At 60.0% G+C, this 114108-nt stretch carries 97 protein-coding genes, 8 pseudogenes and 1 riboswitch (2 of these 106 running past the window's edge); of the genes and pseudogenes, 48 read left to right on the top strand and 57 right to left on the bottom strand.

Annotated elements, in window-relative coordinates; genetic code table 11:
* A protein-coding gene (locus tag AB4O12_RS10440) for an ATP-binding protein (protein ID WP_460061772.1) crosses the window boundary here: on the top strand, positions 1-70 show its end. The gene continues 1217 nt to the left of window position 1, outside the view; the window shows 70 of its 1287 coding nt (coding positions 1218-1287); its start codon lies off the left edge, out of view; its stop codon occupies positions 68-70.
* A gap of 99 nt (positions 71-169) precedes the next feature.
* Here the strand turns inward: AB4O12_RS10440 and AB4O12_RS10435 are convergent, their stop codons facing one another.
* Positions 170-658 (bottom strand): GFA family protein, encoded by a 489-nt coding sequence (locus AB4O12_RS10435; protein WP_460061770.1) that lies wholly within the window; start codon positions 656-658, stop codon positions 170-172.
* Positions 659-797: 139 nt separating this feature from the next.
* On the opposite strand from AB4O12_RS10435, the gene glsB reads away from it, so the two are divergent.
* Positions 798-1706, top strand: coding sequence for a glutaminase B (glsB, locus tag AB4O12_RS10430; RefSeq protein WP_024013269.1), 909 nt, complete (start codon positions 798-800; stop codon positions 1704-1706).
* A gap of 196 nt (positions 1707-1902) precedes the next feature.
* Entirely contained in the window at positions 1903-3405 is a 1503-nt protein-coding gene (locus tag AB4O12_RS10425; protein ID WP_375122322.1) for an aldehyde dehydrogenase family protein, read from the top strand.
* Between the two features lie 48 nt (positions 3406-3453).
* Here AB4O12_RS10425 and AB4O12_RS10420 read toward each other — a convergent pair whose 3' ends face one another.
* Both AB4O12_RS10420 and cynS read right to left on the bottom strand, forming a co-directional pair.
* Positions 3454-4113: a carbonic anhydrase gene (locus AB4O12_RS10420; RefSeq protein WP_073471183.1), complete on the bottom strand. Its 660-nt coding sequence runs from the start codon at positions 4111-4113 to the stop codon at positions 3454-3456.
* Between the two features lie 57 nt (positions 4114-4170).
* Positions 4171-4638 carry a cyanase gene (gene cynS, locus AB4O12_RS10415; protein ID WP_252876487.1) on the bottom strand — a complete coding sequence of 156 codons (468 nt, stop codon included), beginning with the start codon at positions 4636-4638 and terminating at the stop codon, positions 4171-4173.
* Positions 4639-4760: 122 nt separating this feature from the next.
* Here cynS and cynR point away from each other — a divergent pair, with 122 nt between their 5' ends.
* Positions 4761-5648: a transcriptional regulator CynR gene (gene cynR / locus AB4O12_RS10410; protein WP_315434719.1), complete on the top strand. Its 888-nt coding sequence runs from the start codon at positions 4761-4763 to the stop codon at positions 5646-5648.
* 255 nt (positions 5649-5903) lie between these two features.
* Here cynR and AB4O12_RS10405 read toward each other — a convergent pair whose 3' ends face one another.
* Entirely contained in the window at positions 5904-6233 is a 330-nt protein-coding gene (locus AB4O12_RS10405) for a hypothetical protein (RefSeq protein WP_252886371.1), read from the bottom strand.
* Between the two features lie 542 nt (positions 6234-6775).
* Positions 6776-8718: pseudogene (locus AB4O12_RS10400) on the bottom strand (DNA topoisomerase III).
* 192 nt (positions 8719-8910) lie between these two features.
* On the opposite strand from AB4O12_RS10400, the gene AB4O12_RS10395 reads away from it, so the two are divergent.
* Positions 8911-9273, top strand: coding sequence for a DUF427 domain-containing protein (locus AB4O12_RS10395; protein ID WP_056789235.1), 363 nt, complete (start codon positions 8911-8913; stop codon positions 9271-9273).
* A 53-nt stretch (positions 9274-9326) separates the two neighbouring features.
* Here the strand turns inward: AB4O12_RS10395 and AB4O12_RS10390 are convergent.
* Positions 9327-10948: pseudogene (locus AB4O12_RS10390) on the bottom strand (MFS transporter).
* A 132-nt stretch (positions 10949-11080) separates the two neighbouring features.
* Entirely contained in the window at positions 11081-12742 is a 1662-nt protein-coding gene (locus AB4O12_RS10385; RefSeq protein WP_460061764.1) for a GMC family oxidoreductase, read from the bottom strand.
* Between the two features lie 133 nt (positions 12743-12875).
* Between AB4O12_RS10385 and AB4O12_RS10380 the strand changes: the two are divergent.
* Together AB4O12_RS10380 and AB4O12_RS10375 are read left to right on the top strand one after the other, a co-directional pair.
* Positions 12876-13785 (top strand): annotated as a pseudogene (locus AB4O12_RS10380) (LysR family transcriptional regulator).
* A 34-nt stretch (positions 13786-13819) separates the two neighbouring features.
* Positions 13820-14299 carry a GNAT family N-acetyltransferase gene (locus AB4O12_RS10375; protein WP_056789243.1) on the top strand — a complete coding sequence of 160 codons (480 nt, stop codon included), beginning with the start codon at positions 13820-13822 and terminating at the stop codon, positions 14297-14299.
* A 101-nt stretch (positions 14300-14400) separates the two neighbouring features.
* Here AB4O12_RS10375 and AB4O12_RS10370 read toward each other — a convergent pair whose 3' ends face one another.
* From AB4O12_RS10370 to AB4O12_RS10360, 3 genes and pseudogenes are all read right to left on the bottom strand, one after another.
* The gene (locus AB4O12_RS10370) at positions 14401-15504 is read right to left on the bottom strand and encodes a DNA alkylation repair protein (RefSeq protein ID WP_460061762.1); all 1104 of its coding nucleotides are present in this window, start codon (positions 15502-15504) and stop codon (positions 14401-14403) included.
* Positions 15505-15506: 2 nt separating this feature from the next.
* A pseudogene (locus AB4O12_RS10365) lies at positions 15507-16111 on the bottom strand (glutathione S-transferase).
* A 61-nt stretch (positions 16112-16172) separates the two neighbouring features.
* The gene (locus AB4O12_RS10360) at positions 16173-17081 is read right to left on the bottom strand and encodes a MurR/RpiR family transcriptional regulator (RefSeq protein ID WP_460061760.1); all 909 of its coding nucleotides are present in this window, start codon (positions 17079-17081) and stop codon (positions 16173-16175) included.
* Positions 17082-17484: 403 nt separating this feature from the next.
* Here AB4O12_RS10360 and AB4O12_RS10355 point away from each other — a divergent pair, with 403 nt between their 5' ends.
* The 3 genes from AB4O12_RS10355 to AB4O12_RS10345 all read left to right on the top strand — a co-directional run bounded on the left by AB4O12_RS10355 (position 17485) and on the right by AB4O12_RS10345 (position 20035).
* Positions 17485-17889, top strand: coding sequence for a TraR/DksA family transcriptional regulator (locus AB4O12_RS10355; RefSeq protein WP_016775095.1), 405 nt, complete (start codon positions 17485-17487; stop codon positions 17887-17889).
* Positions 17890-18117: 228 nt separating this feature from the next.
* Entirely contained in the window at positions 18118-19722 is a 1605-nt protein-coding gene (locus tag AB4O12_RS10350) for a methyl-accepting chemotaxis protein (RefSeq protein ID WP_460061757.1), read from the top strand.
* 109 nt (positions 19723-19831) lie between these two features.
* On the top strand, positions 19832-20035 hold the full coding sequence (locus AB4O12_RS10345; RefSeq protein WP_016775093.1) for a hypothetical protein: 204 nt from the start codon (positions 19832-19834) through the stop codon (positions 20033-20035).
* 6 nt (positions 20036-20041) lie between these two features.
* On the opposite strand, the gene AB4O12_RS10340 is transcribed toward AB4O12_RS10345, so the two are convergent.
* Positions 20042-20281 carry a DUF2789 family protein gene (locus AB4O12_RS10340; RefSeq protein WP_056789253.1) on the bottom strand — a complete coding sequence of 80 codons (240 nt, stop codon included), beginning with the start codon at positions 20279-20281 and terminating at the stop codon, positions 20042-20044.
* A gap of 49 nt (positions 20282-20330) precedes the next feature.
* Entirely contained in the window at positions 20331-20543 is a 213-nt protein-coding gene (locus AB4O12_RS10335) for a hypothetical protein (RefSeq protein ID WP_236168680.1), read from the bottom strand.
* A 459-nt stretch (positions 20544-21002) separates the two neighbouring features.
* Here AB4O12_RS10335 and AB4O12_RS10330 point away from each other — a divergent pair, with 459 nt between their 5' ends.
* The 4 genes from AB4O12_RS10330 (at position 21003) to AB4O12_RS10315 (ending at position 23342) form a co-directional block, all read left to right on the top strand.
* A complete protein-coding gene (locus tag AB4O12_RS10330) occupies positions 21003-21473 on the top strand; it encodes a hypothetical protein (RefSeq protein WP_150635043.1) in 471 nt (156 codons plus the stop codon).
* Positions 21470-21667 (top strand): hypothetical protein, encoded by a 198-nt coding sequence (locus AB4O12_RS10325; protein WP_310216537.1) that lies wholly within the window; start codon positions 21470-21472, stop codon positions 21665-21667. The genes AB4O12_RS10330 and AB4O12_RS10325 overlap by 4 nt, the downstream gene beginning before the upstream one ends.
* 125 nt (positions 21668-21792) lie before the next feature.
* Positions 21793-22809 (top strand): ABC transporter substrate-binding protein, encoded by a 1017-nt coding sequence (locus tag AB4O12_RS10320; RefSeq protein WP_236168660.1) that lies wholly within the window; start codon positions 21793-21795, stop codon positions 22807-22809.
* Between the two features lie 92 nt (positions 22810-22901).
* Positions 22902-23342 carry a DUF3995 domain-containing protein gene (locus AB4O12_RS10315; RefSeq protein WP_460061753.1) on the top strand — a complete coding sequence of 147 codons (441 nt, stop codon included), beginning with the start codon at positions 22902-22904 and terminating at the stop codon, positions 23340-23342.
* A gap of 114 nt (positions 23343-23456) precedes the next feature.
* Here AB4O12_RS10315 and AB4O12_RS10310 read toward each other — a convergent pair whose 3' ends face one another.
* From AB4O12_RS10310 to AB4O12_RS10280, 7 genes are all read right to left on the bottom strand, one after another.
* Positions 23457-23819, bottom strand: a complete 363-nt coding sequence (locus AB4O12_RS10310) for a Na+/H+ antiporter subunit G (RefSeq protein WP_041480808.1) — start codon at positions 23817-23819, stop codon at positions 23457-23459.
* Positions 23816-24094, bottom strand: coding sequence for a K+/H+ antiporter subunit F (locus AB4O12_RS10305; RefSeq protein ID WP_041480807.1), 279 nt, complete (start codon positions 24092-24094; stop codon positions 23816-23818). The genes AB4O12_RS10310 and AB4O12_RS10305 overlap by 4 nt, the downstream gene beginning before the upstream one ends.
* On the bottom strand, positions 24091-24579 hold the full coding sequence (locus AB4O12_RS10300) for a Na+/H+ antiporter subunit E (RefSeq protein WP_122087831.1): 489 nt from the start codon (positions 24577-24579) through the stop codon (positions 24091-24093). The genes AB4O12_RS10305 and AB4O12_RS10300 overlap by 4 nt, the downstream gene beginning before the upstream one ends.
* Complete coding sequence (locus AB4O12_RS10295; protein WP_217849171.1) at positions 24576-26255, bottom strand: monovalent cation/H+ antiporter subunit D; 1680 nt, start codon at positions 26253-26255, stop codon at positions 24576-24578. Before AB4O12_RS10295 ends, AB4O12_RS10300 begins: the two co-directional genes overlap by 4 nt.
* Complete coding sequence (locus tag AB4O12_RS10290) at positions 26252-26596, bottom strand: Na+/H+ antiporter subunit C (protein ID WP_016775082.1); 345 nt, start codon at positions 26594-26596, stop codon at positions 26252-26254. Before AB4O12_RS10290 ends, AB4O12_RS10295 begins: the two co-directional genes overlap by 4 nt.
* Positions 26596-29514, bottom strand: coding sequence for a monovalent cation/H+ antiporter subunit A (locus tag AB4O12_RS10285; RefSeq protein WP_150635048.1), 2919 nt, complete (start codon positions 29512-29514; stop codon positions 26596-26598). Before AB4O12_RS10285 ends, AB4O12_RS10290 begins: the two co-directional genes overlap by 1 nt.
* Before the next feature lie 170 nt (positions 29515-29684).
* Positions 29685-30620 (bottom strand): DMT family transporter, encoded by a 936-nt coding sequence (locus AB4O12_RS10280; RefSeq protein ID WP_460061748.1) that lies wholly within the window; start codon positions 30618-30620, stop codon positions 29685-29687.
* Positions 30621-30705: 85 nt separating this feature from the next.
* Here AB4O12_RS10280 and AB4O12_RS10275 point away from each other — a divergent pair, with 85 nt between their 5' ends.
* A complete protein-coding gene (locus tag AB4O12_RS10275) occupies positions 30706-31269 on the top strand; it encodes a helix-turn-helix domain-containing protein (RefSeq protein ID WP_460061746.1) in 564 nt (187 codons plus the stop codon).
* A complete protein-coding gene (locus tag AB4O12_RS10270; RefSeq protein ID WP_460061744.1) occupies positions 31270-32673 on the top strand; it encodes an FAD/NAD(P)-binding protein in 1404 nt (467 codons plus the stop codon).
* Between the two features lie 202 nt (positions 32674-32875).
* On the opposite strand, the gene ppnN is transcribed toward AB4O12_RS10270, so the two are convergent.
* Entirely contained in the window at positions 32876-34249 is a 1374-nt protein-coding gene (gene ppnN / locus AB4O12_RS10265) for a nucleotide 5'-monophosphate nucleosidase PpnN (RefSeq protein ID WP_073471165.1), read from the bottom strand.
* A 222-nt stretch (positions 34250-34471) separates the two neighbouring features.
* On the opposite strand from ppnN, the gene AB4O12_RS10260 reads away from it, so the two are divergent.
* Positions 34472-34999, top strand: coding sequence for a DUF3087 domain-containing protein (locus AB4O12_RS10260; RefSeq protein ID WP_095180232.1), 528 nt, complete (start codon positions 34472-34474; stop codon positions 34997-34999).
* Here AB4O12_RS10260 and AB4O12_RS10255 read toward each other — a convergent pair.
* Entirely contained in the window at positions 34996-35382 is a 387-nt protein-coding gene (locus AB4O12_RS10255; protein ID WP_041480792.1) for a DUF2784 domain-containing protein, read from the bottom strand. The two genes, AB4O12_RS10260 and AB4O12_RS10255, sit on opposite strands and share 4 nt — an antisense overlap.
* A gap of 129 nt (positions 35383-35511) precedes the next feature.
* On the opposite strand from AB4O12_RS10255, the gene AB4O12_RS10250 reads away from it, so the two are divergent.
* A complete protein-coding gene (locus AB4O12_RS10250; RefSeq protein ID WP_164488351.1) occupies positions 35512-35655 on the top strand; it encodes a hypothetical protein in 144 nt (47 codons plus the stop codon).
* A 44-nt stretch (positions 35656-35699) separates the two neighbouring features.
* Here the strand turns inward: AB4O12_RS10250 and AB4O12_RS10245 are convergent, their stop codons facing one another.
* Positions 35700-35972: a hypothetical protein gene (locus AB4O12_RS10245; protein ID WP_056789279.1), complete on the bottom strand. Its 273-nt coding sequence runs from the start codon at positions 35970-35972 to the stop codon at positions 35700-35702.
* A 263-nt stretch (positions 35973-36235) separates the two neighbouring features.
* Entirely contained in the window at positions 36236-36916 is a 681-nt protein-coding gene (locus AB4O12_RS10240; RefSeq protein ID WP_056789282.1) for an SOS response-associated peptidase, read from the bottom strand.
* A 198-nt stretch (positions 36917-37114) separates the two neighbouring features.
* On the opposite strand from AB4O12_RS10240, the gene AB4O12_RS10235 reads away from it, so the two are divergent.
* On the top strand, positions 37115-38014 hold the full coding sequence (locus tag AB4O12_RS10235) for a polysaccharide deacetylase family protein (protein ID WP_252876473.1): 900 nt from the start codon (positions 37115-37117) through the stop codon (positions 38012-38014).
* A gap of 105 nt (positions 38015-38119) precedes the next feature.
* A complete protein-coding gene (locus tag AB4O12_RS10230) occupies positions 38120-38362 on the top strand; it encodes a DUF1652 domain-containing protein (protein ID WP_016775073.1) in 243 nt (80 codons plus the stop codon).
* A 3-nt stretch (positions 38363-38365) separates the two neighbouring features.
* On the opposite strand, the gene AB4O12_RS10225 is transcribed toward AB4O12_RS10230, so the two are convergent.
* Complete coding sequence (locus AB4O12_RS10225) at positions 38366-38728, bottom strand: NUDIX hydrolase (protein WP_252876472.1); 363 nt, start codon at positions 38726-38728, stop codon at positions 38366-38368.
* A gap of 218 nt (positions 38729-38946) precedes the next feature.
* On the opposite strand from AB4O12_RS10225, the gene AB4O12_RS10220 reads away from it, so the two are divergent.
* Positions 38947-39144: a DUF2188 domain-containing protein gene (locus AB4O12_RS10220; RefSeq protein WP_252876471.1), complete on the top strand. Its 198-nt coding sequence runs from the start codon at positions 38947-38949 to the stop codon at positions 39142-39144.
* 64 nt (positions 39145-39208) lie between these two features.
* On the opposite strand, the gene AB4O12_RS10215 is transcribed toward AB4O12_RS10220, so the two are convergent.
* Positions 39209-39448: a hypothetical protein gene (locus AB4O12_RS10215; protein ID WP_041480783.1), complete on the bottom strand. Its 240-nt coding sequence runs from the start codon at positions 39446-39448 to the stop codon at positions 39209-39211.
* A gap of 184 nt (positions 39449-39632) precedes the next feature.
* Here AB4O12_RS10215 and AB4O12_RS10210 point away from each other — a divergent pair, with 184 nt between their 5' ends.
* Both AB4O12_RS10210 and AB4O12_RS10205 read left to right on the top strand, forming a co-directional pair.
* On the top strand, positions 39633-39968 hold the full coding sequence (locus tag AB4O12_RS10210; protein WP_041480781.1) for a hypothetical protein: 336 nt from the start codon (positions 39633-39635) through the stop codon (positions 39966-39968).
* Positions 39969-40158: 190 nt separating this feature from the next.
* Positions 40159-40764 carry a DUF6338 family protein gene (locus AB4O12_RS10205; RefSeq protein WP_056789290.1) on the top strand — a complete coding sequence of 202 codons (606 nt, stop codon included), beginning with the start codon at positions 40159-40161 and terminating at the stop codon, positions 40762-40764.
* 140 nt (positions 40765-40904) lie between these two features.
* Here AB4O12_RS10205 and AB4O12_RS10200 read toward each other — a convergent pair whose 3' ends face one another.
* A complete protein-coding gene (locus AB4O12_RS10200; RefSeq protein WP_150741029.1) occupies positions 40905-41804 on the bottom strand; it encodes a LysR family transcriptional regulator in 900 nt (299 codons plus the stop codon).
* A 119-nt stretch (positions 41805-41923) separates the two neighbouring features.
* Here AB4O12_RS10200 and AB4O12_RS10195 point away from each other — a divergent pair, with 119 nt between their 5' ends.
* On the top strand, positions 41924-43291 hold the full coding sequence (locus AB4O12_RS10195; protein WP_041480776.1) for an MFS transporter: 1368 nt from the start codon (positions 41924-41926) through the stop codon (positions 43289-43291).
* Between the two features lie 30 nt (positions 43292-43321).
* Entirely contained in the window at positions 43322-44596 is a 1275-nt protein-coding gene (locus AB4O12_RS10190; protein WP_056789296.1) for a glucarate dehydratase family protein, read from the top strand.
* 120 nt (positions 44597-44716) lie between these two features.
* On the opposite strand, the gene AB4O12_RS10185 is transcribed toward AB4O12_RS10190, so the two are convergent.
* Positions 44717-45601 (bottom strand): LysR substrate-binding domain-containing protein, encoded by an 885-nt coding sequence (locus tag AB4O12_RS10185; protein ID WP_460061733.1) that lies wholly within the window; start codon positions 45599-45601, stop codon positions 44717-44719.
* Positions 45602-45758: 157 nt separating this feature from the next.
* On the opposite strand from AB4O12_RS10185, the gene ydiJ reads away from it, so the two are divergent.
* Positions 45759-48785: a D-2-hydroxyglutarate dehydrogenase YdiJ gene (gene ydiJ / locus AB4O12_RS10180; RefSeq protein ID WP_095180314.1), complete on the top strand. Its 3027-nt coding sequence runs from the start codon at positions 45759-45761 to the stop codon at positions 48783-48785.
* Here ydiJ and AB4O12_RS10175 read toward each other — a convergent pair.
* Both AB4O12_RS10175 and AB4O12_RS10170 read right to left on the bottom strand, forming a co-directional pair.
* Positions 48718-49404, bottom strand: coding sequence for a paraquat-inducible protein A (locus AB4O12_RS10175; protein ID WP_258706825.1), 687 nt, complete (start codon positions 49402-49404; stop codon positions 48718-48720). The two genes, ydiJ and AB4O12_RS10175, sit on opposite strands and share 68 nt — an antisense overlap.
* Positions 49401-49997 carry a paraquat-inducible protein A gene (locus AB4O12_RS10170; protein ID WP_041480769.1) on the bottom strand — a complete coding sequence of 199 codons (597 nt, stop codon included), beginning with the start codon at positions 49995-49997 and terminating at the stop codon, positions 49401-49403. The genes AB4O12_RS10175 and AB4O12_RS10170 overlap by 4 nt, the downstream gene beginning before the upstream one ends.
* Before the next feature lie 170 nt (positions 49998-50167).
* Between AB4O12_RS10170 and AB4O12_RS10165 the strand changes: the two genes are divergently transcribed.
* Positions 50168-51337 (top strand): DUF1624 domain-containing protein, encoded by a 1170-nt coding sequence (locus tag AB4O12_RS10165; protein ID WP_460061730.1) that lies wholly within the window; start codon positions 50168-50170, stop codon positions 51335-51337.
* A gap of 252 nt (positions 51338-51589) precedes the next feature.
* Here the strand turns inward: AB4O12_RS10165 and AB4O12_RS10160 are convergent, their stop codons facing one another.
* The gene (locus tag AB4O12_RS10160; protein WP_095180224.1) at positions 51590-52981 is read right to left on the bottom strand and encodes an aldehyde dehydrogenase family protein; all 1392 of its coding nucleotides are present in this window, start codon (positions 52979-52981) and stop codon (positions 51590-51592) included.
* A 103-nt stretch (positions 52982-53084) separates the two neighbouring features.
* Between AB4O12_RS10160 and ptrR the strand changes: the two genes are divergently transcribed.
* The gene (gene ptrR, locus AB4O12_RS10155) at positions 53085-53963 is read left to right on the top strand and encodes a putrescine utilization regulator PtrR (RefSeq protein WP_038862196.1); all 879 of its coding nucleotides are present in this window, start codon (positions 53085-53087) and stop codon (positions 53961-53963) included.
* Positions 53964-53975: 12 nt separating this feature from the next.
* Here the strand turns inward: ptrR and AB4O12_RS10150 are convergent, their stop codons facing one another.
* The gene (locus tag AB4O12_RS10150; RefSeq protein ID WP_056789310.1) at positions 53976-54599 is read right to left on the bottom strand and encodes a glutathione S-transferase family protein; all 624 of its coding nucleotides are present in this window, start codon (positions 54597-54599) and stop codon (positions 53976-53978) included.
* Positions 54600-54714: 115 nt separating this feature from the next.
* Positions 54715-55533, bottom strand: coding sequence for an alpha/beta fold hydrolase (locus AB4O12_RS10145; RefSeq protein ID WP_095180222.1), 819 nt, complete (start codon positions 55531-55533; stop codon positions 54715-54717).
* A gap of 223 nt (positions 55534-55756) precedes the next feature.
* On the opposite strand from AB4O12_RS10145, the gene AB4O12_RS10140 reads away from it, so the two are divergent.
* The 5 genes from AB4O12_RS10140 (at position 55757) to AB4O12_RS10120 (ending at position 69874) form a co-directional block, all read left to right on the top strand.
* Complete coding sequence (locus tag AB4O12_RS10140; protein ID WP_460061727.1) at positions 55757-57463, top strand: ShlB/FhaC/HecB family hemolysin secretion/activation protein; 1707 nt, start codon at positions 55757-55759, stop codon at positions 57461-57463.
* A 24-nt stretch (positions 57464-57487) separates the two neighbouring features.
* Positions 57488-59149 carry a two-partner secretion domain-containing protein gene (locus AB4O12_RS10135; protein ID WP_460061725.1) on the top strand — a complete coding sequence of 554 codons (1662 nt, stop codon included), beginning with the start codon at positions 57488-57490 and terminating at the stop codon, positions 59147-59149.
* Complete coding sequence (locus AB4O12_RS10130) at positions 59139-68954, top strand: hemagglutinin repeat-containing protein (RefSeq protein ID WP_460062440.1); 9816 nt, start codon at positions 59139-59141, stop codon at positions 68952-68954. The genes AB4O12_RS10135 and AB4O12_RS10130 overlap by 11 nt, the downstream gene beginning before the upstream one ends.
* A gap of 8 nt (positions 68955-68962) precedes the next feature.
* A complete protein-coding gene (locus AB4O12_RS10125) occupies positions 68963-69217 on the top strand; it encodes a DUF7660 family protein (RefSeq protein WP_133336494.1) in 255 nt (84 codons plus the stop codon).
* Between the two features lie 312 nt (positions 69218-69529).
* Positions 69530-69874, top strand: a complete 345-nt coding sequence (locus AB4O12_RS10120; RefSeq protein WP_460061722.1) for a hypothetical protein — start codon at positions 69530-69532, stop codon at positions 69872-69874.
* Between the two features lie 93 nt (positions 69875-69967).
* Here the strand turns inward: AB4O12_RS10120 and AB4O12_RS10115 are convergent, their stop codons facing one another.
* Positions 69968-71011 (bottom strand): LLM class flavin-dependent oxidoreductase, encoded by a 1044-nt coding sequence (locus tag AB4O12_RS10115; RefSeq protein ID WP_073471146.1) that lies wholly within the window; start codon positions 71009-71011, stop codon positions 69968-69970.
* Between the two features lie 203 nt (positions 71012-71214).
* Here AB4O12_RS10115 and AB4O12_RS10110 point away from each other — a divergent pair.
* Together AB4O12_RS10110 and AB4O12_RS10105 are read left to right on the top strand one after the other, a co-directional pair.
* Positions 71215-72255: pseudogene (locus tag AB4O12_RS10110) on the top strand (cache domain-containing protein); the annotation flags it as partial.
* Positions 72256-72393: 138 nt separating this feature from the next.
* Positions 72394-73161: a methyl-accepting chemotaxis protein gene (locus AB4O12_RS10105; RefSeq protein WP_370593578.1), complete on the top strand. Its 768-nt coding sequence runs from the start codon at positions 72394-72396 to the stop codon at positions 73159-73161.
* Between the two features lie 140 nt (positions 73162-73301).
* Here the strand turns inward: AB4O12_RS10105 and AB4O12_RS10100 are convergent, their stop codons facing one another.
* Entirely contained in the window at positions 73302-73787 is a 486-nt protein-coding gene (locus tag AB4O12_RS10100) for a flavin reductase family protein (protein WP_016775037.1), read from the bottom strand.
* Between the two features lie 323 nt (positions 73788-74110).
* Between AB4O12_RS10100 and AB4O12_RS10095 the strand changes: the two genes are divergently transcribed.
* Both AB4O12_RS10095 and AB4O12_RS10090 read left to right on the top strand, forming a co-directional pair.
* A complete protein-coding gene (locus tag AB4O12_RS10095; RefSeq protein WP_016775036.1) occupies positions 74111-75517 on the top strand; it encodes a purine-cytosine permease family protein in 1407 nt (468 codons plus the stop codon).
* Between the two features lie 249 nt (positions 75518-75766).
* On the top strand, positions 75767-76867 hold the full coding sequence (locus AB4O12_RS10090) for a polyamine ABC transporter substrate-binding protein (RefSeq protein ID WP_460061718.1): 1101 nt from the start codon (positions 75767-75769) through the stop codon (positions 76865-76867).
* 124 nt (positions 76868-76991) lie between these two features.
* Here the strand turns inward: AB4O12_RS10090 and AB4O12_RS10085 are convergent, their stop codons facing one another.
* Together AB4O12_RS10085 and AB4O12_RS10080 are read right to left on the bottom strand one after the other, a co-directional pair.
* Positions 76992-77966: a TerC family protein gene (locus tag AB4O12_RS10085; RefSeq protein WP_460061716.1), complete on the bottom strand. Its 975-nt coding sequence runs from the start codon at positions 77964-77966 to the stop codon at positions 76992-76994.
* Between the two features lie 239 nt (positions 77967-78205).
* Positions 78206-78994, bottom strand: a complete 789-nt coding sequence (locus tag AB4O12_RS10080) for an AraC family transcriptional regulator (RefSeq protein WP_252878182.1) — start codon at positions 78992-78994, stop codon at positions 78206-78208.
* Between the two features lie 82 nt (positions 78995-79076).
* Between AB4O12_RS10080 and AB4O12_RS10075 the strand changes: the two genes are divergently transcribed.
* Positions 79077-80075, top strand: coding sequence for a bile acid:sodium symporter family protein (locus tag AB4O12_RS10075; protein WP_041480047.1), 999 nt, complete (start codon positions 79077-79079; stop codon positions 80073-80075).
* A gap of 6 nt (positions 80076-80081) precedes the next feature.
* On the opposite strand, the gene AB4O12_RS10070 is transcribed toward AB4O12_RS10075, so the two are convergent.
* The gene (locus AB4O12_RS10070) at positions 80082-80684 is read right to left on the bottom strand and encodes a LuxR C-terminal-related transcriptional regulator (RefSeq protein WP_252867757.1); all 603 of its coding nucleotides are present in this window, start codon (positions 80682-80684) and stop codon (positions 80082-80084) included.
* Between the two features lie 114 nt (positions 80685-80798).
* Here AB4O12_RS10070 and AB4O12_RS10065 point away from each other — a divergent pair, with 114 nt between their 5' ends.
* Positions 80799-82427, top strand: coding sequence for an ATP-binding response regulator (locus AB4O12_RS10065; RefSeq protein ID WP_460061713.1), 1629 nt, complete (start codon positions 80799-80801; stop codon positions 82425-82427).
* 50 nt (positions 82428-82477) lie between these two features.
* Here AB4O12_RS10065 and AB4O12_RS10060 read toward each other — a convergent pair whose 3' ends face one another.
* The 3 genes from AB4O12_RS10060 to AB4O12_RS10050 form a co-directional block, all read right to left on the bottom strand.
* A complete protein-coding gene (locus AB4O12_RS10060; RefSeq protein ID WP_460061711.1) occupies positions 82478-83125 on the bottom strand; it encodes a hypothetical protein in 648 nt (215 codons plus the stop codon).
* A 255-nt stretch (positions 83126-83380) separates the two neighbouring features.
* Positions 83381-84553: a cystathionine gamma-synthase gene (locus AB4O12_RS10055; RefSeq protein WP_460061708.1), complete on the bottom strand. Its 1173-nt coding sequence runs from the start codon at positions 84551-84553 to the stop codon at positions 83381-83383.
* On the bottom strand, positions 84550-85926 hold the full coding sequence (locus AB4O12_RS10050; RefSeq protein ID WP_056789363.1) for a pyridoxal-phosphate dependent enzyme: 1377 nt from the start codon (positions 85924-85926) through the stop codon (positions 84550-84552). The genes AB4O12_RS10055 and AB4O12_RS10050 overlap by 4 nt, the downstream gene beginning before the upstream one ends.
* Before the next feature lie 487 nt (positions 85927-86413).
* Here AB4O12_RS10050 and AB4O12_RS10045 point away from each other — a divergent pair, with 487 nt between their 5' ends.
* Together AB4O12_RS10045 and metE are read left to right on the top strand one after the other, a co-directional pair.
* Complete coding sequence (locus AB4O12_RS10045) at positions 86414-87385, top strand: IS110 family RNA-guided transposase (protein ID WP_252867835.1); 972 nt, start codon at positions 86414-86416, stop codon at positions 87383-87385.
* Positions 87386-87518: 133 nt separating this feature from the next.
* Positions 87519-89807: a 5-methyltetrahydropteroyltriglutamate--homocysteine S-methyltransferase gene (gene metE / locus AB4O12_RS10040; protein WP_460061705.1), complete on the top strand. Its 2289-nt coding sequence runs from the start codon at positions 87519-87521 to the stop codon at positions 89805-89807.
* Between the two features lie 76 nt (positions 89808-89883).
* On the opposite strand, the pseudogene AB4O12_RS10035 reads toward metE, so the two are convergent.
* The 3 genes and pseudogenes from AB4O12_RS10035 to AB4O12_RS10025 form a co-directional block, all read right to left on the bottom strand.
* Positions 89884-90552 (bottom strand): annotated as a pseudogene (locus AB4O12_RS10035) (ABC transporter ATP-binding protein); the annotation flags it as partial.
* A gap of 92 nt (positions 90553-90644) precedes the next feature.
* On the bottom strand, positions 90645-91661 hold the full coding sequence (locus AB4O12_RS10030) for a FecCD family ABC transporter permease (RefSeq protein WP_460061703.1): 1017 nt from the start codon (positions 91659-91661) through the stop codon (positions 90645-90647).
* Positions 91658-92671: an ABC transporter substrate-binding protein gene (locus tag AB4O12_RS10025; protein ID WP_460061700.1), complete on the bottom strand. Its 1014-nt coding sequence runs from the start codon at positions 92669-92671 to the stop codon at positions 91658-91660. The genes AB4O12_RS10030 and AB4O12_RS10025 overlap by 4 nt, the downstream gene beginning before the upstream one ends.
* A gap of 138 nt (positions 92672-92809) precedes the next feature.
* A riboswitch (cobalamin riboswitch) is annotated at positions 92810-93003 on the bottom strand.
* Between the two features lie 120 nt (positions 93004-93123).
* On the opposite strand from AB4O12_RS10025, the gene AB4O12_RS10020 reads away from it, so the two are divergent.
* Both AB4O12_RS10020 and map read left to right on the top strand, forming a co-directional pair.
* Positions 93124-93351 carry a ParD-like family protein gene (locus AB4O12_RS10020; protein ID WP_007918027.1) on the top strand — a complete coding sequence of 76 codons (228 nt, stop codon included), beginning with the start codon at positions 93124-93126 and terminating at the stop codon, positions 93349-93351.
* The gene (gene map / locus AB4O12_RS10015; protein WP_460061698.1) at positions 93348-94139 is read left to right on the top strand and encodes a type I methionyl aminopeptidase; all 792 of its coding nucleotides are present in this window, start codon (positions 93348-93350) and stop codon (positions 94137-94139) included. Before AB4O12_RS10020 ends, map begins: the two co-directional genes overlap by 4 nt.
* 202 nt (positions 94140-94341) lie before the next feature.
* On the opposite strand, the gene AB4O12_RS10010 is transcribed toward map, so the two are convergent.
* The 5 genes from AB4O12_RS10010 to ribBA form a co-directional block, all read right to left on the bottom strand.
* On the bottom strand, positions 94342-95496 hold the full coding sequence (locus AB4O12_RS10010) for an ABC transporter ATP-binding protein (protein WP_460061696.1): 1155 nt from the start codon (positions 95494-95496) through the stop codon (positions 94342-94344).
* 17 nt (positions 95497-95513) lie between these two features.
* On the bottom strand, positions 95514-96323 hold the full coding sequence (locus tag AB4O12_RS10005; protein WP_007918021.1) for an ABC transporter permease: 810 nt from the start codon (positions 96321-96323) through the stop codon (positions 95514-95516).
* Positions 96324-96329: 6 nt separating this feature from the next.
* Positions 96330-97238, bottom strand: a complete 909-nt coding sequence (locus AB4O12_RS10000; protein WP_056789380.1) for an ABC transporter permease — start codon at positions 97236-97238, stop codon at positions 96330-96332.
* Entirely contained in the window at positions 97235-98260 is a 1026-nt protein-coding gene (locus AB4O12_RS09995; RefSeq protein ID WP_460061692.1) for an ABC transporter substrate-binding protein, read from the bottom strand. Before AB4O12_RS09995 ends, AB4O12_RS10000 begins: the two co-directional genes overlap by 4 nt.
* 426 nt (positions 98261-98686) lie before the next feature.
* The gene (gene ribBA, locus AB4O12_RS09990) at positions 98687-99796 is read right to left on the bottom strand and encodes a bifunctional 3,4-dihydroxy-2-butanone-4-phosphate synthase/GTP cyclohydrolase II (protein WP_016775017.1); all 1110 of its coding nucleotides are present in this window, start codon (positions 99794-99796) and stop codon (positions 98687-98689) included.
* Positions 99797-99864: 68 nt separating this feature from the next.
* Between ribBA and AB4O12_RS09985 the strand changes: the two genes are divergently transcribed.
* Positions 99865-100161 carry a DUF1330 domain-containing protein gene (locus AB4O12_RS09985; protein WP_252886344.1) on the top strand — a complete coding sequence of 99 codons (297 nt, stop codon included), beginning with the start codon at positions 99865-99867 and terminating at the stop codon, positions 100159-100161.
* Between the two features lie 123 nt (positions 100162-100284).
* Here AB4O12_RS09985 and AB4O12_RS09980 read toward each other — a convergent pair whose 3' ends face one another.
* From AB4O12_RS09980 to AB4O12_RS09950, 7 genes and pseudogenes are all read right to left on the bottom strand, one after another.
* Positions 100285-100848 carry an NUDIX hydrolase gene (locus AB4O12_RS09980; protein ID WP_305380927.1) on the bottom strand — a complete coding sequence of 188 codons (564 nt, stop codon included), beginning with the start codon at positions 100846-100848 and terminating at the stop codon, positions 100285-100287.
* Between the two features lies 1 nt (position 100849).
* Positions 100850-101614 (bottom strand): GntR family transcriptional regulator, encoded by a 765-nt coding sequence (locus AB4O12_RS09975; protein ID WP_016775014.1) that lies wholly within the window; start codon positions 101612-101614, stop codon positions 100850-100852.
* A 57-nt stretch (positions 101615-101671) separates the two neighbouring features.
* Positions 101672-102061: a carboxymuconolactone decarboxylase family protein gene (locus tag AB4O12_RS09970; protein ID WP_007968634.1), complete on the bottom strand. Its 390-nt coding sequence runs from the start codon at positions 102059-102061 to the stop codon at positions 101672-101674.
* Positions 102062-102192: 131 nt separating this feature from the next.
* Entirely contained in the window at positions 102193-102678 is a 486-nt protein-coding gene (locus tag AB4O12_RS09965; protein WP_460061688.1) for a flavin reductase family protein, read from the bottom strand.
* 12 nt (positions 102679-102690) lie between these two features.
* On the bottom strand, positions 102691-104172 hold the full coding sequence (locus tag AB4O12_RS09960) for an aldehyde dehydrogenase (protein WP_460061685.1): 1482 nt from the start codon (positions 104170-104172) through the stop codon (positions 102691-102693).
* A pseudogene (locus AB4O12_RS09955) lies at positions 104169-105001 on the bottom strand (alpha/beta fold hydrolase). The gene AB4O12_RS09960 and the pseudogene AB4O12_RS09955 overlap by 4 nt, the downstream one beginning before the upstream one ends.
* Entirely contained in the window at positions 104982-105623 is a 642-nt protein-coding gene (locus tag AB4O12_RS09950; protein ID WP_460061682.1) for an amino acid synthesis family protein, read from the bottom strand. Before AB4O12_RS09950 ends, AB4O12_RS09955 begins: the two are co-directional and overlap by 20 nt.
* A 460-nt stretch (positions 105624-106083) precedes the next feature.
* Here AB4O12_RS09950 and AB4O12_RS09945 point away from each other — a divergent pair.
* Together AB4O12_RS09945 and AB4O12_RS09940 are read left to right on the top strand one after the other, a co-directional pair.
* Positions 106084-107126 (top strand): annotated as a pseudogene (locus AB4O12_RS09945) (WD40/YVTN/BNR-like repeat-containing protein).
* Positions 107123-109507: an efflux RND transporter permease subunit gene (locus tag AB4O12_RS09940; protein ID WP_024013186.1), complete on the top strand. Its 2385-nt coding sequence runs from the start codon at positions 107123-107125 to the stop codon at positions 109505-109507. The pseudogene AB4O12_RS09945 and the gene AB4O12_RS09940 overlap by 4 nt, the downstream one beginning before the upstream one ends.
* A 266-nt stretch (positions 109508-109773) precedes the next feature.
* Here the strand turns inward: AB4O12_RS09940 and AB4O12_RS09935 are convergent, their stop codons facing one another.
* Entirely contained in the window at positions 109774-110493 is a 720-nt protein-coding gene (locus tag AB4O12_RS09935) for a FadR/GntR family transcriptional regulator (RefSeq protein WP_024013185.1), read from the bottom strand.
* A gap of 187 nt (positions 110494-110680) precedes the next feature.
* A complete protein-coding gene (locus AB4O12_RS09930; RefSeq protein ID WP_041480068.1) occupies positions 110681-112417 on the bottom strand; it encodes an IlvD/Edd family dehydratase in 1737 nt (578 codons plus the stop codon).
* 192 nt (positions 112418-112609) lie between these two features.
* Here AB4O12_RS09930 and AB4O12_RS09925 point away from each other — a divergent pair, with 192 nt between their 5' ends.
* Positions 112610-113932 carry an MFS transporter gene (locus AB4O12_RS09925; RefSeq protein ID WP_024013183.1) on the top strand — a complete coding sequence of 441 codons (1323 nt, stop codon included), beginning with the start codon at positions 112610-112612 and terminating at the stop codon, positions 113930-113932.
* A 145-nt stretch (positions 113933-114077) separates the two neighbouring features.
* On the top strand, positions 114078-114108 hold the beginning of the coding sequence (gene araD1, locus AB4O12_RS09920; protein ID WP_460061678.1) for an AraD1 family protein. It continues 962 nt past the right edge of the window; only the first 31 of its 993 coding nucleotides appear in the window; it begins with the start codon at positions 114078-114080; its stop codon lies beyond the right edge, outside the window.

The raw sequence follows: 114108 nt of genomic DNA, 5'->3' as shown, positions 1-114108 counted from the left end.
GCAGGTTGAGGTTGGCGACTCGGTGTGGGGCGGGGCGTTGTTCAGGATGACCTGGGCGCATCTGGACTGATTGATATTGCCTGACCCGGCCCCTTCGCGAGCAGGCTCGCTCCCACAGGTGATCGCAATCCAAATGTGGGAGCGAGCCTGCTCGCGAAGGGCGCGGTATTCAGCGGGTCACGCCGAGTCGCTCATGCCACTGGGCGATCGATTCTTCAGGATATTCATCAAACTGCTGATCCTTCGGCTCGGCCTCGACCTCAACCCACGGCGCTTTCGAACCTAGCATCAAGTGCGTGTGTTCCGGCGGCACCGGCAGTGGCGTGTCGATCGCCGAGGCGAATGGATGAATCAGCTCTGGCCACTCCGGGCTGAACAGCCACAGGCCGCTGCCACACAGCGAACAGAAGTGGCGTTCGGCGCTGCTGCGATGGGCGCGTTTATCGCCTTCAGCTTTCATCTTCGCGTGATAGATGCTGATGTTTTTGCGTCCGCGAACCTTGAGAGTGGTCGCGTCGCCGCCAAGGTTGATCGCATAACCGCCACCGCCCTGGGTCTTGCGGCAGATCGAGCAATAGCAGCGTTGATAGGGATAAGGATGGGCGCTGTCGAGGCTGAACGTGACTTCGCCACAATGGCAGGAGCCTTCGAGGTGCATGGTGCTCTCCCGTGTCTGAATGGTCCGCTTCAGCCTAGAACATTTTGCCTGGCGCTTGCCGGTGTGATGCGACCGGCGGGCGCAGCGTCTAGCCCCAGTGTCCCCGCGATCCCATGGGGCGAGACTTTCGGAACCCGGCATGCAAGCGCTGTTGAACGAGATCCTTGACGCCGTCCGGCCCCTGATCGGGCAGGGCAAAGTTGCTGACTATATTCCCGCCCTCGGCACGGTACCGGCCAACCAGCTGGGCATCGCCGTGTACAGTAACGATGGCGAAATGTATTGCGCCGGCGACGCTGAAACGCCGTTCTCGGTGCAGAGTATTTCCAAGGTATTCAGCCTGGTGCAGGCCATCGATCATTCCGGCGAAGCGATCTGGGAGCGGCTTGGCCACGAGCCGTCCGGCCAGCCGTTCAACTCGCTGGTGCAACTGGAATTCGAGCGCGGCCGCCCGCGCAATCCGTTCATCAATGCCGGTGCGCTGGTGATCTGCGACATCAACCAGTCGCGCTTCGCCGCGCCGACACTGTCGATGCGCGACTTCGTCCGGCGTCTGTCCGGCAACCCGCAAATCATGATCGACGGCAAGGTCGCCGACTCCGAATACCAGCACCGCGCGCGCAATGCGGCGATGGCCTATCTGATGCAGTCGTTCGGCAACTTTCACAACGATGTCGAAGCGGTATTGCGCAGCTATTTCAGCCATTGCGCACTGCGGATGAATTGCATCGATCTGGCCCGGGCGTTCTGCTTTCTGGCCAATGACGGGTTCTGCAAGCACAGCGGCGAGCAGATCCTGACGCGCCGCCAGACCCAGCAGGTCAATTCGATCATGGCCACCAGCGGTTTGTACGACGAGGCGGGCAATTTCGCCTATCGCGTCGGCTTGCCAGGCAAGAGCGGCGTCGGCGGCGGCATCGTTGCGGTGGTGCCGGGGCAGTTCAGCGTGTGCGTGTGGTCGCCGGAGTTGAATGCGGCCGGCAACTCGCTGGCGGGGATGGCGGCGCTGGAGTTGCTGAGCTCAAGGATTGGCTGGTCCGTCTTCTGACCCACCTGAACACCACATGACCCTGTGGGAGCTGGCTTGCCAGCGATGAGGCCCTGTCAGTCACTATAAATTTGCCTGAACCACCGCTATCGCTGGCAAGCCAGCTCCCACAGGTTTCTTTAGTGTTTGAGGAGGTGTATTTCAGCCAGTAATCCGCTACATTTTCCGACCGCCCTCTGCATGGTGAATCCGCTTCATGTCTCTTGCGCTCGAACGTCTAGTCGCTGGCACGCCGATCCCTTTCGCTGGTAACCGCGTCACCGTGGTCAGCCCCGAACTGGCCGCGCGGTTTCAGCCCGGTGACCATCTGCTGGTCGAGCAGGTCAGTGGCGAGTTGTTGCTGATCCCCGTGGCCGATCAACAGGCCGCCTCGGTGGCAATCGAGCGTGCGGCTGCGGCATTCACAGCGTTGTCGGCCGTGTCCGATGAAGCCATCAGCCGATTTTTCGATCTTTTCGCTCAGCGCCTGGAAAACCCTGAATGCTGGACGCAGATCGAAGCCGCCAACCGCGCCGACATCGAACGGGCCAAGGCGCGCGGTCGCTCGACCACACGCTTGCTCGCCGATGAACGCATGCGCCGCGACATGATCGCCGGGCTGCGCGCCTGGCGCGATGCGCCGCCCACGCGTGGCAAAGTGATCAGCAGTGTCGAGCACGATGGCTGGAAGGTTGAGCAAGTCGTCTCGCCGCTGGGCATCGTCGCGTTTGTCTTCGAAGGCCGACCCAACGTATTTGCCGACGCCGCCGGGGTGTTGCGCACCGGTAATACGGCTGTGCTGCGCATCGGCAGCGATGCGTTGGGCACTGCGCAAGCCATTGTCACTCACGCGCTGAATCCAGCACTGGCCGAAGCCGGCTTGCCGGTTGGCGCAGTGTCGTTGGTCGAAAGTGTCAATCACGCCGCCGGTTGGGCGATGTTCGCCGATCGGCGTCTGTCGCTGGCGGTGGCGCGCGGCTCGGGCCGTGCGGTCAGTCAGTTGGGCAGCATTGCTCAGCAGGCCGGCACTGCCGTCAGCCTGCACGGCACCGGCGGCGCGTGGCTGATCGCCGACCGTGACGCCGACGCCACTCGCTTCGCGGCAGTGGTGCGCAACTCGCTGGACCGCAAGGTCTGCAACACCCTGAACGTCTGCCTGATTCAGCGCGAACGCGCCGATGAGCTGGTGCGGCTGTTCCTCGATGCCTTGAAAGACGCCGGTACTGCGCGCGGCCAAGGCTGCAAATTGCACATCGTCGCGGGCAGTGAAAATTGCCTGCCAAGCGAATGGCAGAACGCAACGGTCGAGGTTTATCGCGCCGAGGGTTACCAGACCGAAGCGCTGGCCGAGTCTTTGCCCGAGTCGGAGCTGGGCCGCGAGTGGGAATGGGAAGAAACCCCGGAAGTCAGCCTGATGATTGTCGACGATCTGGAGCAGGCGATTGCGCTGTTCAATCGTCACAGCCCGCAATTCACCGTGTCGTTGATCAGCGAGGATGCGGCGGTTCAGGAACGCTTCTACAACGCGGTGAATGCGCCGTTCGTAGGCAACGGCATCACCCGTTGGGTCGATGGTCAGTACGCGTTGAACAAGCCGGAACTGGGCCTTTCCAATTGGGAGAGCGGGCGCCTGTTCGCGCGCAGTGCGATTCTTTCCGGTGATGGCGTGTTTACCGTGCGTAGCCGGATGACTCAGGTTGATCTCAGGGTGAAACGCTGATCTGTTGATCGTCCCCACGCAGAGCGTGGGAACGATCACGGTGGGGAATTAGGCAGCGTGGCTGGCTTGCGCGCTGATCGCGCAAGTCTCAGGTTGCTCGGCCAGCGGCACAAACGTGCGGCGGTCGGCCGACAGCGCATCGATCGAGCCGGTCTCGATGTCATACACCCAGCCATGCAGATTCAACCGGCCTTGCTCCTGCGCCAGGCGCACACTCGGGTGGGTCTGAATATTCGCCAGTTGCGCAATCACGTTCTCGCGCACCATCGAGCTCAATTTCGCCGCGTCGCTGCCATGCACGCGCGCTTCGTTCATCACCTTCGCCGACTCGGCATGCTGCAGCCAGCCACTGACAGCGGGCAGGTGATCCATGCATTTGCACTGGGCAATCGCGGTCATCGCGCCGCAATCGGAGTGGCCGCAAATCACGATATCGGTCACCCCCAGTACCGCCACCGCATACTCCACCGTCGCCGACACCCCGCCCGGATGCGGGCTGTAGGAGGGCACGATATTGCCGGCGTTACGGATCACGAACAGTTCGCCGGGCTCTTGCTGGGTCAGCAGCTCAGGCACCACGCGACTGTCGGAACAGGTGATGAACAGCGTGCCGGGTTGCTGAGTCGTGGCCAGATGTTTGAACAGTTCGCTGCGTTGCGGGAAGGCTTCGTTCTGGAATTTCAGGAAGCCGTCGATCAGGGCTTTCATGGCATGTCCTCGTGACAGAAATGAGATGGCCCGCACGCAGGGTGCGGGCCGGGCGTATCAGAACGGACGCAGCGGCAGGAACTTGCCGTCGAGGGTCACCACGGCGCGGGAGCCGCCTTCCGGGTCTTCGACTTTTTTGATGTCCAGTTTGAAGTTGATCGCACTGATGATGCCGTCACCGAACTGTTCATGAACCAGCGCTTTCAGCGTGGTGCCGTAGATCTGGATCATTTCATAAAAGCGGTAGATGGTCGGATCGGTCGGCACGCCGCTGAGGCTGCCGCGCAAAGGAATGATCTGCAGAGCGGTGACGTCATCTGCGCTGAGGTCAAGCTTGTCACCGACCACTTGAGCAGCGTTTTCCGGCAACGGATGCTGGCCGAGCAGGGCGGCGGTGACATAAGCCAGGCTGAGGCCGGTGCCGTCAGCGAGATCCTGCCACGACAGATCTTTTTTCGCCTTGGCGTCGAGAACGCGGGTAGTCAGGGCCAGGCTGTTGTCGTTGTAGGCGTGGGACTGTTGCATGATGTCACTCCTTTCAGGGGTTGGCTTGCTGTGTGTGGAAGCAATGTTGCGCCGGTTGATTCATAGCGTCCAAGATCGAGATACAATGCTTCGCATAAGTCCTGCCTATAGATGGTGTGTTCATGCTGTTGCGACATTTGCGTTATCTGCTCGCCGTTGCCGATCACGGCGGCTTCACCCGCGCCGCCGAAGCGCTGCATGTATCGCAGCCGACGTTGTCGCAGCAGATCCGGCAGTTGGAAGAAACCCTCGGCGTCAGCCTGTTCGATCGCACCTCCCGCACGGTGAAACCGACCGATGCCGGCGCGGCATACATTGAATGCGCACGGCGCGTGCTGGTGGAGCTGGAGGCCGGACAGCGCGCCTTGCACGATGTGAAGGATTTGTCGCGCGGCACCCTGCGCCTGGCGATGACGCCGACGTTCATGGCGTATCTGGTCGGGCCGTTGGTGCGTGATTACAGGGCACGGTTTCCCGGGATTCATCTGGAAATATTCGAACTGTCGATGGACGACATCGAGGCCGGGCTCGCGGATGACTCGCTGGACGTCGCGATCGCGTTTACGCCGGTACGCAATGCCGATATCGAATGCATACCGGCGTTTACCGAGACGCTGGGGATCATGGTCGGGCCTGGGCACCCGCTCTATGACAGCCCTTCGGTGTTGACGCCGACGGAATTGGCTTCACTGGATTTCGCCTTGCTGGCGCCGGGCTTCATTACGCGGTTGTCGGTGGATGAGTATTTCCGTGAGCACGGGATTACGCCGCAGGTGCGGATTGAAGTGAATTCGGTGAGTACGTTGCTGGAAGTGGTGCGGCATGCGCCGCTGGCGACCATGCTGCCCGAGGCGATTGCCAGCGAAGACCGCGCGTTGCGCCGCTTGCGTGTTGAAGGGGAGGCGCCGCAGCGGGGAGCGGCGTTGTTGCGGCGCAGGAATAATTATCACAGCGCGGCGGCGTTGGCGTTTGTGGAACTGGTGCTCGGCATGAAAAGCCCCTCACCCTAACCCTCTCCCCAGCGGGAGAGGGGACTGACCGAGGTGTTTGGTCAAGTCACGCCGACCTGAACGAGCTTCGTTGACTCATAATCGCCACGGTCATTCAGGTCTACGGTTGAGCTGAGGCAACTCGGTCGGCTCCCTCTCCCCTCGGGAGAGGGCTGGGGTGAGGGGCGACGGGGGCACTCACGCCGCATAACTCAAAAGAACAACAAAGGGCCTGCTCCCAATCGGAAGCAGGCCCTTAGTCAAATAATCTACAACTCAATAAAACCGATCAATCACCCGAACTTCATTTTTGTTCTGCATCGAATCCCACGCCTGTTTCAGCGTCTGCAGCACGTTCTCAATGAAGTCCTTGTCGGCCGCAGCCTTCTTGCCGACATAACCGTGGCCGCGGCGGTACATCTTCAGGCGGGCCAGCAGATTCTGGTGATTGCGGTCGAATTCTTCTTCGCCAGCGTGGGGCGACAGGCAGTCAATGTGTACCTGCCCCGACTTGCTGATCCAGAGAATATGGCTGTCGTGGCTGTCTTTCTGCGCCGCGAACATACGCGCCAGTTCTTCGATGGTGGGTTGATTGTTCAGATTCATTGTTATGCCCCTTGACCAGTCTGGTGATCTTTCAAAGTTGATTCGCTAATACAGGTAGCCCATCGGTTAGTTGATCCCTGGCACCGAAACCAGGACGTCAGCGTTCGCCCGTGTGAAGTACGGGGTCGTGCATCTGTTGCATGTAGTCGTGTTGAATAACTGCTACGCAATAGCGTCACAACGAGGAGAAGCAGCGAAAACCGGGAGGCTCCTTGACGACAATCCAGTGTCGGCCACAAGCGTCTTGAGAATTTTCGCCAGCGCTTCTCGTCCTTGTACTGGACGTTCAGGCCAGGTCAGCTTCTTCAATCTGCCTTGTGGGCAGCGTGTATCCGGAAAAAACAACTCGGCGGTCAGACGAGTTTGCTCAAGCGTGTTACCAGTGCTCCCGATCGGGGAACGTCTTCATCATGCAAAAGCAAAACGACGCCGTCAACGGTTTTGTAGTGATTATTTTCAAGCACTACATATTGTCGGACAAAGCTGTTTTGGAATGAGAAAAGATCCGTTTCGACAACGTCGAGAAGGGAACCGCGAGGGATTCAGCGAGTCGTCGGACGCGCCGTGCGTTTGCGCGTACCGGCGGTTTTGCTGGCCGTCGACTTGCGCTTTTTTTTCCACGGCGCTGCGGTTTTGCCGGCAGGCGGCGGGCCGCTGATGGTCAGGCTGAGGGCGGAGCAGCGGGTGACCTGCTTGCTCATCCACGCGGCCTGTTTGGTGACGAATTCTTCCAGACTCATCTCGCCGCTCTGCACCATGTCCAGGGCCTGTTCCCAGATCGCCGTGGTGCCGGGGTCGGCGATCGCGCGAGGCACTGCGTCGATCAGGCTGAACGCGGCAGGTGTCGCCGCCAGTGCCTTGCCGTTCTTGACCAGATAACCGCGATCCAGCAGCCCTTGGATGATCGATGCACGGGTAGCTTCGGTGCCGATGCCGGTGGTGTCCTTGAGTTTCTGTTTGAGCAGCGGATCCTCGACCAGTTTGGCGACGTTCTTCATCGCCTTGATCAGATCGCCTTCGGTGTAGGGTTTTGGTTGCTGCGTCCACAGATCCTTGAGATTCACTTTCGACACAGCGCATTCGACGCCTTGGCTGAGGGTCGGCAAGGTTTGCGGTGCTGGTGCTTCGCGGCCCTGGCCGGGGCCAATGCCTCTGGCAGTGCGCGCTTCCAGCCCGCTTCGATGATCTGCTTGCCCACCGCGCGCAGGGCCTGCCCGTTGCAATCGAAATCGGCCTGGGTGCGATCGTATTCGTGATTGGGCAGGAACTGCGCCAGGTAGCGCGCGCGAATCAGTGTGTACACCGCACGATGCTTGCCGCTCAGGCGTTCAAGATTCTTCGCGGCGATGGTGGGAATGATGCCGTGGTGAGCGCTGACCTTGGCGTCATTCCACGCCCGCGAGCGCCTTTGCGGTTCGAGATAACCCTGCAAGGCTTCAAGGCTCGGATCGGCCTGGCGCAACGCTGTGAGGATCGATGGCGCCTCACTGTGTTGGCTCAACGGCAGAAAGCCGCAATCACTGCGCGGATAGGTGATGACTTTGTAGGTTTCGTAAAGGGCCTGGGCGATGTCGAGGGTTTCCTGCGCGCCAAGGCCAAGCTTTTTCGAGCAGACTTCCTGCAAGGTGCCAAGATCGAAGGGCAGCGGCGCCACTTCGCGCATGCGCTCGGTCTTCAGCTTGATCACCCGTGCGCTGTCAGCACCGCTGATCGCCGCCGCCGCTTGTTGCGCCAACGGCTGATTAAGGCAGCGATCCTGATCATCACAAATGTCCGACGGCGCGCGCCATTGCGCGGTAAACGCCGTTCCGTTGTGCAGCAAATCCACGTCGATTGCCCAGAACGGTACGGGGACGAAATCGGCGATGCTGCGGTCGCGGTCGACCACCAGTCGCAGGGTGGGCGTTTGTACTCGTCCTACCGGCAACACGCCCTGATAACCCGACTGACGGCCCAGCAAGGTGAACAGTCGGCTCATGTTCATGCCGATCAACCAGTCCGCCCGCGAACGGCCCAGCGCCGAGTGATACAGGCTGAACGTCTCTGCGCCCGGTTTCAGCGCTGCCAGCGCCTTGCGAATCGATGCCTCGTCCAGTGCCGACAGCCACAAGCGGCGGATCGGCCCGCGATAGCGGCAGTGCTCGACCAGTTCCCGGGCGATCATCTCGCCCTCACGGTCGGCATCGGTGGCGATGATCAGTTCGCTGGCATCGCCGAGCAGGCGCTTTACCGCTTTGTACTGGCTGGCAGTGCGCGGCTTGACGGTCATTTTCCACTTGTCCGGAATGATCGGCAGATCGGCCAGCACCCAGCGTTTGTAGCGCGCGTCGTAGGCGTCCGGCGGCGCGGTTTCAAGCAAATGGCCGATGCACCAGGTCACTGTGACGTCCGTCCCCAACCAGCAGCCGTCGCCGCGACGCTTGGCGCCGAGTACGGCCGCAATGTCTTTGGCCTGGGAAGGTTTTTCACAGAGGTACAGCCGCATAGCTACCATCGCTGGTTGGTGTGTGGAGAGGGCACAGGATGGCGGGAGTTCGCGGCGGGAGCAACTTTTATCTGTATGGATATACAGATAAAAGCGTTGCAGGAGGTTTAGCCGTTCGGCCGTAATCCAGTCGAGCTGCGCAACCATCAGCTATACCTGAACCGGTCTCTTCGCTGTGCTCAGGAGAACCTCATGAAAAGCCCCAGTCCCGTGATCAGCCTGGAACAACTTGCCGGCTGCCTGCTGGTGAAGTTCCACGGCATCCAGGTCGCCGCGTCCTCTCACGCGATGATCCTCAACGAAGCCAACTATCCGCCGGTGTACTACATCCCGCGCGAAGACATCGACGAAAAATACTTCGCCCGCACCGACCACACCAGCTATTGCCCGTACAAGGGCGACGCCAATTACTTCAGCCTGCAAGTGCCGGGGCATGAGGGCGCCAATGCGGTGTGGACTTACGAAAAACCCAAGATCTCGGTTGAACCGATCCGCAACTATGTGGCGTTTTATCCGGACCAGGTGAAATTCGAAGTGATCAAAGCGGACGCCTGAAGCAAAAAATGGCGAGAGAATCGCTTCCCTCGCCATTGTTGTCAGCGGGTTTTTCAGTTTTTATCGAGATCGATATTCTTCGTCTCACGCAGACAGATCATCCCCACCACCAGGCTCACCCCGGTGATCAGCACCGGATACCACAGCCCGTAGAAAATATCCCCGGTGTACACCACCAGCGCAAACGACACGGTGGGCAGGAAGCCGCCGAACCAGCCGTTGCCGATGTGATAGGGCAGCGACATCGAGGTGTAGCGAATGCGGGTCGGGAACAGTTCGACCATCAACGCGGCCAGCGGGCCGTAGCACATGGCCGAGATGATGATCAGCGCGACGATCAGGGCAACGATCATCGGTTTGTTGATCTGCTGCATATCGGCTTGTTGCGGGTAGCCGGCGAGGGTGATCGCGCCGCGCAGTGCCGCCTCATCGAAACCATCCAGCTTCACGTCGCCGACACTCACTTGCACGGCGCTGCCCGCAGGTGCAGCGACGCTGGAGTAGGGCAGGCCTTGCTTGACCAGGAAGGTCTTGACCTTGTCGCACGGGCTGTCGAATTTGGCCTTGCCCACCGGATCGAACTGGAAGGTGCAAGTGGCGGGATCGGCGAGGACGGTGATCGGTGCCTGACGGCTGGCCTGATCGATCGCCGGGTTGGCGTAGTGGGCCAGGATTTGAAGATCGGGAAGTACAGCGCGGTGGCCAGCAGCAGGCCGAGCATCAGCACCGGTTTGCGCCCGACCTTGTCCGAGAGCCAGCCGAAAAAGATGAAGAATGGCGCGCCGATCACCACGCTGATGATCAACAGGCTGTTGGCCACCGCCGGGTCCATTTTCAGGAACTGGGTGAGGAAGAACAGCACATAGAACTGCGCAGCGTAAAAGGTCACCGCTTGCCCGGCGTTGATGCTGAACAGGGCGATCAGCACGACTTTGAGATTTTCCCATTTGCCGAAGGATTCGCGGATCGGCGCCTTCGAGGTTTTGCCTTCTTCCTTCATTTTCAGGTAGGCCGGCGACTCGTGCAGGCTCAGGCGAATCCAGGTGGAAATACCCAGCAGGACGATCGACAGCAGGAACGGAATGCGCCAGCCCCAGACTTCAAACTGGTCGCCGGTGAAGTAGCGGCAACCGAGCACTACCAGCAGCGAGAGCAACAGGCCGAGGGTCGCGGTGGATTGAATCCAGCTGGTGTGAAAGCCGCGTTTGCCGATAGGCGCATGTTCGGCCACGTAGGTCGCCGCACCGCCGTATTCGCCACCGAGCGCCAGGCCCTGAAGCATGCGCAGCACCACCAGAATGATCGGCGCGGCAATGCCGATGCTGGCGTAGGTCGGTAGCAAGCCGACGCAGAACGTCGCCACGCCCATCAGAATGATCGTCGCCAGAAAGGTGTATTTGCGCCCGATCATGTCGCCCAGGCGGCCGAACACCAACGCGCCGAATGGCCGCACGATGAAGCCGGCGGCGAACGCCATGAGCGCGAAGATGAACGCCGTGGTGTCATTGACCCCGGCAAAAAACTGCTTGCTGATCACCGCCGCGAGGGCGCCGTAGAGGAAGAAGTCATACCACTCGAACACCGTCCCGAGTGATGAAGCGAAGATGACTTTCTGCGTGGCGTTGCTGGTCTCGGCGCTGCCCGCAGCGTCCAGCGGCTGAACGTGTTCTGACATATCGGTATCCCTCACAGTGATTGTTTTTGTTGTTCCACTGGTGTTGCGTGTCCGGTAATGCGCGATGCCTGAGTCTGGTGATGATTGCTGTGGGAGCGAGCCTGCTCGCGAAAGCTTTTTGTCAGTTAACTCCTAGGCTGAGTGAGTTACCGCATTCGCGAGCAGGCTCGCTCCCACAGGGGAGATATCTGCAGATCTGGACAAAATCAGTTGTGCCGCCTTCTCGGCAATCATCAGCGTAGGCGAACAGGTGTTGCCCGAGGTGATGCGCGGCATGATCGACGCATCGGCAACGCGCAGACCCGGCACACCATGCACGCGCAATTGCGCATCGACCACCGCGTCACCGTCATTGCCCATGCGGCAGGTGCCTACCGGATGGAAAATCGTCGTGCCGATCTTCGCCGCCGCTTCATGCAATTGTTCTTCGCTTTGCAAGCTGTCGCCGGGCAGGTATTCGACCGGTTTGAACGCTTGCAGGGCAGGGGCGCTGACGATGCGCCGGGTCAGGCGAATGGCATCGGCGGCGACGCGCAGATCTTCTGGATGGCTGAGGTAATTGGGCTGGATCAGCGGCGCTGCTTGCGGATCGGCCGAGCGAATCTCGATGCGTCCACGGCTCTGCGGGCGCAGGTCGCACACCGAGGCGGTGAACGCCGGGAAGCTGTGCAGCGGCTCGCCAAAGCGCTCCAGCGACAGCGGTTGCACGTGATATTGCAGGTTCGCCGAGGTTTGCTCGGGACCGGAGCGGGCGAATGCGCCCAACTGACTCGGCGCCATCGACAGCGGCCCGCTGCGGTCATACAGATAGCGCAGGCCCATGCCCATCTTGCCCCACACGCTGCCGGCGATCTGGTTCAGGGTGCGGGCGTTTTCCAGCTTGTAGATCAGGCGCAGTTGCAGGTGATCCTGCAGGTTGCCGCCGACCCCCGGCAGCTCATGAATCACGCCTATCCCTACGCGTTCGAGCAGCGGCCGCGGACCGATGCCGGAGCGTTGCAGAATGCTCGGCGAGCCGACTGAACCGGCGCACAAAACAATCTCCTTGCGCGCCTTGAACTGTTTGATCTGACCTTCATGCTGCGCGCTGACTTTCGCCGCGCGGCCGTTCTCCAGCAACACACGATCAACCTCGACGCCGGTCAGCACAGTCAGGTTCGCCCGACTGCCCAGCGGTTTCAAAAAGGCCTTGGCCGCGTTCCAGCGTACCCCGGCTTTCTGGTTGACCTGAAAGTAACCGCAGCCCTCGTTGTCGCCTTGGTTGAAGTCATTGATGCTGGCGATGCCGCTTTGCTCGGCGGCGCTGCGAAAGGCATCCAGAATCGGCCACGACAGGCGCTGCTGTTCGACCCGCCATTCACCCTGATCGCCATGAAACTCGGCGCCGCCGGCAAAGTGGTTTTCGCTCTGTTTGAACAGCGGCAGCACATCCTTCCAGGCCCAGCCCGGATTGCCTGCGGCCGCCCAGCCGTCATAGTCGCCGGCCTGGCCGCGCATGTAGATCATGCCGTTGATCGACGAACAGCCGCCCAGCACCTTGCCGCGCGGATAACTCAGCGCGCGGCCATTGAGGCCCGGTTGTTGTTCGGTTTTGAAGCACCAGTCGGTGCGCGGATTACCGATGCAGAACAGGTAACCCACAGGAATGTGAATCCAGGCGTAGTTGTCGCGTCCGCCGGCTTCGAGCAGCAATACCCGTTGCTGTGGATCCGCTGAGAGCCGGTTGGCCAGCAAGCAACCGGCGGGGCCGGCGCCGACCACGATGTAGTCGAATTCATCCAGGGACGTCTGCATGCCCTGACCTCGCTTTTTGTTTTTATTGTCGGACACTCTAGTTGTTAGCTTTCGTTAAAAGAATGTTAGTTTTTGCGCAGCCGCTGTGCGTTTTCAAACAGCGTGCAACGACGATAGCCGACAAGGACTTGCCATGTTCGACTGGAACGACCTGCGCTTTTTTCTCGAGCTGCAACGCAGCGGCCGCCTGCTCACTGCCGCGCGCCGGCTCAACACCACCCACGCGACAGTGGCGCGGCATATTGAATCGATCGAGAAAGCCTCGGCACTGCGCTGTTCGTCCAGCACGCCCAGGGCTATGAAATGACCCCGGCGGGGGAGGCGCTGCTCAAGCACGCCGAAGCGATGGAAAACGTCGCGCTGCTGGCGCAGGAAGAAATCACCCAGTCCACCGCGCCGCTGGGCAAGATCCGCGTCGGCGTCACCGAAGGCCTTGGCATCAAATTTCTCGCCAGTCGCATGATTGGCTTGTTCGAGCGTTATCCGGGATTGGAGGTGGAACTGGTCGCCGTGCCGCGCTTCGTCAGCATCCTCAACCGCGAAGCGGAGATCAGCATCCACCTCGAACGGCCATCCGCCGACATGCTGGTCACGCGCAAGCTCACTGACTATCGGCTCGCGCTTTACGCCAGCCAGACCTACCTCGACAAAGCGCCACCGCTGCATAGCCGCGAAGACCTGGGCCGACATGCGTGGATCGGTTACGTTGACGACCTGCTGTTCAGTCAGGAACTGATGTTCCTCAACAGCTTCTGCCGCAGCCCGCGCGTGGTCTTTCACAGCACCAGCGTCATCGCCCAGCAGGAAGCGGCGCGCTCGGGGTTGGGCATCGCCGTGCTGCCGTGTTACATGGCCGCGTCCGACCCGGATCTGGTGGCGCTGCTGCCGGATGAAAGCATCGAACGCAGCTACTGGATCAGCACGCGGCGGGAGCTGCACAATCCGTGCGGCTGCGGGTGGTCTGGGATTATGTGGTGGGGTTGTGTGAGGCAGAGCAGGAGGTGTTGCTGGGAAGATCTCAGGTTGGCTCCTCTTTTGCTTGAAAGCGCCAAGGACTTTTAGCAATGGAGAGCAGCAATGAGGGAATGGCTTACCGTTCGCGACATCAATCCGGACACCATGAAGGCCATCAGTGACGGCGTCTTACAGCATGGCCGAGCCTTGTCCGAGGCTCGCGGCGGACAAGCTGAGGCCATCGCCTGTTCGCTGATGGAGAACGGGGCACTAATCGGCGGCGCTTCCGGTAGAACCGAATTCAGGCGTCTGTTTGTCAATTACCTGTGGATCAACGCGCAATGGCGTGGAACCAGGCTGGGTACTCAGGTGTTGCACAAGCTTGAGGCATTAGCGGTTGAAAGAGCATGCGTAGATGCGTTGATCGAAACACTGGATGACGACGTCGCCCGTTGGTACACCCGCTGCGGATACCGATTGATCGCGCACGTGCCTGAGTACTGCGGCCCGTGGAGTCGCCATACGCTGTTGAAAGTGCTTGTGACAACAGGTGCTCCCTCAGGGCTTAATTCGGCGTCCCATACGGAAGTTGGTAACTACTGAGGCGGGAGTTTGTCCATTGTGCTGCCGCGCTCATTATCGATGCACGGCTGCCAGTGCACTGATTCGCGACCGGTCTTCAAGACCAATCAATGACTCATTTCTCAAATCAAAACCTCAAACCCTGCACTACCCACCACCTTTCCGTTAATCATCACCTGCACTCCATGCCGGCCGGCAAAATGCTTGCGTGTCGTGAAATCCTTGATGACCTGTCTGCGCTGCACAAGCGCCACCCCAAACCCCGGCAATTCCACCGTCTTCAACTTGAATACCTTCCTCGAAACCCCGCCATTCGCCTTCACATACTCAATCGCATAGTCGATCACCAGCCGCTGTTCATGCGCCACCGTCGACTTCACCGTAAACGACAACGTAATCGCGTCCCCCAAACTCACCATCGCCGGCTCAACCCGCGCATCCAACAACTCAACCTCAGCCTTCGCCCCCGCGCCAATCACCGTCAGCGCGCGCACGTTGCCCTGTTTGATCAAGCTGCGCAGCGCATGTTTGGCAATCCAGGCCGTATGCTTGTTGTCCAGCGACCAACCTTCAATCGTGTCCAACACCCACTCCGGATGCACTTTCGTCACATCATTCAAATGATTCGCCACGGACTTGCGCACGTACAAGCTCTCATCCGCCTTCAACCGATTCAGTATCCCGGCGGCCAGCAGCGGATCCGCTTGTACCGCTTCCAACCGAAAGGACCACGGCAGGCGAGGGCGGCTGCCTTCGCTGGCTAGTCGGCGGACGTGATGGTTTTCTTCGCGGGTCCAGTCATGCATTCGTTCCAGCGAGCGCTCGAGGTCGCTGCGCAGAAAGTAACGGATGGCGAATTCGGAGGAGCCGAAAGTGGTGAAGTATTTCAGGGCATCCATGGAGGTATCGAAGGCGTGCCCGCCATAGCTCGCGACGTAATGCGGCAGGCACATGCTGACGAACCCGCTGTTCAGCCGTGGCGCGAGTTCGAACAGCACTTCGAGGGAGTCTTCGTAGTCCAGCGGCAACACGGCGTGCAGGCTTTCGGCGACGCGGGCCATGCGTTGCATCACTGATAATTCAGCGAGTCCGTCCTGGGCGTGTTTGAGAAACGCCTTGGCCTTGAATGCCGGGTACACCGCGCTCATTTCGTCAGCGATGTGCTGCAAGCGCTCGGCGTTGAAGATTTCCTTTAACGCCGGGGCGGCGGTGTCGGTGGTGCTCATGGTCAGGTCATCGGTGTGCTGATGAACGCATCGGTGCCTTCTGCGTAGGCGGTGTATTCGGCGATGCGCGCATAGCGCGCGGAGTCGACCTGATCGGGCACGACGAGGTTGGTGAAGCTCCAGGCAACCGCCAGGCTTATGCCGGTCTGGGCGAGGGAGCCGTCGACCGGCAAGTCACTGTGTCCAAGTTCTTTTTCCAGGGCGGTAAACGCGGCGGCGAGTTGGCCTTCAACGCGTTCAACCCAAGGTTGATACTGAATGTCGGCCGGGCGCAAGTTGCGTTCGTAATACAGCTGCACGGCTTTTTCGCAAGCGGCGAGGCTGAGGCCGATCAGACGCAGGGCGTGGACGCGTTGTTTGAGATCGCTGGGCAGCAGGCTCTTGCCGGAGCTGGCTTCGAGGTAGTCGAGGATGAGGGTCGAGTCCATCAGGACCACGCCGTCGTCGAGAATCAGCGTGGGCGCTTTGACCACCGGGTTGATCTGCTGGAATTGCTCGAAGTGGCGGAACACCGAGACCGACTCGTGTTCGAGGTCAATCCCCGGCATTTGGCGGAGATTGCTACGCGGCGCACGTAGGGAGAGTCGAGCATGCCGATCAGTTTCATGACGCGTTCCTTCAAGTCGAACCGGTGGGAACGCATAACCTAGCCGAGCCTGAGACAATTGTCAGTCGTCGAATCCGGGTTGTTCGTGAATCTCATCGACATTCAGTTCCAGCCGATAGGCCACCGCCACAAACAGCGCCTGACATAAACACAGTGTCGCGCTTAGCGAACGAAAGGCCAGCGCACTGCCTTCATTGACCATCAACACGCTATTGGCAAGTTTCGCCAGTGGCGACAGAGGGCTGTCGGTGATGATCAGGGTATTGGCGTCTTGCTGTTGTGCGAATCGCAGGCAGTGCTGGGTTTCCTTGGCGTAGGGCACAAAACTGATGGCGATGACCAGGTCGTTGGCGCGCACGCTGCGCATTTGCTCGCGATAGCTGCCGCCGATGCCGGAGACGAGATGAATGCGCTTCTGGGTGTGCTGCAGGTTGTAAACCAGATAATCGGCGACGGCGAACGAACGGCGGACCCCGACCACATAGATGTCGTCGGCATTGACGATGAGATCGACAGCTTTGTCGAACGCAGCCCCATCCAGTTCGCGGCCCAAACGTTCGATGCCCGATAGCGTTGCGTCGATGCACTCGCGGACAAGCTCGCCGCTGTTGGCGGTCTGCGATTTGTTGGCGATCAGGCTGCGGATGCGTTTTTGATAGTTCTGCGCCGGCGTGGCCTTGTGCGTCCAGGCCTGGCGGAACAGCGCCTGCATTTCGCTGAAGCCGCTGAACCCGAAGCGCTGCGAAAAACGCACGATGGCGGACGGATGCACCTCGCATTCACGAGCGATGTCGCTGATGCGGTCGACCATGATTCGCTCGCTCTGCTGGCTAATGTAACTGGCGATACGTTTAAGCTGACGCGGAAGGGCGTCATATTCGTCGCTAATCGTTTGCAGCAGACGCTCGGCAGTGATCGGGGGGCTGGCGAGCGAAAGTTCGTCGGCGGCCGGTAGATCGGTGCGGGGCATAGGACATCCTTCGGGCGGGTTGAACACGCGGTGAGCCTGATCATAGAAGGGCTGCGCGGGCTCTGCCGGGCTGAATCGATGCACCTTGCGAGAATAATTTTCGCTGTCGATGGCGGGATGGTTAGCCGTTTGTCTTCTATATACAGCCGCTGGAGTGAATTTCTTGCTATAAACGCACTCCGATGGCCGTGTGAAGCCTGTGTCAGAGCAGTTTCCTGGTCCTGTCGGACAAATTCCCTGTATTTACAGTTGCTGAGGCCTTGATCGGGCCTTAGACTGCCGCCCCTCGTAAATTGAGTGCCGGGTGGCGTTTGCAATAAAACGATGCCTTTTCGACGGCCGACACGGTTCGCCGAAACGCTCCCTTATTCGCCTTAATGCACGTTTTTTTATAGAGATATCAATGACAAAGGACAAGTTGCTGGCTATGCCGGCAGATGACTACATGAATGCAGAGCAACACGCTTTCTTCACTGAGCTGTTGCAGAACATGAAAGTCGAAACCCACGAGCGCATTGAGCAAAACCGTATCGCCATCGAAAGCCTGGACACCCCGGCTGACCCGGCGGACGCGGCTTCGGTTGAAGAAGAGCGCACTTGGCTGGTCAACGCGATCGATCGCGACCAGCGCATGCTGCCGCAGTTGGAACAAGCTCTTGAGCGCATCAAGGACGACAGCTTTGGCTGGTGCGACGACAGCGGCGAGGCCATTGGCCTGAAGCGTCTGCTGATCAGCCCGACCACCAAGTACTGCATCGAAGCTCAAGAGCGTCACGAGCAGATCGACAAGCACCAGCGTCAGGCCTGATTCTGTGGGGTGACCCTTTCAACAGGGGCGCCTTGAAAAGATCGCAGCATTCGGCAGCTTCTACACGGAGTTGCGCGAGGCTGCGATCTTTGTTTTTGCTCGTCTGCGATATTTCCCCGTCGTTCCATTGACCTGCCACAGACCCCACGACTAACGGACCATGGATAATGGCGTTGTAGTGGCGTTTAATGCAGTCACAACAATGAGAACAAACGTGGGGTGATCAAGATGACGAGAGATGGATCTCTGGTTGCGGCGCTGCCTGCACCAGTGCTTTTGCCGAAAAATCGCTGGATCGCGCCGACCCTGCAAAGCATCGCTCTGATGCTGTTGCTGGCCGGCATGGCTCTGGCCGAATGGTCGCTTTACCTCGGCATGCCGCTGGCGGTGCTGATTGTCTGGCTGCCGCGCCTACGTTCGCGCAACGTTCCAGCTGCTGTCCCGGTCGATAGTGCGAGCGCATTGTCCGCACTGACTCGCGATCTCTCCTACACCACCAGTCACAACGCACTGTCTGCCGCCGGCGTGGCGTTTTCGGTCAAAGCGCTAGCCAGCAAACTTGAATCGCAACTCGACGCGGCGGCGCAGATCGTCAGCAACGCCGAAGTGATGATCGCCACCGAGCAGGCGACTTCACAGCTCAGTCGCGACGCGCTGGACGCCGCCAGCCAAGCGCATCACAGCAGCGCGGCGGGGCGCAGCGAACTGCTCGACTCGATTTCGCGCATGCAGCAACTCAGTCAGCGCGCCAACGCCAGTCGCGAGATGATCGAGGCCCTGAGTGTGCGCAGCGACGACATTCAGCGGGTGACGCTGGTGATTCAGTCGATCGCCAGCCAGACCAATCTGCTGGCCTTGAACGCAGCTATTGAAGCGGCCAGGGCGGGCGAACATGGTCGCGGTTTCGCCGTGGTCGCCGATGAAGTACGCGGATTGGCGGCACGGACGGCGGCGGCCACGGGCGAAGTCGGTGAGATGGTTGCAGACATTCAGCAGCGCACCGCGCAAGTGGTTGCGCAGATTCGCGAGTTGTCGAGTGATCTGCATACCGGCGTCGAACAGGTCGAGCACACCGGTCAGCATCTGGAGAACATCGCGCGACTTGCCGCCGGAGTGGAAACCCAGGTCAGCGAAATCGCCCGTGGCGCGCAAACCAATCGCGAGCAGCTTGATGCGCTGTTCAGCGCGATTGAGCAAATGCGTAGCGATCTGGCGATCAGCGATCAGCAGACCCGCCGCCTCGCCGAGGCGGCGGTGCAGATGGAAGGGCAGGCGGAAACCATCAGCGAACGCTTGGCCGAAGTCGGTCTGGACGACTATCACCAGCGCATTTATGACCTGGCGCGCGAAGGTGCGAGCCTGATCGCAGCGCGCTTCGAAGCTGATGTCGAGCAGGGGCGGATCAGTCTGGATGACCTGTTCGATCGCAGCTACCAGCCGATTCCGGGCACCGAACCAGCCAAATTTCAAACCCGCTTTGATCGATACACAGATCAGGTCTTGCCGGCGATTCAAGAGCCTCTGTTAGCGCGTCATGAAGGTTTGGTTTTCGCGATCGCCTGCACGCAGCAGGGTTATGTGCCGACGCATAACCAGGCATTCAGCCAGCCGTTGACCGGTGATGTGCAGGTCGACACGGTAAATAACCGCACCAAACGCAAATTCGCTGACCGCACGGGCATCCGTTGCGGCAGCCATCAACAACCAGTTTTGTTGCAGACTTACACGCGCGATACGGGTGAGCTGATGCATGATCTTTCGGTGCCGATCATGATCAAGGGCCGACACTGGGGCGGGTTGCGTCTGGGCTATAAACCTGAGAACCCACACTGAGATTATTACCGTTGACGCAATGAATCTGTGCACGGCGGTTGCTGTTTCCTCTCGAAGGAAAGCTTTAACCTGACGACTTAGTTAGGTAGCTAATTATTTCGGAGGGCACATGCAGTGCAGGGTGGATGTGGCAGTGATGATCGGCAGCGGCGTTCCGGCCGGTTTACGCGCGATGGGGCGCAGTGTGTGCTGGGTGGTTTTGCTCAACGGGGAGCGACGCGGCACAGCCTTCGCCAGTCGCGATGAAGCGGAGGAGTGCAAGGCTGCCTGGCTCGAACAACTGAACATCGAGCCCGGCGACAGCCTGCACTGATCGCCCTTATTTACCGCGATGCAGGCGCACGTTCAGCTCATCGACAGTTATCGCTTCTTCGCCGTCCTCACGCAGCCACTCTTTTAGTAGTTGCGCCTGTTGGGGCGTCCAGAAATCGGCATCGATCAATTTGATATCAGATTTCAAAGGGTGGGCTTCGACAAAATTATTGATCGACGCTTCATCGGCTGGTAGGCCCAGCTGTTCGAAAAGGGTGGTCAGGTTAAGCTCGGTTGGCAGTTCCATCATCTACTCCTGGGTTGGTGCCGGTACGGCTTGTTCGTTCACTCCCTTATCAGAGGCAGGCGCTGGCGCGGAGTTCGATTTTTGATTCAAGCGAGCGGGCGAGGGCGCAGGCTTCGTTGTGATTGCCGCGGAAACCTCTGACACGTCCCGTGGATATCTCCTTGATGTGAAAGAACGCAATACCTGCCGGCACCACTTGAAAGTGCGGGGTTCGATGATTGTTAGAAGATGTCGGAAGGTTGTCGAGGTCGGCAACCTTCATCGTCAGAGATGGGGTGATTCGCGCGTCAGCCGACGTGGCAAAATGAGTCAAAGTGCACATATGAAGTCCTTTTCATCAGTCGGCCGGGATTTAACGGCCGTTGCGGGTAGTCGTAATGAGCATCGCTGCTCTAGAATCGCCAGTACCTGTTGACGACCAGGCTTATCTAAAGCAATTTTTCGCCAGCGATATGTCGGAAAAGTGCTTTTTTTCGTGAGAAATTTCCCTGAAGTTCGTAGTCAGAATTGCTCTAGTCGCACTTGAGGCGTTTTCCTTCAAGCTTTGGCGACTTCAGAGCAGGTTTCACTAATGACAATCCAGTAGTCTACGAACCTCGCGATTCAAGAGTGCTTTGCTCGCTTCGGGTGTTTGAATGTTTTTGCAGTTTTCATCGGCCTGGCCGTTTCTTTGCCGTGGGCGTTTTTCGCTGCGCGGTTTTTCAAATGTGGGGATGTTTCTTTGGCAGTCAGTAACCTCGATATGCATGCTTTGTTCGTGCTGGGTGATTTGCGTGCAAAGCTGGTCAAGCAATTCCAATCACGTTTTGTTTACATCACCGAGCAAAACGCCGAAGGCATTTACATCGCCGAAATCGACACCGAAAGTGCATTGGTAGTCGATGACAAACCGGGACTCAAACTCAAGGTTGGCGACCATTTCATCGCGTCAGTTTTGCCCAGCCGTGAAGGCGGTAAGCTGGACATTCGTTTTCGCGACATCAAACTGACGGTCTACGGCCTGGGCGATTACGCCTTTGTCAGCACGGCCGACGGTCACGCGATCCTGTTCAAGGAAGGCCATAGCGTCGTCACCGTGTTCGCCGCCAATGAGCAGCTGCAGGAAGGTTTGACCAAAACCCTCAAAGCCGTCACTGCCAAAGCCGCCAAATGGCGTAAGGGTGAACTGGTGACCTTCAAGGCCAGCGAGTGAAGCGCGCGGATTTCCATGCGCAAAATCTCGACAGCGCACGCGAAGAAGCTCAGCGCTTGTTCGCCCGCAAGGCCGAACTGCAAGGTGCCTGGCTGAGTTGGGTGGCGTCGCAGCTCTATGCATTGCAACCGGCAGCTTACGCCAGCATGGTCAGACGTGAGCTGCAAAGCCTGCAGGAAAACTCTGAAACGTAACCTCGCGCACGGTAGACCCCGGAAAAAGCAGGAACCTCGGCTAAAGTCAGTTGACTGAGTCATTCAGAGGCTTGCGTTTCTGTCAGGCCAACTGCCATTGCTGTGAACAGCACGAGGTGCGATGCATGAACGGATTTCGACGGTTACTGGCCGCCAGCGTGGCCACCTTTGGTTTGCTGACGTCAGCGCAATCGCTGCAGGCGGCACAGGCGCCGGTGCACTTTGCCGACCTGAACTGGGAAAGCGGCAGCCTGATTACCGAGGTGCTGCGGGTTATCGTCGAGAAGGGCTATGGCCTGCCGACCGACACTTTGCCCGGGACCACCATCACGCTTGAGACCGCGCTGGCCAACAATGACATCCAGGTGATTGGCGAGGAGTGGGCCGGACGCAGTCCGGTCTGGGTCAAGGCCGAAGCCGAGGGCAAAGTGGTCGGCCTGGGCGATACGGTAAAAGGCGCCACTGAAGGCTGGTGGGTGCCGGAGTACGTGATCAAGGGCGATCCGGCCAAAGGCATCAAGCCGCTGGCGCCGGATCTGCGCAGTGTCACTGATCTGAAGAAATACAAGGACGTGTTCAAAGACCCGGAAAGCCCGGGCAAAGGGCGTTTCCTCAACAGCCCGATCGGCTGGACTTCGGAAGTGGTCAACAAGCAGAAGCTCACGGCGTATGGCTTGCAGGACGACTACACCAACTTCCGCAGCGGTTCCGGCGCTGCGCTGGATGCCGAGATCAGCTCTTCGATTCGTCGCGGCAAACCGGTGTTGTTCTATTACTGGTCGCCGACGCCGCTGCTTGGCAAATTCAAACTGGTGCAGCTGGAAGAGCCGCCGTTCGATGCCGAGGCGTGGAAGACGCTGACAGATGCCGATAATCCCAATCCGAAACCAACCCGCTCGCTGGCATCGAAGCTGTCGATTGGCGTGTCTACGCCGTTTCAAAAGCAGAACCCGCAAATTGCCGAGTTCTTCAGCAAGGTCGATTTTCCCATCGAGCCGCTGAACAAGGCACTGGCGGATATGAGTGACAAGCACACCGCACCTCGTGAGGCGGCGGTCGCGTTCATGAAAGCGCATCCGGACGTGTGGCAGGCCTGGTTACCCAAGGATGTGGCTGACAAGGTGACGGCTGATCTGAAATAACGCGGTCAACGCAGCGCACCGCCGACCGGTCGTGCACGGCCAAAAAATCCGACTAGGATGGTTTGTTCAAATCCCTTTGAAGGATTTCAACCATGACCTTTGTGTTGGCTCAATGGCTGGTGACTGTCTTCGCGGCAATCGGCCTGATGCACGTGTATTGGGCGTTGGGTGGGCAATGGGCGGCTGCGGTGGTGGTGCCGCAGGTGCCGGTGTCGGGCTTCGTGGCCTCGGTACGCCCGGCCTTCAAGCCCTCAGGCTGGCTGACGCTGGCAGTCGCCGCTGCGCTGCTGATAATTGCCGCGCTGGTTTGCATGCGGGTCGGTTGGGGCGTGCCGGCGGTGCAGCACAAGGCACTGCAATGGGTGATCAGCGCAATAGCGTTGTTGATGTTCGCCCGAGCGATCGGTGATTCGAACCTGGTCGGATTTTTCAAGGAAGTGAAGGATTCGCGATTTGCGCGGCTGGATACCTGGGTGTATTCGCCGTTGTGTGCGGTGCTGGGGGCGGGGTTGTTGGCGGTAGCTTGGGTTTGAGCTGATCCGGAATTGGCGACGACCCGACTGGCCGCTTCGCGAGCAGGCTCGCTCCCACATGGGAGAGCGGATTCCTGGTGTAGCGATGGCGCCATCACAGGCGCCACATGATCATCAGTTACCACTTTCAGTCTGACGACTGCTCACCTCTGCCGGCACATCATCCCCGGCCATCCGCTTGCGGAACAACGCCGCCCGCGCCAGCAGCAGGGTGGTCACTGGCACGGTGATCGCCAACAGAACCGGAATCAGCCAGGCATGCACCACTGGCCCGGACTTCAGCGCTGAAAAGCAAATGATCGACGCCAGTGCCACACACCAGGCACCGATTGTCGAGGCCAGCGCTGGCGGGTGCATACGCTGGAAGTAGTCCTTCATGCGCAGCAATCCGGTTGCGCCCAGCAGGGTAAACACGCCGCTGAGCACCAGCAGGACCGCCACCGGAATCTCGACCCACAAAGACAATTCGGCGTTCATTCGATCACCTCGCCACGCAGCAGGAATTTCGCCAGGGCAAACGAGCCGACGAAGCCGAACAGCGCAATCAACAGCGCCGCCTCAAAGTAGGTATCACTGGCGTAACGAATGCCCAGGGTCAGCATCATCAGCATGGCGACGATATACAGGTAATCCAGCGCCAGTACCCGATCCTGTGCTGACGGGCCTTTGAACAGGCGCACCAGGGTCAGCGTCATCGCCACGCAGTACAGAAACAACGTCAGCAGAATCGCATTCGACAGCAATGGGCTCATTCGAAAATCTCCATCAACGGTCGCTCGTAGGTGCTTTTGAAGTGCTCGATAAACTGCGCCTCGTCGTGCAGGTCCCAGACGTGCAGCAACAGAACGCTGCGGTCCAGCGCCAGTTCCGACCATACGGTGCCGGGCACCACGGTGCAGATCATCGCCAGTGCCGCCAGACCATGAGCATCACGCAGATCGAGCGGCACCTTGATAAAGCATGAGTTGGGCGGGCGCCGTCCGGCGTTGAGTACGCCCCAGGCGACGATCAGGTTGGACATGATCACGTCACGACCGACCAGGAGAAACAGGCGCAGCACGGCCACCGGATTGCGAATGCGCGCACGTTTCGGCCGCAATTTGCGCATCATCAGCGGCGCGGCGAAACCCAGCGCGGCACCGAGCAGCAGATTGCCCGGGCTGACGGACAGGTTCAGGGTCAGCCACAAGACCCACAGCGCCAGCGATAACCACGGAGCCGGAAACAGTCGATTCATGGCTGCACCTCGAGCATGTCAGCTCTGGCTTGCGGACTCGGCACCGCACGTGTACCGAGAACTGCGAGCACATATTGCTGCGGATTGTTCAGCGCATCGGCCGTAGCCTGGGTGTAGCGCAACAGCGGTTCAGCCTTGAACGTCAGAACAATGCTCAGCCCGAGCAGCAGAAAAATCGGCGCGCATTCGAGTTTGCGCAGCAGTGGTGACGGGCGCTCCTCCGGCGTCCAGAAGCGCTGGATACCCAGGCGAGAGAAGGCCATGAGGGAGGCCAGACCGGTCAGGATCAACAGGGCCAGCAATCCCCATGCACCGGGAGGCAGCGGCGCCGCAGTGCCAAGTCCCAACGGGTTGAGCAATGCCCCGATCAGGCTGAGCTTGCCGATAAATCCGGAGAGCGGTGGCATGCCGATGATCAACAGCGCGCAGGCGATAAAGCTCAAACCGAGAAAGGCCATGGTCCACGGGATGACCTGACCGACCACGGCTTTCTGTTCGTCGTCGAGGTTGATGCCCTTGGGCGGTTGCAGCGATTCTTGCGGGCGCGGAAGCAGTTCGCTTTCGTCCTCCAGCGGAATTTCGTTGGCCGAGCGCGAGCGCTCGATCAGTTCGGCCAAGAGGAACAGCGCGCTCAGCGCCAGGGTCGAGCTGACCAGATAGAACAGCGCAGCGCCGATCAGGTTCGGCTGGGCGAAGCCGATCGCCGAGAGCAGGATGCCTGCCGACACCAGAATGCTCAGGCTGGCCATACGCTCCAGGCGTTGCGCGGCGATAATCGCCAGCCCTGCGCAAGCCATGGTCGCCATGCCGCCGTAGATGAGCCAGTCGCCGCCGAAGAATGCCGAGGCGCCGGCCTGGCCGGAAAACAACAGGGTCCACAAGCGCAGCAGGGTGTAGACGCCGACCTTGGTCATGATCGCGAACATTGCCGCCACCGGCGCGCTGGCCGAGGAATAGGCCGGCACCAGCCAGAAGTTCAGCGGCCACATGCCGGCCTTGGCCAGAAACGCTACCGCTAGAATCCCTGCCCCGGCGTGCAGCAAACCACGATCGGCTTCCGGCACCAGCGGAATCTTCATCGCCAGATCAGCCATGTTCAGCGTGCCGGTCACCCCGTAGATCAATGCAGCGCCGATCAAAAACAGTGACGATGCCAACAGGTTGATCGAAATGTAATGCAACCCCGACGACACCCGCGCCCGGCCCGAGCCGTGCAGCAACAAGCCGTAGGATGCCGCGAGCAACACTTCGAAGAATACGAACAGGTTGAACAGATCAGCCGTCAGGAACGCGCCATACAGGCCCATCAGCTGGATCTGGAACAGAGCGTGAAAGCTTGAGCCGGCACCGTCCCAGCGGGCCATGGCAAACAGCAACGCGCTGACGCCGATAACGCCGGTCAGCACCAGCATCAGTGCCGACAGGCGATCAACCACCAGGACGATGCCGAACGGTGCCTGCCAGTTGCCCGGCAGGTACACACCGATGGAGCCGGGCACCCCGGTGGTCTGCGTCCATTGCAGTAGCATCACTGAAATGAACAAGCCGAGGAGGCTGGAGAACAGGTTGATTTTCGCCTTCAGCGGCCGGTGTTTCTCGCCGAGCATCAGCATGATTGCGGCGGTCAGCAGCGGCAGCAGGATCGGTGCAGCGATCAGGTGAGTCATCGCCATCATTCTTTAGGCTCCCGGCCGTCGACATGGTCGGTGCCGGTCAAGCCGCGCGAGGCGAGCAATACGACGAGGAACAGTGCGGTCATGGCGAAGCTGATGACGATCGCCGTCAGCACCAGCGCCTGGGGCAGCGGGTCGGTGTAATGCAGCAAGTCCTGGGTCACGCCGTCCTTGATCACCGGCTCCTTGCCGATGAACAGGCTGCCCATGCTGAAAATGAACAGGTTGACCGCATACGACAACAGACACAGGCCCATGACCACCTGAAAGGTACGCGGGCGCAGGATCAGCCAGACCCCGGACGCGGCGAGAATGCCGATGGCGATTGCGATGACTTCTTCCATCAGACGGCTCCTTTGCTGGCGACTGACTTGGGCAGCGAGGCCGTCTTGTGGCCGCGCACCGATTGGTGGGCGAGGGCGGTGAGAATCAGCAGCGTCGACCCGACCACCACGGCGTACACGCCGATGTCGAAGAACAGCGCACTGGCGATATGGATGTCGCCCAGCACCGGCACGCTGATGTGCCAGGTGTGAGTGGTGAGGAACGGATAGCCGACCAGCATCGCACCGAGACCGGTGGCGGTGGCGAACAGCAGACCGGTGCCCATCCAGCGCAATGGGCGCAGGCTCATTTGCGCCTCGACCCACTGCGTGCCGGCAACCATGTATTGCAGGATAAAAGCCACCGACATCACCAGCCCGGCGACAAAACCGCCGCCCGGCTGATTGTGCCCGCGCATGAACAGGTAAAACGACACCACTAGCGCGACAGGCAGCAGCAGGCGCACTAGCACCGCCGGCACCATCATGAAGCCGAGCGCGGTGTCGCTGGCCGAACGCGGGTTGACCAGATCGGTGACCACGTCGGGCGCGAGCAGGCGTTGCTGCGCCGGCAACTGCAGGCTTTCCTTCGGCGGGCGGAAGCGGCGCAGCAGGGCGAACACGGTGAGCGCCACGGCGACCAGCACGGTGATTTCACCGAGGGTGTCGAAGCCACGGAAGTCCACCAGCATCACGTTGACGACGTTGCTGCCGCCGCCCTCGGGCAGGGCGCGACTGAGGTAGAAAGAGGAAATATGGTTCGGCGTCTGCCGGGTGAGCATGGCGTAGGACAACAGCGCCATCCCCGCACCGACCGCAATCGACAGCAGCAAGTCGCGCAGACGACGGATACGCGCCTTGCGCAGGCTGCCTGGCAGTGGTGAGACTTCTTCGATGCGTCTCGGCAACCAGCGCAGACCAAGCAGGATCAACACCGTGGTCACCACTTCGACCGCCAGTTGCGTCAGCGCCAGATCAGGCGCGGAGAACCAGACGAAGGTCACGCAGGTCATCAGGCCACAGACGCTGACCATGGTCAGTGCAGCGAGACGGTGATATTTCGCCTGCCATGCGGCGCCGAGCGCACAGGCGATCGCCAACAGCCACAGGGTCACGAAGACGATGGAACCAGGTATTTTCGGCCGGTCGCCCCAGGTCAGCGTGCTGTGCAGCATCGGGATCAGACCGGCGAGCACGGCGGCCGAAACCATCAGGAACAGCTGCATCTGCAAGCGCTTGGTACCCAGGCGCCGCTCGACGCGCCGGGCGATGCGCATCATCACGACCAGACTGCGCTCGAACAAGCGCTTGCCGTTGAAGCGCCCCACCAGCGGCGGATACTTGAAATGGCCGAGCTTGAACTGCTTGCGCAGCAGCAGATAGAGGATGATGCCGCCGGACATGGCGATCAGGCTCATGATCATCGGTGCGTTCAAACCGTGCCAAATGGCCAGGCTGTATTCCGGCAACTCACCACCGACCACCGGCAGTGCCGCAGCGGCGAGTAATGGCCCGACGATCTGCGCCGGAAAAATCCCCACCAGCAGGCAAGTGAAGACCAGCAACTCGACCGGGGCGCGCATCCAGCGTGGCGGCTCGTGCGGCGTATGTGGCAGGTCAGTGGCGGTGGGGCCGAAGAACACGTCGACGGTGAAACGCAGGGAATAGGCAACGCTGAACATGCCGGCGATGGTCGCGACGATTGGCAGACTGGTCTCGACCCACGCGGTGGCGTTGATGAACACGGTTTCGGCGAAGAACATTTCTTTCGACAGGAAACCGTTGAGCAGCGGCACGCCGGCCATTGAGGCACTGGCGACCATGGCCAGCGTCGCCGTATAGGGAATCAGTTTGATCAGACCGCTGAGCTTGCGGATATCACGGGTGCCGCTTTCGTGGTCGATGATGCCGGCGGCCATGAACAGCGAAGCTTTGAACGTCGCGTGGTTGAGAATGTGAAAAACTGCTGCCACTGCGGCCAGTGAACTATTGAGGCCCAGGAGCAAAGTGATCAGACCGAGATGGCTGATGGTCGAATAGGCCAGCAAACCTTTGAGATCGTTCTGGAACATCGCGCAGTACGCGCCAAGCAACAGTGTACAGGCGCCCGCTCCGCTGACGATGTAGAACCATTCCTCACTGCCGGACAGCGACGGCCACAGACGTGCCAAAAGGAAAACCCCGGCCTTGACCATGGTCGCCGAGTGCAGATAGGCCGAGACGGGTGTCGGCGCCGCCATGGCGTGGGGCAGCCAGAAGTGAAACGGGAATTGCGCGCTTTTGCTCAGCGCGCCGATCAGGATGAGTGGCAAGAGAACAGGGTAGAGGGCATGTGCGCGAATCAGATCGCCGGCGGCCAGGACCTTGTCCAGGTCATAGCTGCCGACGACATGGCCGAGAATCATGACCCCCGCCAGCAGACATAACCCGCCGGCACCGGTGACCATCAGCGCCATATAAGCCCCGCGCCGTGCATCGGCGCGGTGGTGCCAGTAGCCGATCAGCAGGAACGAGAAGAGGCTGGTCAGCTCCCAGAAGAACACGATCTGAATCAGGTTGCCGGAGATCACCAGGCCAAGCATGGCGCCCATGAACGCGAGAAAAAACGCGAAAAAACGCGGCACCGGATCGTCCGGCGACATGTAATAACGGGCATATAAAGAAACAAGTGTGCCGATGCCCAGCACCAGCATCGAGAACAGCCAGGCGAAGCCGTCCATGCGCAAAATGAAGTTCAGCCCCAGACTGGGCAGCCACATGAATTCTTCGCGGATCACGCCGCCGTGGGCGATTTGCGGGTACAGCATTGCGACCTGAACGGTGCCGATCAAAGCGACCAGACCCGCCAGCAGCGATTCGGCATTGCGCGCATTGTGCGGCAGCACCGCTGCCAGACAGCTGCCGATGAACGGCAGAAGCAGTAGAACTATCAGGGACATAGGCTTCTAATCTGCGGAAGTTTGTGAAGCATCATACGTGCCAGCTCCCTGATCACCAAACGCGAGGATGTCTCAGAATCCTACAAAGTAGTCTGGAATTTTGTGTTTGGCGTTGTTTCAGGGACAACAATGGTGCGGCGCTTTCGCGAGCAGCCAGAAAAGATTGCGGGTCACGCCTGCGTTTCCCGCTCCAGCTCAGCTTCTGCCTCGGTGGACCTTCCCTTGGTCTTCAACTCACTGACAATCACCGCCGCCACAATCAGCCCGGCGCCCACCAGTGCAATCGCCGGCAAGCGCTCTCCGGCAATCCGTCCGACAATCCCGGCCCACACCGGTTCACCGGCATAGATCAACGTCGCCCGAGTCGGCGAAACACTCTTCTGCGCCCAGTTCATCGCCACCTGAATCGCCGCACTTGCTGCGCCCAGACCCAAAGCGGTCACCAGCAACAACCAGGAAAAGTCCGGAATCACTTCACCGGTCGGGACCACCAGCAAGAACGACAACACCGCCGTCACCGCCAGTTGCACCACCGTCACCCGCCGCACATCAACCTGTCCGGCGAATGTGCTGATCAAGATGATCTCGGCCGCAATCGCAACGGCGCTGATCAAGGTCGAAATTTCTCCCGGACTGAAATTCAACGCCGCCCCCGAAGGACCCGACAACAGCATCAACCCGGTAAACGCCAACATGATACCGATGCTCGGCATCAATCCTGGGCGACGGCCAAGTACCAGCCATTGCAGCAGCGGCACAAACGGCACATACAGCGCGGTAATGAACGCCGACTGACTGCTCGGAATACTTTGCAATCCGACCGTCTGCAGGCCGTAACCGAGCATGATCGCTACACCGATGAACGACCCTGCCTTGACTTCGAACAAGGTTAGTTCGCGCAGATGACGCCAGGAGAACATCGCCACGATCGCCGCCGCGGCGGCAAAGCGCAGGCCGACAAAAAACATCGGGCCGCTGACCGTCATGGCATGTTGCACAATCAGAAACGTGCCGCCCCAGATCATGGTGATCAGCACCAGCACGCACTCGGCTTTGCTGAAGCGGGAAAAGCGGATTCGGGACGCAGAATTGTTTGGCGGCATCATGACCTTGCGCACATTAAAAGGGAGGCCGCACAATGCCGCCAACGTTGCGCAGTATACTGCCCAACCCCACCGAGTGAGCAATATAGTGCACAAAGATTCGACTCAGCGAGCCTCCGTCCTGCAACACGTCAGCCAGAACGTTCGACGCCTGCGCCATGCGGCGGATATGAGCCAGACCGCGTTGGCGGAAAAGTCCGGGGTCAGCCGACGGATGCTGGTGGCGATCGAGGCAGGCGAAAAGAATGTCAGCCTGACCACGCTTGATCGCGTCGCCGAAGCGCTCGACGTTGCGTTCAGTGATCTGATCCAAGCGCACGATGCGCGCGACCCGAGCCGGATCAATGAGGTTGCCTGGGCGGGCACGATTCCCGGCAGCAGAGCCGTGCTACTGTCCAAAGCCACCGCGAACCGCGAAGTCGAGCAATGGGAGTGGTGCCTGCAACCGGGCGAAGTTTATCCGTCACAACCGGACGCCGATGGCTGGAGCGAGCAGATCTACGTATTTGAGGGTTGCCTGACGCTGATGCTCGGCGATCAGCCGCAGTACATCAACAAAGGAGAGTTTTTCATGTTCGCCAGCAATCAACCGCATGCCTACCGCAACGATGGCGATGTGGCTGCGCGGTTCGTGCGTAATGTGGTGATCTGAATGGAGCAGCCTGCGGACATTCTGATCATCGGCGGCGGCCTTAGCGGCACGATGCTGGCAGTGCAATTGCTCCGGTTGCCGGGGCAACGAAAGATTCTCATCATCGAGCCTCGCGCTGAACTGGGACGTGGTGAGGCTTACAGCGCAGTCGAGTTGGGACATACGCTGAACGGCAACGCGGCGCGGATGAGCGTCGATCCGGATAATCCTGATGATCTGACGCAGTGGCTGACCGCGCATATTGCCGGCGGCGGCTGGCCGGAATCTGCCGAGCAGGATGTGCCGGTCAGTGAGCTGTTTCCGCCGCGCGGCCTGTTCGGGGTCTATGTGCAACAGCGTCTGGCTGAGGCCCGGGCGGTGGGCGCGCTGCAAGGTTCGACCGTTGAACATATTTGTGCTGAAGCCGTCGACCTGCAAAGCGATTCCGGCTCAACGCAGCTCACCTTGAGTGATGGCCGGATTTTGCGTGGGTCGCAGGCGGTGCTGGCCACCGGCATGTTTCCCGCCGCCCGCACGCCGCAGACGCAGTCCAGTGGCCTTAATGCCGCCGCGCTTGATCCCTGGGATGTGGCGGCCATGCGCGAACTCGACCCGCAGTCCACCGTGGTGATCATCGGCTCCGGTCTGACCATGGTCGATGCCGTGGTGTCGCTGGAGCAGGCCGGGCATCGCGGGCCGATCGAGGTGTTCTCCCGGCATGGCCTGCTGCCGCACGTGCGCCGTCAACCGCCGGCCTGGGTGGATTTTCTGGCAGCAGATCACAGCATCCGCACGCCACGCCAGTTGGTGCGCGAATTGCGCCGACATTGTCGCGACGCAATCGCCCAAGGCATCGACTGGCAGGCGCCGCTGGATACGGTTCGCGCGCATATCGCGCGGTTGTGGAGTCAGGCGACTGACGTGCAGCGTCGACAATTCGTACGGCATGTACGGCCATGGTGGGAGAGTCACCACCATCGTTCGCCGCCACTGAGTGCCGAGTTGATCGAACGGCTGCACAAGGAAGGACGCTTGCGCATTCACGCCGCGTCATTCAAGGGCATTGAGCCCGGCTCTGGCGATGCTGTGACCATTCGCATCCGTCCTCGGGGTGAGGCTGAAACATCTACTGTGAGTGGTGCGGCGCTGATCAACTCCAGCGGTATTGAATACGACTGGCGGCGAGTCGCACGACCGTTGCCACAGCAGTTGCTGGCGCGGGGGCTGGTGCGGCCGGGGCCGTTGGCGCTGGGGATCTCGGCAAAGGACGGCGCAGTGGTGGGTGCCGAAGGGCGCGTGAGTAGTCAGCTGTTTGCCATGGGACCGCCGTTGCGCGGGATGTGGTGGGAGAGTACGGCAGTGACGGACGTCGCTGCGCAGGCCAAAGCGTTGGCTCGGCGGTTGGTGGATAGCCTGAGAGACTGATGTGTTTTTCTTGGGCCTCTTCGCGAGCAGGCTCGCTCCCACAATGGGATTCAGGTTGTGACTACAATTTGCGGCACACCATAAATCCTGTGGGAGCGAGCTTGCTCGCGAAAGCGTCATCTGATTCAACGTCTCTGTTGAATGAAAGACCGCTATCGCTGGCAAGCCAGCTCCCACATTGGGCTTTTGTGACGGCTTGAGATTATGCGACGACCCGGTAGCAAGGCACATACGCCGCGCCACCCGGAAGTTTCATCCGGTGCTGGGCGACGAAGGCTTTGAGCAGTGCATCAAGCGGCTGCATGATCGCCGCATCGCCACGGATCTGATACGGCCCGTGCTCTTCGATCAGGCGAATGCCCTTGTCCTTGACGTTACCGGCGACGATCCCGGAAAACGCCCGGCGCAGGTTGGCGGCCAGTTCATGCGGTGGCTGGTCGCGGTGCAGTTTCAGGTTGGCCATGTTTTCGTGGGTCGGATCGAACGGACGCTGAAAGCCCTCATCGATCTTCAACAGCCAGTTGAAATGGAACGCATCGTTACGCTCGCGGCGGAACTGCTTCACCGCTTTCAAGCCTTGAGTCATCTGCCGCGCTACTTCGGCCGGGTCGTCGATGATGATCTCGTAATGCTGCTTCGCCGCTTCGCCGAGGGTCGCGATGACGAACGCATCCAGCTGTTCCAGATACGGCGCGGCATGCTTCGGCCCGGTGAGGATGACCGGGAAGGGCAGGCCTGCGTTGTCCGGGTGCATCAGGATGCCGAGCAGGTACAGGAACTCTTCGGCCGTACCGGCGCCGCCCGGGAAAATGATGATGCCGTGGCCAACACGGACGAAGGCTTCCAGACGTTTTTCGATGTCCGGCAGGATCACCAGCTCATTGACGATCGGGTTCGGCGCTTCGGCGGCGATGATGCCTGGCTCGGTCAGGCCGAGGTAGCGACCGCCGTGAATGCGTTGTTTGGCATGGGCAATGGTCGCGCCCTTCATCGGGCCTTTCATCACGCCAGGGCCGCAACCAGTGCAGATGTCGAGGCTGCGCAGGCCCAGTTCGTGGCCGACTTTCTTGGTGTATTTGTATTCTTCGGTATTGATCGAGTGGCCGCCCCAGCACACCACGATCTTCGGCTCGACGCCCGGGCGCAGGGTGCGCGCGTTGCGCAGCAGGTGGAACACGTAGTCGCTGATGCCTTGGGAATTGCTCAGGTCGATGCGCTGGCTGTCGAGTTCGTTCTCGGTGTAGACGATGTCGCGCAGGGCGCTGAAGAGCATTTCGCGGGTGCTGGCGATCATCTCGCCGTCGACGAACGCGTCGGCCGGAGCGTTCAGCAGCTCCAGGCGTACGCCGCGATCCTGTTGGTGAATACGGATTTCGAAGTCCTTGTAGGCTTCGAGGATGGTCTTGGCATTGTCGACATGCGCGCCGGTGTTGAGGATGGCCAGGGCGCACTGGCGGAAGAGGGTATAAGTGCTGCCGGATCCGGCTTCGCTCAGTTGCTGGACTTCACGTTGAGAAAGGGTTTCCAGACTGCCTTTCGGGCTGACCGAGGCATTGATTACGTGTCGTTGGGTCATGCAGTGATCCTTAAAACGATGTCATCCACAACGCAGCGGATGGCATCCGAATAGTGTGTATCCATGAATGAAGATGGCACGATCTGCGCTATACCGCCATGTCCCGTTGGACTTTGAAAAGATGAAAAGGAGCCTCAGCATAGCTAAAACCCGGTGCGATGCGATAATGCGCCGGCGAGTTTTTTCCGTTGCGCGTTTTGTCACTCAAGGAAGTCATTTTCGATGTTCGAGATTCAGCCGATGGACCCCGCTACCTTTCGTCAGCAGACCCGCCGCAGCACGATCATCATCGCCGTGCTGTTTCTGCTGCTGGCCATGCTGTTTTCGTCTGTCGCGGTGGCGGTATTTGGCGAGCCCGATGGGGATAATCTGCGATTCAACGTGGGCGGGGTATTTGTGGCGTTTCTGCTGACGGCGGCGCTGTTGCGCGGACGTTTCTGGCATCAGACCTGGATGGCCCCGGCGGTGTACAGCTGGCGCCTCAAGCGCAATCTGATGAGCATCACCAATGTGATGCATCAGGTAACAGCGGCGGCGCAGAACAACGATCCGACGGCGATGAAGGTGTTGCGTTTCTACCACTTGGGACTGCTGCAAATGCATGAGCTGGACGGCAACTCCAGCGATCATGGACAACTGCGTGACGAAGTCGCACAGCACAAGGCGCGGATGCAGGCGCTGGGCCTTGATCCTGACCAGCCACGCTTCGATCCGCAGTGGCTGGAAACGTTGAAACCCGCCTCGCGTTAAAACGGAATGCGCCGGGCGCGACGCAGTTTCCACGAGCGCAGCAGTCGTGCGTACACCAATAGGTTGACCGCCAGCACCACGCTGCCAAGTGCCAGTTGAATCTGCGGCGTCAGACCGGCGGGGTAGATGATCGGCCAGATGTAATGCTCAATGAAACCGCCGGCGTATTCGGTCTGCCCGGCCGCGTGGCGCATGAGATTTTCCCAGTAGGTCAACGGACAGGTCAGGTGCAGCACCTCGACCGCTACGCCCCAGGCAGCCGCCGGCAAGTGCAGCCACATCAATCGTGGCCAGCGCAGCACCAGCAGCCCGCCGAACAGTACGAACAAGATGAAACACAAGTGAAACAGCACCAGCCCGTCGGCGGCGATTCGGTACAGCATGGCGTCTTCCTGACGTAAGGGGAGATGGCGCTATGGTACGCCGCGCGGGACAAAATGCGTTGGTGAATCTGGGCGCGCAAAAGTGTTCTACCCTTTAACGATCATCAACTGTTCTGAGGTGAGGTGCACATGGCAACTGAGCAAACGCGTGCGGAAGATGATGAGCCAACGGAAGAAGAAATCGAGCAGCAGAAGAGGCAGGAAAAAACCTGGAAGCATGATGACAGCCGCGAGCTGTCGGACCGCGACCAGGAGCGTCCTCTGAAACCTTGAACAGCGCATACGAAGAGCCCCGCATCAGCGGGGCTCTTCGCGTTTCAGAAGTCTTCCAGCTGCGTGAAATCCGGGTAGGTCGCTCGATACCCCAACGTTCGATCGATCCACGCATTGAGCTCATTGACCATCACCGGCGGATGGCCGGGATATCCCTCGAGGGTGCTGCGCAGGATGCGTTCGATATCGGGCACGCTGTGCAGGTTTCGGGTCTTGATGTAATGGCCGATAAAACAGTCGAGTTCCAGGCGTTCTGTCTTGGACAGATGGACACACTTCAGGCCGCTGACCTGTTTGATTGCAAAATCGTCGCTCACTTATTTCTCTGCAAGGCTTGAAAGTTGTTGATGGATTCCTGATTTCTTTGACTCTTTGGTCAACTGGTATACCAATCGGAAAGGCGGCGCGCATGCTATCCGCAGCGCGGGGAAATGTATGTATGACTGTCGAACTGTCTGACAGGCGGTTGATTCGCTCAAACGGCTGTTTTATGGGGGTTGTATCGCGGTTGAAACACTTTTTGTAACGCGCGGGATTCAGTGACGGGCTCGCTTGATTAACGCAGCAGTGAAGTAATTATTTAGTCGACTCGTTCTATCAATTGCGCACCTTGATTACGCGTATTACCGACCGCTTTGCCGACTTTGTACCATTCGAAGGCATCACTGGGCTCGCCTTCAAACAGCAGCATCTGCTCGGCGCGTTCCAGCGGCGTAGCCGGATCAAGCCATTCCATAGCTCGTGCCGAATCGAAGACCACTGGGCGGCGGTCGTGAATATCGAGCAGGCCGCCCAGGCTGTCAGCGGTGATGATGACGAACCCGTCGTCCTCCCTCGGCGCAACCCCCGGTGCCGGAAACTGGCCGATACCAGCACAGAAAACCGGAGCCTGATCCGCCCGACGAATCAACCAGGGCTGGCGGGATTTTTCCCCGGTATCAACCCACTCAAACCAGTTGTCGACCGGCACAATCAGCCGCTGCCGCCAGATCGCCCGGAAGAACGCGCCGTGGGCGACTTTTTCCACCCGTGCGTTGATGGGCGCGGCACGATCCTTGGCCCAATGCGGCCGCCAGCCCCAGCGCAGATTGTCGGCATGAATGGCCTGTTCGTGCTGGTGCAGAACCGCCAGCGCAGTGGTGGGCGCTGCGTTGTAGCGATTGAGCGGCGCATCGCCAACGTGATTGATCAACGCATCGGGGATGCTGAGCACCGCGACGAAATCGTGAATCCCACGGTACTGCGTGAGTCTTCCGCACATGGCTGAAATCTCCTTGAGGAAATTTGAGTCTAGTCGGACATGCCGATGTGCCTGGCCGATGACGCACTGAAACCAGCACCGGAACCAAACCCTGTGTACCTTATCCAACCTGCGCTCGCGGATAGCCGCGCAGGGATGGACAAAGGCGAGGGAGGTTTGCCATTCGACAACACCACGGCCGCGGCCTCGGGGCAAGACATGACATCCGGATGCAAACTTCTTTGTGTTGCGCTCATCGCGCTCGGTCTGGCCGGTTGCATCGCCGCGCCGATTGAAATGACCACGCAAACCGAAACGCGCCTGAAGGCTCAGGCCCCCGTACGTTTTCTGCTGACGTTTGACGATGGCCCCAGCGCTTCAGGATGGTGGAATCCCACGGCGACGGTGCTCGACAGCCTCAAAAGCAATCCGCTGCAGCCAAACATCAAAGCCGTGTTTTTCGCGCAGACCCGAGCACCCAGGGCAGGCGACAGCGAGATCGGTCGCAGCCTGATGCGTCGTGAGCACGCCGAGGGACATATCCTCGCCTTTCACACAGCGACTCACTGGCACACCAACCACCGCTCGCTTGATCCACAAGAACTGGAGCAGTCGCTGACCGATGGCAGTGCTGACATTGCCGCTATCACCGGGGCGCCGCCCAGGCTGTTGCGCCCACCGTTCTGGAATTACGACAAACGCACATTTGCGGCCTATCAAAAACACGGCTTGCACGTCTTGCTCACGGACCTGAGTGCCAACGACGGCAAGATCTGGGGCTTCAACGCCAGCCCTCGGCGTCGGGCGAACATGCTGCGGCAGTTATCGGAAGTGCGCGAGCGCATCGCGGTGGGTCAATTGCCGACCGTGGATGGCGTGATTCCGGTCGTGGTGACGTTCCATGATCTCAATCGCTACACCGCGCGCCACACTCGCGAATATCTGCAGATTCTGCTCGATAGCGCGGCGGCGACCGGGGTCAGACTGGCGGACAAGCCGTTCTACGACAATCAGGCCGCAATGGAAAAAGCCGCGTTGGCGCGTACGGTTCAGCAAAGCGCTGAGCCGGTGAATCTGCCCGGTATGTGGAACTGGATCTGGGATCATGATGCGCATTGAATGACGTGAGTGAGTTGTGATCGGCTTGGCATTCCCGAGCGGGCAATTAACAGACCGTGGGTCTATGATCGATGGATCGATTCTCCGCCTGCGAGGCGCCCGCCCATGCTTGCCATTGCCGATATTTGCCGGATCGTCGAGTCAGGCTTCCCCACGTTCAAGTGTGATTGCACACCGACCGGACAAGGTCTGTTGCGGATCAAGGTGTATGAGCCGGGCAGTGGGCGTGTCGAGTTGTTGCTCGACGGCGTTTCTCCCGAACATCTGGTGACGATTCGCGATATTTCCAATTTCATCGGTGAGTTGCGCACGGAAATCAGCGCCGGTCGCCGGGCGTTCGCCGGCTGATCGTTATAAACGCCGTTGAAAGGCCTGCACGATGCGCCGTGTCGCGTCGTTGGTTTCAAGATTGTGCAGGGCATCGAGCGGATACCAGATGCAATCGACGATTTCATTCTGCGGGCGCACGTCGTCGAGGTTGACCACCGAAGCCTCATACACATGATGTCGCGTACTTCCCGCCTGAAAGTCCATCAGGTACAGGACGTCCTCAGCATTGAGCCCGGTTTCCTCCTGCAACTCGCGCACAGCTGCCGCCGCACGGGTTTCCCCGGGTTCGACCTTGCCGCCGGGCAATGACCAGTGATGGCGGGATTTGCGGACCAGGAGGATATGCCGATCCTGTTCGCAAATGACGGTGGCGCGTACTTTCATGATTGCCCTGTTGATGTGTGTCATAAATCTGTAATCAAACTGCAATATTCGAGCCGCAGGCGGTTTTAAAGGTTCCTTCTTGATTCGGAGCCATTTGCATAGCAAAAAGTGCCAGTGAATTGACATGTGCCAGGGTGAATCCGGTTCACACCGCAGCGGGGAGCGGGTGTAAGGTAAGCCCGTACACCGAAAACACCGTTGGCAAAAGTGAGGTGCTCATGAGCATTCCAATGCTGAACAAGCTGCACATGAACGGTTATGACGTGCTAAGCGTGGGTAACGGCCCATGGCGGGTATGCACTCAGGGCGACCGGTTGGCGTCATTCACCAGCAGAGAGGAGGCGATGGCCTATGCGGCGGCGCTTCCTGGTTACAAGCAACGCTCCAAGCGGGTGCAAAGCCAGAATGTCAATTGATGCGTTATAACGAAAGAGCCCCGGTTTCGACCGGGGCTTCTTATTTGTGGCTTTGGAACGCTTGTCAGTGCACCTTGATTCGGCTGATGGTCCGGGCTTTCACCTCCTTGGCATAGATCTGCAATCTCTCTTCGTCGCTTTGCAGGATTTCGCAGGAGCGCAGCACGGTCTGGGCGTCTGCTTCGTTACCTGATTTGCGCAATTGTTCGGCAATGCGTTTGAGGTCGACCGCCGACCATCTCAGGTCTGACGCCACGCTTTGCAAATCCCGTTGAAGTTCGTGTTCGTATTCATTGAGCCGCATGATCACCTCCTGAACGTTCTCGGAAGAAAAGAGTAGTCGCATTTCCCCGGATGCGGCCAAGTCATCTGACGCCCGGCTGAACCGATGTGAAAAATTGTCCAAACGCCGGTAACGGCGGGTTGCCACGATGGATGTGCAAGCGGTTAAACGGTACATTCAGCTTTTTTCCGCACAGGTAAACAACATGCGCGTATGGATCGGCAGTCTGGCACTTGCTCTGTTGACGGGGTGCTCGTTACCGGCGTCGCTGGTGCCGGGCGAGCCAAACCTCAGCAAGACCAGTGACAAGCCACCCAAGGAATATGCTGCGTGTTTGTTACCGTTGTGGCAGAAAGACGTGGCCAAGACTTCGCAGACGTCGATTTCCAACGGCTACCGGATTACCGCGCCGAGCATTATCACGGCGGATGAGATTCTCGATATCGTCAAATACAAGGATGGCAGCAAAGTGTCCCTCTACCAGGGGCCGCCGTGGGCCAAGTCCGGGTCGCTGCGCCAATCGGTGCGTGACTGCCTGTAGAACAGGCGCCCGATTCGCCCAAAAAAAGGCAGACACCGAAGTTCGGTGTCTGCCTTTTTTCATGGGGTGAGGCACTGGGCAAGCGCCGCAATGGTCTGTGACAGTTGCCGAGAGGCGCTGCCGAATCCTGGACTAGGCTTTGAATGTCGGCCCGTGACGGGTTCGGCATGACTAAAAGGAGCCTCGGATCATGGATGATCTGGTCAAGGACATCATTCCGCTGTTGCAGTACCTCATCCCCGGGTTTCTATCGACCTGGATCTTCTATTCACTTACGGCATTCAAGCGACCGGATACGTTCGGCCAGATCGTGCAGGCGCTGATATTTACTTTTGTGATTCAGGGCGCGGTGTTGGCGGTGGGCAACCTCTGTTTGTGGATTGGCTCGAAGGGTTTTTCATTAGGAAACTGGGATGATCGGGCGCAAACGCTCTGGGCATTTATGTTTTCGCTGATGCTGGGATTGTTTGCCTGTTACCTGGCTACGAGTGACAAATTGCACGGCTGGTTACGTGAGCGAAACGTCACGAAACAATCTTCTTTCCCCAGTGAATGGTTCTGCGCCTTTGCCCAATTCGACCGGTTCATAACCCTGCATTTACATGACGAGAGGCGCGTGTTTGGCTGGCCTGTCGAGTGGCCGTCCGAATCCAGTTGCGGCCAGTTCGTGATGCAGAATCCACGTTGGGTCAATGACGATGGCAAGTCGACTCCTTTTGGTGCCGAAATTTTGCTGATAGATTCCGCGCAAGTTAAGTGGGTTGAATTCAGCCCGGTATCAGAGGGTTCATCATGACGACTGCAAGAGCACCGCGACCAATGCCAAAGCAATACGAACGCCTGTTCACAGGGCCTGACGGCAAGCCGCTGGAGGAGCCGTTGATCAAAGCCCCGAGCGCTCCGCCTCCGCTCAAATACAGGTTGCCACAATAATTTTCAGCCCCAACCCTGCACCACCGCCCGGCGAATCGCCTCCAGCAACATCGCGAACGCCGGGTTGTCATTGTTCTCCCGCCAGATCAGATGCAGTTCGCTTTGCACCCCTTCGCCCAGATCGATCTCGCGAAACACCACGTTCCTGAACACCACGCTGGTAGCGCAACGCGGTACCAGCGCCAGACCCATGCCAGCGTTGACCAGCGCCAGAATCGTCAGCGACGAGCCCAGCCACTGCACGTAATCCGGCGCCACCCGCGCTGAGCGTAGCGTGCCGGTCAACAGTTCGTTGAACGGCGGATAGGCTTCATGGGAGTACATCAGGAACGGTTGTTTATCCAGATCAACCACTGACACCTCAGCTGCATTGGCCAACCGATGCCCGCTCGGCACTGCCAGCACAAATGGTTCGCGCACCAGGCATTCGGTGGCATAGCCCGGTTCCTGCAATGGCGCCCGTGCGATGCCCAGGTCGATACGGCGAGCTCGCAACGCCTCGTGCTGTTGATAGGTGTTCATCTCTGCCAGATCGATTTTCACCTGGGGCTGTTTAAGTCGCGCTTCGGCGATCACCTTGGGCAGAAACTCATACACCGCGCTGCCGACAAACGCGATGTTCACCGAACCAATATCGCCCTCGGCAAACCGGCGTGCGGTGATCGCTGCTTGCTGGGCGCGCTCCAGCAGATTCTGCGCTTCAACGAAAAATGCCCGGCCTGCCGCCGTCAGCGCAACGCTGCGTGTGCTGCGGGTGAACAGCTCGACGCCAAGGTGATGCTCCAGCAACTGGATCTGCCGACTCAGCGGCGGCTGCGTCATGTTCAGACGCTCGGCGGCGCGGCGGAAGTTGAGTTCGGTGGCGACCGTGGTAAAGCAGCGCAGTTGGGTGAGTTCGAACATTGATCTAATCCAGGTATCAATCGAATGCCTGTTTAGATTAGACGGGATCAATGCACGACGTCCATGATCGGCTCATTGCTTCAAGTCATCCCTAAAAAAACAAGATCGGGAGTCGCCCCTTGAAAACCCTCCAGAGTCCGCCGGACATCACGGTGCTCGCCCGCGCCGCCGCCAAGGTCAAACGCCACGTACTGCCGCTGTTCGTGGTGATGTTCATCGTCAACTACATCGACCGGGTCAATATCGGTTTCGTGCGCAGTCATCTGGAGACCGATCTGGGCATTGGCGCAGCGGCTTATGGACTTGGCGCCGGATTGTTTTTCATCGGTTATGCGCTGTTCGAAGTGCCGTCGAACATGCTGTTGCAGCGCTACGGCGCGCGGGTCTGGCTGACGCGGATCATGTTCACCTGGGGCGCTGCGGCCATGGCCATGGCCTTTGTTCAGGGCGAAACCAGTTTCTACGTACTGCGCTTTATTCTTGGCGCGGCTGAGGCCGGGTTCTTCCCGGGAATCATTTACTACTTCACCCAATGGCTGCCAGCGTCCGAGCGCGGCAAAACCATGGCGGTGTTCCTTAGCGGCTCGGCGATTGCCTCGGTCATTTCCGGCCCGGTGTCCGGTGCGCTGTTGCATATCAGCGGATTGGGCATGCACGGCTGGCAGTGGATGTTTCTGATCGAAGGCGCAGCGTCGGTGGTGCTGTGTGCTTTCGTTTGGTTCTGGCTGCAATCGCACCCGCGCCAAGCCAAGTGGCTGAGCGAGGAGGAGCGTGAAGCGCTGGTCGCGGCGATTGCCGAGGAGCAGCGCGCTCGCGAAGCGGTACAAGTCGCCAAGCCGTCGATGTTCAAGCTGTTGGCCGACCGGCAGATCGCGCTGTTCTGCTTCATCTACTTTTCCATTGCCCTGACCATCTACGGCGCAACCTTCTGGCTACCGAGCATGATCAAGAAGATGGGCAACCTCGGTGATTTCCAGGTCGGGCTGCTCAACTCCATTCCGTGGATCATTTCGATTGTCGCCATGTACGGCTTCGCGGCGCTGGCCGGCAAGTGGAAATTCCAGCAGGCCTGGGTCGCGCTGACCCTGGTAATCGCCGCCATCGGTATGTTCATGTCGACCACCGGCGGGCCGGTGTTTGCCTTTGTCGCGATCTGCTTCGCCGCCATCGGTTTCAAAGCGGCGTCGGCGCTGTTCTGGCCGATTCCGCAGAGCTATCTGGATGCGCGCATTGCTGCGGCGGTGATCGCGCTGATCAACTCCATCGGCAACCTTGGCGGCTTCGTCGCGCCGACCGCGTTCGGCATCCTTGAACAAACCACCGGCTCCATCGAGGGCGGCCTGTATGGCCTGGCGGCGACATCGCTGATCGCTGCCGTGGTGATCTTCTTCGCCCGCACGGCGCCTGGCGCCAAAGATAAAACCCCGGCAAAGCCAAGTGACGAAGCCGCCGTTGTGGCGCCGGCTCGTCCGGCTGCGAGCCACTGAATCGATTGTTGATCTGTCAGGAGCGTTATCTTGAAAATCACCCGTGTCAGCGTCACCCCGATTGCCTTTCGCGATCCGCCACTGCTCAACGCCAGCGGCATCCACGAACCCTTTGCTCTGCGCTCGATCATCGAGATTGAAAGTGATAACGGCTACATCGGCCTCGGCGAAAGCTACGGCGATGCCCCGGCGCTGGCGATCCAGCAACAATTGCAGAGCCAGTTGATCGGCCTCGATCCGTTCAACCTCAATCAATTGCGCGCGATCGTGCAGGCCACCGTGGCGGCGAATAAACCCGCCGGCGTCGCTGGTGCCGAACTGGCCCCCGGTTCCCACGCCAGCAAAGCGGTGAGCAATGCCTACTCGGCATTCGAAGTGGCGTTTCTCGATTTGCAGGCGCACTACCTGAACGTGCCGCTGGTGGACCTGCTCGGCGGAGCGATCCGCGATGAAGTGCCGTTCAGCGCCTACCTGTTTTTCAAATACGCCGAACATATCGAGTCCCCCTACAAGCCGGACAACTGGGGCGAGGCGCTGAGCGAGCAACAGATCGTCGCGCAGGCAGCGCGGATGATCGAGGCGTACGGTTTCAAGAGCATCAAGCTCAAGGCCGGCACCTTGCCGCCGGAGCATGAGGTGGCATGCATCAAGGCACTGAAGAAAGCCTTTCCGGGATTTCCGCTTCGCATCGATCCGAACGGCAACTGGTCGCTGGAGACGGCGATTCGCATGGCCGAACTGCTCGGCGATGATCTGCAGTATTACGAAGACCCGACCCCGGGCCTTGATGGCATGGCCGAACTGCACAAGCGCACCGGTCTGCCCTTGGCGACCAATATGGTCGTCACCGATTTCGACGAGTTCCGCCGCAGCGTTGCGCAGAACAGCGTGCAAATCGTCCTCGCCGACCACCATTATTGGGGTGGCCTGCGGGATACGCAGACGCTGGCGAAAATGTGCGATGTGTTTGGCCTCGGCGTGTCGATGCATTCCAACTCGCACCTGGGCATCAGCCTGATGGCCATGGCGCACGTTGCGGCGGCGGTGCCGAATCTGGATTACGCCTGCGACACCCACTACCCGTGGCAGGAGCCGGACGAGGAAGTGATCAAGGGCGGCAAGCTGCCGATTGTCGATGGCTGTGTGAAGATCAGCCGTGCGCCGGGGTTGGGGCTGGAACTGGACCATGAGCAACTGGCCAAGCTGCATGACCAGTACCTGACGTGCGGGATTCGCCAGAGGGATGATGTGCGGCAGATGCAGCGGTACAAGGCGGATTGGCGGGCGGTCAAGCCGAGGTTTTGAGGTGGTCGGGACGGGCTCCATCGCGGGCAAGCCCGCTCCCACAGGGTCTTTGTCGGATGCAAAATTTGTGAGCGACACAATACCTGTGGGAGCGGGCTTGCCCGCGATGGGGCCCACGAGTCAAAGCGTCTCGAGCAGCCAATCCCGAAACGCTCTCAACGAAGGCAGATTCTCATTACGCGGCGGATACACCAGGTAATAGCTGCGTCGGCTGGTAATCGGCTCGCCCAGTTGCAGCAATTCGCCCTTGAGCAATTCGTCTTCGACCAGAATTCGCGGCACCAGGCCAACACCGATATTGGCGCGTACCGCCTGGATCAAGTGCGAGGTCATTTCAAAGCTCGGCCCGATCCGCATGCTGCGATGCGCAAGTTGGTGATGGCTGAACCATTCCGCCCACGCCTGGGCATTGCTGCTGACGTTGAGCAATAACTGCCCGGCAATGTGCTGCTGAGCTTCGTCGCGTTCAGGTGCCGACAACTGCGCGCTGGCAATGGCCACCAGTTCTTCGGTGTGCAGGGGCAGGGCGGTCAGGCCTGGCCATTCACCCCCGCCGACGCAGATCGCCGCGTCGATTTCGCTGGTGTCGAAGTCGATGGTTTCGATCCGAGAGTGCAGGTGCACGGTCATGCCCGGGTGCGCCGTGTAGAAATCCTTAAGCCGTGGAAGCAGCCATTTCGAGCCGAAGGTCGGCAGCGTCGCCAGGCGCAGGCTGTGGATGCCCGAACCAAACGCCATCGCCTGCAGCGTTGCGCTGCGGATCTGCCCGAGGGCTTCGCTGAGTTCACGCTGATACATGCGCCCGACATCGGTCAGCACCACCTGCCGGCCTTCGCGGCTGAACAGACGCATGCCGAGCATCTTCTCGAGAATCTGTACCTGGCGGCTGACCGCGCTCTGCGTCAGTGACAGTTCATGGGCGGCGCGGGTGTAGCTCTCGTGTCGAGCGGCGGCCTCGAAAGCCAGCAGCAGCGACATGGACGGCGTGAGGGTACGCGGATTCATTCGTAAAACTCATCGATAGCGGGTCGAAATTACGCTTGTTCCTGGGTTCGCCAGCAATGAACATGGGCGCAATCAGATGGCGGAGCCTGACGCAATCATTCGTTGCGCACAACTGTCCACCGCCACACAGCCCGATTTGACCGAGATAACCCGACCGATGATTGCCCAGCTGTCGCCCGCCAAAGCCTTGACCGGCGATTACCAACAATTCCTCGCCGCCCTGAAAATCAGCGGTTTTCGCGGGGAAATCAGCGCCGATTACGCCAGCCGTGTGGTGCTCGCGACCGACAACTCGATCTATCAGCGCCTGCCGCAAGCCGCTGTGTTTCCGCTGGATGCGGACGATGTGGCACGTGTCGCACGGCTGATTGCCGAACCGGCGTACGAGAAAGTGGTGATCACCCCGCGTGGCGGTGGCACCGGCACCAACGGCCAATCGCTGACGGATGGCATCGTCGTCGATCTGTCGCGGCACATGAACCGCATTCTGGAGATCAACGTCGAACAGCGCTGGGTGCGGGTGCAGGCCGGGGTGGTCAAGGATCAGCTCAACGCCGCGTTGAAATCCGCCGGGCTGTTCTTCGCCCCGGAACTGTCGACCTCGAACCGCGCCACGGTCGGCGGCATGATCAACACCGACGCCAGTGGCCAGGGCAGTTGCACCTACGGCAAAACCCGCGACCATGTGCTGGAACTGGAGATGATCCTGCGCGGCGGCGAGCGTTTGCGCGGTCTGCCGCTGGCGGAGGATGAGCTTGCAGCGCAGTGCGCACGCGACGATCGCGTCGGCGAAGTCTATCGTTGTGCGCGGCAGATCATTGATGAACAGGGCGAGCTGATCAAAGCACGCTTTCCCGATCTCAACCGCTGCCTGACCGGTTATGACCTGGCGCATCTGCGCGAGGCCGATCAGCGCTTCAACCTCAACAGCGTGCTCTGTGGCGCTGAAGGCTCGCTGGGCTTCGTTGTCGAAGCGCGACTCAACGTGCTGCCGATTCCCAAGCACACCATGCTGGTCAACATCCGCTACGCCGGGTTCATGGATGCCTTGCGCGATGCGCGGGCGTTGATGGCGCTCAAGCCGTTGTCGATTGAAACCGTCGATTCGAAAGTCTTGCTGCTGGCGATGCAGGACATCGTCTGGCACGGCGTTGCCGAATATTTTCCCGAAAACCCTGAGCGACCGACTCTGGGCATCAACCTGGTCGAGTTCTGCGGTGACGATCCCGAAGACCTGCAGCGCCGCGTCGAAGCGTTCCTCGAACATCTGCAAAGCGACCGCACCGTGGAGCGCCTCGGACATACACTGGCGATCGGTCAGGCAGCGGTGAACAAGGTCTATGGCATGCGCAAACGGGCGGTGGGCCTGCTCGGCAACGTCGCCGGCGAAGCCCGCCCGCAGCCTTTCGTCGAAGACACCGCAGTGCCGCCGCAGCATTTGGCCGAATACATCGCCGAGCTGCGCGAGCTGCTCGACAGCCACGGTTTGCAGTACGGTATGTTCGGCCATGTTGACGCCGGCGTACTGCACGTGCGGCCGATTCTCGACATGAAAGACCCGCAGCAAGCGGCGCTGGTACGCCCGGTGTCTGATGGCGTCGCCGCGTTGACCCAGCGCTACGGCGGCCTGCTCTGGGGCGAGCATGGAAAGGGCCTGCGTTCGGAGTACGCGCCGGCATTCTTCGGCGAGTTGTACCCGGCGCTGCAAGCCTTGAAAGCCGCGTTCGACCCGCTCAATCAGTTCAACCCTGGCAAAATCGCCACGCCGGCCAACGGCGGCGCGGCATTGCTGAAGATCGACGAAGTGACCCTGCGCGGCGAGCTGGATCGGCAGATCGACGAGAAAGTCTGGCAAAGCTACGGCGCGGCCATGCACTGCAATGGCAACGGCGCCTGCTACAACTTCGATCCCGATGACGCCATGTGCCCGTCGTGGAAAGCCACCCGCGAACGCGCGCAGTCGCCCAAGGGCCGCGCTTCGCTGATTCGTGAATGGCTGCGGTTGCAGGGCGAGGCGGGCGTCGACGTGCTCTCGGATGCGATTCGCAAACCGGCTTTTTTCCGCTCGCTGTGGCAGCGCTGGCGCAACAGCCGCGATCCGTCGGCGGACTTCTCCCATGAAGTGTATGACGCCATGGCCGGTTGCCTGGCCTGCAAATCCTGCGCGGGGCAGTGCCCGGTCAAGGTCAACGTGCCGGAATTCCGCTCGCGTTTTCTCGAGCTGTATCACAGTCGTTATCTGCGGCCGGCACGGGATTACCTGATTGCCTCGCTGGAATACACCATTCCCTATATGGCGCGGATTCCGGCGCTGTACAACGGTCTGATGGGCGCTGGCTGGGTGCGTGGCGCACTGGCGCGGATCGGTGGCATGGTCGATGTGCCGTTGCTCAGCCGTTTCGATTTCCACGCAGCGATGCGCCGTTGGCAGGTGCAGCCAGCAACGGTTGCAACGCTGTCGGCGCTGACCCCAGAGCAACGCGAACGCAGCGTGGTTATCGTGCAGGACGCCTTCACCCGCTACTTCGAAGCGCCGCTGCTGGCTGATCTGGTCGAGCTGATTTCGCGGTTGGGTTATCAGGTGTATCTGGCGCCGTTCAGCGCCAATGGCAAACCGCTGCATGTGCAGGGCTTTCTCTCGGCGTTCAATCGCGCGGCTTTGCGTAATGCTGAGCAGTTGCAGGCGCTGGCGCAGACCGGGGTGCTTTTGCTGGGGCTGGATCCGGCGATGACTCTGGTCTATCGCCAGGAATACCTGAAAGTACCGGGCCTGAATGAATGTCCTGAAGTGGCGCTGGTGCAGGAATGGTTGCTCAAGGTCATGCCAGAACGGACGCCTGATGCTCAGCCGAAAGCGTTCCGTCTGCTCGCCCATTGCACGGAGAAAACCAACGCGCCGGCCGCGACCCGCCAGTGGGAACAGGTCTTCGAACGTGCCGGACTGAAGCTGGCCACACAAGCCATCGGTTGCTGCGGCATGTCCGGTACTTACGGCCACGAAGCACGTAATCGCCAGACCTCGGCAGTCATTTATGAGCAATCGTGGGCGCGTCAGGTGCAGGCTTCGGCGGAGCAGGGCGAGGCGTTGGCGACCGGCTATTCCTGCCGCAGCCAGGTCAAGCGCCAGTCGGATCAGGCGCTGCGCCATCCGTTGCAGGTGCTGCTCCAGACGCTGCGTCGCTGACCGTGTCGCTGGTGTCCTTGTCCCAGATCAGGCGCGGGTCGAAACTCATCGCCGCGAGCATGGTGAACACCACGACCAGGCCGAAGAAGAGGATGCCCGGTCGTGGCTCGATATCGCCCAGCGCCTGGAATTTCACCAGCGCCGCGACCAGCGCGACCACCAGCACATCGAGCATCGACCAGTAACCGATCAGCTCGACGAAGCGATACAGCTTCGAACGCTCCCTGCGCGCCCAATCGCTGTTGCGCTGCACGGTGACCAGCAGCAAGGTCAGGGCGACGAATTTGATTCCCGGCACCGCGATGCTGGCGATGAAAATGATCAGCGCAATATCCCACGCCCCGGCTTCCCAGAACTCCAGCACGCCACTCATGATCGTGCTGTCGGCGCCGTTGCCGAGCATCACCGTATTCATCACCGGCAGCAGATTGGCGGGAACATAAAACGCCAGCGCGGCGAGCATGTACGCCCAGGTTCGCGCCAGCGAATTGGTCTTGCGCCGGTGCAACGGCGCATCACAGCGCGGGCACTGGTGTGGCTCGTCGGTCATGTCACAGGCCAGGCCACAGCTGTGGCACAGGCACAGGTTGAGTTCGCTGGCGGTCGGTGGACGCTTCATAAAATGTCCCAAAGTTCACGAATGTCCCGGCCGGCAATGCGGATCATCATCAGGCTCAGCACCGCCAGGGCGAACAGGCCGATCCCGGGCAGTACATCGAGCAGTCCGGCGAGTTTGAACACCGCGACCATCGCCCCCAGCAGACACACTTCGAGCATGCTCCACGGGCGCAGGGTTTCCAGCCAGCGCATGCACAGATTGAACCCCGGTGCCCGACGCAGGCCGAGGGCAAAACTCAACACCCAGACCAGCAACACCAGCTGAAATGCCGGGGCGATGATGATCGCAATAGCCGCGACCATTGCAATGAACGTAATCGGCCCCTGACTCAGAGCAAGCACCGAATCCCACAGGGTTGCGCTGTTTTTCATGCCTTTGAGGCTGATGCTCATCACCGGGTAGAAATTGGCGAACAGCCACAGCATCGCCGCCGTGAACGTCAGCGCCAGACGCTGCTCGATGGTCAGGCCGTTGAAGCGCTGCAGCACGCCACCGCAGCGCACGCACAGGGTTTTCTGGTGTTGGGCGAGCACGACTTTCTCGTACACACAATCACAGTGCTCGCAAATGATCAGGTGTTCGGTGTTGACCATGGACAACGCTCGAGGGCAGGGCGGATCTGTTCACTATAGAAGGCTGGCGCTGATGGGCAACTTCGATGCTGGATGTTTGGGTTTTGTTATTCTGATGTTATAAGGTAACGCGAAATTTGCGGGCGGCGTTGTGGCTGTCCGGTGTTATTCCTCTCGATTGCGAAAGACCCATGACCCCTGTGCTTCCCCGTTCTGCCCCATTGACGACTGGCCGGCTGCTGTCTATTGATGCGCTCCGAGGCCTGGTGATCCTGTTCATGCTGCTCGATCACGTGCGCGAAACCTTTCTCTTGCACCGACAGGTCTCCGATCCGATGGACATCGCCAGCACCGAGCCGGCGCTGTTTTTCAGCCGCACATTGGCGCATTTGTGTGCGCCGGTATTTGTCTTGCTGACCGGTTTGTCGGCATGGCTCTACGGCGAAAAATACGCTGGCAAAGCCGATGTCAGCGCGTTTCTGTTCAAGCGCGGATTGTTCCTCGTGGCGCTGGAATTCACTTTGGTCAACTTCGCCTGGACCTTCCAGTTGCCGCCCAGCGTGATCTACCTGCAAGTGATCTGGGTGATCGGCCTGAGCATGATCGCGCTGGCGCTGCTGGTCTGGTTGCCACGTGCGGTGCTGCTGACGCTGAGCCTGGCGATCATCGCCGGGCACAACTTGCTTGATACGCTGCATTTCCCGGTCGAGTCGGCGCTGCATGTGCCTTGGGCGATTCTGCATGATCGAGGCTGGATCGAGATCAGCGACACCCTGCGCCTGCGCACCTCGTACCCGCTGCTGCCGTGGATTGGTGTAATCGGCCTGGGCTATGCACTGGGACCGTGGTTTGCCCGGGGCATGGATGCGGCGGTGCGTCAGCGTCGTTTGCTGATTGCCGGGGGCGGTGGATTGCTGGGATTTGTGGTGCTGCGCTTGATTAACGGCTACGGCGAAAAACCGTGGGCGATCAGCGATTCGCTGGTGCAGACACTGATGAGTTTTTTCAACATCACCAAATATCCGCCGTCGCTGCTGTTCATCGCGCTGACTGTGAGCGTGGGGCTGTTGCTGTTGCTCGTCTTTGAGCGCGTGCAAAGTCGCCGCTGGATTGGCTGGCTGACCGTGTTCGGTTCGGCGCCGATGTTTTTCTATCTGCTGCACTTGTATGTGTTGAAGGTGTTGTACCTGATTGGCGTGGCGCTGTTCGGCCTGAATCAGGGCAGCTATTTCGGCTTTTCGACGGTGACGGCGGTGTGGCTGGCGGCGGTGGTTCTTGCCGTGGTGCTGTTCCCGGCAGTGCGCTGGTTCTCTGCATTGAAAGCGCGGCGGCGGGACATCAGCTGGCTGAAATATCTGTAAATTGCGTGGACTTGTGGGAGTGAGCTTGCTCACGAAAGCGGTGAATCAGCCGGTATAAATGCTGGCTGATGCACCGCCATCGCTGGCAAGCCAGCTCCCACAGGGTTCTATGGTGTTTGCTGTATCAGTTTCCACCGCAGTATTTGTGGGAGCTGGCTTGCCAGCGATGGCGCCGGTGGATTCGGCATCTTCATCGCTTGATACACCGCTTTCGCGAGCAGGCTCGCTCCCACAGGTTTTACAGCATCCGGCTTATTTACGATCCAGCCACACGGTCTGCGCGTTGCAGAATTCCCGTACGCCAAAGTGCGACAGCTCACGACCGAAGCCGCTTTTTTTCACGCCGCCGAAGGTCACACGCGGATCGCTGGCGGAGTAGCCGTTGATGAACACGCCGCCGGTTTCCAGTTCACTGGTCAGTTGCTCAGCCAGCGCCACGTTCGCGGTGTAGATAGTCGCGGTCAGGCCGAAATCGCTGTCGTTGGCCAAGGCCACGGCGTGTGCGCAATCGCGGGCGGTGATGATCGAAGCGACCGGGCCGAACAGCTCTTGCTTGAACGAAGTCATGCGGTCGGTGACATCCGCCAGTACCGTCGGCTCATAGTAGTTGCCCGAACCCTCAACCTTGCCGCCCCCCAGCAACAGCGTCGCGCCTTCCTCCAACGTGTCGCGCACTTGCTGATCCAGTTCATCACGCAGATCGAACCGCGCCATCGGCCCGATATAAGTGTCAGCGTTCAGCGGATCGCCCATTTTCAACTGGCGTGTCGCTTCAACGAACTTGCGGGTGAATTCCTCGACCACACCTTGTTCGATGATCAAGCGTTTCGCAGCAGCGCAGACCTGGCCGGAGTTCTGATAACGACCGACCACCGCCGCGTGCACCGCCTCATCCAGATCGGCGTCATTAAGCACGATGAACGGATCGGAGCCGCCGAGTTCCAGCACGCATTTCTTCAATGCCGCACCGGCCTGAGCGCCGATGGCCATGCCGGCGCGGACGCTGCCGGTCAGCGTCACAGCGGCGATGCGTGAATCGGCGATGGCGGTGGAAACGCCTTCCGGGGTGACGTTGATCACTTCAAACACGCCATCCGGGAAACCGGCGCGAACAAACGCATCGCGCAACAGGTAAGCGCTGCCCATCACGTTCGGCGCATGCTTGAGCACGTAAGTGTTGCCAGCGATCAGCGTCGGCACCGCGCCGCGCAGCACTTGCCAGATCGGGAAATTCCACGGCATCACCGCCAGAATCGGCCCCAGCGGACGGTATTCGATACGCGCCTTGCCGCCTTCAACCTGGGTGGCTTCGGCGTCGAGCATGGCCGGACCGTGTTCGGCGTACCACTCGCAGAGCTTGGCGCATTTCTCGATTTCGCCACGGGCCTGGGCGATCGGCTTGCCCATTTCCTGGGTGATCATGGTTGCCATCGCTTCTGAGGTTTCACGCAGCGCGCCGGCGAGGGCGGTCAAAAGGCGCGAACGATCCTGCAGCGGCTTGCGCTTCCACTTGCCGAAAGCGAAGGCAGCGCGAGTCAGTGCCGCATCAAGGGCAGCGGCGGATTCAAACGCGTATTGCCCGATCTGCTCACCGGTGGCGGGGTTGATCGAGATGGCGTGGGTCTGGCTGGAAATCTGGCTCATGACGTTGTCCTGTAGGTTCGTCGGATGGGCCTAGAGTAGGGTGGCGTTAGTTTTCTGGAAACTGAATAATAAAGAGCGTTTCCTTCACGATTGGAGAATGACTTTGGATTTGGTGCAACTGGAAATCTTCAAGGCCGTGGCCGAGCACGGCAGCATCAGCGCCGCCGCCACGCAGATCCACCGCGTGCCGTCGAACCTGACTACGCGGATCAAGCAGCTTGAGCAGGATCTCGGCGTCGATCTGTTTATCCGCGAGAAAAGCCGTCTGCGCCTGTCACCGGCCGGGTGGAGTTTTCTCGAATACACGCGGCGCATTCTCGATCTGGTGCAGGAAGCGCGGGCGACGGTGGCAGGCGAAGAACCCCAGGGCGCGTTCCCTCTGGGTTCGCTGGAAAGTACCGCAGCGGTGCGTATTCCCGAACTGCTGGCGGCGTACAACCAGCAGCACCCAAAGGTCGACCTCGACCTGTCAACCGGGCCATCGGGGACGATGATCGACGGTGTGCTGTCCGGGCGTCTCGCCGCCGCATTTGTCGACGGCCCGGTACTGCATCCGGCCCTGGAAGGGGTGCCGGCGTTCGAGGAGGAAATGGTCATCATCGCGCCGCTCAATCATTCACCGGTCGAGCGTGCGGCGGACGTGAATGGCGAAAACATCTACGCCTTCCGTTCCAATTGTTCTTACCGGCATCATTTCGAAAAATGGTTCAGCACTGACGCTGCCGTACCGGGCAAGATCTTCGAAATGGAGTCCTACCACGGCATGCTCGCCTGCGTCAGCGCCGGTGCCGGCCTGGCGCTGATGCCGCGCAAAATGCTGCAGAGCATGCCCGGCAGCGCGACGGTCAGCGTCTGGCCGCTGACGGCGGACTTCCGCTATCTGACCACTTGGCTGGTGTGGCGCCGGGGCACGGTGTCGCGCAGTCTGAGCATGTTCGTGCGCTTGCTTGAAGAGCGGGGCGTGGTGCGTGAGCAAGCCTGATCGAGCATGTCTTTATGGCGTGCCGTTGCGCCCGTACAAACGATAACCGTCGCGCTGATTCAAGCGATCGTAATAGGCGCGCACCGCAGCAAGATCCCCGTGATCGAGCGGCGTTTCGAACCAGCGATTGACCGACAGCCCGATCGGGATGTCCGCCAGGGAAAACTGCTCGCCACTGACGTAAGCGCCGGTCTTCTCCAGTTGGCGATCGAGGATTTGCATGTTGCGCGTCCAGTCCCGGCAGCCGGCGGCCAGGGCATCGCGATCCTGATAGTCCGGCGACTTGCGCACCAGCGCCATTAGCGGATACGACCACGAGCGATTCAGCTCCGAGGCCTGCCAGTCGGTCCACTGATCGACCCGCGCCCGGGCAACAGGCTCAGCGGGATACAAATGCGCGCCGCCGTAACGCGTCGCCAGATAACGAATGATCGTGTTTGATTCCCACAAGGTGAAATCGCCGTCCTGGATCACCGGCACCATGGCGCAGGGATTCAGCGCGAGAAACTCCGGCGTGTTTGGCGACTTGAAACCCGAACCCCAGTCTTCGCGCTCGAACGGGATGTCCAGTTCGGCACAGGTCCACAGCACTTTGCGCACGTTGATCGATGAGGCTTTGCCGAGTAGTCGCAGCATGGGATTTCCTTCTCCGGGTAGTGGACGCAGAAAAATACCATAGCGTAAAACACAAGGCCCGCATTGCGCGGGCCTTGGTTCATCAGCATCTGACTACGGCTTTTGCCGGGCGGGATTACCGGTTGAGGAACGCCAGCAGATCCTCATTCAACGCCTGCGCATGGGTTACGGCGAACCCGTGCGGCGCGCCGGCGTAAACCTTCAACTCAGCGCCTTTGATTTGCGCAGCGGCCTGCTTGCCGGTGGTTTCGAACGGCACGATCTGGTCGCCGTCACCATGGATCACAAGGGTCGGCACGTCGATCTTGGCCATGTCCGGGCGGAAGTCGGTTTCCGAGAACGCGGTCACGCAATCGACGGTGCCCTTGAGCGAGGCCATCAGCGCGATGTTCAGGGTTTGCGTGAGCACGCCGTCAGAGACTTTCTGGCCCTGATTGGTGCCGTAGAACGGCGCGTTGAAATCAGCGATGAATTGCGCACGATCCTTCAGCAGGCCGGCCTTGATGCCGTCGAACACCGATTTGTCGACGCCGTCGGCGAAGTCGGCTTTCTTGCCGAACAGCGGCGTGACCGCGCCGAGCAATACCAGGCCGGCAACACGCTCGCTGCCGTGGCGGGCGATGTAGCGGCTGACGTCGCCGCCACCCATGGAGAAGCCGACCAGAGTTACGTCGCGCAAGTCCAGATGGTTGATCAAACCGGCGATGTCATCGGCGAAAGTGTCGTAGTCGTAGCCGGTCCACGGCTGCTCCGAGCGACCGAAACCACGGCGGTCGAAGGCGATGGTGCGGTAGCCGCGACTGCTCAGGTACTCCATCTGGTATTCCCACATGTCGGCATCCAGCGGCCAGCCGTGGCTGAACAGCACGGGCTTGCCGCTGCCCCAGTCCTTGTAATAGATCTCGGTGCCGTCTTGGGTTTTGAAGGTGCTCATGCAAACTCCTTGTGATCGTGTGTGGCAAGAATAGATGCCGAATGGGCAACGGCCACTATCCGCGCAAAACGCGCCCGCCACTTGTACGCAGGTGCTGGTTTCACCCGTATGAAAGCGCGGCAAATCCCGATGAGCGGAACAAACTTAAGTTTGACGTCAAAATGATGGCCCTCTAATATCGCGCCACTATTTTGATGTCACTTTTTATGTCGAGGGATCGAACATGTTTTCACCCGCCTTCACGGCGCGGTTGTGCCTGGCGCTGCTCTGCCTTTCTCCGCTTGAATCTGCCTGGTCCGCGCCCACTCCTGGTGAAACCGACCTGATCCGCGAACGTCAGAACCGTTTGCTCGAAGAGCAGCAGCGGCGCCTCGAAGAACTCAAGGATCTGCCCGGCAAAGACGCCAAACCCACACAGCCGACAACCCCCGTCGACACTCGCTGCTTCACCATCAAGGACATCGAGCTCAAGGGCGCCGACAGCCTCTCGGAGCGCGAGAAGACGCGGCTGCTCAAGCCTTATATAGGCGAATGCCTCGGCGTGCCGCAGCTCAACGAGCTGCTCAAAGTCATCACCGATCACTACATCGAAAAAGGTCTGGTCACCAGCCGTGCGTATCTGCCGCAACAGGATCTGTCCGCCGGGCACCTGAAAGTGCTGGTGGTCGAAGGCAAACTCGAAGGCATGAAAGGCGCAGAAAACAGCCGGCTCTCGGATCGCGAACTGGCCATGGCCTTTCCCGGCAAAAGCGGTGAACTGGTCAACCTGCGTGAGATCGAGCAGATGGTCGACCAGCTCAATCGCCTGCCGTCCAACCAGGCCAAAATGGAGCTGGCGCCGGGGCAGAATGTCGGCGGCAGCGAAGTGCGCGTCACCAATACGCCGCAGAAGCCATGGCGCGCCGGCCTGTCGCGCAGCAACGATGGCCAGCGCAGCACCGGCGAGCAGCAGTGGGGCACATCGTTCGACTGGGACAGCCCGCTGGGTCTGGCCGACCAACTGAGCCTGCGCGGCGGTCACGATGCGATGACCGATCACCAGCACACCTCCAACAACGCCATGCTCAATTACAGCCTGCCGTGGGGCTGGTGGACGTTCAGTTACACCTACAGCCAGAGCGAGTACCGCTCGCAGATTGCCGCCAACGGCTACAACTTCAAGCAGACCGGCGACAGCGAAAACCATCAACTGCGCGCCGAGCGCGTGATCCATCGCGACTCGGTCAGCAAGACCTCCCTCAGCGCGGGACTTTCGTACCTGCGCAGCAACAACTTCATCGAAGACAGCAAACTCAAACTGAGCAGCAATCGCATCAGCGAAGCGCAATTCGGCTTCAACCACGGCCGTCGTGTCGGCAGCGCGTTCGTCAACTTCGACGCTGGCATGCAGGAGGGCATCGGTGCTTTCGATGCGCAGGGCAGTCACGATCCCGGTCCCGGCGAACCGGACGCACGCTACCGCAAATACACGGCAACGCTGAGCTATTTGCAGCCGTTCAAATTGCTCGGTGAATCCTTCAGCTTCAGCAGCCTGATGACCGGCCAGCGCAGCGAAGACGTGCTGTTCAGCCCACAACGCACCAGCCTTGGCGGCTCGGCGTCGATCCGTGGCTACAAGGATCAATCGCTTTCCGGCGACAGTGGTGGCTACTGGCGCAACGACCTGCGCTGGAGCCGCCCGGTGACCGCCGAATGGCTGCAACCGGTGTTCGCCGAGTACGGCACCAGCCTCGGATACGACCAGGGCGTAATTCGCGGCGATCGCTACAACGGCGATCAGCACGGACGCATGTCGAGCAACTCGCTGGAGTTGTTCGCACGTGGTCAGCATGTGGCCGCCAGCGTGACTTTCGCGCATTCCCTGGAACGACCCGACGCGCTGACCGAGCGTGAAGCGCCGATCTATTTCCGCCTGGACTTTTTCATCTAAACGCTAGTAATCGGGGTCATTGACATGGACGTTCGCCAGTTTGCCTTCCTCGCAGATCAGCCGAGTGCGGTCGTGAAAAACCGTGAGTTGTTTCTCGGCATGCCCAAACGCGGACTGGCGTTCCTGCTGGCCAACGTCATGCTCTGGCAGCCGCTGTGGGCACAGGCCGATGGCATCGTCGTGGCCAACCCGAATACCTCGCTGGATCGCGCCGGCAATGGTGTGCCGATCATCAACATCGCCACGCCCAACGCCAGCGGCCTGTCGCACAACCAGTTCCACGACTACAACGTCGGTGCGCAGGGCGTCATCCTCAACAACGGCGCGGCGCAGACCACGTACACGCAATTGGGCGGGCATGTCGTCGGCAACCCGAACCTGAAAAACAGCGGTTCGGCCCAGGCGATTCTCAACGAAGTCATCAGCGGCAACCCGAGTCAGTTGCGCGGCTACACCGAAGTGGCCGGGCAGTCGGCGCGGGTCATCGTCGCCAACCCCTACGGCATCACCTGCAATGGCTGCGGTTTCATCAACGCGCCTCGGGTGACGCTGACTACCGGTAAACCGGTGCTGGAAAACGGCCGTCTGGATCGCTTTCAGGTCGATCAGGGCAGCGTCGCCGTTGAAGGCGCGGGCATCAATGCGACCAATATCGACCGCTTCGAAATCATTACCCGCAGCGCCAAGATCAATGCGCAGATCCAGGCGCAGAACCTGACCATCGTCGCCGGTCGCAACGACGTTAACGCCGACAGCCTCAACGCCACGGCCCGCGCCGACGACGGTAGCGCGAAACCGCAACTGGCCATCGACTCCTCGGCACTCGGCGGCATGTACGCCGGGGCGATCAAACTGGTCGGCACCGAGGCCGGCGTTGGGGTAAAACTCGACGGCAAACTGATCGCCAGCGGCGGCGATATTCAGCTTGATGCCAATGGCCAGTTGAGCCTGGCCGACACCTCGGCTACCGGCGCGGTCAACGTCAAAGCTGCCAGCCTCGACGCGCAAGCTCCGATCTATGCAGGCACGTCGCTCAACGTACAGACCCAAGGCAACCTGACCAACCGCCAGACCCTCGCGGCCCGGGACAGCGTCAACCTCAGCGCTGGCGGACAACTGACCAATGCCGGCGCCATCGAAGCCGGCGTGAATGCTGACGGCAGCCGTAACAGCAACGGTGATTTGAGCCTGAGCGCACAGGCAATCAACAACAGCGGCAAAGACCTCATCGCCAGCCGCAACCTGACGGTCAACGCAACGCAGATTCTGAACAATCAAAGCGGCACGCTCAGCGCGCAAAACATCAGCATCAGCGGCGGCATGCTCAACAACCGCAGCGGGCAGATGCTCGGTGATCTGGGCCTGAACATCGATCTGAGCGGGGCGCTGGACAACCGTGATGGGGTTCTTGGTTCGGGGCGTTTGGTCAATCTCAAAGCCGCGAGTCTGGATAACCGCGAGGCCGGTGCGGTGGTCAGCGATGGCAGCCTGACGGCGCGCATCAGTGGCACCCTCGACAACCGCAACAAAGGTGACATCTCGGCCAAAGGCGCCCTTGATCTGCAGGCCGGCACGCTGCTCAACAGCGACGGCAAAGTCATCGGTAAAAACACGCTGGCCGTGCGCGGCGACGCGGTCGACAACCGGGGCGGTGTGATCCAGTGCCGACCAGCAACTGAACCTTAACGTCGCGCAACTGGATAACCGCGAAAAAGGTGTGATCAGCGGCAAGCAAGGCCTGACTTATGTGGGTACTCGACTGGACAACAGCGGTGGTCTGCTCAGCGCGGCCGGCGCGGTCAACCTGACCGCCGCAGAAATCCAGAACGCTGCCGGGCGCATCGCCAGCCAGGGCGACTTGCAGGCAACCATCGGCCTGCTGCAGCAACAGGGCGGCGAACTGGTCGCGCAAGGCAATCTGCGCCTGAGCGGCAAGTCCCTCGATAACCGTAACGGCGGACTGGTCGGCACCACCCAAGCGCTGACCCTGTCGGTGGATGACGTCGACAACCGCAGCGGCGAAATCTCCAGCAGCCTGTTGATGAACGTCAAAGGTCTGCGTCTGGACAACAGCGACGGCGGCAAGATTCTTTCCGGCAGCGATCTGGGTTTAAGCGTCGGCAAACTGATCAACCAGAGCAAGGGCTTGATCGCCGCGACGAAAGGCGCGGCGACGCTCAGTGGCAACACGTTCGACAACAACGGCGGCACGCTCAACAGCCTCAACGGTCTGGTATTTACCCTCGATGATGCGCTGAGCAATTCTCTTGGCGTGATCAACAGCAACGGCACGCTGACCATCAATGCCGCACGCATCGACAACAGCAACGGCAGTCTCGGCAGTGGCGGCGATTTGAAGCTGACCAGCACTGGCGCGCTGCTCAATCAGGCCGGTTCGATCAACACCGACCGCGCGCTGACAGTCAACAGCGGCAGTCTGGATAACAGCCAGAAAGGTGTGATCTACGCCCAAGGCAGCAGCCGGGTCGAGACCGGCGCGTTCAGCAATAGCGATGGCGGCAAACTCACCAGCGGTGCGGCACTGACGCTCAAGGCCGGTCAGGTCAATAACGCGGCTGGCCGCATCGCCAGTCAACAAGCGCTGGATGTTTCGCTCAGCGGGCTCGATCAGCAGGGCGGTGAACTGTTCAGCAAGGCCGTCCTGACGCTCGATCTGAACCACGGCCAATTGAACAACCAGAATGGTTTGATCAGTGCACCCGGTACGCTCCTGCTGAAAAACCTCAACGGCGTGAACAACCAGGGCGGGGAAATTTCCAGCCAGCAGGCTTTCACATTCGCCGCGCGTGAGCTGGACAACAGCAACGGCAAACTGCTCAGCCAGCAAGGCCTGACGTTGCGCATCGCTGCGGCATTGAACAACCTCAAAGGCGTGATCTCCGGCGCCTCGCTCGACAGCCACAGCGCCAGCCTCGACAACCATGAAGGCCTGATCAGCAGTCGCGGCGAGTTGTTGCTGACTGTCGACAAGACCCTGGATAACCAGCTCGGTACGGTCATCGCTGACGGCCAACTGACCGTCAACGCTGATGAACTGGTCAACCGTGAAGGCAACATCGCCGGCAAGGCCGATGCTGGCGTGCAGGCAAAAACCGTCAACAATCAGAAGGGGCAGTTGATCGCCACCGGCGTGCTCAAACTGCAGGCCGATCAACTCGATAATCAGCAGAACGGTTTGCTCGGCTCGAGCAAGGACATGACCCTGACCGTCGCTGACCTGGACAACCGTGGCGGCGAAATCAGCAGCAACGGTGATTTGCTGGTCACTGGCAAAAAACTCGACAACAGCGACGGCGGCAAGATCTTCACCGGCCAAGGCCTGACCCTGACTGTCGACGAAGTGCTCAACCGCAGCAAAGGGCTGGTCAATGCGGGCGCCCGGTTCACCCTGCAGGGGGGCTCGCTGGACAACGACGGCGGCGAATTGCTCAGCCAGCAAGGCATGTCGCTCAACCTCACTGGCGCCGTTTACAACAGCTCGGGCAAGGTCAGCAGCGAAGGCACTCTGACGGTCGACACCGCGAAATTGACCAACGTTGGCGGTAGCCTGTCCAGCGCGGCGGATCTGAAGCTGGACAGCGACGGCAGCATCGATAACCAGGCTGGCCAGATCGTCACCGATGGCACGCTGCTGCTGACTGGTGCCAGCCTCGATAACCGTCAAAAGGGCACGCTCAGCGGTAAAGGCGCGGTCACCGTAACCACCGGCGCCTTCGATAACAGTAACGGTCGACTGAGCAGTGCCGACACCCTGACTCTCACGGCGGGTCAGGTCACCAATGGCGGCGACGGCAGTATTGGTAGCCGAAGCGCACTGACGGCTTCGGTCAGCGGCCTCGATCAGCAAGGCGGCAAGCTGTTCAGCAACACGCAACTGAGCCTGGATTTGAACCACGGTCAGTTGAACAACATCGGTGGTTTAATCAACGCCCCAGGCGCGCTGCTGCTCAAGCAGCTGAAGGGCGTCAACAACCAGGGCGGCACGATTTCCAGCGCCGAGGCGTTCACCCTGACAGCGCAAAGCCTGGACAACAGCAACGGCAAGCTCTTGAGCAATCAGGGCCTGACCCTGCGCATCGCGGCGGCACTGGACAACGTCAAAGGCATGATCGGCGCCGCCGCCATCGACGCGCACGCGGCAAGCCTGAACAACAGCGGCGGCAACCTGGTCAGCCGTGGCGACCTCAACCTGACTGTCGACGGATTGCTGCGCAATGACGGCAAAGGCTTGATCAGCGCGGCGCAGTCGCTCGAGATCAGCAGTGCCGGGTTGAACAACCGCGACAGTGGTTTGATCAACAGCCAGGGCAACCTCACCCTGATCGCCACCGGGCTTGACTCCAGCGAAGACGGCGAGGTTTCTGCCAGCGGTGACATGGACTTGAAACTGACGTCCCTGACCCAGAACGGTGGACGCCTGCTGGGCGACAAAGCGGTGACCCTCGACCTTGCCAATGGCGATCTCGACAACCAGCGCGGCTTGCTCACTGCCCAAGGGCCACTGACGCTCAAACGCCTGCGTGACGTGAACAACCAGAGCGGCGAGATCTCCAGCAACCTCGGTTTCGACCTCATTGCTCAAGCGCTCAACAACACTTCCGGCAAGATCATCAGCGGCGAAAAACTGCTGTTGCGTGGCACCGCACTGATCAACCAGAAAGGTCTGATCTCCGGCTGGCAGGGACTCACCGTCAACGCCGACAGCCTCGACAACCGCAACAGCGGCACGCTCTCCAGCAAGTTCGCTGACGTCTCGGTCGACCTCAAGGACGCGCTGCTCAACAGTAACAGCGGTGCGCTGGTTGCTCAGGGAGCCCTGAGCGTCAAAGCGGGCAGTCTCGACAACAGCAACAAGGGCAATCTCAGCAGTGGCGCAGGGCAGACCCTGACACTGGGCGGTGCGCTGAACAACAATCAGGGGCTGATCTTCAGCGGCGCGGCACTGGATGTCGTGAGCACGGCGTTCACCAATGCCGGCGGCTCAATCAATGCCGAACAGGCTTTCACCACTACAGCCACCCGTCTGGACAACGGTGGCGGACAGATCGCCAGCAACGCCGCGATCACCCTCAATCTGAGCGGTGACCTGAACAACAACGCCGGCAAGCTGGCGAGCAGCGGCGCGATGTTGCTCAAGGGCGTCACCGACCTGCGCAACCAGAACGGCCAGATCGCCAGCCAGAAAACCCTCGAGGTGCGTGCCGGTTCGCTGAACAACAGCAACAAGGGTACGGTCGCGGCCAACGATCAGTTGCAGATCATCGCAACGGGCGCCGTCAATAACAGCGCTGACGGTCTGATCTACAGCCAGAACGCTGGCGTAGAGCTGAGCGCCGCCAGCCTGGGCAACGGCAAAGGCTCGATCCAGAGCGAAGGCGCATTGACCCTGGACGTCGGCGCTGACTTCGACAACCAAAGCGGCAAGGTCATCGCGCAAAACGGCAAGGTCTTTGTCAAATCTGCCAACATCGACAACCGTGGCGGCATTCTTTCCAGCATCAAAGGTGCACTGGAAGCACGCACCGTCGGCGTGCTGCGCAACGGTTTTGACCTGGACAACAATCGTCAGGGCGGCATCATTCAGGCGCAGGCTCTGACCCTGACCGCACTGGCCGGGCTGAATAACAACGGCGGGCGCATTTCCGCGCAGTCGGGCGACAGCAGCATTACCACCACCGCGCTGGATAACAGCAATGGCGTGCTGTATGCGAAGGGATCGCTCGGCGTCACCGGCTCGAATCTGGAAAACGCCAGCGGCCAGATCGCCGCGAATCGCATTGACTTCGGCCTGACGGGTGCGTTGCGCAACGGCACGGGCGTCATCGAAAGCGAAACCCAACTGAGCGTAAAAGCCGCCAGCGTCGACAACCAGAGCGGTCGACTGCGTTCGCTGGGCAACACGGGCAAGACCCTGTTCCAGATCGGCGGTCTGCTCGACAACCGCAACGGTGTGCTGGAAACGGCCAACACCGACATGACCCTGGCTGTCGGCAGCCTCTTCAACGGTGGCGGGCAACTCAACCACGTCGGGCGCGGCAAGTTCGACATCTCAACCGCCAATGTCATCGGCGCGGGCGGTAGCATCGTCACCGGCGGGTTGCTGGAACTCAATGCCGACAGTTGGAGCAACTCCAACGTCATTCAGGCCGGTCGCCTGAACGTCAATGTCGGGCAGTTCAGCCAGACCGCGAGCGGCAAATTGCTGGCTTCGGATTCGCTGCAGATCCGTGGCGGCAACTGGAGCAACGATGGGCTGATCGCCAGTGATGGCCTCCTTGATCTGCAAATCGGCGGTACCTATTCCGGCACTGGCCGCTTGACCAGTCAGCGTGGCGCTTATGTTTCTGCCGCGCAGATGAGTGTCGCGGCGGGTGGCAGCTTTGCGGTAGGCGCAACTTCGATCGTCAATATCGGCGGACAGCTCACCAATGCCGGACGCATGACCTCCAGCGAAGACCTGACCATCAATGCGGGCGGTGTTGCCAACTACGGCACCCTCGGTGCGGCACAGAACCTCATCATCAACACGCCTTCGCTGCTCAATGATCGCGGGCTGATTTTCAGTGGCAACAACATGACGCTTGGCGTCGCTACGTTGACCAACCAGCACGGTGATTTCTACGGCTTGGGCGATGTGGTGATGGGCGGCTATGGCGGCGCGGTTCGGGCGGCGGGGATATCCAACATCTCCGGTTCGATGGAGAGCGGGCGCGGGTTCACGATGAATGCGGATGTGTTTGAGAACCGTACGGAAGGGCCGGTGATGTCGGGAGACCGTAAGCTCATATCGGGTTTTATCGCCGGTAGCTGTGGCGACTGCGTCGGGGATAACTACAGCATACGCATGGCGGCGCGTGAGACTTATCGAAGCACTGACACAGATACCACTCCGTCTGCCGTACTCAACGTCGGAAAAGATTTCATTTTCCAAGGTGGCACCTTTCTCAACAGCAAAAGCACTGTCGCAGCAGCCGGCAACATCAATATCAACGCCGACAGCTTGAAAAACATTGGTGCTAAGACAGGCACAATCGAAGTCACTCGGTACTACTCGTTTGATTTGACCGATGGTGGGACCGATCGGTTTTTCTCCCGCGTTGTGATGCCCTACAACCAGCGAAACAACCCGGACTTTCCCAATGTTTATTACGTCGAACCGGGAAACGAAATTCGCAAGGCCACGGTGGAATCACTCGAATACTCCCAAGGCGGTGAACTTGGCATGACGTTTGAGTGGGTCGGACTCTATGACACCGTAACTGGCGAAGACGTTAGTCAGCGCAAATACGGCGCTGGTCTGTCCGGGCTGCCTTATGGCTTTGAAAAAACAGTTCATTCTCAATATGACCCTGATAATCTGCTCGCACTGCCGAGTGAGTTGACAAAACGCACGCCGGATAAAGTCACTGAATTCGCGGTTGACAGCACCGGAGCTGTCAGCACCAACACTGGTCGAAATGCTGTCATCCAAGCGGGTGGAAACGTTTCGATTACTGCGTCCCAAGAGCTGGAAAACAGCGTAATCCATCACGATTACGGTTCTACCGGTGGCACCAATAGGGTTGCCGACACTCATGTTGGCGGTAGCAGCACGGTCATCATCCGCATCAACAGCCAACTGCCTCCAGACGTCGCGCAACAGCAAGTCAATCCGCTGAGCCTGCCAGGCTTTTCCCTGCCGATGGGTGAGAACGGTCTGTTCCGCCTGAGCGGGCAGGGCTCCAGCAGTACCGCAGCCAGCAATACCGGGCCAGCACCAACGTGGACGGTCGGTAATGTTGTGGTAAATGCCCAGGACCATCTGGTCGCAGCGACCAGTGGCGGGCCGCGCAACCTGTTCATCGATGCCCCGGCAGCGGTGTCTGACAGCACGCGCGCCGTTGATACCTTCCACCGCACCCCAAACATGGTTCAGGCGGTTGCCAGTACGGTCGATGTCAAGCTGCCCGAGGGCAGCGCCGGGTCGGGCATGCCGAGTCGCGGCAACGACATGAAGGAGTCGATCGACACCCGTCCGGTCACTCGTGTCACCGGCCTGCCGGACACCACGGCACTGTCCAATCCACACAAATACCTGATCGAAACCAACCCGGTGCTGACCGAGCTCAAGTCGTTCATGAGCTCCGATTACCTGTTGGAAAAACTCGGCTTCGACCCAGACCAAAGCGCCAAGCGCCTCGGTGATGGCCTCTACGAACAACGCCTGATCCAGCAAGCCGTCACCGCACGCACTGGCCAGGCTTTCCTCGACGGCCAGACCTCCAACGAAGGCATGTTCAAGTACCTGATGAACAACGCCATCGCCAGCAAGGACGCGCTCAACCTGTCCGTTGGCGTCGGCCTCACGTCACAGCAAGTCGCCGCGCTTACCCACGACATCGTCTGGCTTGAAGAGCACGAAGTGAATGGCGAGAAAGTGCTAGTGCCAGTGGTGTATCTGGCCCAGGCCAACGGCCGCCTCGGCCCGACCGGGGCGTTGATTGCCGGTAACGATGTGACGCTGATTGCTGGGGAGAATCTCGATAACGTTGGTACGTTGAAGGCGACCAATAACCTGTCGGCCACCGCAGGCAAGGATCTGGTCAACAGCGGCTCGATCGAGGCGGGCAATCGTCTGGATCTATTGGCAACGAATGACATTGTCAACAAGTCCGGCGGAATCATCAGCGGTCGTGACGTGACGCTGAACACGCTCAATGGGGATGTCATCAACGAGCGGACAATCACATCGTTTGACAACAGCACCCGGTATGGCACTGAGCATCATGACTTCGCTGATACCGCTGCGCGCATTGAGGCGACCAATGATCTGAGCATCATGTCTGCGCGCGATATCAACAACGTTGGTGGCGTGCTGCAAAGTGGTCGAGACATGGACCTTGACGCGGGTCGGGATATCAATATCGCCTCCGCACAGATCAACAACAGCGTCTTCCACGATCGCAAACATAACAGCAGCGACACGACCCAGTTAGGTGCCAGCGTTAGCGCTGGACGCGATTTCACCGCTGCGGCCGGTCGCGACATCGCGGTCATCGCCAGCCAGATCGATGCAACGCGCGATGTCTCGATGAGCGCTACGGAAAACCTGATCATCAGTTCTGCGGCGGACGAAGAGCATTCCTTGTCCAGGAGCAAAAAACTCACTGTTCAGGAAGACCATGTCAGCCAGGTCATGTCGGGAGTGACAGCGGGCGGCAGCGTAGCGCTTGGTGCTGGCGAGGATCTGACTGTTGTCTCGAGCCGGATCACAGCGGGTGACGAGGCTTATCTGGTCGCTGGCAACAACCTCGATATTCTTGCCGCTCAGGACAGCGATTACTCGCTGTACGACAAAAAGAAAAAGGGTTCCTTTGGTTCCAGCAAAACCAAGCGTGATGAAGTTACCAAGGTCAACAACATTGGCAGCGTCATCACCTCCGGCGGTGACATGGTGCTGGTCAGCAATGGCGATCAACATTATCAGGCTGCCAAGCTCAACAGTGGCCACGATCTGACCATCACCAGTGGCGGTTCTGTGACGTTCGAAGGCGTCAAGGATCTGCATCAGGAGAGCCACGAAAAAAGCAGCTCAAGTTCGGTATGGAGCTCTTCCAAAGGTCGCGGCAACACCGACGAGACATTGCGCCAGACTGAACTCACGGCCAATGGCAATGTTGTAATCAGCGCCATCAACGGGCTGAACATCGACCTTAGAGACATCAATCAAAAATCCGTCAGCCAAACGATCGACGCCATGGTCAAGGCTGATCCGGGCCTGGCCTGGCTGAAAGATGCCGAGCAGCGAGGCGATGTGGATTGGCGGATGGTCAAAGAGACCCACGAGTCGTTCAAGTACAGCAACTCGGGCATGGGGCCGGCTGCGATGCTGGCTGTGGTCATCATTGTTTCAGTGTTGACCGCGGGTACCGGCACCGCCGCTACTATCGGTGCGACCGCCGGCCAGGCGGCGTCCGGCGCAGCATTGGCAGCGGGTGCTTCCGCTTCAACTGCGGCGACCATTGCTGCCGCTGCGTCCGCGGCCGCAACGGCGGCATTTTCTGCGGCCGTAGGCCAGGCAGCTACCAGCGCAATCAACAACAAAGGCAATCTTGGTGACACCTTCAAAGACGTGATCTCTTCAGAAAGCTTCAAGAGCTACGTTTTCGCCGCTATCACTGCAGGTATCGCTTCGAAATTTGGCTACAACCCGACCGATCTGAATTTCGACCTGGACAGCGTCCAAAGCGTGGCGATGAAAGCCACATTCGACGCCTTGGCAAAAACTGCCGTCATGGGTGGAAGTCTGCAGGACAACCTCGTGTCCTCTGCACTTGGTTCTGCGATTGCAATTGGTGGAGCGGTCGCGGCCAACAAGATTGGTGACATCACGGTATTCGACAACGGCAAAGTTACCAAGGTGGCTTTGCATGCCGCATTGGGCGGTTTGATGGCCGAGGCGATGGGCGGGGATTTCCGTACAGGTGCAATAGCGGCGGGTGCGAATGAGGCGTTGGTTGATTTTCTTGCTGACAAAGTTCTACCAAAAGGTTTAGATCCATCGAGTCCGGAGTATCTGAAAGGAGTTAATGATCTTCTGGCGGCATCTCAATTAGTCGGTGTGTTGACCGCCGCAATCACCGGTGGCGACGCTTCTATTGCTTCTGATGTTACTTCGAATGCTACTGAATACAATTATTTGAACCATGCCGATATGCAGCGGTTGGCCGAAGAATTGCAATCATGTAAGTCCACTAATAGTTGTGAGGGAGTGGCGTCTAAGTACTTCGAAAGGCATCTGGCCAATGAGAAAGTTCTCAAGGAAGTATGCGCTGTTGATACGGCAAGTTGCCAAAAGGCAGCGCTGGATATTTACAATACTGTTTTAGGTTATCAGCGCGGTGACTACGATACCGATCTGCCTCCAGAGCTTAAGCAAGCATTTGGATCGTTCCACCAATTCAACATCGATGCAGTCGCAGTACCTACGGCAGCGATAGCAAGACCTTCGGCAGAAGCATTTGTTCAGTCACTTGGACTTGATGTTTCGGATCCGAAGGTCCAGGCAATCGTCGGCACAGTGGCAACATTCATAGCAGGCAAAGCCGCAGCCAGTCGAGTTCCCAAAACGAGTATGGCGATGCCTACCGGCTTACCAGACAAACTCACAGGTTACGCCAACCCCAACGATATACGTTTTACACAGGACAGCGTCTCTGGGGTCTTTCGCGATGGGACGGTGTTGGACTCGACAATCGATGCTTTGAAAAAAGGAGTAATTTCACCGTCCGAAATTCCCCCGATCAGGGTTTTCGAGAAGGACGGATTGATTTACAGCCTTGATAACCGCCGCCTTCTCGCGGCCTCGGCAGCAGGCGTTCCGATAAAAATTGTTCCAGCTACATCGGCGGAGATTCGTAAAGAAGTCAAAAAGAAAATGACGACACTGAATAAAGGTGTAATCATTTGTGTTCGTGATATCTGTAAGTAAAGGTGCGTATGGAACTTGATGATCAAATTGAAAGTATCGAAACCAAAGAGGATTTTGCGGAGTTTCTCAATGTGTTTCGTGAGTCTTTGGCAAGCCAGCCTGACGAGTGGGAGAATCCAACGCTCGAAAAATTTTTAGATGCAATGGAAGCTTGGGTGAACTCAATGGAAGGTTATGTAATTAACTCTGGTGATACAGACGTACTTCGTCCAAGCTGGCGAACCTTTGCGAAGATTTTATCGGCTGCGAGCGTTTATGAGTGATATGTAGAGAATGCACCGCTTTTTCCAATCTGCGATCAATTATTGTTCCGTCGTCAAGCCATGGGCGTGGGGGTAGTTGAAAATAATTTATGGCGATTTATTTATATTTGCAGTTCGAGTAGGTGGGGACTGTCTTTTGTCGTTAAAACTCCTCCAGAATTAAGAGTTATGTAAAGTTTTGAATGTTCTTAAAACGATTGCTGTCCCGTTTCTTCTGATCACGGGCGCCCTCCGGTCCGAAAACGTTCATACGCATCCCCACCAGTGCGGGCCAATCAAGTGTGGCAATGGACAACATACGAGGATCAACCATTGAGCAATCTCAAAGCACTGAATGACGGTCTACATGAATACGTTTATGTGGAAAGTCTTCATCTGGATTCCGAAGATGGACTTAGCGGTTACAACCTGTTGATGACGCTGGCGAAGTCTGCGGATCCTGGAGCAGCGACTATCGCGGTCATATTTTTTAACGTGGGCGGTCTGAACGTGCGGGGATTTGGTGGTGGCTTGACTCAGTTCATGGATCTTTGCGTGTCGAGGGTTGAAGGCGGACTGGATCGTATACGGTATGAGCTGGTTGATGAGGAAGAAGAAAAAATAGCCTTTAACTTCCACTCCTTCAAAGTGCTCAGCGAGGATGGCAGCGGCGAATAGGCAGCGAAAGCCAGGTTGCACGAATTGATGCCTTTTTCCAAAAAAAGCCCCGTCTGAAGCGGGGCGTTTTTTTTGGTTTAACCTGCGAAACCTTTAGCGAAACGCCGGCACCACATGCTTGATAAACAACTCCAGCGACTTCTTCTTCTCTTCATGCGGCAAGCTGTTGTCACACCAGAAGCTGAACTCATCCACCCCCAGTTCCTGGTAGTACTTGATCCGCGGAATGATTTCTTCCGGCGTACCGATCATCGCCGTCTTGTGCAGGCTCTCCAGTTCGAACTCCGGACGTCCGGCAAACTTCTCTTCCGGACTCGGGGCGAGGAAGCCGTTGACCGGTGTCTGCTTGTTACCGAACCACGCATCGAAGGTGCGATAGAAACGTGAGATCGCTTTCGCGCCGACTTTCCAGCCGTCCGGGTTATCAGCGGTGTGCACGTGGGTGTGGCGCAGCACCATCAATTGTGGGCGAGGCACGTCTGGGTTGTTGTCCAGTGCGGTCTGGAATTTGTTCTTCAGGTCGAGGACTTCTTCGTCGCCTTTCATCAATGGCGTGACCATGACGTTGCAGCCGTTGGCGACGGCGAAGTTGTGCGAGTCGGGGTCGCGGGCGGCGATCCACATGGGTGGGTTGGGCTTCTGGATCGGTTTCGGCACGCTGGTGGAGGTGGGGAATTTCCAGATGTCGCCGTCGTGGGCGTAGTCGCCTTGCCACAGGGCGCGGACCACCGGGACCATTTCGCGCAGGGCCTGGCCGCCGCTGGAGGCGGGCATGCCGCCGGCCATGCGGTCGAATTCGACTTGATAGGCGCCGCGCGCCAGACCGACTTCCATGCGGCCGTTGCTGATCACGTCGAGCAGGGCGCATTCGCCGGCGACGCGCAGCGGGTGCCAGAACGGCGCGATGATGGTGCCGGCGCCGAGGTGGATGGTGGTGGTTTTCGCTGCGAGGTAGGCCAGCAGCGGCATCGGGCTTGGGGAGATGGTGTATTCCATGGCGTGGTGTTCGCCGATCCACACGGTGCTGAAACCGCCGGCCTCGGCCATCAGGGTCAGTTCGGTCAGGTCTTCGAACAGTTGGCGGTGGCTGACGCTTTCGTCCCAGCGTTCCATGTGTACGAACAGGGAAAATTTCATGACGCTACCTCGAGTCTTTTGTAATTGGCCGGTCGTGTGCGGGCCTGTCGAACTGACGTGAACGCGTTGCGCTCGCGAGTCTTCTCACCATTCAAGCACGCCTTCGAGGACGGCTGTTCGGTTGATTGAATATTGGTATACCATAATACGGAATATCCGCAAAATATTTCTGACCGACACTTCGAACAAGGAAGGCGCAAGCAATGAACATAAAACAAAAACTGACTTTGGCGTTTGCGGTAATCGCCAGCCTGCCGGTGTTACTGGTGGCAGCGCTGATCATCCTCAATGTCCGCGATGGCGCGCGCGACACCTTTACCGACAGCACCGGGCGCGAAGTGCGTCAGGTGGAAAACGCGATGCAGCTGTTTTTCGAGGGCATCAGCCAGAACGTTGCTTACCTGGCCGAGCATCCGCAACTGCAGAGCATCGACACCAGCCTCAAACGCTACCTGAGCAGCGACGCCGCGCAAGTGCCGCTGGGGCCGCAGGATCAACAGCTGTTCAAGCTGTTCGACGGTCTGGCCAAGGCGCACCCGGCTTACACCTATCTATCTGTCGGCACCGAGCAGGGTGGTTATCTGTTCTGGCCGGGCGATGCGAAGTTGGCGAACTACGATCCGCGCACCCGGCCCTGGTACAAAACCGCGATGGCCAATCCCGGCAAAACCCTTCGCACCGAGGCCTATTACTGGGCGGCGGATGACGTGGTGCTGGTGAGCACCGTGCGCAGCTTCAACAACCAGTTGGGCAGCAATGCCGGCGTGGTCAACATCGATGTGTCGCTCAAGCAATTGACCGACCTGGTCAAGCAGATCCGCCTCGGCGAGAGCGGTTATCTGATGTTGATGGAAGCCAACAACACCGTGCTGGTCGACCCGAGCGATCCGGCGCACAACTTCAAGAAACTCAGCGATCTCGGCGACGGTTATCAGCAACTGGCCGAGGCGGGCAAAGGCCTGGTCGAGGTGCAATTGGCTGGCGAGGATTACATGGCGCTAGTTTGGCCTTCGCAGGCGTTGGGCTGGCGGTTTGTCGGCTTGGTCAAGGCGAGCGAAGTGATGGCCGGGGCGACTCGTTTGACCTGGCTGATCGGCGCTATCGCTGTGGTTTGCGCACTGTTGTTTGCAATGGCCGGCGCGTGGTTCGCCGGGCTGATGGTCAAGCCGATTCGTGGTGTCGCCAGCGGACTCGAAGGCATTGCCCAGGGCGAGGGCGATCTGACTGCGCGACTGGAAGTCCGTGGGCAGGATGAAACCGCGCAACTGGCCGGCTGGTTCAACCAGTTTCTTGAAGCTATTCGCACATTGATTCAGCGTATCGGCCAAGCGGCAGGGCAGATTCACAGCAGCTCCGGCAGCGCCACTGAAGTCTCGGCGGAAATGGCCGACGTCGCTTCGCGTCAGCGTGAGGCGGTGGACATGGTTTCTACGGCGTTTCACGAAATGGTCGCCACTTCCAACGAGGTTGCGCGCTCGTGCAGTCAGGCGGCCGACTCGGCAGACAACGGTCAGCGTCAGGCACACACCGGGCAGCAGCAGATCGACGCGGCGGTAAGTAACGTCGGGCGCTTGAGTCAGGAGATCGGCCACAGCGCCGAGTCGATGCAGCAACTGGAGCAGGACAGCAACGACATCCAGTCTATCCTCGGCACCATCCGCTCGATTGCCGAGCAGACCAATCTGCTCGCGCTCAACGCCGCTATCGAAGCCGCGCGCGCCGGTGAACAGGGCAGGGGCTTTGCCGTGGTCGCTGATGAAGTTCGCGCGCTGGCCAAACGCACTTCCGACTCCACCGGTGAGATTGACGCATTGCTCGGCAATCTGGCGCGGCGCACCCATCAGATGGGCAAGCAGATGCACGCCAGCCTTGAGGTCTCGCAGGAAACCGTGGTGTCGATCAACGAGGCGCGAGCGAGTTTTGAATTGATCCGTGAATCGGTCGACGTGATCCGCGACATGAACACGCAGATCGCCACGGCGGCGGAGGAACAGCATCAAGTGGCAGAGGACATCAATCGGCACATCAGCCAGATTCATGGCGATGCGCAGTTGGTGGCGAGCCTGGCGGATTCAACTCGCCAGGATGCGCAGAACCTGACGGCGTTGTCGCAGACGTTGAATCAGTTGGTGAGCCGGTTTAGGACCTGACACGGTCGCCCAGGCAACACCAAAACCTGTGGGAGCGAGCCTGCTCGCGAAGGTGTCGGGTCAGTCAAAAATGTAACAACTGACCCATCGCATTCGCGAGCAGGCTCGCTCCCACATGGGATATCCGAGATCTGGTGAAATCACGCCACAACCGGCAACGCACCCATCTTGCCATGGCAATACACCAGCGGTCCGGCGACCTGCTCGGGGACGATCAGGTTCTTCACCGCGCCGACCATGATCGCGTGGTCGCCACCTTCGTATTCACGCCACAACTCGCACTCGATCACCGCCGTGGCATTGGCGAGGATCGGGTTGCCCAGTTCGCTCAACGTCCACTCGATGCCCTGCGCCTTGTCCTTGCCTTTGCGCGCGAAGGCATAGGCCTCGCTTTGCTGCACGCTGGACAACAGGTGAATCGCAAAGCGTTTGTTCTTGATCAGCACGGGATAGGAGTCGGAGCTGTAGTTAGGGCAGAACAGCACCAGCGCCGGGTCCATCGACAGTGAGCTGAACGCGCTGGCGGTCAGGCCGACGATCTGGCCGTCGTCGTCCAGCGTGGTGATGACGGTGACGCCGGACGGGAACGAGCCCATGACTTGTTTGTAAATGGCAGCATCGATCATTGGGTGGTCCTCGGGTGGTGTGACGCGGTTTTTATGGTTTGTAGGTCTGATGGTATACCGTAATACATATCTTGCAAGAGCTTTTCTGGTGAACCGATAAACGTGCCACTTTCGTCGGAAACTCAGTGTTTACGGGGCTTTCAGCTAGCCGGTCAGGGGTGAGATCAGCGAGGATAGCGGATCAGAGAGCGACAGAATCAGCGGATCAGGCTTGTGCAAAGTTTGGAATACCATAATATGGTCTGCATCTGAGGGGCGACCCAAGAGTCCTCCCGGTTTGGCTTCATACAAAGATAAAAACAGACAAACTCGAGTTCATGCATATGTCCCAGATGTCCCGGCAAGATCCGTTGATCGAGAATCATACGGTCGATTACGTCCCACTCGCGGAACGCCACGGGAAGGCCCGCGATCTGTTCACTCTTTGGTTCAGCACCAACATCGCGCCACTGCCCATCGTCACCGGCGCCATGGTGGTCCAGGTGTTCCACCTCAATCTGTTCTGGGGGCTGCTGGCGATTGCGCTGGGGCACATGATCGGCGGCGTGGTGATTGCGCTGGCCTCGGCGCAGGGTCCGCGCATGGGCATTCCGCAAATGGTCCAGAGTCGCGGTCAGTTCGGTCGTTATGGCGCACTGCTGATCGTGTTCTTCGCGGCGCTCATCTACATCGGTTTCTTCATTTCCAACATCGTGCTGGCCGGCAAATCCATCGTCGGCATTGCGCCGTCAGTACCGGCGCCGCTGAGCATTCTGATCGGAGCGCTGGCTGCTACGGCGATCGGTGTGATCGGCTACAACTTCATCCACACCCTCAACCGCATCGGCACCTGGGTGATGGGCGGCGCGTTGCTCGCCGGATTCATCTACATCTTCGCCCATGACTTGCCGGCAGACTTCCTGACACGCGGCAGTTTCAATCTCTCCGGCTGGCTGGCGACGGTGTCGCTGGGGATCATCTGGCAGATCAGCTTCTCGCCGTACGTCTCCGACTATTCGCGTTATCTGCCAGCAGACATCGGCATCGCCAAACCCTTCTGGGCGACGTATCTGGGTGCGACGCTGGGCACGATTCTGTCGTTCAGTTTTGGCGCGGTGGCGGTACTGGCGACGCCGGAAGGCACTGAAGCGATGGCAGCGGTCAAGCAGTCCACCGGCTGGCTGGGGCCGATTCTGATGGTGCTGTTTCTGCTCAACATCATCAGCCACAACGCGCTCAATCTGTATGGCGCAGTGTTGTCGATCATCACCTCGATTCAAACCTTCGCCAGCCAGTGGACGCCGAGCATCAAAGTGCGCGTGGTGCTGTCGAGCGTGATTCTGGCCGGATGCTGTGTGGTCGCCCTCGGTGCCTCGGCGGATTTCATTTCAGAATTCATCGGACTGATTCTCGCGTTGTTGCTGGTGCTGGTGCCGTGGGCGTCGATCAACCTGATCGATTTCTACCTGATCAAGCGCGGCAACTACGACATCGCCTCGATCTTCCGCGCTGACGGCGGGATCTACGGGCGCTTCAACCTGCACGCGATCATTGCCTATTTCATCGGCATCATCGTGCAGCTGCCGTTTGCCAACACCTCGCTGTACGTGGGGCCGTACGCCAACTTGGTGGAAGGTGCCGACCTGTCCTGGCTGGTCGGTCTGGTGGTAACGGTGCCGCTGTATTACTGCCTCGCAACCCGTGGTCAGGCGCAGCAGAGCCGGGCGGCCAGACTCGGCTATACCGACTGATCCCAACGGCAACACAGCAATGCCCGGCCCAATGCCGGGCATTTTTGTTTGCGTATCTCGGCGGTCAAGCAAATTGGCCATATCGATCCCCTTTTGGCCTGCCGCCTACTGTCATCGCGCTACGCTGTCAGCAAGAATCGAAACCATAACAACAGGCTCGACCTTTTTTGCCCTTGGCTATCGTTACAGCCACTGCCGTGTACAGAACATAAAAACCATCGATCTCACGTCGCATTCGGGGAAACAACCATGGTCACGATCAAACGCATTCTGGGCGCCACCGTGTGTGGCCTGACGCTGCTGGCCAGCGCCGTCCAGGCCGAGCAGCGCGAACTGCGGGTGTACAACTGGGCGGATTACATCCTGCCGTCAGTGCCCAAGGACTTCGCCGAGCAAAGCAAGATCAAAGTGACCTGGGACACCTTCGACACCAACGAATCCCTGGAAGCGAAACTGCTCACCGGCAACTCCGGTTACGACCTGGTGGTGCCGTCCAATCAGTTCATCGAAACCCAGATCAAGGCCGGCGTGTTCCAGAAACTCGACAAGTCGAAATTGCCGAACTGGAAGCACCAGGATCCGGCCCTGCTCAAATTGCTCGACGCCAACGACCCCGGCAACCAGTACGGCGTGCCGTACATGTACGGCACCGTGCTGATCGGCTTCAACCCGGCCAAGGTCAAGGCCGCCCTGGGCGAAAATGCGCCGGTGGACAGTTGGGATCTGGTGTTCAAACCCGAGAACATGGAAAAGCTCAAGGCCTGTGGCGTGGCGATGCTCGATTCGCCGTCGGAGATCCTGCCGCTGGCCCTGCATTACCTCGGCCTCGACCCGAACAGCCAGAACCCGGCGGACTATGAAAAGGCCAAGGCCTTGATGATGAAGATTCGCCCGTACGTGACCTACTTCAATTCGGCCAAGTACATGACCGACATTGCCAACGGCGACATCTGCGTGGCGATCGGTTATTCCGGCAGCTTCTACCAGTTCGGCAATCGCGCCAAAGAGGCGGGCAATGGCGTGGTGGTCGACTGGCGTTTGCCGAAGGAGGGCGCGCCGATCTGGTTCGACACGTTCGCCATTCCGAAGAGCGCGAAGAACGTCGCCGAGGCCCACGAATTCCTCAACCACTTGCTCGACCCGAAAGTGATCGCACCGATCAGCGATTTCCTCGGTTACCCGAATGCCAACAAGGACTCGATGCCGCTGGTCAACAAGGACATCACCGACAACCCCAACCTGACCCCGACCAGCGAAGCGCTGAAAACCCTGTATGTGGTGCAACCGTTGCCGCAGAAAATGGAACGGGTGCGCACGCGGGTGTGGACCAGTATCAAATCCGATAAATAAGAGCATCGCACTTCAAATGTGGGAGCGAGCCTGCTCGCGAAAGCGGTGTGTCATTCAACTCCTATGTTGAATGAACCGGCGTATTCGCGAGCAGGCTCGCTCCCACAGGTGGGGGTGGGTTGTGTCATTCGGTGCGGCGTTCTGCCTCGCGGCTGGTCACCAGGCTCAACAACACCGACCCCAGAATCACCGATCCGACGATTGCCAGCGACCATTCCACCGGCATGTGGAACCACGGCATCAGCACCATCTTGCCGCCGATGAACACCAGCACGATCGCCAAGCCATACTTGAGCAGGTGAAAACGGTCAGCCATGTCCGCCAGCAGGAAGTACAGCGCGCGCAGGCCCATGATCGCGAAGATGTTCGAGGTGAAAACAATGAACGGGTCAGTGGTCACGGCGAAGATCGCCGGAATGCTGTCGACCGCGAACATCAGGTCGCTGGCCTCGATCAGCACCAGCACCAGAAACATCGGCGTCGCCCAGCGCACGCCGTTCTGCAGGATGAAAAACTTCTCGCCATGAAAGCCGCTGGTGATGCGCATATGCCCGCGCACCCAGCGCAATAACGGATTCTTTTCCAGATCCGGTTGATGATCAGCGAACACCAGCATCTTGATCCCGGTGATGATCAGGAACACACCGAAGGCATACAGCAGCCATTCGAACTGCGACACCAGCCACACACCGGCGAAAATCATGATCGCGCGCATGACAATCGCGCCGAGCACGCCGTACAGCAGCACTCGTCGTTGCAATTCCGGTGGCACCGCGAAGTAGCTGAAGATCATCACGAAGATGAACATGTTGTCGATCGACAGGGACTGCTCGATCAGATAACCGGTTAAAAATTCCAAGGTTTTCTGTCTGGCGATCTCACCCCCGAATTCGCCATGCAGATACCACCAGAGCAGCCCGGCGAAGCTCAGCGCGAGCAGGCACCAGGCAATCACCCAGGCCGACGCTTCACGCACCGACACCCGGTGCGCCTTGCGCCCGCCGAAGACAAACAGGTCCAGGGCCAGCATGGCCAGAACGAAGACGATGAAGGCGCCCCACATCCAGGGTTCGCCGATGTTGATGTTCGTGGCAGGCATGGCACGCTCCCCTGTCTTTTTATTTGCAGCAAGCACATCCCCTGTGGGAGCGAGCCTGCTCGCGAATACGATGGAACAGTGAAGTTGAGGTTGCTGACCCACCGCGTTCGCGAGCAGGCTCGCTCCCACAGGGATCATCTTCTCTTCTCGATCAAAGTCAGACGGGGCCATGCTAGCGACGGATCTGGAGCAAAGAAAAATCGTTTATTTCTGACTGACAGTTCGGCAAAAACGAAGTGTCAGCGGAAAAACTCCCCCGGCGTCTCGCCAAACTGCTGACGAAATGCGGCGATAAACGCCGAGGTCGAGTCGTATCCACAAGCCAGCGCAACATCGGTCACACGCTCGCCTTTTTCCAGCGGGGTCAGGGCGCCAAGCAAGCGCAGGCGCTGGCGCCAGGCGCGGAAGGTCAGGCCGGTGTCGCGCAAAAACAGCCGTGTCAGAGTCTTTTCGGTGACACCGAATTTTTCGCTCCAGTGGCTCAGCGTGGTCTGCTGCTCCGGATGTTGCTCCAGGCTCTGATAGATCTGCTTCAGGCGCGGGTCTTGCGGCAGCGGCAGCATCAAATCGATGGTCGGCGCGTCGGCCAATTGATCAAGGATCACCTGGGCCAAGCGTCCGTCAGGGCCGCTCTCGTCGTATTCCACCGGGACCTGACTGAAGGCGCGAATCAATTCCCTGAGCAGCGCGCTGACGCCGAGCACATGGCAATGCTCGGCCGCCCAACCGGTGACGCTGCTGTCGATGTACAGGCTGCGCATTTCCGTGTGTGGCGCGCTGAACACCCGGTGCGGCACGCCCGCCGGAATCCACACCGCACGTTCCGGCGGCGCGACAAAACGGCCGGCGCTGGTCTGCACTTCGAGTACGCCTTGAATCGCATAGGACAACTGCACCCACGGATGGCTATGACGGCGGGTGAGGGCGCGGTTGGGCAGCGATTCAGTGCGTCCATACACCGGGCGCGGCAGGCTGGGCAGCCCGGGAACACTGCGGCGAACGCTTTTGGTATGTCCTTTAGGCGGCATCTTGTGGCTCTTCGGCGTTAGTCGGTAATTGCCAGCCACGTTAGAGTCGTTGGCACGCACTGGCAACCTTCGGATGAACCGCATGACTCGCCCACGTTTTTTGCCCGATAACTTCACCCTGACCTTGATCGGCGTCGTCTTGCTGGCGAGCTTCCTGCCCGCCAGCGGTCAAGTCGCCGTCGGCTTCGGCTGGCTGACCAACATCGCCATCGCCCTGCTGTTCTTCCTGCACGGCGCCAAGCTGTCGCGCGAATCGATCATCGCCGGCGCTGGCCACTGGCGTCTGCATCTGTTGGTGTTCGGCCTGACCTTCGTGCTCTTCCCGATTCTCGGTCTGGCGCTGAAACCGCTGTTGTCACCGCTGATCGGCGATCAGCTGTACATGGGCATGCTCTACCTTTGCGCGTTGCCAGCTACGGTGCAGTCGGCCATCGCGTTCACTTCGCTGGCGCGAGGCAATATTCCGGCGGCGATCTGCAGTGCGGCGGCGTCTAGTCTGTTCGGGATTTTTCTGACGCCGCTGCTGGTGACGCTGCTGCTCAACGTCCACGGCGACGGCGGTTCGACCCTCGATGCCATCGTCAAAATCAGTGTGCAATTGCTACTGCCATTCATTGCCGGGCAGATCGCACGCCGCTGGATCGGCGCGTGGGTAGGGCGCAACAAGAACTGGCTGAAATTCGTTGATCAGGGCTCGATTCTGCTGGTGGTGTACGGCGCATTCAGCGAGGCGGTCAACGAAGGCATCTGGCAGCAGATTCCGTTGTTCGAGTTGCTCGGCCTGGTGGTGGTCTGCTGCATCCTGCTGACGTTGGTTCTGGTGGCATCAATTCTGTTGAGCAAAGCCTTCGGCTTCAATCAGGAAGACCGCATCACCATCCTGTTCTGCGGCTCGAAAAAGAGCCTGGCCACCGGCGTGCCGATGGCGCAGGTGTTGTTCGCCGGCAGCACCATCGGCGTGCTGATTCTGCCGCTGATGCTGTTCCATCAGATTCAACTGATGGTCTGCGCGGTGCTGGCGCAGCGTTATGCGAAACGGCCGGAGTCGGTGCCGGATCTGATGGCGCAGGTGGACCCGTAAAACGCTTCACAGACCCGAATACTTGACCGCCGCTGCCGCCCGCGTCGGCACGTCCAGCGTGCGCAGCAACGAAGACACATGGATGCGTACCGTGAACGGCGAAATATCCAGTTCACGGGCAATTTCCTTGTTGGTCTTGCCTTGCGCGATCAACCGCAGAACGTCCTGCTGACGCGGCGTCAGCGTCGTCGCGGTTTCCAGCGGCAACAAGCCGGACGGCGCCGACTTCACCAGCACCTCACCTTCACGGATCGCCAGAATTGCCTGGCCGATTTCATCCGGCGCAATGTTCTTGCCGATAAAACCGTCAATGCCCGCCGCCATGACTTCACTGATCAGCGTCTGATCGTCAACCATCGACACCACGATCAGCGTGGTGCGCGGCAATCGTTGGCGCAAGTCGGCGAGTTGAGTGATGCAGGTCAGTCCGGGAAAACGCAGATCGAGCATCAGCGTGTCCGGCTCGTCGCCCTGTGGCAGCAGCTTGAGCACCGCGTCGAAGTCGCCGGCCTCGCAGGTATCGGCATCGGGCAGCAAGCGCTGCACGGTGCGCAGCATCGCCTCGCGAAACAGCGGGTGATCGTCGGCTATGATGATCCGGCACGTCATGATGCGACCCTCCCTGGGTCAGGCGTGATTCAAGGCCTGCACCTTAGCACTGGACGCGAAGGTTGCCTGTAGGCTGCTTCCGAAACTGACGATTGCTGCACAAGGACGTTTACCATGAAGTTCGAAAAAAATACCGAACTCGACCAGGCCAACCTGCGCATTATCATCGCTGCCATTGCGGTGGTTTACATGGTCGTGCTGGGTTTTCTGCCGGGCCATCGCTTCGATACCTACCTGCCGGTCATCACTTACATTGTCTTGTTTCTGCTGGCTTCGATCGCGTTCCGCCAAGCCATTGCGCGTTGGCCCGGGCATTATCCGGCGCGGCGGATTTTTGCCATGGTCCACGATTACACCGGCACCTGTTTTGGACTGGTGATCGGCGGCGAAGCGGCGCTGCCGTTGTATGCGGTGATGGTCTGGGTCAATCTCGGCAACGGCATGCGCTACGGCTCGCGCTATCTGGCAATCGCCACCGGCCTTGCATTGGTGGCGCAGCTGGTGGTCTATCGCCTGACGCCGTATTGGCAGGCGCAGCCGTTCATGGTGCTGATGCTGCTGATCACCAGCACGGTGATTCCGTTTTATGCGCACTTGCTGCTTGAGCGCACGCGCAAGGCGTCGGAAGAAGCGCTGGCGGCTAACCTGGAAAAGTCGCGGTTTCTGGCGCAGGCCAGTCATGACTTGCGTCAGCCGATTCATTCCATCGGTCTGTTTACCGCGTGTCTGCGAGAGTCGCGCCTGGGCGATGACGAGCGGCGGCTGGTCGATAACATCGACCGCTCACTGCTCAACGTCTCGCAATTGTTCCGCTCGATTCTCGACCTCTACACCCTCGATAACGGCCGGGTTGAAGCGAAAATGCAAACGCTGAATCTCGGTGAATGGCTTGCGGATCTGATACGCCAACACCAGGAAGCGGCCCGTTGGGCAGGCGTCGAGCTGCGGCTGCGACCGTGCAACCACTGGGTCAGAACCGACCCGGCGCTGCTCGCGACCATGGTGCAGAACGTGCTCTCCAACTGCTTCAAATACGGCGCGCAACGACCCGTGCTGATCGGCGTGCGTAGACGTGGGGCAGGGCTGGCCATCGTCATCCATGACCGTGGCAACGGCATTGCCGAAGAGCATCTGCACAAGGTCTTCGAGGAGTTTTATCGGGTACGGCAAGTGCGCGACAAAGATGTCGAGGGCGTCGGGCTGGGCCTGTCGATCATCAAGCGTCTTGGTGAACTGATCGATGTGCACGTTGCTCTGCGTTCACGGTTGGGACGCGGCACCGCTGTGACGCTTGCGGGGTTGCCGATCGTGGCGGCGCCGCAGTCACCGGTGGTTCGCAGTGAAGCGCGGCAGGCAGGTTTGTTGACCGGGCTGAAGGTGTGTCTGGTCGAGGATGACCGCAACGTGTTGCTCGCGACTTCGGCGTTGCTCGAACGCTGGGGCTGCGTGGTGCAGGCCGAGTGGTCAGCTGAAGGCCTGGTCACCGACTGCGACATCATCGTCGCCGACTATGACCTCGGCACCCACGCCACGGGTATCGAATGCATCGATGAAGTGCGCAGGCAGCGCGGCTGGGCCGTGCCGGCGATGATTATCACCGGGCATGACGTCGAGAAGATTCAGGCTGCGTTGCATGACCGGCAGATTGCGATTCTGTCGAAACCTGTGCGCCCGGCCGAGTTACGCGCGACGCTGCGCGCCCTGCGTGATCGACAAGGCGCAGCGGTTGAACAGATGCTGTAAAGGCCGATGTAAACGGGCGGCTCAGGAGCTCGCCCGTTATTTCGCGGCGATTACTGTGGGCTGTTGAACTGGTCGGAATAGCTGCCGGTCATCAGCGCCGATGCCACGCGATCAGAACCGACTCCGACCCGGGAGTAGGCCACTCGGTTGACGCCGGTGCGGTCGGCCCCATCCGCTGCCAATGCTCCGGCACCGACACGATCAGCGCCATCGGCAGCCACCGCGCCTGCGCCGACACGATCAGCGCCATCGGCAGCCAGCGCGCCGGCGCCGACACGATCGGCGCCATCGGCAGCCACCGCGCCGGCACCGACACGATCAGCGCCATCGGCAGCGACTGCACCTGCGCCGACACGATCAGCGCCATCGGCAGCCACCGCGCCGGCACCGACACGATCAGCGCCATCGGCAGCCACCGCGCCGGCACCGACACGATCAGCGCCATCGGCAGCGACTGCACCTGCGCCGACACGATCAGCGCCATCGGCAGCCACCGCGCCGGCACCGACACGATCAGCGCCATCGGCAGCCACCGCGCCGGCACCGACACGATCAGCGCCATCGGCAGCCACCGCGCCGGCGCCAACATGATCAGCCCCATCCGAAGCCAACGCCTGCGGTTGCGCCGCCAAGACATTCGGCACCACAACGCTGGCCGCTACCGCAAGAAGCACGCCTGACAACAACTTGTATTTCATGGTTTTCTCCACGACCCAGCAGCCAGAATGCGATGAGATGTCGTCCGTTGCGTATGCCCGGAGCAGTTACTCATTGGCTTGGGTTTTACCTGGTTGGCGAAAGGCACGGGCACACCGAACGGCGTGCGGGTGTCGAGATAATTTTGATCGAGCCGATTGAGTATAGGATCGGCCTCGGGAACTGCCACGGCGGGGAGATCGACGGACAAAAAAAGACGAAGCCCGCATCGTGCGGGCTTCGTTGTGTGGAGCTGTTTACATTTTTGCCAGCGCCTGAGCCAGGTCGGCGCGCAGGTCTTCAACGTCTTCAACTCCGACCGACAACCGCACCAAGCCATCGCCAATACCAAGCTTGGCGCGCGTCTCCGGTGGAATCGTCGCGTGGGTCATGATCGCCGGATGTTCGATCAAGCTTTCCACGCCGCCCAGACTTTCCGCCAGTGCAAAGATCTGCACGTTCTCTAGAAAGCGCCGTGCGCCGGCCAGATCGCTGTTCAGATCAACAGAAATCATCCCGCCAAAACCGCGCATCTGCCGCTTGGCCAGTTCGTGCTGCGGGTGCGACTCAAGGCCCGGATAGTAGACGCGCTTGACCTGCGGTTGCTGCTCGAGCCACTGCGCCAGATCCAGGGCGTTGCTGCAATGGCGTTCCATGCGCAGCGCCAAAGTCTTCACCCCGCGCAGGGTGAGGAATGCATCGAACGGCCCGGAAATCGCGCCGACGGCGTTTTGCAGGAAACCGAGTTTTTCCGCCAGCTCGGCGTTCTGCCCGACCACGGCAATGCCGCCGATCACGTCGGAGTGGCCGTTGAGGTATTTGGTGGTCGAGTGCAGGACGATGTCGAAGCCCAGCTCCAGCGGGCGCTGGATGTACGGGCTGGCGAAGGTGTTGTCGGCGACGCAGATGATCCCGCGCGCGCGGCAGATGCGCGCGATCGCGGCCAGATCCGACAGGCTCAGCAGCGGGTTGGTCGGGGTTTCGACCATGACCATGCGCGTGTCGTCCTGCAGCGAGGCTTCGAACGCCGACAGATCGGTCAGGTCGACGAAGCTGAAACGGTGCCCGGCGCTGCGCTGGCGAACCTTGTCGAACAGGCGGAAGGTGCCGCCGTACAAGTCATTGCCGGAAACGATGTGCGAGCCGGCGTCGAGCAGTTCCAACACCGTGGAAATCGCCGCCAGCCCTGAGGCGAAGGCGAACGCTCGGGTGCCGCCTTCAAGGTCCGCAATGCAGCGCTCCAGGGCGAAACGCGTCGGGTTGTGCGAGCGGCCGTAGTCGAACCCCTTGTGCACGCCGGGGCTGTCTTGCAGATAAGTCGAGTTGGCATAGATCGGCGGCATCAGCGCGCCGGTGGTCGGGTCCGGCTCCTGCCCGGCGTGGATCACCCGGGTCGCGAAGCCTTGGGATTTATCGTCGTGCTGACTCATGCAAGGGATCTCCGTAATTGGTTGAGCATGTCGGTGCGGGTAATCAGGCCATGGAAGCTGGAACCGTCAGCGATGATCGCGACGAGGCCACGGCTGAGCACCGCTTCCAGCTCGGCCAGGCTCGCAGCCGGGGCGAGGGTTTGCAGTTTGTCGGTCATCACGCTGGACACCGACTGGCTGAAGCGCGCGGCATCTTCGTGGACGCCGAGGAGGATGTCGGACTCGTCGATCACACCCACCAGTTGCTTGCCTTCGACCAGCACCGGCAGTTGCGAAACATCCGCCAGACGCATGCGCTGAAACGCAGTGAGCAGGGTGTCGTCCGGGCCGACGCTGATCACCCGGCCGTCCTCGAAACGCCGTGCGATCAAATCGCGCAGATCGCCGTAGCCCTTGCGCTGCAACAGGCCTTGATCGGTCATCCACTGGTCGTTGTAGACCTTCGACAGGTAGCGCGTGCCGGTGTCGCAGACGAAACTGACCACGCGTTTCGGCTCGGTCTGCTCGCGGCAATAACGCAGCGCGGCGGCGAACAGGGTGCCGGTCGATGAACCACCGAGAATGCCCTCGGCCTTGAGCAACTGGCGGGCGTGATCGAAGCTTTCCGCGTCGCTGATCGAGTAGGCGTGACGCACGCTGGACAGGTCAGTGATCGACGGAATGAAGTCTTCGCCGATGCCCTCGACGGCCCACGAACCGGGCGTCGGCAAGGTGCCGTCGCGGCTGTATTGCGCCATCACCGAGCCGACCGGATCGGCGAGGACCATTTCCAGATCCGGCTGCACGCGCTTGAAAAAACGGCTCAGCCCGGTCAGCGTGCCGGCCGATCCGACGCCGACGACGATGGCGTCCAGATCATGTTCGGTCTGCGCCCAGATTTCCGGCGCGGTGCTGCATTCATGGGCCAGCGGGTTGGCGGGATTGTTGAACTGGTCGGCGAAAAACGCCCCGGGAATGTCCTTGGCCAAGCGGGCGGCGACGTCCTGGTAATACTCGGGATGGCCCTTGCCGACATCGGAGCGGGTGATGTGCACTTCGGCGCCCATGGCCTTCAAGTGCAGGACCTTCTCGGTGGACATCTTGTCCGGCACCACCAGCACTACGCGATAGCCTTTGGCGCGGCCGACCAGCGCCAGACCCAGACCGGTATTGCCGGCGGTGGCCTCGACAATCGTGCCGCCCGGTTGCAGGCGACCGTCACGTTCGGCAGCGTCGATCATCGCCAGACCGATACGGTCCTTGATTGAGCCGCCAGGGTTCTGCGATTCGAGTTTGAGAAACAGCGTGCACGGTCCGGTATCGAAGCGGGTGACCTGCACCAGCGGAGTATTGCCTATCAGCCCAAGCACGGCAGGGCGTGATTCCTTTGACATTTCTTCACCTCTTTATGGTGTTGATCGCGTTCCAATCGCGGGGAAAAGACTCGCGTGCAACTTAGGCGCAGACATCCTCTCTCGCAACCTCTAATCCTTGGAAAATCCAGCCATTTGGATCTAACGATAGAACGAAAACTTGCATGTTGCCCTGACGTGTTCTGATCGTTCCCACGCTCCGCGTGGGAATGCAGCCTTGGACGCTCTGCGTCCCTACGGCCAGAAGATCCCAGCCTTCGACAGCTCCTTGTATCTCGACTAACGCTCCGTCAGGAGCGATAGTTCTCGACTGATCATCGAGGGAGGGACTTGGAAGCCGCGCAGCTCCTTAGGCTTTTTGCCTGTGACGTAGATCGTGCTCCAGCCCTCCACACTCACTCGTACAGTTCGCACGGTATCTTGGGCCCGCCTGCGGCGAGAGCCCGCATTCGCAAGGTTGGACAGAGTGACGTGATGATCGCAACAGGGAACAAGTGGAGAAACGATCATGTCCGGTTTCGTTGGCGTCGACATCGCAAAGAACACCTTTGATATCGCTACACACCAGCCCAACGGCAAGCACAAAACCAAGGCCAAGCTGGCCAACGATCCAAAGGGCTTTAAAGAGTTTGAGGCGTGGCTAGAAAAAAACGCCGAGCGTTCGGCCCTGATCGTGATGGAAGCCACCAGCGTCTACCACTTGGAACTCGCGGAATTCGTTTACAACAAAGGCTTCCGGGTCTGCGTCGTGAACCCGGCTACGACCAAAGCGTACGCTGACAGCGAACTGCGCCGCATCAAGACTGATAAAAGCGATGCCAAACTGATCGCCGACTTTGCCCGGGAAAAGGATCAAAAACTTCACCCATGGGCGCCTGAGCCGCTGAAATACCGCCAGTTAAAAGCAATGGTGCGCCGCCTGGATGACCTTCAGGAAATGGAACAAATGGAGCTTAATCGTCTGGACGTTTCCGACGAAAAGGTCAAAGACTCGATCAACTCCGTTCTGCGCCATATCGAAAAAGAGATCGTAGAAACGCATAAGGCGATCAAAAAACACATCGATGACGACCCGGATATGCGTCAGATGCGGGATCTCATCGTAACCATCGACGGCATCGGACAAAAAACGCTTGAACGATTGCTCGCCGAACTGGGTGACCTGCGCAAATACAGTGATCCTCGCCAACTGGTCGCTGCCGCAGGGCTCAATCCAAAGCTGCAGGAATCAGGAAAGCTCAAAGGTCACACCCTGATCTCAAGAGTAGGGTCAGCACGGCTGCGTGCAGGCCTTTACATGCCTGGCATGGTGGCGCTGAAACACAATAAGGCGATCAAGGCGATGAAAGAACGCCTGGAAGCCAATGGCAAGGCCCCCAAGCAGATCATCTGCGCAGCAATGCGCAAGCTGCTGCACTTCATTTACGGAGTGCTCAAGTCAGGACTGCCATATGACCCGAAACTTGCGCTTGCCCGGTGAGGCTCATGACGGTATCTACGGGGCGCCTGTGCATGAGTAGAACTTGTGATGATCTAGAATTTATTGAGTTTGTTTCATCAAGACCGGTTCCCGACAATACCCGCCATCGAATAAGCATCTGGAGTTGTTTGTCATGGCACTGGCCCATTCCCTTGGATTTCCGCGCATCGGTCGCGACCGCGAACTGAAGAAAGCGCAAGAGGCGTTCTGGAAAGGAGAACTGAACGAGGCGGGCCTGCGTGACGTCGGGCGTGAGCTGCGCAAGGTCCATTGGGACTTGCAGAAAAACGCCGGCATCGACTTGCTGCCGGTTGGCGATTTCGCCTGGTACGACCAGGTGCTGACCCACTCGCTGATGTTCGGCGTGATCCCCGAGCGCTTCCGCCCGCACGACGGCAAAGCCACGCTGCACACCCTGTTCAGCATGGCCCGTGGTGTCAGCAATACTTGCTGCGGCGAAGGCCACGCTCAGGAAATGACCAAGTGGTTCGACACCAACTATCACTACCTGGTACCGGAATTCAGCGTCGATCAACAATTTCAGCTGGGTTGGGAGCAGCTGTTTGAAGAAACCGAAGAGGCCCGTGCGCTAGGGCACAACGTCAAACCGGTGATCATCGGTCCGCTGACCTATCTGTGGCTGGGTAAAACCAAAGGCGCCGATTTCGACAAACTCGATTTGCTTGATCGCCTGCTACCGCTGTACGGCCAGATCTTCGCGCGGCTGGCGGCATTGGGCGTGGAGTGGGTGCAGATCGATGAGCCGATTCTGGTGCTCGATTTGCCACAGGACTGGAAGAATGCCTTCGAGCGCGCCTACAACCAGATCCAGCGCGATCCGCTGAAAAAACTGCTCGCCACGTACTTCGGTGGTCTGGAAGAAAACCTCGGTCTGGCGGCGAACCTGCCGGTCGACGGCCTGCACATCGATCTGGTGCGCGCGCCGGATCAGTACCCGACCATTCTGGATCGTCTGCCGGCTTATAAGGTGCTGTCGTTGGGTGTGGTCAACGGTCGGAACGTCTGGCGCTGCGATCTGCAAAACGCGCTGGCGACGCTGCGCCATGCTCATGAGCGTCTGGGTGATCGTTTGTGGGTAGCACCGTCCTGTTCATTGCTGCACAGCCCGGTTGATCTGGGCCGCGAAGACCAGCTCGATGCCGAACTGAAAAGCTGGCTGGCGTTCGCCGTGCAGAAGTGCGAAGAGGTCGCCGTGCTCGCTCAAGCGGTCAGCGAACCGGAAGCGCCGAAGGTACTGCGTGCCCTCGCGCAAAGCCGTTCGGTGCAGACCAGCCGCGCTGCCTCGCCGCGTATTCACAAACCGGCGGTACAAGCGCGGGTCGCGGCGATCACTGCCAAGGATGCGCAACGCCAATCGCCGTTTGCCCAGCGTATTGCCAAACAGCGCGGCAAGCTCGACCTGCCGTTATTCCCGACCACCACCATTGGTTCGTTTCCGCAAACGGCGGCGATCCGTCTGGCGCGTCAGGCCTACAAGCAAGGCAAGCTCAGCGCGGCCGATTACACCGATGCGATGCACACGGAGATTCGCCACGCGGTGGAAATTCAAGAACGCCTCGGCCTGGATGTGCTGGTGCACGGGGAGGCCGAGCGCAACGACATGGTCGAATACTTCGCCGAACAGCTCGACGGCTATGCCTTCACCCGCTTTGGCTGGGTGCAGAGCTACGGTTCGCGCTGCGTCAAACCGGCGGTGATTTTCGGTGACCTAAGCCGCCCGCAGGCGATGACGGTCGAGTGGATCCGCTACGCCCAAGGCCTAACCGACAAGGTCATGAAAGGCATGCTGACCGGCCCGCTGACCATGCTGATGTGGTCGTTCCCGCGCGAAGACGTCAGCCGCGAGGTGCAGGCTCAACAACTGGCGCTGGCCATTCGTGACGAGGTGAATGATCTGGAAGCGGCGGGAATCAAAATCGTCCAGATCGACGAAGCGGCGTTCCGTGAAGGCTTGCCGTTACGCCGGGCGCAGTGGCCGGCGTATCTGCACTGGGCGAGCGAAGCATTCCGCCTGTGCGCCTCCGGCGTGCGCGACGAAACGCAGATCCACACGCACATGTGCTACAGCGAGTTCAACGATGTGATCGAGTCGATCGCGGCGATGGACGCCGATGTCATCACCATCGAAACCTCGCGTTCGGACATGGAACTGCTCGAAGCGTTTGAAGCGTTTGCCTACCCGAACGACATCGGCCCCGGCGTGTACGACATTCACTCGCCACGGATTCCCGATGTGACGGAAATGGTCGGTTTACTGCGCAAAGCGGCGCAGCGTATTCCGGTGGAGCGGCTGTGGGTCAATCCGGATTGCGGGTTGAAGACCCGAGGCTGGCCAGAGACCGAAGCGGCGCTGGTGCACATGGTCAGCGCCGCGCGGCAACTGCGCAAAGAGTGGGCCTGACCCTTTACCGCCCCGGAATACATAACCCTGTGGGAGCGAGCCTGCTCGCGAAAGCGGTGTGTCAGCCACCCATGCATCAGGCAAGGAAGCGCAATATCGGCGCACCATCGAACGGGTCTGTCAGATAGTGCGCCCTGACCCCGAAAGTCGTCTGTAACCGCTCCGGCGTCAGCACGTGCAGCGGCTCGCCCAGTGCCACCAGACGCCCGCGCTCCAGCACCGCCAGGCGATCGCACTTGAGCGCCTGATTGAGATCGTGCAGGGCGATCAGCGTAGTCACCGGCAGTGCGCGCACCACGTGCAGAATGCTCAACTGATGCTGGATGTCGAGGTGGTTGGCCGGCTCGTCGAGCAGCAGGATCTGTGGGCGCTGCGCCAGTGCGCGGGCGATGTGCACGCGCTGGCGTTCCCCGCCGGAGAGGCTGCGCCAGAGGCGGTTGCGCAGGTGCACGGCGTCGACGTCAATCAGCGCTTGCTCGACGATGGCGTCATCGGCCGGCGACCACGGTTGCAGCGCCGACAACCACGGCGTCCGCCCCAGCGCCACCGCGTCGAACACGCGAATGCCATCGTCGGTATCGGCCTGTTGCTCAACCACCGCGAGCGTCTGCGCGATAGTGCGCCGCGACATCTTGCCCAGCGTCCGACCGTCGAGCTGCACCTGACCTGCGCTCGGTTCGCGCAGGCCAGCGAGCAGTTTCAGCAGAGTGGATTTCCCCGACCCGTTCGGCCCGACAATGCCCAGGGTCTCGCCGCGCTGAACATCGAGGCTGACACCGTTGAGCAATTCGGCACCGCGCACTTTGAAGCCCACATCAGCACAACTCAAAACCGTGTTCATCGCGCCGATCTCCGGCCCACCAGAATCAGCGCGAACACCGGTGCGCCGACCAGTGCGGTGATCACGCCGACCGGGATCACCTGACCCTTGATCAGGGTGCGTGACAGCACATCGGCGGCGATCAGAAACACTGCGCCGCCCAACGCACTGGCAGGCAGCAGACGGGCATGACCGGTGCCGAGCAACAACCGCGCGGCATGGGGAATCACCAGACCGACAAAGCCGATCGAGCCGACAATCGACACCATCACCGCCGTCACCAGCGCGGCGCAGCCAATCAACAGAATCTGCACACGTCGCACTGGAATGCCGAGAGACGCCGCCGAGTCCGCACCAAAGGTGAACGCATCCAGCGCCCGGCGATGCCACAGACAAACAACCAACCCCAACACAGCCACCGGCACCGCCAGCCACACCGACGGCCAGCGCACGCCGCCGAGATTGCCCAACAGCCAGAACATGATTCCGCGCGCCTGTTCCGAGCTGGCCGAGCGGGTGATCAGGAAAGCGGTGAGGGCGTTGAACAGCTGCGAGCCGGCAATCCCGGCAAGAATGATCTGCCCGGTGCCGCTGGCCGAGCCGCTGACCCGTGCCAACAGGATCACCATCACGAAAGCGGTCACCGCGCCGGCAAAAGCACCGACCGACAATGAAATCGCCCCGGCACCGACGCCGAGCAGGGCGACCATCACCGCGCCGGTCGAGGCGCCAGCAGAAATTCCCAGCAGATACGGATCGGCCAACGGATTGCGCAGCAGCGACTGCAGGATTACGCCACAGGTCGCCAGACCGGCGCCGCAGGCCGCCGCGACCAGCGCGCGGGTCAGGCGATAGTTCCAGACAATGCCTTCGTCGATCGGGTCGAGCACATAACCGGCGCCCCACAGCTTGTTGGCCAGCACCTGCAACACCACGCTCGGCTCGATCGAAGTCTCGCCAATGGCCACGCCGCCGATCAGCGCGACCGACAGCGTCAACAGCACCAGCAGCAAACGGATCAGGCGTCTGCTCATGGCGACAGGTCGTAGCCGTTGATGGCGCTGGCCAGTTGTTCGAGGCCGTCGAAGGTGCGCAGGCTGGCCTGCATGGCCATGGCGTCAAGGATGATGATGCGGTTGTGCTTGACCGCATCCATGTTGCGCGTCACCGGATCACTGCGCAGGAAGGCGAGTTTCTTTTGATAATCGTCCGCCGGGAAACGCCGACGATCCATGCGCGCGATCACCAGAAACGTCGGGTTGGCCTTGGCGATGGTTTCCCAGCCGACGGTTGGCCATTCTTCATCGGACTCGACGACGTTGCGCACGCCGAGGGTGCTGAGCATGAAATCGGGAACGCCTTTGTGCCCGGCCACGAACGGCTCGATGTCCATCTCGGCGCTGGAGAACCACACCAGAGCGCTGACGTCTTTGCGCTGCTGGTTTTTCGCGGTGGCGATCGATTGCGCGAGGCTGGCTTTGAGCTGCTCATTGAGCTGTTCGCCACGCGCCTGCACGTCGAAAATCGCCGCCAGTTGGCTCACGCTTTTGTAGATGCTGTCGATGCGAAACGGCGCCAGCCGCGTGCCGTCCGAACCGACGAGGTTGTCCTTGGCTTCGCAATCGGAGGGCAGCAGATAGGTCGGAATCTTCAGTTCATGAAACTGCTCGCGGGTGCCTACCGCGCCTTGCGGGCCGACCATCCATTCCAGCTCGACGGCAACCAGCTCCGGGCGTTTGGCGATCACCGCTTCGAAACTCGGCTCGTTGTCGGCAAGGCGCTCGATCCTGTCGTTCTGCGCTTTGTATGTGCCCAGCACGTCGTTGAACCACAGCGAAGTGCCAACGACTTTGTCGCCCAGACCCAAGGCATAGAGCATTTCCGTGCCGGCCTGGCCGATGGTCACCGTGCGCGCAGGCGCGTGCTGAAAGGTCAGGCTGCTGCCACAGTTTTCGACGGTCAGCGGATACGCAGTCGGCGCCGCTTGCGCCAGGGGGCAAAGACTCAGAGTGGTGAGCAGGGTGGCAACGCGGGGCAGCAGCATGGGGCAGTCTCCAAGGGAACCGTACGGGAGCGGGCGGGTACGGTTGGAAACACACCTCGGGCGCGGTCGTGGAAACTGCGCAAGGCCGGCACGGGGAAATGCGCACGGCACGATGTCCTTCCCGGACACCCCGCCGGTTGGTCAGTCACTGTGCCGGCAGGTCTCCTGACTGATGCGTCATTGCCATGCTCCGGCCTTCCCGGGATTCACCCAGTGGCAGTCAAGGAGCAGGCTCGGCACCTACAGTTGCGGGGGCAGTTCCGATTGATGCTGTGCAAGCATTTCGGATTCCCTATTAATTCCGTGTGGAAACCGGCGGCGGCATGGTAGTCGATTTGCACGGTGGAGGGGGAGGCGAATCTGCCACAGCGTCGATTTTGCCGTTGGCATTGCAATCTGTCATATGTCCTGGCTAATATACGATCCATATACACATCGTATAGGATTCATATATGGGCATCGTAAAGATTTCAGAGGACATGCACGAGAATCTGCGCATCTCCAGCAACGCCCTCAGCCGCTCGATCAACGCGCAGGCCGAGCACTGGATGCGCATCGGCATGCTCGCCGAGCTGCATCCCAATCTCGACCACAGCGCCATTTGCCGCCTGCTGATCCGCGCCGAACAGAATGGTGGGCTGGATCTGCAACAACTGACTCAGGAAGCCGTCAGCGCATGAGAAACCAGATCAAGATCAACACCCCGGCCGACATCGAAAAATCCCGCGCTGCCGGCAAACTCGCCGCTGAAGTGCTGGCAATGCTGGTGCCGCATGTGAAGGCTGGCGTGACCACCGATGAGCTGGATCGACTGTGCAACGATTACATCGTCAATGTGCAGAAGGCGGTGCCAGCCAATGTCGGTTATCACGGCTTCCCGAAAACCGTCTGCGCGTCGGTCAACGATGTGGTGTGCCACGGGATTCCATCGGGTACGCCATTGAAAGACGGCGACATCGTCAACCTCGACATCGCGGTGATCAAGGACGGCTGGTTCGGCGATACCAGTCGCATGTATGTGGTGGGCGAGGCGACTCGTGAAGCGCAGCACCTGATCAAGACCACCTACGAAGCCATGTGCGCAGGCATCCGTGCAGTGAAGCCGGGCGCAACGCTGGGCGATATCGGTCATGCGATCCAGCGCCTGGCGGAGGCGGAGGGCTTCAGCGTGGTGCGCGAGTACTGCGGCCATGGCATCGGCAAGGTCTATCACGACGAACCGCAAATCCTGCATTACGGCTTTCCCAATCAAGGGCTGAAGCTTAAGGCCGGGATGATTTTCACCGTGGAACCGATGCTCAATGCCGGCAAACGCCATGTGAAGAACATGCCGGATGGCTGGACCGTATTGACCAAGGATGGCTCCTTGTCGGCGCAGTGGGAGCATATGGTCGCGGTGACGGAGACCGGGTTTGAAGTGCTGACGGCTTGGCCGGATGAGATTGAAGGGTACCGGGCCATTGGCTAATACCGTGTCGCCTGCTTGCCCTCACCCTAGCCCTCTCCCAATGGGAGAGGGGACTGACCGAGGTGTTGTGCGAGATACGCCGACGTGCGATACCGAGTCGAACTTACATTTTGAACAGCATTAAGATCGGCTCCCTTTCCCCCTCGCCCCCCGTGGGGGAGAGGGCTGGGGTGAGGGGGTAGATCCAACTGACTCAGCGCAATCAGTGAGCACCGGCAGCCTTGTTCAAGTCGCTCTCGGTCCACTCGGTATAAACACAAGCATCCGCCGTCGCCCAGCGCACCCGTACCGGATCGCCGGCCTTGAGCGGCATGCCCGCTGCCGATAGCGCTTTCACCGTCATCGACGTCCCGCCCGCAGTCACCACGCTGCAGGTCTGGCTTTCACCGAGAAACAGCACCTCCACAACGTTCGCCGACACCTCATTCCAGCCCGCTGCCAGCGGCTCATCCAGCGCCTGCTGCGTGCTCAGCGCCAAGGCCTTTTCCGGACGCACCATCAGCAGCACATCCTGATCAGTGTGCAACCCGGACGTCAGCCGAATCGACAACGACTGGCCCTCGAAACTCGCCGCTGCATTGCCTTGCGCCTTGAGCTTGAGGAAGTTCGAATTACCCAGGAACGACGCGACAAATGCATTCGGCGGATTCTGATAAAGGTCATAACCACTGCCCAGCCCGACAATCTTGCCGTGGCTGAAAATCGCGATGCGTTGCGACAGACGCATGGCTTCTTCCTGGTCGTGGGTCACGTACACGATGGTGATACCCAGGCGTCGGTGCAGTTGGCGCAGTTCATCCTGCAAGTCCTCGCGCAGCTTCTTGTCCAGCGCGCCCAACGGTTCATCCATCAGCAGAATGCGCGGCTCGTAAACCAGCGCCCGGGCGATGGCAACCCGTTGTTGCTGGCCACCGGACAGTTGCGAAGGGCGGCGATGGGCGAACTGTTCGAGTTGCACCAGCTTCAACATCGCATCGACGCGCTTTTCGCGCTCGGCCGCAGCCAGTTTGCGAATGGTCAGAGGGAAGGCGATGTTGTCGCGTACCGACAGATGCGGGAACAGCGAGTAACGCTGAAAGACCATGCCGATGTCGCGCTTGTGCGGCGGCACGTTGACCAGCGACTGGCCGTTGACGAGGATCTCGCCGCTGCTCGGTGTTTCAAAACCGGCGAGCATCGACAGCGTGGTGCTTTTGCCCGAGCCGCTGGAGCCGAGGAAGGTGAGGAATTCACCGTCCTTGATGTCCAGCGAGATATTGTCGACGGCAGCGAAATCGCCGTAGTGCTTGTTCAGGTTGCGCAGGCTGACCAGGGGTTTGTCGTTCTGCTGGGATGCGTCTTTGATCACGGCACTCATGTCGTACTCCTGGGCGCTCAGGCGCTGATTTCGTTGCGCCGGCGCAGGGCGGCGGCGATCACCATGACCAATACCGACAGGCCGATCAGCAGCGTCGAAGCGACGGCGATCACCGGGGTCAGGTCCTGGCGCAAAGTGGTCCACATTTTCACGGGAAGGGTTTGCAGAGTCGGGCTTGCCATCATCACGCTGAGCACCACTTCGTCCCAGGAAACGAGGAAGGCGAAGAGGGCGCCGGCGACCATCCCCGGACGAATCGCCGGGAACGTCACCTTGAACACCGCTTGCAAGCGCGAGGCACCGCAGATTACCGCCGCGTCTTCAATCGACTGATCGAACAGCTTCAGCGAGTTGATGATCGAGATGATGGTGAACGGCAGCGCGACGATCACATGGCTGACGACGAAGGCGAACATCGTTCCGGTGTAGCCGAGCTTGAGAAACAGCGCGTACACCGCCACGGCAATGATCACCAGCGGCACGATCATCGGCAGGGTGAACAGGCCATAGAGCATCTCGCGGCCGGGAAAGCGTCCGCGCACCAGCGCAAACGCGGTCGGCAAACCGAGCGCCACAGCGCAGATGGTGGTCAGCACGGCAACTTTTAGGCTGGCGGCGGCGGCGTTCATCCAGTCGGGATTGGAGAAGAACTGGCCGTACCATTTCAGCGTCCAGCCCGGTGGCGGGAACACCAGCCACTGCGAGGAGCCGAACGACAGCAGCACGATGAACACGATCGGCAACAGCAGGAACAGGCCGATCAGCCCAGTCGTAGCGTAGAGGCCGAAACGCATGCGCCGGCTCATGGCATTGGGGGTCAGGAGCATGTCGGCTTACCTCGCGTTACTGGCGCCAACCGGGGATTCCGGTTGAAGCTTCAGGTAGAAGTAGAACAGCACCAGGGTAATTGCGATCAGCAACGCGGCGCCGGCACTGGCCAGGCCCCAGTTGAGGAACGATTGCACCTGCTGAATGATGAACTCCGGCAGCATCATGTTCTGCGCCCCGCCGAGCAGCGCGGGGGTGACGTAGTAACCGAGCGACATTACGAACACCATCAAACCGCCGGACGCCAGACCCGGCCGGCACAGCGGCAGGAACACCCGGAAAAAGTTGGTCCACGGACTGGCGCCACAGATCGAGCCGGCCTGCAGGATCATCGGGTCGATGGCCTGCATGGTCGCCTGCAACGGCAGTACGATGAACGGGATCATGATGTAGCTCATGCCGATCACCACGCCGGTGAGGTTGTGCACCATCTCCAGCGGTTGATCGATGATGCCCATGGCCATCAAGGTCTTGTTGATCACGCCCGAGGCTTGCAGCAAAACCAGCCACGAATAGGTGCGGGCGAGCAGGCTGGTCCACATCGACAGCAGCACGATGTTGAGGATCCAGCGCCCCCAGCCGCGCGGCACCAGGGTGATCGCCCAGGCCAGCGGAAAGCCCAAGAGCAGGCTGAACAGCGTCACCAGCCCGGCCACCGAAAAGGTGTTGAGCAGCACTCGCGCATAGGCCGAGTTGGCGAACAACTGTTCGTAGTTGCCGAGACCAGGCACAGGTTCCAGCACACCGCGCAACAGCAGGCCAATCAACGGCGCGAGAAAGAACAGGCCGAGGAACAGCAGCGCCGGGACGAGGTTGCCGGCGCCGCGCCAGCGTTGCTTGAAGGCCGAACCGGCAGCGCCGGCGGCGCTCCCGGTGGCAGTGGAAGGACGAGGCGCAGTGGCCGCGATTTTCATTTGACCAGCCATTCGTTCCACCGTGTCGCGATAGCCGGACCGTTCTTGGCCCAGTAAGCGAAATCAAGGGTGATCTGATCCTTGGCGTAAGCCGTCGGCAGGTTGGGGGCCAGCGTCGAATCCAGACGCTCCACACTGTCGAGGTTGACCGGCGCGTAGGCGGTCAGGTTGGAGAAGTCGGCCTGGCCTTTGGCGCTGCTGGCATTGGCGAGGAACTTCATCGCCGCGTCCTTGTTTTTCGAGCCTTTGGGGATGACCAGAATGTCGGCCATGACCAGGTTCTGCTTCCAGCTCACGCCGACCGGTGCGCCGTCTTCCTGCAGGGCGTGCACCCGACCGTTCCAGAACTGGCCCATGCTCGCTTCGCCGGACGCCAGCAGTTGCTGCGACTGCGCGCCGCCGCCCCACCAGACGATGTCTTTCTTGATGGTGTCGAGTTTCTTAAAGGCGCGATCCAGATCCAGCGGGTAGAGCTTGTCAGCCGCAACGCCGTCGGCCAGTAGCGCCAGTTCGAGCACGCCGGGGCTTGGCCATTTGTACAGGGCGCGCTTGCCCGGGTAGGTCTTGGTGTCGAACAGCGCGCTCCAGTCCTGCGGCTTGTTGGCGCCGAGCTTGCCTTCGTTGTAGCCGAGGACAAAGGAGAAGAAGAACGAACCGACGCCGTGATCGCTGACAAAGCGCGGGTCGATCCTGTCGCGCTGGATCACTTTGAAATCGAGGGGTTCGAGCAGGCCTTCGGCAGCGGCGCGCAGAGCGAAGTCGGCTTCGACATCGACTACGTCCCACTGCACGTTGCCGCTTTCGACCATGGCTTTGAGTTTACCGTAGTCGGTGGGGCCGTCCTGGACGACGGTGATGCCGCTGGCCTTGCTGAACGGATCGGCCCAGGCCTGTTTCTGCGCATCCTGGGTGCTACCGCCCCAGCTGACAAAATTCACGCTTTCGGCAGCCATTGCAGCCTGGCCGGTAACGCTGAGCAGTCCCGCGAAAAAGATCGCGGTTGCAGCTTTGTTCAACAGCATGTTCACGCCCTCATTGTTGTGTTTTTGAGCGGGCCTTGCGTTGTTGCCCGCCTGTCGGGAGCAGTAGCTGGACGCTTTTTCACGTCGTCCGGTCTATGGAATATCATATTATGGTATTCCAAACTTTGTGCAAGCACTTTGCCTTACCGGTTATCTGGCCGGTTGGTTTTTTTGAGCCGTTCGGCCTGAGATATTTTGTGAATGTGAGATCCAGCCCCTCACCCCAGCCCTCTCCCAAGGGGAGAGAGGGAAAGGGAGTCGATCTTCATGCTGTTCAAAACCCAGCCCGATTCGGTAATGGGAAAGGAGTGGATCCGTATGCTGCTCAAAGCTGAGTTCGACTCGGTATCCCAGGTCGATGTATAGCGACCGGTCAACGCGGTCGGCTCCCTCTCCCTTTGGGAGAGGGCTGGGGTGAGGGCGGCGTCATTCAGTGAACGGAATGCTCTCAACCACCTCGAGGTCATACCCGGTCAACCCTGCATACTTCAGCGGCGGGCCAAGGTGGCGCAGCTTGCCAACCCCAAGGTTCTGCAGGATCTGCGCCCCAGTCCCGACCTCGGAATAAATCCGCGATTGCGAACGGCTGAACTGCCGTGGCGGTTGGGTCAACTGCGGCACGCGCTCGAGCAACGCCTGCGACGATTCATGGTTGGCCAGCACCACCACAACTCCATGACCTTCCGCCGCGACCCGTTGCAACGCTGCCCAGAGGGTCCAGTTCGTCGGCCCGCTGTACTCGGCGCCGACCAGATCGCGCAGCGGATCGATCACATGCACGCGCACCAGCGTCGGTTCTTCACGGCGCAGATCGCCCATGACCATCGCCATGTGCACACCGCCTTCGATGCGATCTTCGAAGGTGATCAAACGGAAGGTGCCATGCACCGTCGGCAGCTCACGTTCACCGATGCGTTCGATGGTGTGCTCGGTGCTCAGGCGGTAGTGGATCAGGTCGGCAATGGTGCCGATCTTGATCCCATGCTTGCGCGCGAACTGCTCCAGATCCGGGCGGCGGGCCATGGTGCCGTCGTCGTTCATCACTTCGACGATCACCGAGGCCGGGGTGAAACCGGCCAGACGCGCCAGATCGCAACCGGCCTCGGTGTGCCCGGCGCGGGTCAGCACGCCACCTTCCTTGGCGCGCAACGGGAAGATGTGACCGGGCTGCACCAGGTCTTCGGCACGGGCATTCGGCGCGACGGCGGCGGCCACGGTGCAGGCACGATCCGCCGCGGAGATGCCGGTGGTCACGCCGACCGCCGCTTCGATCGACACGGTAAATGCAGTGCTGAACACACTGCCGTTGGCGGGTACCATTTGCTCCAGGCCCAGACGCTGGCAATGTTCGTCGGTGAGGGTCAGGCAGATCAGCCCGCGTGCTTCGCGGGCCATGAAGCTGATAGCCTCCGGCGTGCAACGGTCGGCGGCCAGCAGCAGGTCGCCTTCGTTCTCGCGGTCTTCGTCATCGACCAGCAGGACCATTTTGCCGAGGCGATAATCTTCGATGATTTCTTCGATGCTGTTGAAGGCCATGCTGGACTCTCAGGGTTCGTTGGAAATATATTGGTATACCATAATACAAAATCAACAAAGAGGTCACTATGAAGGCGTACTGGATTGCACATGTGGATATAGCCGATGCCGAGCACTACAGCCAATACACCCAGCGCACCCCGCAGGCGATTGCCGCATTCGACGGCAAGTTTCTCGCCAGAGGCGGGCGCAGCGAAGCGCTGGAAGGGCGGCAGACGCCACAGCGCACCGTGATCATCGAGTTCGCGAGCTACGAACAGGCCGTGGCGTGCTATCGCTCGGCGGCGTATCAGGAGGCGAAAAGTTACCGCGAAGAATGGGCGAGGGCGGAGATCATCATCGTAGAAGGCATCGCCCCGAACTGAGCCACACCACCAAACTATGTGGGAGCGAGCCTGCTCGCGAATGCGTTCGATCATTCAACATTTGTATCGACTGACACGACGCCTTCGCGAGCAGGCTCGCTCCCACAGGGGTATAGGTGGTGATCAGCGCATGAAATGGATCTTGCCGCTGTCATCATTACCCATGTAAATCCCGTAAACCCCAGCCTGGCGCTCTTCGATATAGCGCTCGAGAATCTGCCGGATCGCCGGGTAGTAGATCTGCTCCCACGGAATCTCTTCCGGGGCGAAGAACTTGTAATCCATGGTCTCCGGTCCGGACTGCCCGGTGATTTCCAGGGCGATGGCGCGGAAGATGATGTACACCTCGCTGATCTTCGGCACGCTGAAAATCGAATACGGCGAGACGATTTCCGCGCGCACGCCGCTTTCTTCCCAGACTTCGCGCAGCGCCGCCTGTTCGGTGGTCTCACCGCTTTCCATGAAACCGGCCGGCAGGGTCCAGGTGCCAGGGCGCGGGGGGATCGCCCGTTGGCACAGGAGGTATTTGCCGTCCTGCTCAATGATGCAGCCGGCAATGATCTTCGGATTGACGTAGTGGATATAACCGCAGCCGCGGCACATCAGGCGCTCGTGCGTATCACCCGGCGGCGTCTGCTGACCGAGGTCAGGGCCACCGCATTTCGGGCAAAAGCTCGGGCTGAACATGTCATTGACCTATGCGGGGTTCTTTCAGCGCGATCGGCAGGGTGATCGCCGGAGTGCCTTTGACGGCGACGCCGGTTTCTTCCTGCTTGCGCTTGAGGTAATCGAGAGCGACGGCAGCCGCCGCGCGGACGTGATCGACACACGCCTGATGCGCCGCCAGCGGATCGCCGCTCTTGATCGCCTCGACCATTTTTTCCATCTCGTGATTACTCGCGCCGCGTCGGTTTTCCTGGGACACCGAGGTCGCGCGCAGATAGCTGATGCGCGCCTGCAACTGGCGCAATTGGGTGGCGGCGACATGGTTGCCCGAGCCTTCGAGCAGCACGTCGTAGAAGCCCTGCACCGAGTCGATCACCTGTTGCAGCTCGCCGTCCTTCAACGCCTTGCGGTTGTCATCGAGGGCTTTTTCCAGGGCTTTGATGTCCTTGGCTTTGGCGCGCAGGGTGAACAGTTGCACGATCAGGCCTTCGAGCACACAACGCAGTTCGTAGATATCGACGGCGTCGTCGAGGGTGATGATGGCTACGCGCGGGCCTTTGGCATCTGCGAATTCGACGAGACCTTCGGATTCGAGGTGACGCAAGGCTTCGCGCACCGAAGTGCGGCTGACACCGAGGCGATCGCACAGGTCGCGTTCGACCAGGCGATCACCTGGCATGAGCTGGAAATTCATGATCGCGCTACGCAGTTTGTCCAGCACGATTTCGCGCAGGGTAACGGGGTTGCGATTGACCTTGAAGCTGTCGTCGAGTGGCTGGCGTTTCATGGGGTCCGCTCTTGAGCTTGGCTGTCCATGCCAGACGGGCATCAAAACAGCCGAGGGTTAACTGGAGGCCTCGGCGTCGGCTTCGGCAAAGGCTTCACGGGCCAGCCGGAAACTGTCCACGGCCGCCGGAACGCCGCAATAAATGCCGACCTGAAGCAGAATTTCGCGTATTTGCTCACGACTCAGGCCGTTACGCAAGGCGCCACGCACATGCAGCTTGAGTTCATGCGGGCGGTTGAGCGCCGAGATCATCGCCAGGTTGATCATGCTGCGCTCCTTGAGCGACAGACCCTCACGCCCCCAGACATGTCCCCAGCAGTATTCGGTGACCATTTCCTGCAGCGGACGGGTGAAATCGTCGGCGTTCTCGATCGAGCGTTGCACGTAGGCTTCGCCGAGCACCTGAGTGCGGATTTTCAGACCCTTTTCGTACTTTTCGTTACTCATATTCTTTGCCTCACCTCAATCCCTGTGGGAGCTGGCTTGCCAGCGATAGCGGACTATCAGCCAACATCAATGTTGAATGTTAAGCCCTCATCGCTGGCAAGCCAGCTCCCACAGGGTTTTGCATTGTCGCTTCAGGCCAGAGTCGGCAACGGGCCGAGCTTGCCTTTGTGGTAGATCATCGGCGTCACCGGTTGCGCCGGCAGGATCAGGTTCTTGACCGCGCCAACGATGATCGCGTGATCGCCGCCGTCGTATTCACGCCACAACTCGCACTCGATGATCGCCGTGGCCTTGGCCAGAATCGGGTTGCCCAAATCGCTCAAGTGCCACTCGATGCCCTTGGCCTTTTCCTTGCCCTTGCCGGCGAACGCGTAGGCTTCGGCGGTCTGCTCGGCGGAGAGCAAATGGATGGCGAATTTCTTGCTGTCGCGCAGTACCGGGTAGGTGTCGGACGCATAGTTGGGGCAGAACAGCACTAGCGCCGGGTCGATCGACAGCGCGCTGAACGCGCTGGCGGTGATACCGACGATGCCGCCGTCCGGGTCGAGGGTGGTGACCACCGTGACGCCGGACGGGAACGAGCTCATGACGTCTTTGTAAATGCCGGGTTCGATCATTTCGCAGGACTCCTAGCGCATCACAAACGGATCAGGCATTGGCGCCCGGGAGAGGTTGATCCACACCGTTTTCAGTTCGGTGTAGGCCAGCACCGAGTCGATGCCGCTTTCGCGTCCATAGCCACTGTTCTTGAAGCCGCCGATCGGCGCCATCGCCGACACTGCGCGGTAAGTGTTGACCCAGATAATCCCCGAGCGCACATCGCGGGCCAGACGATGGGCGCGACCGAGGTCACGGGTCCAGATGCCGGCAGCGAGGCCGAACTGCGAGTCGTTGGCGATCGCCAGCGCTTCGGCTTCGTCTTTGAAACGAATCACCGAAGCCACCGGGCCGAAGACTTCTTCCTGCATGATCTTCATCGAATTGCGGTCGCACTCGAACAGCGTCGGCTCGTAGAACCAGCCTTCGCCGAGATCCGCCGGACGCTTGCCACCGGTGCGCAAACGCGCGCCTTCGGCGATCGCATCGGCGACCAGACCTTCGACCACCGCCAGTTGCTGCGCGGTGGCCATCGGACCCATTTCACTGTTGTCTTCCTGTGGGTTGCCGATGCGGATGCGCTGGGCGCGCTCGACCAGACGATTGACGAATTCGTCGTAGATTTCGTCCTGCACCAGCAAGCGCGAACCAGACACGCAACTCTGCCCGGACGCTGCGTAGATCCCGGCAATCGCGCCGTTGATCGCGCTGTCCAGGTCGGCGTCGGCGAAGATGATATTCGGCGACTTGCCGCCCAGTTCCAGCGACAGCTTGGCGAAATTCTCGGCGCTGCTGCGCACCACATGCCGTGCCGTCGCCGCGCCGCCGGTGAAGGCGATCTTGCGGATCAGCGGATGACGGGTGAGGGCGGCGCCAGTGCTCGGGCCGTATCCGGTGACGACGTTGACCACGCCCGGCGGAATCCCGGCTTCGAGGGCGAGGCGTGCTAGCTCGAGAATGGTCGCCGAGGCGTGCTCGGACGGCTTGATCACAATCGTGTTGCCGGCGGCGAGGGCCGGGGCCAGTTTGATCGCGGTCAGGTACAGCGGGCTGTTCCATGGAATGATCGCGGCGACCACACCCATGGCTTCGTGCACGGTGTAGGCAAACAGATCGGGCTTGTCCAGCGGCAGAGTGCCGCCTTCAAGCTTGTCAGCCAGGCCTGCGGTGTAGTGGAAGAACTCCGGCAGGTAGCTGACCTGACCACGGGTTTCGCGGATCAGCTTGCCGTTGTCGCGGCTTTCCAGTTGCGCCAGGTGTTCCTTGTTTTCTGCGATCAGATCGCCGAGGCGACGCAGCAATTTCCCCCTCGCAGTGGCGGTCAGACCACGCCACGCCGGGCTGTCGAAGGCCGTTTGCGCTGCTTGCACGGCGCGTTCGACGTCCGCTTCATCGGCGTCGGGCAGTTCCGCCCAGGCCTGCGCCGAGGCCGGGTTGAGGCTTTCGAAGGTCTTGCCGGAGAGGGCGTCGACCCAGTCTCCGCCGATGCACATCTGGAAGCGTGCGAGTGTCATGCAACGATCCCCTTTATATGGTTTTGTCGGGAGTGTGCGAATTGAAGAAATTCCAGCAGCATCTGATTAACCAGACGTGGCGACTCTACCGGCATCATATGCCGTTGCTCGGGCAGCACGGCAACCTTCGCAGCGGGGATGCGTCGGGCCAGTTGCTCGGCCATTTCCGGCGTCGAGCCAGGGTCGAGCTCGCCAGTGGCGATCAGTGTCGGCGCCTGAATGCTGCTCAGGTCGTCGGCGCGATACATGTCCTGGGTGGCAAACAATTCGTAGGTGGTCAGGTAGCCCTGCGGATCGTTGTTGGCCAAGGTCTGGCGCAACGCGGCGATCTGCGCCGGGTTGGCCGCCTGATATTCACGGCTGAACCAGCGCGACAACGCCGCTTCGGCATTGGCGTCCGGGCCGTGTTCGGCAGCCTGCGCAGTGCGGGCAATCACGGCGGCACGCTGTTCTTCGCTGCGGTTGAACACGCTGTTCAGCACCACCAGGCTTTGCAGGCGCCCCGGGTAATGCAGGGCGAAGGCCCGCGCGACCAGGCCGCCCATGGAGAAACCGATCACCGCTGCCGGGGCAGATTGAGGTGATCGAGCAGCTCGAGCAACTGATCGGCGTAACCGAGCAGGTCGGTGCCGCTGGCCGGGCGCGGGCTGGCGCCGTGGCCGAGCATGTCGTAGGCGATCACCTGATACTGGCTGGCGAGGCCGACAATCTGCCCGCCCCACATTTCTTTGTTCAGGCCCACGCCGTGGATCAAGACCACGGGCTGGCCTTGGCCGGTCGCCGGGTAACTGGTGCCAGCCGGGGTGAGTTCAGCGGTGAGCCGAATCATGGAGCGCTCCTGCAATGCCTTTCTTGTTGTGATTACTGGGCTTTTCGGCGGCCAGTTCTTCCAGATCGATGTAGCGGTTGCCGATACGCGGGTGCAGGCGGCCACCGTCGGCGCAACCCAGCACGACGACGATTTCGTCGGCTCGTGGCGCGTCTTCGATCTGCATTTCCAGAGTGATGTAGTGCGAACGCAGGCCTTCGTCGTCCTTGTGCATCATCGGGATCTGAATCGACGTGCCCGGACCGCCGCGCTTGTTGGTGAAGCTCAGGTAGCTCTTGGCTTTTACCGCTTCGCGATAGTGGTTGCCGAAGCGCAGGGTGTGGATCACCGCCGACGCGTGTTCGATCTCGCCGTCAGCGCCGACCACCGCCGCTTTGCCGTAAGCCTCGATCTTCTCGGCGCCACCAATGATGCCGACCAGACGCTCGACCATCATGGCGCCGAGGTCGGAGCAGTTGGCGCGGATCTGCGGCTTGAGGTCTTCGACAAAACCATTGCCCACCCACGGGTTCTTCATCACCACGGCGAGGCCGACCATGGTCACCGGCTTGTCAGTAGCCTTGCCGCCTTCAATGAAGGTTTCTTCGACATAGCTGACGATCTTGCGAATTTCGAAACTCATGAGCTGCTCCGTTGGGGGATTGAAAGTGTCTGTGCGTCTGATGGTATACCATAATACCGATCCTGCAAGTCCCCTCCGCAACAATTGCGTCATCCATCCTACGAATGGCTGCGCATTCACCCTTTGTCGCAAAACCAACCATCACTACAAACCCTGTGGGAGCGAGCCTGCTCGCGAAAGCGGAGGGTCAGCCAATAAACAGGGTGACTGATACACCGCATTCGCGAGCAGGCTCGCTCCCACAGGGAAAATGATGGTTACAGAGAGCCGCTTTCGGTTAACAAAAGATAACGCGGCGCCGATTGTCAGACATTTGCAAAGCCCGATAGGATGAGCCAGCTTCCGAAGGGGCTCTGGATTGCGGGTTTCAGGACTATGCTTCTGATCTGCCACTAGCCGAGCACCCTTGCGGCGCCCTTGAAGGCCCGATGGCCCAACAATAATAAATAGGGGAAGGTCTATGAGTCGTTGCCGCCCGCCGGCGTTACGCAACACCGCGTTGCTGGCCACAGCACTCTCGCTGCTGGGCTTTGCCACGTTATCGGCACCTGTGATTGCCGCCGAGGCCCCGGCTGACGTGGTCTATGCCACCGAATCGGCCAAGGCCGCAAAAAGCCTGATTCTTGATGTCGTCCATGCTGGCGCGCGTCTGGTCGCGGTCGGCGATCGCGGGCACATCGTCTATTCCGATGACCAGGGCAAGACCTGGACCCGGCCAAGGTGCCGACGCGGCAACTGCTCACCGCCGTGTATTTCGTCGACGACAAAAACGGTTGGGCCGTGGGCCACGACGCGCAGATTCTCGCCAGCGCAGACGGCGGTCTGACCTGGACCAAGCAATTCGAAGACCTCGCACGCGAATCGCCGCTGCTCGACGTCTGGTTCAAGGACGCCAGCAGCGGCTTTGCCGTGGGCGCCTATGGCACGCTGCTGGAAACCACCGACGGCGGCAAGAACTGGGAAGACGTCAGTGACCGCCTCGACAACGAAGACCAGTTCCACCTAAACGCCATCGCCGCCGTGAAAGACGCCGGGCTGTTCATCGTCGGCGAGTCCGGCAGCATGTTTCGCTCCGCCGATGACGGCCAGACCTGGGAAAAGCTCGAAGGCCCGTATGAAGGTTCACTGTTCGGAGTGATCGGCACGGCGCAGCCGCAGACCCTGCTGGCTTACGGCTTGCGCGGCAACCTTTATCGCTCCACTGATTTCGGCAGCAACTGGGAGCAGGTCGAACTCAAAGCCGCTCGCGGTGCGCTGGAGTTCGGTCTGTCCGGCGGCACGCTGCTGGAAGACGGCTCGATCGTGATCGTCGGTAACGGTGGTTCGGTGATCAGCAGCAGTGACAACGGCGAAACCTTCAGCGTGTTCAACCGCCCGGATCGCATTTCGCTGTCGTCGGTCACCGCCGCCGGCAACGGCAACCTGATTCTGACCGGGCAGGGTGGTTTGCACATCACCCAGCCAAACGGTGCCGAGACCAATAACAAGAAGGCGGGGCTATGACTTCCTTGATCACTCCTCAGCAGGAAAAGGCGACGGTTCTCGAGCGCCTGATCTTCAACAACCGTCCGGCCGTGATCCTGATCTGCCTGGTGGTGAGCATTTTCCTGTTCTGGCAGGCCACGCTGATCCGGCCGTCGACCAGTTTTGAAAAAATGATCCCGCTGCAACATCCCTTCATCGAAAAGATGATGGAACACCGCAACGATCTGGCGAACCTGGGCAACACCGTACGTATTTCGGTGGAAGCCACCGACGGTGACATCTTCTCCAAGGAGTACATGGAGACCCTGCGCCAGATCAACGACGAAGTGTTCTACATTTCCGGCGTCGACCGTTCCGGGCTCAAATCTCTGTGGAGCCCGAGCGTACGCTGGACCGAAGTGACCGAAGAGGGTTTCGCCGGCGGTGAAGTGATTCCGCAGAGCTACAACGGCTCCCAGGACAGCCTCGATCTGCTGCGCAACAACGTGCTCAAGTCCGGCCAGGTCGGGCGTCTGGTGGCCAACGACTTCAAGTCGAGCATCGTCGACATCCCGCTGCTGGAGGCCTATCCGGACCCCCAGGATCAGGGCAAGTTGCTGGCGCTGGACTATCGCCAGTTCTCCCATGAGCTCGAAGACAAGATCCGCAACAAGTTCGAAGCGCAGAACCCCAACATCAAGATCCACATCGTCGGTTTCGCCAAGAAGGTCGGCGACCTGATCGACGGTCTGGTGATGGTGGTGCTGTTCTTCGGTGTCGCCTTCGTCATCACCCTGATTCTGCTGCTGTGGTTCACTAACTGCCTGCGCAGCACCATCGCGGTGTTGAGCACGACGCTGGTGGCGGTGGTCTGGCAACTCGGGTTGATGCACTTCTTCGGCTTCGGGCTCGACCCGTATTCGATGCTGGTGCCGTTCCTGATTTTCGCCATTGGCATCTCCCACGGCGTGCAGAAGATCAACGGTATCGCCCTGCAATCCAGCGAGGCCGATAACGCCCTGACCGCTGCACGGCGCACCTTCCGCCAGTTGTTCCTGCCGGGGATGATCGCGATTCTCGCCGATGCGGTGGGCTTCATCACCCTGCTGATCATCGACATCGGCGTGATCCGTGAACTGGCGATCGGCGCGTCCATCGGCGTTGCGGTGATCGTGTTCACCAACCTGATCCTGCTGCCGGTGGCGATTTCCTATGTCGGCATCAGCAAGCGCGCGATTGCCAAGAGCAAGAAGGACGCCAACCGCGAGCACCCGTTCTGGCGTCTGCTGTCGAACTTCGCCAGCCCGAAAGTCGCGCCGATTTCGGTAGCGCTGGCGCTGATCGCCTTCGGCGGCGGCCTCTGGTACAGCCAGAACCTGAAGATCGGCGACCTCGACCAGGGCGCGCCGGAACTGCGTCCGGACTCGCGCTATAACAAGGACAACAACTTCATCATCAGCAACTACTCGACCAGCTCCGACGTGCTGGTGGTGATGGTCAAGACCAAGGCCGAAGGCTGCTCGCGCTACGAAGCCATGGCGCCGATCGATCAGCTGATGTGGAAGATGCAGAACACCGAGGGCGTGCAGTCGGCGATCTCGCTGGTGACCGTGTCCAAGCAGATGATCAAGGGCATGAACGAGGGCAACCTGAAATGGGAAACCCTGTCGCGCAACCCGGACGTACTGAACAACTCGATCGCCCGCGCCGATGGCCTGTACAACAACAGCTGCTCGCTGGCGCCAGTGCTGGTGTTCCTCAACGATCACAAAGCTGAGACCCTCGATCGTGCGGTCAACGCGGTGCAGGAGTTCGCCAAGGAAAACAACAAGGACGGTCTGGAATTCATCCTTGCTGCCGGTAACGCCGGGATCGAAGCGGCCACCAACGAAGTCATCAAACAGGCTGAGCTGACCATCCTGATCCTGGTGTACATCTGCGTGGCGGTGATGTGCATGATCACCTTCCGCTCATGGGCAGCGACCCTGTGCATCGTCCTGCCGCTGGTGCTGACCTCGGTACTCGGCAACGCGCTGATGGCGTTCATGGGCATCGGCGTGAAAGTCGCGACGCTGCCGGTGGTGGCGTTGGGCGTGGGGATTGGCGTGGATTACGGCATCTACATCTACAGCCGCCTGGAAAGTTTCCTGCGTGCCGGGCTGCCGTTGCAGGAAGCCTATTACCAGACCCTGAAGTCCACCGGTAAAGCGGTGCTGTTCACCGGCCTGTGCCTGGCGATCGGCGTGTGCACCTGGATCTTCTCGGCGATCAAGTTCCAGGCTGACATGGGCCTGATGCTGACCTTCATGCTGCTGTGGAACATGTTCGGCGCGCTGTGGCTGCTGCCGGCGCTGGCCAAGTTCCTGATCAAGCCTGAGAAGCTGGCGGGGCAGAAGGGCAATTCGCTGTTTGCCCACTGATCTGACAGGCTGAAACGACAAAGCCGCAACCTTGAGGGGTTGCGGCTTTTTTTGTGAATCAACATCAAGAGCCCCTCACCCTAGCCCTCTCCCGGAGGGGAGAGGGGACTGACCGAGGGGGTGCGGCTAGATATATCGACCTGAAATACCGAGTCGGTTATGGATTCACAGCAGAACGTTCAAGTCGGCGTAAATCTCAAATATTCCCCAATCGGTCCCCTCTACCTCTGGGAGAGGGCTAGGGTGAGGGCAAGCGGTCTCAAGCCCTAAGAAAGCTCAGCGCCAAGCACCACACTCAACGCACTGCGCGCATCATCCAGCTGCACCAGCGTCGCATGTCGGGCACCCAGCGCATCACGATTCTCGATGGCGGTCAGGATCGCCTTGTGCCGCGGCAACGCCAGTTCATGCAGATTCGGCCGTTGATTGGAATGCTTCAACGCCTCGGCAATCGCTACCGCCAACATGTTGCACAGGTTCGCCAGCAGGTCGTTGTGCGTGGCATCGGCGATGCGGCTGTGGAAGTCCAGGTCCGGCTGCAACAGCGCTTCCGGAGTCGGCGCGGCTTCCATGCGTTGGTAGGCTTCGTTGATCGCGGCGATGTCGGCATCGGTTGCATGCTGAGCGGCGAGGGCGGCCGCTGCCGGCTCGATGATGCTGCGCACGCTGGTCAGCACGTTGAAGAATTCATTCTGCGGGCTGCTCTGCATCAGCCAGTGCAGCACGTCCGGGTCGAGCATGTGCCATTCGCGGCGAGCCTTGACCACGGTGCCGACGCGCGGTTTGGAATACACCAGACCCTTGGCCACCAGCACCCGCGTGGCTTCGCGCAATACCGGGCGACTGACCGCGTACTCCTCGCAAAGCAGGGCTTCGGCGGGCAGTTTGTCGTCGGGCAAAAAGCGTCCGGAGACGATCTGCATGCCCAGTTCCTGGACGATGCGCGAGTGCATGCTTTTACGGTCGGAAGGTTTGCGGTAATCCATGGGGAGTGGCGCGATCCTGAGCGATGGAGATGCCGCGCATCATAGCAGGCACGGCACAGATTTGAGGCGATACGCAAAAGCAACTGTGGGAGCGAGCCTGCTCGCGAAGGCGGCATATCAGTCAAATAGATGTCGACTGACACTCCCTCTTCGCGAGCAGGCTCGCTCCCACAGGGGAATTGCGCTGTTAGTGAGAGTGACGCGGAACCTCGGCACCTCGGCAACCAACCAGGAAGTCAAAGTCGCAACCCTGATCCGCCTGCAGCACGTGATCGATGTACAGTTGACGATAACCGCCCACCAGCAACTGCTGCGGTGCTTGCAGATCGGCCATGCGTGCCGCCAGTTCAGCATCCGGAATGTCCAGATGCAGACGGCCGCTGGCGCAATCGAGTTCGATCCAGTCGCCTTCCTTCACTGCCGCCAAAGGCCCGCCCGCTGCCGCTTCCGGCGCGACGTGCAGAACCACCGTGCCGTAAGCGGTGCCGCTCATCCGTGCATCGGAAATGCGCACCATGTCCGTCACGCCTTGCGCCAACAGCTTGGCCGGCAGGCCCATGTTGCCGACTTCAGCCATGCCCGGATAACCCTTCGGCCCGCAGTTCTTCATCACCAGAATCGAATCCTTATCGACGTCCAGCTCCGGATCGTTGATCCGCGCCTTGTACATGTCGAAGTTCTCGAACACCACCGCGCGACCGCGATGCTGCATCAGTTCAGCGCTAGCGGCGGACGGCTTGAGCACCGCGCCCAGCGGCGCCAGATTGCCGCGCAACACGCAGATGCCACCGTCAGCGCGAATCGGATTGTCGAGGGTGCGGATCACTTGGTCTTCGCCGTAGATCGGCGCGTCCTTGGTGTTCTCGCCGATGGACTTGCCGTTGACCGTCAGTGCGTTCGGGTTGGGGATCAGATTGGCTTCACCGAGGCGGCGCAGTACCGCTGGCAAGCCACCGGCGTAGTAGAACTCTTCCATCAGGAAACGCCCGGACGGTTGCAGGTCGACGATGGTCGGCATGCCGCGACCGATGCGGGTCCAGTCGTCCAGATCGAGCTCGACGCCGATGCGCCCGGCGATGGCTTTCAAGTGGATCACAGCGTTGGTCGAACCGCCGATGGCAGCGTTTACACGAATAGCGTTTTCGAAGGCTTCCTTGGTGAGGATCTTCGACAGTTTCAAATCTTCGCGAACCATCTCCACCGCACGCATGCCGGACATGTGCGCCAGCACATAACGGCGTGCATCCACCGCCGGAATCGCGGCGTTGTGCGGCAGCGAAGTGCCCAGCGCTTCAGCCATGCACGCCATGGTCGACGCGGTGCCCATGGTGTTGCAGGTCCCCGCCGAACGCGACATGCCGCCCTCGGCTGCGAGGAAGTCATCGATGGTGATGGTGCCGGCCTTGACCTGTTCGCTGAGCTGCCAGACCACGGTGCCGGAACCGATGTCCTTGCCTTTGTGCTTGCCGTTGAGCATCGGCCCGCCGGTGACGACGATGGCCGGCACGTCGCAACTGGCCGCGCCCATCAGCAGTGCTGGAGTGGTTTTGTCGCAACCGGTGAGCAGCACTACGCCGTCGATCGGGTTGCCGCGAATTGCTTCTTCAACGTCCATGCTCGCCAGGTTGCGGGTGAGCATGGCCGTCGGGCGCAGGTTCGATTCGCCATTGGAGAACACCGGGAATTCCACCGGAAAACCACCGGCCTCGATCACCCCGCGTTTGACGTGCTCCGCGATCTGGCGGAAGTGCGCGTTGCACGGTGTCAGTTCCGACCAGGTATTGCAGATGCCGATGATCGGCTTGCCGTGGAACTGATGGTCGGCGATGCCCTGATTCTTCATCCAGCTGCGGTACATGAAGCCGTTCTTGTCGGCCGTGCCAAACCATTGGGCGGAGCGCAGGGTGGGTTTCTTATCAGACATGATCGATTCTCTTATTGTAAGACTATTGTTTGCGAGCTGACGCTTAATCTAAGCTCAAAATCCGCGCTTTGGAAGAGTTGTTGGGTAATTAGTATTACTATATAGTCGTTTTCGACGGAGGGATGGCCCTGGCTTTTTTGGCGAGAGGCGTCCCCCGAGGTTCTATAAAAACAACAATCGGAGACCGATCTCATGAGCCAGGAATTGCGGCTTGTCCGGCGCATCACACTGAAACTGATTCCCTTCCTGATCCTGCTGTACCTGATCGCCTATGTGGATCGCTCCGCCGTCGGCTTCGCCAAGCTGCACATGGGCGCCGACATCGGCATCGGCGATGCGGCCTATGGCCTCGGTGCCGGGCTGTTCTTCATTGGTTACTTCCTTCTCGAGATTCCCAGCAACCTGATGCTCGAACGCTTCGGCGCGCGGCGCTGGTTCGCGCGGATCATGATCACCTGGGGCGCGATCACCATCGGCATGGCCTTCGTGCAAGGGCCGCACAGCTTCTATGTGATGCGCTTTCTGCTCGGCGCGGCCGAGGCGGGCTTCTTCCCCGGCGTGCTGTACTACATCACCCAATGGTTCCCGGTGCGCCATCGCGGCAAGATCCTCGGCCTGTTCATCCTCTCGCAACCGATCGCGATGATGATCACCGGTCCCGTGTCCGGCGGTTTGCTCGGCATGGACGGCATCCTTGGTCTGCACGGCTGGCAGTGGCTGTTCATCGTCATCGGCACCCCGGCGATCCTGCTGACCTGGCCGGTCCTGCGCTGGCTGCCGGACGGCCCGCAGCAAGTGAAGTGGATGGATCAGGCGGAAAAAGACTGGCTGACCGGCGAGCTGAAAAAGGACTTGCAGGAATACGGCCAGACCCGTCACGGCAACCCTCTGCATGCGTTGAAAGACAAACGCGTGTTGCTGCTGGCGCTGTTCTATCTGCCGGTGACCCTGAGCATTTATGGTCTGGGCCTGTGGCTGCCGACGTTGATCAAACAGTTCGGCGGCAGCGATCTGGTGACCGGGTTCGTTTCTTCGGTGCCATACATTTTCGGGATCATCGGCCTGCTGATCATTCCGCGCAGTTCCGACCGCTTGAATGATCGCTACGGCCACTTGGCGGTGCTCTATGTACTCGGTGCGCTGGGCCTGTTCCTCAGTGCCTGGCTGTCGCTGCCGGTGGCGCAACTGGCGGCGCTGTGTCTGGTGGCGTTTGCGTTGTTCTCGTGCACGGCGGTGTTCTGGACCTTGCCAGGGCGCTTCTTTGCCGGCGCGAGTGCCGCGGCGGGGATTGCCTTGATCAACTCGGTGGGCAACCTGGGCGGTTACATCGGGCCGTTCGTGATCGGCGCTTTGAAGGAATACACCGGCAATCTGGCGTCCGGACTGTACTTCCTCTCGGGCGTGATGGTGTTCGGGCTGATTCTGACCGGCATTGTTTATCGCGTGCTGGAGCGCAAGCACGTGTTGCCCGTCGACCAGTTCGCCGCCAGCGCCCGTGGCGCGACCCGAACCTGACTGACCAACACTGGCCCCTGTGGGAGCGAGCCTGCTCGCGAAGAGGCCATCACATTCAACACTGCTGGTGACTGGTACACCGCTTTCGCGAGCAGGCTCGCTCCCACAGGGGATAGCGGCGTTTTTGATGGAACAGGAGAAAATCATGCATCTGGTTCAATTCGAATTACCCAACG

The organism is Pseudomonas sp. S2_A05 (genome assembly GCF_054668485.1).
This window is presented reverse-complemented; position numbering and strand designations above follow the sequence as displayed.

Excerpts from the sequence above, each read along its gene's own strand:
- AB4O12_RS10205 (WP_056789290.1), top strand. The coding sequence starts at position 40,159 with ATGGATGATCTGGTCAAGGACATCATTCCGCTGTTGCAGTACCTCATC.
- AB4O12_RS09960 (WP_460061685.1), bottom strand. The coding sequence starts at position 104,172 with ATGACACTCGCACGCTTCCAGATGTGCATCGGCGGAGACTGGGTCGAC.
- AB4O12_RS10435 (WP_460061770.1), bottom strand. The coding sequence starts at position 658 with ATGCACCTCGAAGGCTCCTGCCATTGTGGCGAAGTCACGTTCAGCCTC.
- AB4O12_RS10335 (WP_236168680.1), bottom strand. The coding sequence starts at position 20,543 with ATGAAGGTTGCCGACCTCGACAACCTTCCGACATCTTCTAACAATCAT.
- AB4O12_RS10020 (WP_007918027.1), top strand. The coding sequence starts at position 93,124 with ATGGGCATCGTAAAGATTTCAGAGGACATGCACGAGAATCTGCGCATC.
- AB4O12_RS09995 (WP_460061692.1), bottom strand. The coding sequence starts at position 98,260 with ATGCTGTTGAACAAAGCTGCAACCGCGATCTTTTTCGCGGGACTGCTC.
- ppnN (WP_073471165.1), bottom strand. The coding sequence starts at position 34,249 with ATGACCCAACGACACGTAATCAATGCCTCGGTCAGCCCGAAAGGCAGT.
- AB4O12_RS10170 (WP_041480769.1), bottom strand. The coding sequence starts at position 49,997 with ATGGTCAACACCGAACACCTGATCATTTGCGAGCACTGTGATTGTGTG.
- AB4O12_RS10140 (WP_460061727.1), top strand. The coding sequence starts at position 55,757 with ATGTTTTCACCCGCCTTCACGGCGCGGTTGTGCCTGGCGCTGCTCTGC.
- cynR (WP_315434719.1), top strand. The coding sequence starts at position 4,761 with ATGCTGTTGCGACATTTGCGTTATCTGCTCGCCGTTGCCGATCACGGC.
- AB4O12_RS10230 (WP_016775073.1), top strand. The coding sequence starts at position 38,120 with ATGCTTGCCATTGCCGATATTTGCCGGATCGTCGAGTCAGGCTTCCCC.
- AB4O12_RS10100 (WP_016775037.1), bottom strand. The coding sequence starts at position 73,787 with ATGATCGATGCTGCCATTTACAAACAAGTCATGGGCTCGTTCCCGTCC.
- ydiJ (WP_095180314.1), top strand. The coding sequence starts at position 45,759 with ATGATTGCCCAGCTGTCGCCCGCCAAAGCCTTGACCGGCGATTACCAA.
- ribBA (WP_016775017.1), bottom strand. The coding sequence starts at position 99,796 with ATGGCCTTCAACAGCATCGAAGAAATCATCGAAGATTATCGCCTCGGC.
- AB4O12_RS09980 (WP_305380927.1), bottom strand. The coding sequence starts at position 100,848 with ATGTTCAGCCCGAGCTTTTGCCCGAAATGCGGTGGCCCTGACCTCGGT.
- AB4O12_RS10290 (WP_016775082.1), bottom strand. The coding sequence starts at position 26,596 with ATGGAAGAAGTCATCGCAATCGCCATCGGCATTCTCGCCGCGTCCGGG.
- AB4O12_RS10210 (WP_041480781.1), top strand. The coding sequence starts at position 39,633 with ATGCGCGTATGGATCGGCAGTCTGGCACTTGCTCTGTTGACGGGGTGC.
- AB4O12_RS10420 (WP_073471183.1), bottom strand. The coding sequence starts at position 4,113 with ATGAAAGCCCTGATCGACGGCTTCCTGAAATTCCAGAACGAAGCCTTC.
- AB4O12_RS09970 (WP_007968634.1), bottom strand. The coding sequence starts at position 102,061 with ATGAGTAACGAAAAGTACGAAAAGGGTCTGAAAATCCGCACTCAGGTG.
- AB4O12_RS10050 (WP_056789363.1), bottom strand. The coding sequence starts at position 85,926 with ATGTCAAAGGAATCACGCCCTGCCGTGCTTGGGCTGATAGGCAATACT.
- AB4O12_RS10075 (WP_041480047.1), top strand. The coding sequence starts at position 79,077 with ATGACTCGCCCACGTTTTTTGCCCGATAACTTCACCCTGACCTTGATC.
- AB4O12_RS10175 (WP_258706825.1), bottom strand. The coding sequence starts at position 49,404 with ATGAAGCGTCCACCGACCGCCAGCGAACTCAACCTGTGCCTGTGCCAC.
- AB4O12_RS09965 (WP_460061688.1), bottom strand. The coding sequence starts at position 102,678 with ATGATCGAACCCGGCATTTACAAAGACGTCATGAGCTCGTTCCCGTCC.
- AB4O12_RS09985 (WP_252886344.1), top strand. The coding sequence starts at position 99,865 with ATGAAGGCGTACTGGATTGCACATGTGGATATAGCCGATGCCGAGCAC.
- AB4O12_RS10360 (WP_460061760.1), bottom strand. The coding sequence starts at position 17,081 with ATGCCCCGCACCGATCTACCGGCCGCCGACGAACTTTCGCTCGCCAGC.
- AB4O12_RS10185 (WP_460061733.1), bottom strand. The coding sequence starts at position 45,601 with ATGAATCCGCGTACCCTCACGCCGTCCATGTCGCTGCTGCTGGCTTTC.
- AB4O12_RS10025 (WP_460061700.1), bottom strand. The coding sequence starts at position 92,671 with ATGCTGCTGCCCCGCGTTGCCACCCTGCTCACCACTCTGAGTCTTTGC.
- AB4O12_RS10095 (WP_016775036.1), top strand. The coding sequence starts at position 74,111 with ATGTCCCAGATGTCCCGGCAAGATCCGTTGATCGAGAATCATACGGTC.
- AB4O12_RS10285 (WP_150635048.1), bottom strand. The coding sequence starts at position 29,514 with ATGTCCCTGATAGTTCTACTGCTTCTGCCGTTCATCGGCAGCTGTCTG.
- AB4O12_RS10065 (WP_460061713.1), top strand. The coding sequence starts at position 80,799 with ATGAAGTTCGAAAAAAATACCGAACTCGACCAGGCCAACCTGCGCATT.
- AB4O12_RS10260 (WP_095180232.1), top strand. The coding sequence starts at position 34,472 with ATGTTCGAGATTCAGCCGATGGACCCCGCTACCTTTCGTCAGCAGACC.
- AB4O12_RS10085 (WP_460061716.1), bottom strand. The coding sequence starts at position 77,966 with ATGCCTGCCACGAACATCAACATCGGCGAACCCTGGATGTGGGGCGCC.
- AB4O12_RS10305 (WP_041480807.1), bottom strand. The coding sequence starts at position 24,094 with ATGAGCCCATTGCTGTCGAATGCGATTCTGCTGACGTTGTTTCTGTAC.
- AB4O12_RS10370 (WP_460061762.1), bottom strand. The coding sequence starts at position 15,504 with ATGAGCACCACCGACACCGCCGCCCCGGCGTTAAAGGAAATCTTCAAC.
- AB4O12_RS10145 (WP_095180222.1), bottom strand. The coding sequence starts at position 55,533 with ATGAGCACCTTCAAAACCCAAGACGGCACCGAGATCTATTACAAGGAC.
- AB4O12_RS10355 (WP_016775095.1), top strand. The coding sequence starts at position 17,485 with ATGACAAAGGACAAGTTGCTGGCTATGCCGGCAGATGACTACATGAAT.
- AB4O12_RS10375 (WP_056789243.1), top strand. The coding sequence starts at position 13,820 with ATGAGGGAATGGCTTACCGTTCGCGACATCAATCCGGACACCATGAAG.
- AB4O12_RS10060 (WP_460061711.1), bottom strand. The coding sequence starts at position 83,125 with ATGAAATACAAGTTGTTGTCAGGCGTGCTTCTTGCGGTAGCGGCCAGC.
- AB4O12_RS09935 (WP_024013185.1), bottom strand. The coding sequence starts at position 110,493 with ATGGATTACCGCAAACCTTCCGACCGTAAAAGCATGCACTCGCGCATC.
- AB4O12_RS10345 (WP_016775093.1), top strand. The coding sequence starts at position 19,832 with ATGCAGTGCAGGGTGGATGTGGCAGTGATGATCGGCAGCGGCGTTCCG.
- AB4O12_RS10235 (WP_252876473.1), top strand. The coding sequence starts at position 37,115 with ATGACATCCGGATGCAAACTTCTTTGTGTTGCGCTCATCGCGCTCGGT.
- AB4O12_RS10340 (WP_056789253.1), bottom strand. The coding sequence starts at position 20,281 with ATGGAACTGCCAACCGAGCTTAACCTGACCACCCTTTTCGAACAGCTG.
- AB4O12_RS10010 (WP_460061696.1), bottom strand. The coding sequence starts at position 95,496 with ATGAGTGCCGTGATCAAAGACGCATCCCAGCAGAACGACAAACCCCTG.
- AB4O12_RS10250 (WP_164488351.1), top strand. The coding sequence starts at position 35,512 with ATGGCAACTGAGCAAACGCGTGCGGAAGATGATGAGCCAACGGAAGAA.
- cynS (WP_252876487.1), bottom strand. The coding sequence starts at position 4,638 with ATGCAACAGTCCCACGCCTACAACGACAACAGCCTGGCCCTGACTACC.
- AB4O12_RS10395 (WP_056789235.1), top strand. The coding sequence starts at position 8,911 with ATGAAAAGCCCCAGTCCCGTGATCAGCCTGGAACAACTTGCCGGCTGC.
- glsB (WP_024013269.1), top strand. The coding sequence starts at position 798 with ATGCAAGCGCTGTTGAACGAGATCCTTGACGCCGTCCGGCCCCTGATC.
- AB4O12_RS09925 (WP_024013183.1), top strand. The coding sequence starts at position 112,610 with ATGAGCCAGGAATTGCGGCTTGTCCGGCGCATCACACTGAAACTGATT.
- AB4O12_RS09975 (WP_016775014.1), bottom strand. The coding sequence starts at position 101,614 with ATGAAACGCCAGCCACTCGACGACAGCTTCAAGGTCAATCGCAACCCC.
- AB4O12_RS10300 (WP_122087831.1), bottom strand. The coding sequence starts at position 24,579 with ATGAATCGACTGTTTCCGGCTCCGTGGTTATCGCTGGCGCTGTGGGTC.
- AB4O12_RS10080 (WP_252878182.1), bottom strand. The coding sequence starts at position 78,994 with ATGCCGCCTAAAGGACATACCAAAAGCGTTCGCCGCAGTGTTCCCGGG.
- AB4O12_RS10405 (WP_252886371.1), bottom strand. The coding sequence starts at position 6,233 with ATGAATCTGAACAATCAACCCACCATCGAAGAACTGGCGCGTATGTTC.
- AB4O12_RS10350 (WP_460061757.1), top strand. The coding sequence starts at position 18,118 with ATGACGAGAGATGGATCTCTGGTTGCGGCGCTGCCTGCACCAGTGCTT.
- AB4O12_RS09950 (WP_460061682.1), bottom strand. The coding sequence starts at position 105,623 with ATGAGTTTCGAAATTCGCAAGATCGTCAGCTATGTCGAAGAAACCTTC.
- AB4O12_RS10005 (WP_007918021.1), bottom strand. The coding sequence starts at position 96,323 with ATGCTCCTGACCCCCAATGCCATGAGCCGGCGCATGCGTTTCGGCCTC.
- AB4O12_RS10030 (WP_460061703.1), bottom strand. The coding sequence starts at position 91,661 with ATGAGCAGACGCCTGATCCGTTTGCTGCTGGTGCTGTTGACGCTGTCG.
- AB4O12_RS10240 (WP_056789282.1), bottom strand. The coding sequence starts at position 36,916 with ATGTGCGGAAGACTCACGCAGTACCGTGGGATTCACGATTTCGTCGCG.
- AB4O12_RS10425 (WP_375122322.1), top strand. The coding sequence starts at position 1,903 with ATGTCTCTTGCGCTCGAACGTCTAGTCGCTGGCACGCCGATCCCTTTC.
- AB4O12_RS10150 (WP_056789310.1), bottom strand. The coding sequence starts at position 54,599 with ATGCTGCGACTACTCGGCAAAGCCTCATCGATCAACGTGCGCAAAGTG.
- AB4O12_RS10135 (WP_460061725.1), top strand. The coding sequence starts at position 57,488 with ATGGACGTTCGCCAGTTTGCCTTCCTCGCAGATCAGCCGAGTGCGGTC.
- AB4O12_RS10315 (WP_460061753.1), top strand. The coding sequence starts at position 22,902 with ATGACCTTTGTGTTGGCTCAATGGCTGGTGACTGTCTTCGCGGCAATC.
- AB4O12_RS10320 (WP_236168660.1), top strand. The coding sequence starts at position 21,793 with ATGAACGGATTTCGACGGTTACTGGCCGCCAGCGTGGCCACCTTTGGT.
- AB4O12_RS10090 (WP_460061718.1), top strand. The coding sequence starts at position 75,767 with ATGGTCACGATCAAACGCATTCTGGGCGCCACCGTGTGTGGCCTGACG.
- AB4O12_RS10280 (WP_460061748.1), bottom strand. The coding sequence starts at position 30,620 with ATGATGCCGCCAAACAATTCTGCGTCCCGAATCCGCTTTTCCCGCTTC.
- metE (WP_460061705.1), top strand. The coding sequence starts at position 87,519 with ATGGCACTGGCCCATTCCCTTGGATTTCCGCGCATCGGTCGCGACCGC.
- AB4O12_RS10055 (WP_460061708.1), bottom strand. The coding sequence starts at position 84,553 with ATGAGTCAGCACGACGATAAATCCCAAGGCTTCGCGACCCGGGTGATC.
- AB4O12_RS10000 (WP_056789380.1), bottom strand. The coding sequence starts at position 97,238 with ATGAAAATCGCGGCCACTGCGCCTCGTCCTTCCACTGCCACCGGGAGC.
- AB4O12_RS09940 (WP_024013186.1), top strand. The coding sequence starts at position 107,123 with ATGACTTCCTTGATCACTCCTCAGCAGGAAAAGGCGACGGTTCTCGAG.
- AB4O12_RS10115 (WP_073471146.1), bottom strand. The coding sequence starts at position 71,011 with ATGAAATTTTCCCTGTTCGTACACATGGAACGCTGGGACGAAAGCGTC.
- AB4O12_RS10125 (WP_133336494.1), top strand. The coding sequence starts at position 68,963 with ATGGAACTTGATGATCAAATTGAAAGTATCGAAACCAAAGAGGATTTT.
- AB4O12_RS10160 (WP_095180224.1), bottom strand. The coding sequence starts at position 52,981 with ATGAGCCAGATTTCCAGCCAGACCCACGCCATCTCGATCAACCCCGCC.
- AB4O12_RS09930 (WP_041480068.1), bottom strand. The coding sequence starts at position 112,417 with ATGTCTGATAAGAAACCCACCCTGCGCTCCGCCCAATGGTTTGGCACG.
- AB4O12_RS10310 (WP_041480808.1), bottom strand. The coding sequence starts at position 23,819 with ATGAACGCCGAATTGTCTTTGTGGGTCGAGATTCCGGTGGCGGTCCTG.
- AB4O12_RS10105 (WP_370593578.1), top strand. The coding sequence starts at position 72,394 with ATGGCCGACGTCGCTTCGCGTCAGCGTGAGGCGGTGGACATGGTTTCT.
- AB4O12_RS10225 (WP_252876472.1), bottom strand. The coding sequence starts at position 38,728 with ATGAAAGTACGCGCCACCGTCATTTGCGAACAGGATCGGCATATCCTC.
- AB4O12_RS10215 (WP_041480783.1), bottom strand. The coding sequence starts at position 39,448 with ATGCGGCTCAATGAATACGAACACGAACTTCAACGGGATTTGCAAAGC.
- AB4O12_RS10220 (WP_252876471.1), top strand. The coding sequence starts at position 38,947 with ATGAGCATTCCAATGCTGAACAAGCTGCACATGAACGGTTATGACGTG.
- AB4O12_RS10385 (WP_460061764.1), bottom strand. The coding sequence starts at position 12,742 with ATGCAGACGTCCCTGGATGAATTCGACTACATCGTGGTCGGCGCCGGC.
- AB4O12_RS10270 (WP_460061744.1), top strand. The coding sequence starts at position 31,270 with ATGGAGCAGCCTGCGGACATTCTGATCATCGGCGGCGGCCTTAGCGGC.
- map (WP_460061698.1), top strand. The coding sequence starts at position 93,348 with ATGAGAAACCAGATCAAGATCAACACCCCGGCCGACATCGAAAAATCC.
- AB4O12_RS10045 (WP_252867835.1), top strand. The coding sequence starts at position 86,414 with ATGTCCGGTTTCGTTGGCGTCGACATCGCAAAGAACACCTTTGATATC.
- AB4O12_RS10295 (WP_217849171.1), bottom strand. The coding sequence starts at position 26,255 with ATGATGGCGATGACTCACCTGATCGCTGCACCGATCCTGCTGCCGCTG.
- AB4O12_RS10200 (WP_150741029.1), bottom strand. The coding sequence starts at position 41,804 with ATGTTCGAACTCACCCAACTGCGCTGCTTTACCACGGTCGCCACCGAA.
- AB4O12_RS10255 (WP_041480792.1), bottom strand. The coding sequence starts at position 35,382 with ATGCTGTACCGAATCGCCGCCGACGGGCTGGTGCTGTTTCACTTGTGT.
- AB4O12_RS10070 (WP_252867757.1), bottom strand. The coding sequence starts at position 80,684 with ATGACGTGCCGGATCATCATAGCCGACGATCACCCGCTGTTTCGCGAG.
- AB4O12_RS10165 (WP_460061730.1), top strand. The coding sequence starts at position 50,168 with ATGACCCCTGTGCTTCCCCGTTCTGCCCCATTGACGACTGGCCGGCTG.